General features: G+C 57.2%; 101 protein-coding genes, 7 tRNA genes and 1 pseudogene. 42 read left to right on the top strand and 67 right to left on the bottom strand.

Annotated features, from left to right (window positions below; all coding sequences use genetic code 11):
* Positions 1-2: 2 nt before the first annotated feature.
* From HMPREF3042_RS07755 to HMPREF3042_RS07710, 10 genes are all read right to left on the bottom strand, one after another.
* Positions 3-506 carry an NUDIX hydrolase gene (locus HMPREF3042_RS07755; protein ID WP_070856719.1) on the bottom strand — a complete coding sequence of 168 codons (504 nt, stop codon included), beginning with the start codon at positions 504-506 and terminating at the stop codon, positions 3-5.
* 53 nt (positions 507-559) lie between these two features.
* Positions 560-1,702, bottom strand: coding sequence for a glycosyltransferase family 4 protein (locus HMPREF3042_RS07750; protein ID WP_070856718.1), 1,143 nt, complete (start codon positions 1,700-1,702; stop codon positions 560-562).
* A 2-nt stretch (positions 1,703-1,704) separates the two neighbouring features.
* Positions 1,705-2,607 (bottom strand): phosphatidylinositol mannoside acyltransferase, encoded by a 903-nt coding sequence (locus HMPREF3042_RS07745; protein WP_070601488.1) that lies wholly within the window; start codon positions 2,605-2,607, stop codon positions 1,705-1,707.
* Between the two features lie 11 nt (positions 2,608-2,618).
* Complete coding sequence (gene pgsA / locus HMPREF3042_RS07740) at positions 2,619-3,320, bottom strand: phosphatidylinositol phosphate synthase (RefSeq protein ID WP_049173006.1); 702 nt, start codon at positions 3,318-3,320, stop codon at positions 2,619-2,621.
* Positions 3,314-3,949: an ATP adenylyltransferase gene (locus HMPREF3042_RS07735; protein WP_042388668.1), complete on the bottom strand. Its 636-nt coding sequence runs from the start codon at positions 3,947-3,949 to the stop codon at positions 3,314-3,316. The genes pgsA (HMPREF3042_RS07740) and HMPREF3042_RS07735 overlap by 7 nt, the downstream gene beginning before the upstream one ends.
* A 150-nt stretch (positions 3,950-4,099) precedes the next feature.
* Positions 4,100-6,094 (bottom strand): threonine--tRNA ligase, encoded by a 1,995-nt coding sequence (gene thrS, locus HMPREF3042_RS07730; protein ID WP_222865459.1) that lies wholly within the window; start codon positions 6,092-6,094, stop codon positions 4,100-4,102.
* A 159-nt stretch (positions 6,095-6,253) separates the two neighbouring features.
* Positions 6,254-7,480 carry a Dyp-type peroxidase gene (locus HMPREF3042_RS07725; RefSeq protein ID WP_070601490.1) on the bottom strand — a complete coding sequence of 409 codons (1,227 nt, stop codon included), beginning with the start codon at positions 7,478-7,480 and terminating at the stop codon, positions 6,254-6,256.
* A gap of 286 nt (positions 7,481-7,766) precedes the next feature.
* Positions 7,767-8,375, bottom strand: a complete 609-nt coding sequence (locus HMPREF3042_RS07720) for a copper chaperone PCu(A)C (RefSeq protein ID WP_070856717.1) — start codon at positions 8,373-8,375, stop codon at positions 7,767-7,769.
* A 4-nt stretch (positions 8,376-8,379) separates the two neighbouring features.
* Positions 8,380-8,970 (bottom strand): copper resistance CopC family protein, encoded by a 591-nt coding sequence (locus HMPREF3042_RS07715; RefSeq protein WP_070832268.1) that lies wholly within the window; start codon positions 8,968-8,970, stop codon positions 8,380-8,382.
* A 185-nt stretch (positions 8,971-9,155) separates the two neighbouring features.
* Positions 9,156-9,230: transfer RNA gene (locus tag HMPREF3042_RS07710), tRNA-Val, on the bottom strand.
* 359 nt (positions 9,231-9,589) lie between these two features.
* Here HMPREF3042_RS07710 and HMPREF3042_RS07705 point away from each other — a divergent pair.
* The 6 genes from HMPREF3042_RS07705 to HMPREF3042_RS07680 all read left to right on the top strand — a co-directional run bounded on the left by HMPREF3042_RS07705 (position 9,590) and on the right by HMPREF3042_RS07680 (position 10,247).
* Positions 9,590-9,662 (top strand) — tRNA-Gly (locus HMPREF3042_RS07705).
* Positions 9,663-9,728: 66 nt separating this feature from the next.
* Positions 9,729-9,799 (top strand) — tRNA-Cys (locus HMPREF3042_RS07700).
* Positions 9,800-9,831: 32 nt separating this feature from the next.
* Positions 9,832-9,906: transfer RNA gene (locus HMPREF3042_RS07695), tRNA-Val, on the top strand.
* Positions 9,907-9,933: 27 nt separating this feature from the next.
* A tRNA-Gly gene (locus tag HMPREF3042_RS07690) sits at positions 9,934-10,006 on the top strand.
* A 66-nt stretch (positions 10,007-10,072) separates the two neighbouring features.
* Positions 10,073-10,147: transfer RNA gene (locus HMPREF3042_RS07685), tRNA-Val, on the top strand.
* Between the two features lie 27 nt (positions 10,148-10,174).
* A tRNA-Gly gene (locus tag HMPREF3042_RS07680) sits at positions 10,175-10,247 on the top strand.
* 333 nt (positions 10,248-10,580) lie between these two features.
* On the opposite strand, the gene HMPREF3042_RS07675 is transcribed toward HMPREF3042_RS07680, so the two are convergent.
* Entirely contained in the window at positions 10,581-11,078 is a 498-nt protein-coding gene (locus tag HMPREF3042_RS07675; protein WP_016422668.1) for a ferritin, read from the bottom strand.
* A gap of 103 nt (positions 11,079-11,181) precedes the next feature.
* Between HMPREF3042_RS07675 and HMPREF3042_RS07670 the strand changes: the two genes are divergently transcribed.
* From HMPREF3042_RS07670 to msrB, 3 genes are read left to right on the top strand one after another with little or no spacing between them, the layout of a single operon-like run.
* Entirely contained in the window at positions 11,182-11,994 is an 813-nt protein-coding gene (locus HMPREF3042_RS07670; protein WP_070856716.1) for a dihydrofolate reductase family protein, read from the top strand.
* 11 nt (positions 11,995-12,005) lie between these two features.
* Positions 12,006-13,394 (top strand): glycosyltransferase family 87 protein, encoded by a 1,389-nt coding sequence (locus tag HMPREF3042_RS07665; protein ID WP_246822372.1) that lies wholly within the window; start codon positions 12,006-12,008, stop codon positions 13,392-13,394.
* Entirely contained in the window at positions 13,387-13,812 is a 426-nt protein-coding gene (msrB, locus tag HMPREF3042_RS07660) for a peptide-methionine (R)-S-oxide reductase MsrB (protein ID WP_070856714.1), read from the top strand. Before HMPREF3042_RS07665 ends, msrB begins: the two co-directional genes overlap by 8 nt.
* A gap of 91 nt (positions 13,813-13,903) precedes the next feature.
* On the opposite strand, the gene hemQ is transcribed toward msrB, so the two are convergent.
* The 3 genes from hemQ to hemE form a co-directional block, all read right to left on the bottom strand.
* Complete coding sequence (gene hemQ, locus HMPREF3042_RS07655) at positions 13,904-14,602, bottom strand: hydrogen peroxide-dependent heme synthase (protein WP_070429449.1); 699 nt, start codon at positions 14,600-14,602, stop codon at positions 13,904-13,906.
* An 83-nt stretch (positions 14,603-14,685) separates the two neighbouring features.
* Entirely contained in the window at positions 14,686-16,164 is a 1,479-nt protein-coding gene (hemG, locus tag HMPREF3042_RS07650) for a protoporphyrinogen oxidase (RefSeq protein WP_083327443.1), read from the bottom strand.
* Positions 16,165-16,269: 105 nt separating this feature from the next.
* Complete coding sequence (gene hemE / locus HMPREF3042_RS07645; RefSeq protein ID WP_070601496.1) at positions 16,270-17,379, bottom strand: uroporphyrinogen decarboxylase; 1,110 nt, start codon at positions 17,377-17,379, stop codon at positions 16,270-16,272.
* Positions 17,380-17,531: 152 nt separating this feature from the next.
* Between hemE and HMPREF3042_RS07640 the strand changes: the two genes are divergently transcribed.
* Entirely contained in the window at positions 17,532-18,104 is a 573-nt protein-coding gene (locus HMPREF3042_RS07640) for a DUF3000 domain-containing protein (protein WP_256375250.1), read from the top strand.
* Between the two features lie 52 nt (positions 18,105-18,156).
* Positions 18,157-19,446 (top strand): HRDC domain-containing protein, encoded by a 1,290-nt coding sequence (locus HMPREF3042_RS07635; RefSeq protein WP_246822371.1) that lies wholly within the window; start codon positions 18,157-18,159, stop codon positions 19,444-19,446.
* Here the strand turns inward: HMPREF3042_RS07635 and HMPREF3042_RS07630 are convergent, their stop codons facing one another.
* The 3 genes from HMPREF3042_RS07630 to dut all read right to left on the bottom strand — a co-directional run bounded on the left by HMPREF3042_RS07630 (position 19,447) and on the right by dut (position 22,197).
* On the bottom strand, positions 19,447-20,712 hold the full coding sequence (locus HMPREF3042_RS07630; RefSeq protein ID WP_070856713.1) for a class I SAM-dependent RNA methyltransferase: 1,266 nt from the start codon (positions 20,710-20,712) through the stop codon (positions 19,447-19,449).
* Positions 20,713-20,846: 134 nt separating this feature from the next.
* Positions 20,847-21,626 carry a DUF3710 domain-containing protein gene (locus HMPREF3042_RS07625; RefSeq protein ID WP_070856712.1) on the bottom strand — a complete coding sequence of 260 codons (780 nt, stop codon included), beginning with the start codon at positions 21,624-21,626 and terminating at the stop codon, positions 20,847-20,849.
* A gap of 118 nt (positions 21,627-21,744) precedes the next feature.
* A complete protein-coding gene (gene dut / locus HMPREF3042_RS07620; RefSeq protein WP_070601501.1) occupies positions 21,745-22,197 on the bottom strand; it encodes a dUTP diphosphatase in 453 nt (150 codons plus the stop codon).
* Between the two features lie 166 nt (positions 22,198-22,363).
* Here dut and HMPREF3042_RS07615 point away from each other — a divergent pair, with 166 nt between their 5' ends.
* On the top strand, positions 22,364-22,840 hold the full coding sequence (locus tag HMPREF3042_RS07615) for a DUF3093 domain-containing protein (RefSeq protein ID WP_070601502.1): 477 nt from the start codon (positions 22,364-22,366) through the stop codon (positions 22,838-22,840).
* 108 nt (positions 22,841-22,948) lie between these two features.
* Here the strand turns inward: HMPREF3042_RS07615 and HMPREF3042_RS07610 are convergent, their stop codons facing one another.
* Entirely contained in the window at positions 22,949-23,245 is a 297-nt protein-coding gene (locus tag HMPREF3042_RS07610) for a DUF4193 family protein (RefSeq protein WP_016422655.1), read from the bottom strand.
* 203 nt (positions 23,246-23,448) lie between these two features.
* Between HMPREF3042_RS07610 and HMPREF3042_RS10670 the strand changes: the two genes are divergently transcribed.
* The gene (locus HMPREF3042_RS10670) at positions 23,449-24,057 is read left to right on the top strand and encodes a LytR C-terminal domain-containing protein (protein WP_168168133.1); all 609 of its coding nucleotides are present in this window, start codon (positions 23,449-23,451) and stop codon (positions 24,055-24,057) included.
* A 9-nt stretch (positions 24,058-24,066) separates the two neighbouring features.
* On the opposite strand, the gene HMPREF3042_RS07600 is transcribed toward HMPREF3042_RS10670, so the two are convergent.
* A complete protein-coding gene (locus HMPREF3042_RS07600) occupies positions 24,067-25,044 on the bottom strand; it encodes an inositol monophosphatase family protein (protein WP_070856711.1) in 978 nt (325 codons plus the stop codon).
* 34 nt (positions 25,045-25,078) lie between these two features.
* On the opposite strand from HMPREF3042_RS07600, the gene ppgK reads away from it, so the two are divergent.
* Together ppgK and HMPREF3042_RS07590 are read left to right on the top strand one after the other, a co-directional pair.
* Positions 25,079-25,834, top strand: coding sequence for a polyphosphate--glucose phosphotransferase (gene ppgK, locus HMPREF3042_RS07595; RefSeq protein WP_070856710.1), 756 nt, complete (start codon positions 25,079-25,081; stop codon positions 25,832-25,834).
* Between the two features lie 396 nt (positions 25,835-26,230).
* Positions 26,231-27,808 (top strand): RNA polymerase sigma factor, encoded by a 1,578-nt coding sequence (locus HMPREF3042_RS07590; RefSeq protein ID WP_070601506.1) that lies wholly within the window; start codon positions 26,231-26,233, stop codon positions 27,806-27,808.
* A 419-nt stretch (positions 27,809-28,227) separates the two neighbouring features.
* Here HMPREF3042_RS07590 and HMPREF3042_RS07585 read toward each other — a convergent pair whose 3' ends face one another.
* The 4 genes from HMPREF3042_RS07585 to HMPREF3042_RS07570 all read right to left on the bottom strand — a co-directional run bounded on the left by HMPREF3042_RS07585 (position 28,228) and on the right by HMPREF3042_RS07570 (position 32,600).
* Positions 28,228-29,835: an SLC13 family permease gene (locus HMPREF3042_RS07585; protein ID WP_070601507.1), complete on the bottom strand. Its 1,608-nt coding sequence runs from the start codon at positions 29,833-29,835 to the stop codon at positions 28,228-28,230.
* A gap of 282 nt (positions 29,836-30,117) precedes the next feature.
* Positions 30,118-30,558: a hypothetical protein gene (locus HMPREF3042_RS07580; RefSeq protein WP_070856709.1), complete on the bottom strand. Its 441-nt coding sequence runs from the start codon at positions 30,556-30,558 to the stop codon at positions 30,118-30,120.
* Between the two features lie 51 nt (positions 30,559-30,609).
* A complete protein-coding gene (locus HMPREF3042_RS07575) occupies positions 30,610-32,355 on the bottom strand; it encodes a DEAD/DEAH box helicase (RefSeq protein WP_070856708.1) in 1,746 nt (581 codons plus the stop codon).
* A complete protein-coding gene (locus tag HMPREF3042_RS07570; RefSeq protein ID WP_070601509.1) occupies positions 32,352-32,600 on the bottom strand; it encodes a DUF3039 domain-containing protein in 249 nt (82 codons plus the stop codon). The genes HMPREF3042_RS07575 and HMPREF3042_RS07570 overlap by 4 nt, the downstream gene beginning before the upstream one ends.
* Before the next feature lie 174 nt (positions 32,601-32,774).
* Here HMPREF3042_RS07570 and HMPREF3042_RS07565 point away from each other — a divergent pair, with 174 nt between their 5' ends.
* The 6 genes from HMPREF3042_RS07565 (at position 32,775) to galE (ending at position 38,443) form a co-directional block, all read left to right on the top strand.
* Positions 32,775-33,314, top strand: coding sequence for a DUF3099 domain-containing protein (locus HMPREF3042_RS07565; RefSeq protein WP_070601510.1), 540 nt, complete (start codon positions 32,775-32,777; stop codon positions 33,312-33,314).
* A 38-nt stretch (positions 33,315-33,352) separates the two neighbouring features.
* Entirely contained in the window at positions 33,353-34,918 is a 1,566-nt protein-coding gene (locus tag HMPREF3042_RS07560) for a DUF7782 domain-containing protein (RefSeq protein ID WP_070856707.1), read from the top strand.
* A complete protein-coding gene (gene dtd / locus HMPREF3042_RS07555) occupies positions 34,919-35,353 on the top strand; it encodes a D-aminoacyl-tRNA deacylase (RefSeq protein ID WP_070767342.1) in 435 nt (144 codons plus the stop codon).
* Positions 35,354-35,489: 136 nt separating this feature from the next.
* A complete protein-coding gene (locus tag HMPREF3042_RS07550) occupies positions 35,490-36,479 on the top strand; it encodes a sigma-70 family RNA polymerase sigma factor (protein ID WP_038628815.1) in 990 nt (329 codons plus the stop codon).
* A 303-nt stretch (positions 36,480-36,782) separates the two neighbouring features.
* Complete coding sequence (locus HMPREF3042_RS07545) at positions 36,783-37,463, top strand: iron-dependent transcriptional repressor DtxR (RefSeq protein ID WP_016422643.1); 681 nt, start codon at positions 36,783-36,785, stop codon at positions 37,461-37,463.
* Entirely contained in the window at positions 37,460-38,443 is a 984-nt protein-coding gene (galE, locus tag HMPREF3042_RS07540; RefSeq protein ID WP_016422642.1) for a UDP-glucose 4-epimerase GalE, read from the top strand. Before HMPREF3042_RS07545 ends, galE begins: the two co-directional genes overlap by 4 nt.
* A gap of 26 nt (positions 38,444-38,469) precedes the next feature.
* Here the strand turns inward: galE and HMPREF3042_RS07535 are convergent, their stop codons facing one another.
* The gene (locus HMPREF3042_RS07535; protein ID WP_070856706.1) at positions 38,470-39,582 is read right to left on the bottom strand and encodes a DUF4192 domain-containing protein; all 1,113 of its coding nucleotides are present in this window, start codon (positions 39,580-39,582) and stop codon (positions 38,470-38,472) included.
* Positions 39,583-39,812: 230 nt separating this feature from the next.
* Between HMPREF3042_RS07535 and HMPREF3042_RS07530 the strand changes: the two genes are divergently transcribed.
* Positions 39,813-41,015 (top strand): PAC2 family protein, encoded by a 1,203-nt coding sequence (locus tag HMPREF3042_RS07530; RefSeq protein WP_049189736.1) that lies wholly within the window; start codon positions 39,813-39,815, stop codon positions 41,013-41,015.
* A 42-nt stretch (positions 41,016-41,057) separates the two neighbouring features.
* Positions 41,058-43,577 carry a DEAD/DEAH box helicase gene (locus HMPREF3042_RS07525; RefSeq protein ID WP_141764796.1) on the top strand — a complete coding sequence of 840 codons (2,520 nt, stop codon included), beginning with the start codon at positions 41,058-41,060 and terminating at the stop codon, positions 43,575-43,577.
* 75 nt (positions 43,578-43,652) lie between these two features.
* Here HMPREF3042_RS07525 and HMPREF3042_RS07520 read toward each other — a convergent pair whose 3' ends face one another.
* Entirely contained in the window at positions 43,653-44,585 is a 933-nt protein-coding gene (locus HMPREF3042_RS07520; RefSeq protein ID WP_070546947.1) for a hydrogen peroxide-inducible genes activator, read from the bottom strand.
* Between the two features lie 105 nt (positions 44,586-44,690).
* Here HMPREF3042_RS07520 and HMPREF3042_RS07515 point away from each other — a divergent pair, with 105 nt between their 5' ends.
* The gene (locus tag HMPREF3042_RS07515; protein WP_016422637.1) at positions 44,691-45,287 is read left to right on the top strand and encodes a peroxiredoxin; all 597 of its coding nucleotides are present in this window, start codon (positions 44,691-44,693) and stop codon (positions 45,285-45,287) included.
* 5 nt (positions 45,288-45,292) lie between these two features.
* Positions 45,293-45,817, top strand: a complete 525-nt coding sequence (locus tag HMPREF3042_RS07510) for an alkylhydroperoxidase, AhpD family (RefSeq protein ID WP_038628796.1) — start codon at positions 45,293-45,295, stop codon at positions 45,815-45,817.
* 141 nt (positions 45,818-45,958) lie between these two features.
* On the opposite strand, the gene HMPREF3042_RS07505 is transcribed toward HMPREF3042_RS07510, so the two are convergent.
* Both HMPREF3042_RS07505 and HMPREF3042_RS07500 read right to left on the bottom strand, forming a co-directional pair.
* The gene (locus HMPREF3042_RS07505; RefSeq protein WP_070546949.1) at positions 45,959-47,176 is read right to left on the bottom strand and encodes a hypothetical protein; all 1,218 of its coding nucleotides are present in this window, start codon (positions 47,174-47,176) and stop codon (positions 45,959-45,961) included.
* Positions 47,177-47,319: 143 nt separating this feature from the next.
* Complete coding sequence (locus tag HMPREF3042_RS07500) at positions 47,320-49,422, bottom strand: neutral/alkaline non-lysosomal ceramidase N-terminal domain-containing protein (protein WP_070856704.1); 2,103 nt, start codon at positions 49,420-49,422, stop codon at positions 47,320-47,322.
* Between the two features lie 217 nt (positions 49,423-49,639).
* Between HMPREF3042_RS07500 and HMPREF3042_RS07495 the strand changes: the two genes are divergently transcribed.
* From HMPREF3042_RS07495 to hrpA, 3 genes are all read left to right on the top strand, one after another.
* A complete protein-coding gene (locus HMPREF3042_RS07495) occupies positions 49,640-51,142 on the top strand; it encodes a DUF1846 domain-containing protein (RefSeq protein WP_070856703.1) in 1,503 nt (500 codons plus the stop codon).
* 61 nt (positions 51,143-51,203) lie between these two features.
* Complete coding sequence (locus HMPREF3042_RS07490; protein ID WP_070856702.1) at positions 51,204-52,136, top strand: oxygen-dependent tRNA uridine(34) hydroxylase TrhO; 933 nt, start codon at positions 51,204-51,206, stop codon at positions 52,134-52,136.
* 94 nt (positions 52,137-52,230) lie between these two features.
* Positions 52,231-56,286 (top strand): ATP-dependent RNA helicase HrpA, encoded by a 4,056-nt coding sequence (hrpA, locus tag HMPREF3042_RS07485; protein ID WP_070856701.1) that lies wholly within the window; start codon positions 52,231-52,233, stop codon positions 56,284-56,286.
* Here the strand turns inward: hrpA and nrdR are convergent.
* Complete coding sequence (gene nrdR / locus HMPREF3042_RS07480) at positions 56,283-56,765, bottom strand: transcriptional regulator NrdR (RefSeq protein WP_070856700.1); 483 nt, start codon at positions 56,763-56,765, stop codon at positions 56,283-56,285. The two genes, hrpA and nrdR, sit on opposite strands and share 4 nt — an antisense overlap.
* Positions 56,766-57,630: 865 nt before the next feature.
* Between nrdR and lexA the strand changes: the two genes are divergently transcribed.
* The 5 genes from lexA to HMPREF3042_RS07455 all read left to right on the top strand — a co-directional run bounded on the left by lexA (position 57,631) and on the right by HMPREF3042_RS07455 (position 62,781).
* Entirely contained in the window at positions 57,631-58,332 is a 702-nt protein-coding gene (lexA, locus tag HMPREF3042_RS07475; protein WP_005509663.1) for a transcriptional repressor LexA, read from the top strand.
* 93 nt (positions 58,333-58,425) lie between these two features.
* Positions 58,426-59,205, top strand: coding sequence for a DeoR/GlpR family DNA-binding transcription regulator (locus HMPREF3042_RS07470; protein WP_016422628.1), 780 nt, complete (start codon positions 58,426-58,428; stop codon positions 59,203-59,205).
* A complete protein-coding gene (locus tag HMPREF3042_RS07465; protein WP_070856699.1) occupies positions 59,202-60,173 on the top strand; it encodes a 1-phosphofructokinase family hexose kinase in 972 nt (323 codons plus the stop codon). The genes HMPREF3042_RS07470 and HMPREF3042_RS07465 overlap by 4 nt, the downstream gene beginning before the upstream one ends.
* 35 nt (positions 60,174-60,208) lie before the next feature.
* Positions 60,209-62,368 carry a PTS fructose transporter subunit IIABC gene (locus HMPREF3042_RS07460; protein ID WP_083327442.1) on the top strand — a complete coding sequence of 720 codons (2,160 nt, stop codon included), beginning with the start codon at positions 60,209-60,211 and terminating at the stop codon, positions 62,366-62,368.
* A gap of 140 nt (positions 62,369-62,508) precedes the next feature.
* Entirely contained in the window at positions 62,509-62,781 is a 273-nt protein-coding gene (locus HMPREF3042_RS07455; RefSeq protein ID WP_038628774.1) for an HPr family phosphocarrier protein, read from the top strand.
* Positions 62,782-62,872: 91 nt separating this feature from the next.
* On the opposite strand, the gene HMPREF3042_RS07450 is transcribed toward HMPREF3042_RS07455, so the two are convergent.
* The 4 genes from HMPREF3042_RS07450 to HMPREF3042_RS10665 all read right to left on the bottom strand — a co-directional run bounded on the left by HMPREF3042_RS07450 (position 62,873) and on the right by HMPREF3042_RS10665 (position 68,589).
* Complete coding sequence (locus HMPREF3042_RS07450; protein WP_222866773.1) at positions 62,873-64,216, bottom strand: uracil-xanthine permease family protein; 1,344 nt, start codon at positions 64,214-64,216, stop codon at positions 62,873-62,875.
* A 36-nt stretch (positions 64,217-64,252) separates the two neighbouring features.
* Positions 64,253-65,806, bottom strand: a complete 1,554-nt coding sequence (hflX, locus tag HMPREF3042_RS07445; protein WP_070856698.1) for a GTPase HflX — start codon at positions 65,804-65,806, stop codon at positions 64,253-64,255.
* 495 nt (positions 65,807-66,301) lie between these two features.
* Positions 66,302-68,287: a ferrous iron transport protein B gene (feoB, locus tag HMPREF3042_RS07440; RefSeq protein WP_070856697.1), complete on the bottom strand. Its 1,986-nt coding sequence runs from the start codon at positions 68,285-68,287 to the stop codon at positions 66,302-66,304.
* 44 nt (positions 68,288-68,331) lie between these two features.
* Complete coding sequence (locus tag HMPREF3042_RS10665; RefSeq protein ID WP_016422620.1) at positions 68,332-68,589, bottom strand: FeoA family protein; 258 nt, start codon at positions 68,587-68,589, stop codon at positions 68,332-68,334.
* Between the two features lie 280 nt (positions 68,590-68,869).
* Between HMPREF3042_RS10665 and HMPREF3042_RS07435 the strand changes: the two genes are divergently transcribed.
* Complete coding sequence (locus HMPREF3042_RS07435) at positions 68,870-69,649, top strand: hypothetical protein (RefSeq protein ID WP_070856696.1); 780 nt, start codon at positions 68,870-68,872, stop codon at positions 69,647-69,649.
* A 60-nt stretch (positions 69,650-69,709) separates the two neighbouring features.
* Here the strand turns inward: HMPREF3042_RS07435 and dapF are convergent, their stop codons facing one another.
* From dapF to HMPREF3042_RS07420, 3 genes are all read right to left on the bottom strand, one after another.
* Positions 69,710-70,633 (bottom strand): diaminopimelate epimerase, encoded by a 924-nt coding sequence (gene dapF, locus HMPREF3042_RS07430; protein WP_070856695.1) that lies wholly within the window; start codon positions 70,631-70,633, stop codon positions 69,710-69,712.
* 31 nt (positions 70,634-70,664) lie between these two features.
* A complete protein-coding gene (gene miaA, locus HMPREF3042_RS07425; protein WP_070856759.1) occupies positions 70,665-71,567 on the bottom strand; it encodes a tRNA (adenosine(37)-N6)-dimethylallyltransferase MiaA in 903 nt (300 codons plus the stop codon).
* Positions 71,568-71,634: 67 nt separating this feature from the next.
* Positions 71,635-72,339, bottom strand: coding sequence for a class III extradiol ring-cleavage dioxygenase family protein (locus HMPREF3042_RS07420; protein WP_070601520.1), 705 nt, complete (start codon positions 72,337-72,339; stop codon positions 71,635-71,637).
* 161 nt (positions 72,340-72,500) lie between these two features.
* Between HMPREF3042_RS07420 and HMPREF3042_RS07415 the strand changes: the two genes are divergently transcribed.
* On the top strand, positions 72,501-73,865 hold the full coding sequence (locus HMPREF3042_RS07415) for a DUF349 domain-containing protein (RefSeq protein WP_070601521.1): 1,365 nt from the start codon (positions 72,501-72,503) through the stop codon (positions 73,863-73,865).
* A 233-nt stretch (positions 73,866-74,098) separates the two neighbouring features.
* On the opposite strand, the gene HMPREF3042_RS07410 is transcribed toward HMPREF3042_RS07415, so the two are convergent.
* The 5 genes from HMPREF3042_RS07410 to HMPREF3042_RS07390 all read right to left on the bottom strand — a co-directional run bounded on the left by HMPREF3042_RS07410 (position 74,099) and on the right by HMPREF3042_RS07390 (position 78,722).
* Complete coding sequence (locus tag HMPREF3042_RS07410) at positions 74,099-74,782, bottom strand: Rv2732c family membrane protein (protein ID WP_246816304.1); 684 nt, start codon at positions 74,780-74,782, stop codon at positions 74,099-74,101.
* On the bottom strand, positions 74,775-76,322 hold the full coding sequence (miaB, locus tag HMPREF3042_RS07405) for a tRNA (N6-isopentenyl adenosine(37)-C2)-methylthiotransferase MiaB (RefSeq protein ID WP_083327441.1): 1,548 nt from the start codon (positions 76,320-76,322) through the stop codon (positions 74,775-74,777). Before miaB ends, HMPREF3042_RS07410 begins: the two co-directional genes overlap by 8 nt.
* Before the next feature lie 106 nt (positions 76,323-76,428).
* The gene (locus HMPREF3042_RS07400) at positions 76,429-77,037 is read right to left on the bottom strand and encodes a regulatory protein RecX (protein ID WP_070601523.1); all 609 of its coding nucleotides are present in this window, start codon (positions 77,035-77,037) and stop codon (positions 76,429-76,431) included.
* Between the two features lie 43 nt (positions 77,038-77,080).
* Entirely contained in the window at positions 77,081-78,184 is a 1,104-nt protein-coding gene (recA, locus tag HMPREF3042_RS07395; protein WP_070601524.1) for a recombinase RecA, read from the bottom strand.
* A gap of 304 nt (positions 78,185-78,488) precedes the next feature.
* Positions 78,489-78,722 (bottom strand): DUF3046 domain-containing protein, encoded by a 234-nt coding sequence (locus HMPREF3042_RS07390; RefSeq protein WP_083308240.1) that lies wholly within the window; start codon positions 78,720-78,722, stop codon positions 78,489-78,491.
* A gap of 88 nt (positions 78,723-78,810) precedes the next feature.
* On the opposite strand from HMPREF3042_RS07390, the gene HMPREF3042_RS07385 reads away from it, so the two are divergent.
* The 3 genes from HMPREF3042_RS07385 to HMPREF3042_RS07375 are packed head-to-tail and all read left to right on the top strand — an operon-like array spanning position 78,811 to position 80,771.
* A complete protein-coding gene (locus HMPREF3042_RS07385) occupies positions 78,811-79,419 on the top strand; it encodes a biotin transporter BioY (RefSeq protein WP_070601525.1) in 609 nt (202 codons plus the stop codon).
* Positions 79,420-79,452: 33 nt separating this feature from the next.
* On the top strand, positions 79,453-80,154 hold the full coding sequence (locus tag HMPREF3042_RS07380; protein ID WP_070601526.1) for an energy-coupling factor ABC transporter ATP-binding protein: 702 nt from the start codon (positions 79,453-79,455) through the stop codon (positions 80,152-80,154).
* Positions 80,151-80,771 carry an energy-coupling factor transporter transmembrane component T family protein gene (locus HMPREF3042_RS07375; RefSeq protein ID WP_070601527.1) on the top strand — a complete coding sequence of 207 codons (621 nt, stop codon included), beginning with the start codon at positions 80,151-80,153 and terminating at the stop codon, positions 80,769-80,771. Before HMPREF3042_RS07380 ends, HMPREF3042_RS07375 begins: the two co-directional genes overlap by 4 nt.
* A gap of 5 nt (positions 80,772-80,776) precedes the next feature.
* On the opposite strand, the gene HMPREF3042_RS07370 is transcribed toward HMPREF3042_RS07375, so the two are convergent.
* From HMPREF3042_RS07370 to dapB, 11 genes are all read right to left on the bottom strand, one after another.
* Complete coding sequence (locus tag HMPREF3042_RS07370) at positions 80,777-81,604, bottom strand: PspA/IM30 family protein (RefSeq protein ID WP_070601528.1); 828 nt, start codon at positions 81,602-81,604, stop codon at positions 80,777-80,779.
* Positions 81,605-81,744: 140 nt separating this feature from the next.
* Positions 81,745-82,107 carry a helix-turn-helix domain-containing protein gene (locus HMPREF3042_RS07365; protein ID WP_370523079.1) on the bottom strand — a complete coding sequence of 121 codons (363 nt, stop codon included), beginning with the start codon at positions 82,105-82,107 and terminating at the stop codon, positions 81,745-81,747.
* Positions 82,108-82,230: 123 nt separating this feature from the next.
* Positions 82,231-82,773 (bottom strand): CinA family protein, encoded by a 543-nt coding sequence (locus HMPREF3042_RS07360; protein WP_070601592.1) that lies wholly within the window; start codon positions 82,771-82,773, stop codon positions 82,231-82,233.
* 24 nt (positions 82,774-82,797) lie between these two features.
* Entirely contained in the window at positions 82,798-83,364 is a 567-nt protein-coding gene (gene pgsA, locus HMPREF3042_RS07355; protein ID WP_016422605.1) for a CDP-diacylglycerol--glycerol-3-phosphate 3-phosphatidyltransferase, read from the bottom strand.
* Between the two features lie 31 nt (positions 83,365-83,395).
* The gene (locus HMPREF3042_RS07350) at positions 83,396-84,529 is read right to left on the bottom strand and encodes a TerC family protein (protein WP_016422604.1); all 1,134 of its coding nucleotides are present in this window, start codon (positions 84,527-84,529) and stop codon (positions 83,396-83,398) included.
* Between the two features lie 236 nt (positions 84,530-84,765).
* The gene (locus tag HMPREF3042_RS07345; RefSeq protein WP_070856758.1) at positions 84,766-88,062 is read right to left on the bottom strand and encodes a DNA translocase FtsK; all 3,297 of its coding nucleotides are present in this window, start codon (positions 88,060-88,062) and stop codon (positions 84,766-84,768) included.
* Between the two features lie 105 nt (positions 88,063-88,167).
* Positions 88,168-88,785 (bottom strand): TIGR03085 family metal-binding protein, encoded by a 618-nt coding sequence (locus HMPREF3042_RS07340; RefSeq protein WP_016422602.1) that lies wholly within the window; start codon positions 88,783-88,785, stop codon positions 88,168-88,170.
* Between the two features lie 89 nt (positions 88,786-88,874).
* A complete protein-coding gene (locus HMPREF3042_RS07335) occupies positions 88,875-90,956 on the bottom strand; it encodes a ribonuclease J (RefSeq protein ID WP_070429435.1) in 2,082 nt (693 codons plus the stop codon).
* The gene (gene dapA / locus HMPREF3042_RS07330) at positions 90,956-91,861 is read right to left on the bottom strand and encodes a 4-hydroxy-tetrahydrodipicolinate synthase (protein ID WP_069358743.1); all 906 of its coding nucleotides are present in this window, start codon (positions 91,859-91,861) and stop codon (positions 90,956-90,958) included. The genes HMPREF3042_RS07335 and dapA overlap by 1 nt, the downstream gene beginning before the upstream one ends.
* 58 nt (positions 91,862-91,919) lie before the next feature.
* Entirely contained in the window at positions 91,920-92,672 is a 753-nt protein-coding gene (gene thyX / locus HMPREF3042_RS07325) for an FAD-dependent thymidylate synthase (RefSeq protein WP_069358744.1), read from the bottom strand.
* A gap of 20 nt (positions 92,673-92,692) precedes the next feature.
* Complete coding sequence (gene dapB / locus HMPREF3042_RS07320; protein WP_070856693.1) at positions 92,693-93,475, bottom strand: 4-hydroxy-tetrahydrodipicolinate reductase; 783 nt, start codon at positions 93,473-93,475, stop codon at positions 92,693-92,695.
* Positions 93,476-93,711: 236 nt separating this feature from the next.
* On the opposite strand from dapB, the gene HMPREF3042_RS07315 reads away from it, so the two are divergent.
* On the top strand, positions 93,712-95,100 hold the full coding sequence (locus HMPREF3042_RS07315) for a DHA2 family efflux MFS transporter permease subunit (protein ID WP_246822368.1): 1,389 nt from the start codon (positions 93,712-93,714) through the stop codon (positions 95,098-95,100).
* 79 nt (positions 95,101-95,179) lie between these two features.
* Here HMPREF3042_RS07315 and HMPREF3042_RS07310 read toward each other — a convergent pair whose 3' ends face one another.
* The 3 genes from HMPREF3042_RS07310 to HMPREF3042_RS07300 form a co-directional block, all read right to left on the bottom strand.
* Entirely contained in the window at positions 95,180-97,447 is a 2,268-nt protein-coding gene (locus HMPREF3042_RS07310) for a polyribonucleotide nucleotidyltransferase (protein WP_070856691.1), read from the bottom strand.
* Positions 97,448-97,952: 505 nt separating this feature from the next.
* On the bottom strand, positions 97,953-98,222 hold the full coding sequence (gene rpsO / locus HMPREF3042_RS07305; RefSeq protein WP_016422594.1) for a 30S ribosomal protein S15: 270 nt from the start codon (positions 98,220-98,222) through the stop codon (positions 97,953-97,955).
* Positions 98,223-98,363: 141 nt separating this feature from the next.
* Positions 98,364-99,359: a bifunctional riboflavin kinase/FAD synthetase gene (locus tag HMPREF3042_RS07300; RefSeq protein WP_070856690.1), complete on the bottom strand. Its 996-nt coding sequence runs from the start codon at positions 99,357-99,359 to the stop codon at positions 98,364-98,366.
* Positions 99,360-99,423: 64 nt separating this feature from the next.
* On the opposite strand from HMPREF3042_RS07300, the gene truB reads away from it, so the two are divergent.
* Positions 99,424-100,410 (top strand): tRNA pseudouridine(55) synthase TruB, encoded by a 987-nt coding sequence (truB, locus tag HMPREF3042_RS07295; protein WP_070856689.1) that lies wholly within the window; start codon positions 99,424-99,426, stop codon positions 100,408-100,410.
* A gap of 16 nt (positions 100,411-100,426) precedes the next feature.
* Here truB and HMPREF3042_RS07290 read toward each other — a convergent pair whose 3' ends face one another.
* From HMPREF3042_RS07290 to rimP, 9 genes are all read right to left on the bottom strand, one after another.
* Complete coding sequence (locus HMPREF3042_RS07290; protein ID WP_070856688.1) at positions 100,427-101,140, bottom strand: 4'-phosphopantetheinyl transferase family protein; 714 nt, start codon at positions 101,138-101,140, stop codon at positions 100,427-100,429.
* The gene (locus HMPREF3042_RS07285; RefSeq protein ID WP_083327439.1) at positions 101,119-102,495 is read right to left on the bottom strand and encodes an MATE family efflux transporter; all 1,377 of its coding nucleotides are present in this window, start codon (positions 102,493-102,495) and stop codon (positions 101,119-101,121) included. Before HMPREF3042_RS07285 ends, HMPREF3042_RS07290 begins: the two co-directional genes overlap by 22 nt.
* A 4-nt stretch (positions 102,496-102,499) precedes the next feature.
* Positions 102,500-103,561, bottom strand: coding sequence for a DHH family phosphoesterase (locus HMPREF3042_RS07280; protein ID WP_070852328.1), 1,062 nt, complete (start codon positions 103,559-103,561; stop codon positions 102,500-102,502).
* A 42-nt stretch (positions 103,562-103,603) separates the two neighbouring features.
* Complete coding sequence (rbfA, locus tag HMPREF3042_RS07275; protein WP_070852329.1) at positions 103,604-104,035, bottom strand: 30S ribosome-binding factor RbfA; 432 nt, start codon at positions 104,033-104,035, stop codon at positions 103,604-103,606.
* A 362-nt stretch (positions 104,036-104,397) separates the two neighbouring features.
* Positions 104,398-104,823: a hypothetical protein gene (locus HMPREF3042_RS07270; protein WP_210403440.1), complete on the bottom strand. Its 426-nt coding sequence runs from the start codon at positions 104,821-104,823 to the stop codon at positions 104,398-104,400.
* Between the two features lie 129 nt (positions 104,824-104,952).
* Positions 104,953-107,733, bottom strand: a complete 2,781-nt coding sequence (infB, locus tag HMPREF3042_RS07265) for a translation initiation factor IF-2 (RefSeq protein ID WP_070856687.1) — start codon at positions 107,731-107,733, stop codon at positions 104,953-104,955.
* A 129-nt stretch (positions 107,734-107,862) separates the two neighbouring features.
* On the bottom strand, positions 107,863-108,255 hold the full coding sequence (locus HMPREF3042_RS07260) for a YlxR family protein (protein ID WP_070852331.1): 393 nt from the start codon (positions 108,253-108,255) through the stop codon (positions 107,863-107,865).
* 174 nt (positions 108,256-108,429) lie between these two features.
* Positions 108,430-109,416, bottom strand: coding sequence for a transcription termination factor NusA (nusA, locus tag HMPREF3042_RS07255; RefSeq protein WP_070856686.1), 987 nt, complete (start codon positions 109,414-109,416; stop codon positions 108,430-108,432).
* A complete protein-coding gene (gene rimP / locus HMPREF3042_RS07250; protein WP_070856685.1) occupies positions 109,413-109,985 on the bottom strand; it encodes a ribosome maturation factor RimP in 573 nt (190 codons plus the stop codon). The genes nusA and rimP overlap by 4 nt, the downstream gene beginning before the upstream one ends.
* A gap of 101 nt (positions 109,986-110,086) precedes the next feature.
* On the opposite strand from rimP, the gene HMPREF3042_RS07245 reads away from it, so the two are divergent.
* Entirely contained in the window at positions 110,087-111,052 is a 966-nt protein-coding gene (locus tag HMPREF3042_RS07245; protein WP_246822367.1) for a DUF4439 domain-containing protein, read from the top strand.
* Here the strand turns inward: HMPREF3042_RS07245 and HMPREF3042_RS07240 are convergent.
* The gene (locus HMPREF3042_RS07240; RefSeq protein ID WP_070856683.1) at positions 111,049-112,821 is read right to left on the bottom strand and encodes a proline--tRNA ligase; all 1,773 of its coding nucleotides are present in this window, start codon (positions 112,819-112,821) and stop codon (positions 111,049-111,051) included. The genes HMPREF3042_RS07245 and HMPREF3042_RS07240 overlap by 4 nt on opposite strands.
* A 60-nt stretch (positions 112,822-112,881) precedes the next feature.
* Between HMPREF3042_RS07240 and HMPREF3042_RS07235 the strand changes: the two genes are divergently transcribed.
* On the top strand, positions 112,882-113,619 hold the full coding sequence (locus HMPREF3042_RS07235; RefSeq protein ID WP_070856756.1) for a YaaA family protein: 738 nt from the start codon (positions 112,882-112,884) through the stop codon (positions 113,617-113,619).
* Here the strand turns inward: HMPREF3042_RS07235 and HMPREF3042_RS07230 are convergent.
* The 3 genes and pseudogenes from HMPREF3042_RS07230 to HMPREF3042_RS07220 all read right to left on the bottom strand — a co-directional run.
* Positions 113,616-113,897, bottom strand: coding sequence for a hypothetical protein (locus tag HMPREF3042_RS07230; protein WP_246822365.1), 282 nt, complete (start codon positions 113,895-113,897; stop codon positions 113,616-113,618). The two genes, HMPREF3042_RS07235 and HMPREF3042_RS07230, sit on opposite strands and share 4 nt — an antisense overlap.
* Positions 113,890-114,981: a uroporphyrinogen-III C-methyltransferase gene (cobA, locus tag HMPREF3042_RS07225; protein ID WP_070856681.1), complete on the bottom strand. Its 1,092-nt coding sequence runs from the start codon at positions 114,979-114,981 to the stop codon at positions 113,890-113,892. Before cobA ends, HMPREF3042_RS07230 begins: the two co-directional genes overlap by 8 nt.
* Positions 114,982-114,991: 10 nt before the next feature.
* A pseudogene (locus HMPREF3042_RS07220) lies at positions 114,992-115,343 on the bottom strand (cobyrinate a,c-diamide synthase); the annotation flags it as partial.

The following is a 115,343-nucleotide window of genomic DNA, read 5'->3' as shown; positions in this document are numbered from 1 at the left end:
AATTAAGCCGTTGTCGGTCCATCTGCGACATCGAAATATTCCGGTTCAGGTGCAGTGCCCGCCAGCCGCAGCGCGCGCACTAGCGGCCTGGCTCGCAGTGCTTTCGTATCCGTCACCGCATCATTGTAGAAACGGCGGGCGAGCTCGAGCCGCGTGTGTGCGTCAGAAAGCTCAATTGCCATCGTCCGGTCCACAGGTTGTTCCTCATAGAGCGCCACAATTTTCCTAGTCAGTTCGTTTTCCACGTCTGCGCGCTGCCCAGTGTTGTTGGCTCGAAGTGGTGTGGCTTCCACCTTTGTCACTACGCCGGCGAGCTCCGGGTAGGCGGCACGAGCAACTGCGGCCCTTCGCCCCAATGCTGCTTCCAGTGAGGAACGCGCCAAGTCCGTGCGAATGTGCATACGGTTCAAACGCGTCGCTGTCGATGAAGCCACCAAACCGCTAACAAGCACGACAATCAGCGCAATGACTAGGACAACGACCCAGATTGGAACGGTTACGTCCACCGAAAACCCACTTTCACTCCGCTGCGTTTAATCAGTTGCCACGACGGAAATCTCTATGGCGCAATGACGACTTTTTCGCCATCCATGCGCACCGTATCGTACACACGCAAAACGCCATCGGCGACCTGCGACCAGTCATACTCCCAAGCCCGTTTATGCCCGAGTGCGCGAAGCTCCTCCCCCAACTTTGGCTGTCTCAAAAGGCGTACGACTGCATCCGCAAGGTCTGAACAGTTACCGTTTTCAAAGTGGAGCCCGTAATGGCCGTCGTCAAGCACGAGTTTGAACGCATCGATGTCGCTGGAGATCACCGGCGCACCCGCCGCCATCGCCTCTACCAGCACGATGCCGAAACTCTCCCCACCACGCTGCGGGGCAATGTACGCATCCGCATCGGCGAGGATTGACGCCTTAGCGTCCTCCGACAGTCTGCCGACGAAATGCAGGACATCTGCGTTTCTGCCCGCTTTACGACGTGCTGCTGCGACATCACCATCACCAACAACACAGACCTCAAGCTGTGGAATCTCCGCACATATTGCCGGCAATGCGTCGAGCAGAACGTCAAAGCCCTTGCGGGATTCGTCGAAGCGTCCGAGGAACACAAGCCGATAGAACCCCTCACGCCGTGGCGGGATCTCGGGCAACGATGAGGCGGCCGGACAGGACTCGAAATCTCCAACACGGACACCATTGGGAATGAGAACCGGGTCGCCGCCGAGTTGCTCAACCTGCCAGCGACGAGCCACTTCGGAGACAGCGATACCTCCCCGAATGCGTTCAAGGTATTTCCGCAAAAATGGCGTGGCCAACTTCAATGCCAGGGAGTCCGTCGCCGCAGAGTGATAGGTCGCGACAATTGGACCGACCGAGTTCACTAAGGACAGCATTGAAAAACTGGGCGAATTCGGCTCATGGATATGAAGGATTTCAAAGCTACCCTCCTCAATCCACGTGCGGACTCGACGGCTGGTGCGGGGACCAAAAGACAGCCGCGCGACCGAGCCGTTATATGGAATCGGGATGGCGGCACCACCTCGAACAACGAAATCCGGCACGTCCGCCTGCGCGCTAGCTGGGCCGATAAGACTGACCTCGTGGCCGCGACGGATGAACTCCTCACACAAGTCAATCGCGTGAGCTTGAACACCGCCTGGGACATCGAACGAGTACGGGCACACCATTCCGATTCGCACGGCTACTTTGACCTCTTCTTATCCGCTGGCCACAGTGGCTGCATCATGTGCCAATCCGCTGGATGCTGGGCAATATCAGATTCAAAAACAGTAGCGATGTCCTGGACAATGTCAGCTAGATTGCGCCCCTCAGTCGGCACGAATGGATGCGCTACAAAACGCCAGCCATCGCGCGTGTAGGACAGGCCCGCGGGCATAAGCCGAGCGCCAGTGTCCAGTGCCAGCTTTGCTGCACCGACCGGCATGGTAGTCTGCTCGCCGAAAAAAGTGACCGGGACCCCGTGGCCGCCGAAGTCACGATCAGACAGCAGGCACACAACGCCACCGTCTTCCAATCGCTTCTGCAGTTCCGGCATCGCGGGTTTTCCACCGGTAAGCGGGAGAATACGGAATCCGAGGGATTCGCGGTACTCCACGAAAGCGTCGTAAAGCACCTCTGGCTTCAGCCGTTCCGCCACGGTACTGAACCGGCCATGCCGGGAAACGAGCCACATACCTGCCATATCCCAGTTACCAGAATGCGGCAGTGGGATGACGATGGAATCTCCTGCCTCGAGGGCCTCAGCAACTCGTTCGAGCCCATCGCTGGTGGACTCGACCGTGTCTGCCAACTCGGGCGACGCGATGGAGGGCAACCGGAATGCCTCCACCCAATAACGTAGATAGGAACGCATGGAAGCCCGAATAAGACCTTGCGGCACTTCCTCAGATGGACAGCCCATAACGCGAGCCAAGTTCTTGCGAAGCTGGCGGGTAGTCGCGGGATTTGCTGCTACACGATCGGCGGCTATGTTGCCGATACGGTAGGCCACGCGTTCCGGCAGCAGACCAAAAATCTTCCACCCGGCCATATAGCCGAGCGCAACGAAATCATCTTTAGAGCGAGGCAGGAAGAAACTAGTCATTGTATCCTCCTTTAGTTGTTGGAATCAGCCGAACCCGTGGACTTCGGAGCAGAGTCGGGGTTAATAGATGAACTATCAGCTGCGCCTTCTGGCGGGGCGATGGGATCCAACGCTCCTGGCTGCTTAGCCACCATGTACAAGCGCTGGACGACGGTGAATACCGACCCAATCGCCAGGAGCCACATCGCGACGTAGAGGGCATAGTCCACGCCAAGCCCCTGGAGCCCAATGCCGATTAGACCGATAATCAGGCGCTCCGCACGTTCGACGAGACCACCGTTGACCTTAAGGGCGCTGGCCTCTGCCCGAGCCTTAACGTAGGAAATGACCTGGGAAGACCCCATGGTAATCAGTGTCAGAATAAGCAGCACTGGATCCGCGTCATGGTGATACACCACCCAATACGCTATCGCCCCGAACAGTGCAGCATCAGTAATGCGGTCACAGGAAGCATCCAGCGTCGCTCCGTATTTCGTTCCCTGCCCTCGAAGTCTGGCCATCGTGCCATCGAGCAGGTCAAAAGCTGTGAAAATAGCGATTGAAACCGCAGCTGCAAAAAGATGGTTGGTAGGAATCAGGATTACCGCAAGCAGAACGGAAACTGCAGTTCCCACCAGGGTGACCGTGTTCGGGCTAATCCCGACCCGCAAAAGTGCAGCGGCTACCGGTTCAACTACTGGGCGGATTGGAGCCCTGCCACGGACACTCAGCATGCTGCCCCATCCTCCTGATTGAGGGCACGCCAGCCGTCGGCAAGCAATTCGCGCGTCTGACGAAGCGCCTGCGGTAGCACCTTGGTGCCGTCGATCACGGTCATGAAATTGCTGTCGCCGGACCAGCGCGGCACAACGTGCATGTGCAGGTGGTCAGCAACCGAACCGCCGGAGGCCTTGCCCAAGTTGAAACCTACGTTGACGGCGTGCGGACGCGAAACCGATTTGAGAGTACGAACCGCATGCTTGGCAAACCGCATCATCTCGGCCGTTTCTTCGTCGGTCAAGTCCTCAAGGTTGGCAACTTCGCGATATGGAACCACCATGAGGTGCCCTGGGTTGTACGGGAACAGATTCAAAACGGCGTACACCCACTCGCCGCGAGCGATAATGAGTGCTTCCTCATCGCTTTGCTTCGGCAAATCAACGAAGGGGTTACGGGATGGCTTGGAGTTATGCACACCACGCTTGACAATGTAGTCCAGCCGGTACGGTGCCCATAAGCGCGTGAGCCGATCCGGTTCGCCGTAACCGCTGTCGACATATACGCCATCAGACGATTCCTGCTGGCCGGCATTGCCCTGCTGTTGCGGAGGCAACTCTTCACTTCCCGACTGATTCACTGCCATCCCCTTCGTTGCGTGGCCGGGCCCCATTCGAGCCCCGACCACATATGTTTCTCTGCTGTAGTTTACGACCTCGCGGTCAACTTCTTTGGATTGCCACGCGTGGTTCACCAGTTAAAACAACGCGGTCGAATTAGAGAGCGTTAGCGACCTCTAGAGAGCAGAGACATTCTCCTTGTTCGGCTGTTCGTTATTCCGCGAAGCAACCCAATCACAGATGATGTCCACAGCCTTCTCAACTGCCACCCCGTTAATCTGGGTGCCATCGAGGAACCGGAAGCTGACGGCACCTGCCTCAATGTCGCGGGCACCAGCCAGAATCATGAACGGAACCTTGGCCTGGGTGTGGTTGCGAATCTTCTTCTGCATGCGGTCATCCGACGTATCCACGTGGACGCGAATGCCACGAGACTTCAGCTGTGCAGCAAAGTCCTCCAGGTGCGGGATACAGTCATCCGCAACCGGGATACCAACAACCTGTTCCGGAGCCAGCCAGGCCGGGAAAGCACCCGCGTAGTGCTCCAATAGGACGCCAAAGAAACGTTCGATGGAGCCGAACAGCGCACGGTGAATCATAATCGGGCGCTTCTTGGTGCCGTCAGGTGCGGTGTACTCGAGCTCGAAGCGCTCCGGCAGGTTGAAGTCGAGCTGAACGGTCGACATCTGCCAGGTACGGCCGATGGCATCGCGGGCTTGGACGGAAATCTTCGGACCATAGAAAGCGGCTCCGCCCGGATCAGGAACGAGCTCGAGGCCAGAAGCATCGGCAACACGCTGGAGAATTGCCGTGGACTTCTCCCAAATTTCATCCGAGCCGACGAACTTCTTTTCGTCCTTCGTAGACAGCTCCAGGTAGAAGTCATCCAGGCCGTAGTCACGAAGAAGCGAAATGATGAAGTCGAGGACGTTAGTGAGCTCTTCTTCCAGCTGATCCTCGGTGCAGTAGATGTGGGCGTCGTCCTGCGTAAAGCCACGGGCTCGGGTCAGACCGTGGATAACACCCGATTTCTCGTAGCGGTAGACGGTGCCGAACTCGAACATACGAATCGGAAGTTCACGGTAGCTGCGACCACGCGATGCAAAAATGAGATTGTGCATCGGGCAGTTCATCGGCTTGACGTAGTAGTCCTGCGGAGCCTTGGTGCAGTTGCCGTGTTCGTCATATTCGCCGTCGAGCTGCATTGGCGGGAACATGCCATCCGCGTAGAAGTCCAGGTGACCGGACTTCTTGAACAGGTCGCCCTTGGTTACGTGCGGGGTGTTCACAAAATCATAGCCCGCTTCGATATGACGGCGACGGGAATGCTGCTCCATCTCGTTGCGGATGATGCCGCCCTTGACATGGAATACCGGGAAACCAGAACCAATCTCATCTGGGAAGCTGAACAGATCCAGCTCGGAGCCCAAGCGGCGATGATCGCGCTTCTCAGCCTCGAGCATGCGGTCAAGGTACTCGTCTAGCGCTTCCTTGGACTCCCACGCAGTGCCGTAAACACGCTGCAAGTTATCGCGAGACTGGTCACCCCGCCAGTACGCAGCGGAAGAACGGGTGATCTTAAAAGCAGGGATGTAGCGGGTGGTCGGCACGTGCGGGCCGCGGCAAAGATCAAACCACTCGGTCTCACCGGTACGCGGATTGACGTTGCGGTAGCCGGTCAAGGTCGTGCCTGCACCACCGACGTCGACATTGGCCTCATCATCTTCGGACACCTTGCCGGCCGACTTTTCAACAATCAGCTCGAGCTTATACGGCTCGTCGGCAAGCGCTTCCTGCGCCTCATCAGCAGACTCGAACGCGAAGCGTTCGAACCGCTGACCAGACTTGATGATCTTCTTCATACGCTTTTCGATGCGCTTGAGATCCTCCGGCGAGAAAGGCTCATCAACACGGAAGTCGTAGTAGAAACCATTGTCGATGGCAGGGCCAATGCCCAGCTTCGTCCCAGGGAACTCCAACTGCACGGCCTGAGCCATCACGTGAGTCGCAGAGTGGCGAATGACATCACGACCGTCCGGAGTATTCGCCGGAACGGGCTCGAAGACGGTTTCCACTTCTGGCTTAAAGGACAAATCCTTCAAATTGCCTTCAGGATCGCGGACACAAACGATGGCGTCAACGCCCTTGTTCGGGAAACCCAAGTCTCTCATCGCCTCGCCCGCAGAAACTCCTGCGGGCACGGAAAACGGTGCTGGGGTTGCAAATTCTTCTGACACGGCGTGCGTGTACTCCTTTTCAAAGTGTCTTCGAAAATCACATACCTGGTGACCTTCGTCAGTCGTTCACACACTTTACCGCACGGTCAAAACTCAGGCCTCGAAAAGGTCCTGCGCCCAGTACTCCTCCTCAGAAGTTCCTCGCGGCATAACAAACACGGCGGATCCAATGTGGAAAATCCACTGATTGAGACGGTCGTTCTTAGACAGCCGCTCCTGAATCGGATTGAACTGCTCCAACGGGTCCTTCTGGAAACAAATGAATATCAGGCCGGTGTTGGTCTCGAATCGACCATTCGGTTCCGGTGGCAGGTCATAGTTGTAGACCCGTCGCAGAATCCGCTGATTAGGTTTCTCCTTCGGAGGCATGGACAGTGCAACATGGCTGTTCGGATCCGTCAGAGGCAGACCATATTCATCAGTCTTCGCCAGGTCGACGGTCTCAAACTCGTCCTTACCTCCAATTGGCGCACCGGTGCCGATATCTCGGCCGGTAATAACAGTGCGGCTTTCGCGGTCCAAGACATCCCAGCCTGGAATATCCATTTCGATACGGCGGACAACCATCGCTGTACCGCCCCGCAACCAATCTGGGCCACTGTCAATCCAGACCTGCTTGTCGAATTCTTCACGAGTGCGCGGGTTGACCGTACCGTCCTTCTGGCCGAAGAGATTGCGCGGGGTCTCGCCTTCCTGCCTAGAACCATTGGCGTGCTGGAAGCCAGCCTGCACCCAATGGACGTCCAAACAAGAGCCCGCATTTCGGATCATCATTCGAGCCGCGTGGGAGACCATTACCGGGTCATCCGCACAAATCTGCAGGCACAGGTCTCCACCGTTCCACTCCGGGCGGAGCTCATCGTTAACGTACTTTGGCAGATCCTCCAGCCACTCGGGCTTCTGGTCTTCCCTATCGATGATTGTGAAGAAGTTTTCCCCATATCCAACTGTGATAGTCAGATTGGCCGGGCTCCCCATGAGCTCAGGCTCCAAGTCCGTTCGAGTAGCCTTGCCGGCTGTCATTCGGCGAGCGTCATCGGTCCAGGCACGCATGAGGTTTTGGAGACGATTGCGATTAACCCCCTTCTTTACGTTGAAGGCTATTAGCCATAGATTCGCCTGTGCGGGCGTCGCGATCCCCGCCTGATGAGCCCCATCAAAAGGTACGGTTGCTGTCTGCAAAGGCGGTTTCGGCGGCTCTTCCTGTGGACGTTCCAACCCAATCGCCTGGGCTTCCGGCGCCCCCAGGGCGAGCGCTGAGGCTCCTGCGGCGGTGCCGAGCCCGCCAAGAAAACGCCTTCTGGAAAAGCCTTTGGACATGTTGTGCACTCTTACCTTTCTGATTACTTCAAACTGGAGCCCATGAGGTGGCTGGAAATCCGCCGATTTTTCAATGGCTTCAACGCAACCACTGGCCTATCCAATTCGACCGTATCGAAAACCTTTTTCGGAAAAAGAAAAGCGCCGGAGTTCGTTGCATATGCTGCAATAACCTGCCAACTCCAGCGCTTCTGTCACCATTAGATCCAGTTAATCAATTCCTCGACGTACCTGAGCTCACGCCCGCTTTACGACGAGCCATTGCTTGACCAACTTGTCACAAGAATTAGTGGTGCGAGTGATCCATCTCACCGCCGCCCATATGCTCTGGGTTGTTCAGGTCACCGTCATTACCGTAGTCCTCTTCGCCCGCCGACTGGACACGAACCTCAACGTCCTGGGTGATGCTAGAGCCGTCGGAAAGCTCAATGACGAGCTTGTACTCAGCTCCCACATCCATAGCTTCATCATTGTCCATAATCATGAAGTGAGTGCTACCCGGTTCGAGAACGAGTTCGCCATCAGCCGGAATCGTCAGACCTTCCGGCACCTCGAACATCTTGCCGTCCTTGGTGTCGTGCTGCTCGAACTTCGTGCCCGCCTTCAGCCCCTCAAGCTTGAAGGACGAAACCTTGATGTCCTTATCAGTGTTGTTGGTCAGCGTACCGAAGATGGCGGTCATGCCCTTGTCAGCCGGCTTTTCCTTGATGTAGGCATCGACCAGCTGCACAGCAGCATCGCTCTTCTCCGTCTGAGAAGTAGCCTCGGTCGCAGCGGAGGTTGCGGACTCAGTCACCTCAGCAGCAGTGTTATCGTCGGATGAGCAACCTGCTAGAGCAAGGGTCAGAGCTGCGGAACCAGCAATCAGTGCAGTTGCAGTGCGATTGAGCTTCATGTGCCTATTTTGCCTTTCGATTAATAACGGTGACGACAGCGGCGATGATGACGATGAGTCCACCACCGAGGCCATAAGCCCATAGCGGTATTGACTTCGTTTCCTCGGCGTGCGCACCGGTTTGACGAGATTCTGCCCCAGCTTCGGCTGCGCCAGCAGCATCCGGATCAGCCACTGAGAAAGAGGTCTTTCCTCGGGTGGAGTGACCATCAGAGGAGGTAATCTGGAAACCAATAATGTAGTTGCCAGGCCCTGGATTAATCTCCTCAGGAATATCCAAAGAGACCTCATTACCCACTACTTCTGGCTCGTGGGAGTACAGGACTTCCTTGGCATCTGCATCACTAATTGCAACGGTGTTGAAGTTGTTCTTGGGGTTGCCGGAGAACTTGAGAGAAACGTGGTGCGGAAATTCATCGAGAACCTGCTTGTCGCCTGGATTCGATGACAGGACGGAATCATGAGCACTCGCAGGGGCTGCATTGATAACGGACGCGCCGGCAAAGACCGCAAGCGCCGCAGCGGCGGCTACTGCACGTCGGAAACCCGACTTTGAGAACCGAAACGTTTCGCCTGAAGCGACCCGGGGACTCACTAGAACAGTTCAACTCCTTTAAGCGGGACAGTTCGAGAAGAACAGCAGTAGTCTGACCGCTGCCCTTGTACCTATTGTCGGATGGTAGCCCAGAAAAGTTCCCGAGAGGGACGAATATAGTTCAGGTCACACAGCAAAACCCCGGCCGCGCCGTTTTTATACGATGCGTCGACCGGGGTTTTAAATGGTAGTCCCAACTGGGTTCGAACCAGCGACCTTTCCGGTGTGAACGGAACGCTCTTCCACTGAGCTATGGGACTCGGACAGAAAAGCACTAAGCCTTTGCTGCTCTGCGGAATAAGTTAGCACGCGTTTTGGAGATTTCCCTAATTGAGTTGCATTGCGTTTGCGATTGCGCAGTTCGAAGATTTTTTACCCCATCGATGGAACTCCATGACGATAGCGGCTCGATAGGCGCCCAGTAACAAACCCGCGAAAGCGAATAAATGACATTGTTGCGATTCAGAGGCATCAAAGATTGGTCTTTAGCCCCACTCTCATAGAGGCAATACAGATGCTCACCTGGTAATTTGTAATCAATCGCACAATCACGCTAAAGTATCTTTCGCACCGCAAGGGAGCAATTGAGATTCTCTTTTCGCCCTCCTTGCAACGCGATGCGGATGTAGCGCAGCTGGTAGCGCATAACCTTGCCAAGGTTAGGGTCGCGGGTTCGAGTCCCGTCATCCGCTCTGGTTTCTCAAGAAGTTAGGCCCTGTGGTATAACTTCGAGGCAACCACTGAGGCGGCAGCCTCACGGTGGAATGGCCGAGTGGCGAGGCAACGGCCTGCAAAGCCGTGTACACGGGTTCGATTCCCGTTTCCACCTCAGCAGAGATTCCTTACCGGTTTCGATGTTTTGCGCGATTAGCTCAGTGGGAGAGCGCTTCCCTGACACGGAAGAGGTCACTAGTTCAATCCTAGTATCGCGCACCACGTAAGCCCTTATGGGCGAACGTATTTGCGGATGTAGCGCAGCTGGTAGCGCATAACCTTGCCAAGGTTAGGGTCGCGGGTTCGAGTCCCGTCATCCGCTCAGTGCAAAGCCCCCTTCTCTCAGAAGGGGGTTGCGCATGAAAGCTTTCATATAGCTTTTAACCCAGCGCGATTAGCTCAGTGGGAGAGCGCTTCCCTGACACGGAAGAGGTCACTAGTTCAATCCTAGTATCGCGCACCACGTAAGCCCTTATGGGCGAACGTATTTGCGGATGTAGCGCAGCTGGTAGCGCATAACCTTGCCAAGGTTAGGGTCGCGGGTTCGAGTCCCGTCATCCGCTCAGACTAACTCCCTCCCGGGCATCCGGGAGGGAGTTTTCGTTTAACCCCAGTCAAGCAACCAATTTCATTGAGCCGTACCGCTCCCCCGTGTTAAGTAGCAAGACATGTCTTTCACCGGGCGTCTCGGCTGCCAAGTTTTCCAATTCGGCGGGCTTTGCTGAGCAGCTCACTCGCTTGGGACTATGAATGATCAGCACATGGCAGCTCCACGAATTTAGGTTTGACTGGACGCCAAGCCCATCGATTGAGACTCCAGCCGAATAGAAATGACCGCCCCAGGAACTTAGCCCTGGAGCGGTCTTTTCTATCAAATTTGTGAACTGAACTCGAGGTTACGCTGCGTCGCGAGCACCGAGCTCCTTGTCCAGGCGCAGCAGGCCAGCGCCATCGTCACCCAGAATCTCCAGGCGACCGATGATGCCGCGGACGGTGTCCTCTTCCTCAATCTGCTCAACTACGAAGCTATCCAGCAGCGGACGAGAGTCGATGTCACCTTCGCTGTCAGCAAGGTTGCGCAGGTTACGGATAGATGCCGAAACCTTCTCCTCGTGCTCGAGCGCAATGCGGAATGCATCGATAGCGGATGTGACCTTCACCTCCGGCGCCTCGACTGCGCCGATCTGCGGGCGATTGTCGCGAGCGTCAAGGTGGTTAATGAACTGATTGGCGTGATCGATTTCTTCCTCCGCCTGTGCACGCATCCACTCTGCCATACCAGAAAGGTCCAGCAGGTCCAGCTCGATAGCGAGCTGACGGTAGACGTGCGAAGCGGTGAGCTCCATAGTGATCTGGTCGTTGAATGCCTTTTCAAGGGTATCTGTGAGTCGCATACCTTCACTATAGGTAAAACCCTCGCAAACAACAACGATTATGGCGCTGCCCTTATAAGCCAGGCCTTGCCTACTCTGCAATCGTGAGCTTAACCTCGGCGGTATGGCTACACTCACATCCGCAAACCCATCTACCGATGAAATTCTTCACTTTCTTTCCCGACCAGCACAAACGACACCTGCTTCAGCGCCGGAGCTCCCCGCCACTCCCACAGTTACCGCCATCACCGTCACCAGTATGGACGGACGTGGCGCCATCGAAGGCGCCTCAGGACAGCTTGGCAATGACACCGACGCCACAATTTTCAACACGCTTCGTGCGCTTGCCGACGTCGTTTTCGTCGGCACGGGCACCATTGTCGCAGAAGACTACGGCCCAGTTGAGATACCGGAGCACCTAGAGGCCATTCGTCAAAAGCTTGGTCGCTCTGAGCATGTGGCAATGTCCACGCTCTCGCGTTCCTTGGACTTGGACGTAGAGTCCGACTTTTTTACAAACGCAGAAGCGAATCCTCCGATAATCTTCACCCCTACTGAGGACACTTTTAATAGCGAAGAGGAAACAGCCGCGCACGAGAACAAAGTTAAAAAGATAGAGTCAGTCGGAGCTCGCGTCGTTAAGCTCCCTGACCCCTCGGTAGAAGCGGCGTTAGCGTGGCTGGCCGAACATGGTTATCGGGACATTGTCGTAGAGGGTGGGCCGACAATGTATCGAGAAGCATTCAAATACGGGTGCGTCGACGAACTGTTCCTGACGTTGTCGCCAATGTGGGTGGGTAACGGTCCCCTGACTTTCGGCGAGAACGACCCTGATGAGGACGGGAACTCGACGAATCCGCAGGCTTTTGAAGTGCGGGATATCCTACGTTCCGACTCACACATCTTCCTACGCTATTCCCGCAGCTTCACCCAGTAGGGTGGAGTATTGTGAGTAAACCAAAAATCGACGTGAGCGCAAACGCAACGGCATTAACGCAAACGTCCAAGGACACGCCAGAACCACCTTCGGTGGCTCCACGCCCTCTGTCTCGGCAGGTGTCGCGAGGACTCAACGCTTTCTTGTGGCCTATCGCAGCTGTGGTGATCTTTCACCGCACCTGGATTTTGCCGAAAGACGTGTCTGGCACAGATGACTTTACGACGGTCTGGTCGGCAATTCATCGATTCGTATCGCAGGTACCCGTTTATTCGGAAGACTACGTAACAGCCGATCCGCACTATCTGTATTCGCCAGGCGCTACCCTACTTTTAGCCCCGATTGATTTGTTCGGCTCACTTGAATCGGGCCGAATCTGGTTTGCGGTATTTCAGTCAGCTGCCATCATTGCGGCAATTGTGTTGCTACTCAGGTGGCTTGGTATTGCGCGTTCTGGCCCCATCATTCCAGCGTCGATAGCACTGCTCTACCTCACGGAACCCGTTACCAACACCCTTGATTTTACGAATGTCAACGGTTCACTGTTCCTTGCCTTAGTGCTGTTTTTTATTGCACTGACGGAGCGACGCAATATCTTGGCCGGCCTGATTATCGGTATCGCAATCACTATCAAGCCCGTGTTCTTGCCAATGCTATTCCTACCGTTCATGCGCAGGCAGTTCTCTACGGTACTGACCAGTATCGGGGTGGTAATTGCAGCTAATGTCATTGCGTGGCCGCTCATGGTCCAGCCACGTGACTACCTACATATCACTATCCCCTACCTGGGAGTTGTCCGTGACTTTGCGAATGCTTCACTGACTGGGCAGCTTGTTTGGCTGGGTGCCCACCCGACACTGATTTTGCTGTGGCAAATCTTTTTCGGCATTTTCGTCTTGGTATCTGTCGTGCTCCTTCTTCGCTGGCTCGAAAGAGATGAGAAATTCTGGATTGCTACGACTTCCGGAGTTCTCTTCACCGGCGCGTTCTTCCTTTCCAGCCTGGGACAGCAGTACTACTCGATAACGCTCTTGCCAATGGTTCTCACCGTGCTTCGCCCATTGGTTTTGGATCGCGACAATGAAGGAAATATTGGTTCGACTGTCATGTTGAATTGGGGAGCAGGACTCGGAGTCGTACTCTGTTTCTTCTACGCCAATTGGTGGATTGATGAGGATGACCTATTTTTCCCGTGGTTCACGATTGCAATCGGCGGTATTGGATGGGCCGTTCTTATCCTCTCCATCACGGCAGCACTCATTCGAATGACGATCGTGGATGCCGTCAATGGGCGTAGCTTTGCATCCGGCTTCAGCTGGCTGGGTGACTGGAAGATCGCAGGCGGGAAGTTTAATCAGGAATCTGATCTCAAGTCTGAGGAGGCTATTCAGAATGGATGATTCGCATAGCGAAGACTGGAATCTGAGCGAAGAAGAATGGCGCGAACGCCTCAGTGCCGCGGAGTACCAGGTTTTGCGTCAGGCAGGTACTGAACGCGCCTTCACCGGTGAGTACACCGATACTAAAACTCAAGGTGTATACCGCTGCCGGGCTTGTGGTTACGAGCTGTTTCGCTCGAACGAGAAGTTCGCCTCTCACTGCGGTTGGCCATCTTTCTTCTCTCCACTAGCAGGAGACCGCATTATTGAGCGACGAGATACGAGCCTCGGTATGGTCCGCACCGAAGTGCTGTGCAGTCGTTGCAAGTCTCACCTCGGACACGTCTTTGAGGGAGAGGGATACAATACTCCAACCGACCTGCGTTATTGCATCAATTCAATTTCACTCACGCTGGAACCGGACAAGACGGCTGAATAACCGGATAAAGAAACAGCGCCGCTGGTCACAATCCCGTCAGTTAACGGGGCTTGACCAGCGGCGCTGCTGATTCTCTCGTAGATTGCGCGGGCTACGGCAGAACGTTGATAATCTCCGCGATGTCATCGACGCGACGGCCCGTGTGGAACGGAATCTCTTCGCGGACGTGCAGACGAGCCTCGGTGTAACGCATCTTCCACATCAAGTCCACAATGCGGTCGAGCTCCGGCCCCTCGAATGCAAGAATCCACTCGTAGTCGCCGAGTGCGAACGCCGGGACAGTATTGGCGCGCACATCCGGGTAGTCACGACCGGCCATACCGTGTTCAGCAAGGATGCGGCGACGCTCGGTTGGCTCCAGCAGGTACCAGTCGTAGGAACGGACGAATGGGTAAACCGCAATCCATCGTCCTGGCTCTTCACCCATGATGAACGACGGCAGGTGCGACTTATTGAACTCAGCTGGACGGTGCAACGCAGCGTTCGACCAGTGCGGGGTGGATGCCTGGCCCAGCGGAGTCTCGCGCAGGAAAGCGTTGTAGAACGCCTGCAGATCTTCCAGTTTCTCTGCGTGAATCCAGAACATGAAGTCAGCTTCAGCACGCATGGCCGAAACGTCGTAGAAACCACGGATGATCAGATCAGTGTCTTCGTAACGAGCCAAGAATTCCTTGGTCTTAGCCACTGCCTCTTCGCGGTTATCACCGAGTGCACCAGGGGTCACCTTGAAGGCAGACCACATGGTGTAGCGGATGGTGTCGTTGAGCTTCTTGAAATCGAGCTTCGTCATTAGTTGTCTCCTAGTTCGGTTGAAAAGTCGTTTAAAAACGATGGTTCAGCGCCAGTTTCGTACTCAGCACCAATCTCGCAGCTTTATCCCAGCTCCGCAGCAATCTTGCTAGCCGCAGCCTTGGCGTTGGAAATGCACTCCGGAATGCCCGGGCCACTGAGCCATGCCCCTGTTGCTGCAAGCTTAGGCACCTCGTCCAACTCCTGGCGAGCAAAATCCATCAAACCTCCATGCCCCATATCGAAGCGTGGAATCCCTGCCCACCAACGCTGGACGAAAACCGCTGTCGGTTCAGCATCAAAGCCAGTCGCCTTAGCCAAATCCGCCTTTGCCCTGGCGATGAGGTCTTCGTCGCTGCGATGCACGTGCGAGTCATCATCAAAACGGCCGAAACTTGCCCTCACAACGGCACCGTAGCGCTCACCAATATGTGGCCACTTTCGGGACGACACTGTGAAAGCTTTCGCGGACAGGTCCGCACCAATCTCACACAACACGCCGTTGATCTCCGGCAGTCCGTCCGACGTGTCGAAACACATACCGACCACCGCCGAGTTCGACGTGTCTACCCCACCGATAAGCTCTGCTGCCTCTGGAGCAAGGCTGCTCAACAGCTCTGATGTGGTTGCAGAAGGTGCCGCCAGGACAACACCGTCGACGTCGATTGTGTTAACGCTCGTGCCGCTTTCCGACGGCGCTTCCACTGTCACCTCAAAGCCATTGTCATGCTGCCGCAAGCCAGCAGCCTTCGTCGACAAGAGGAGTTCGGCTCCCGATTCGTCGGCAAGCGTGTTGTAGAGGACCTCGAAGCCATCTCGGAACGTTTGGAAGACTACCGGTCGCTTCGTCTTCGCCGAGTCTGTCGCAGCCTCACTGCTCAGACGCGCCTGCTGCGCCTGCTTACGTGCTTCCAGAACGCGCTGGACAGCGCCGGTGAGGCTGACATAATCACCGACACTGGCCATTTCATCAAGCGCTGCCGCCAGCTGTGGGACGGTCGCACGCAGCCCCAGGTCGTATGCGGTGGTTGAGTAGACGCCCCCGAGCAGCGGGGAGACGATGCGGTCAACCACTTCTTCACCGAGACGCGCCGCGACCAGCTGGCCGACATTCATGTCGTCGCCCAGTACCCAGTGCAAGGCTGGAGTGAGCTCGGGGTTCGACTCAGCATCAATCTTGGCGAGGGTGGCCTCGCTGAGGAGATAGCCCAACCCCTCTGAGCTTCCTGGAATACCGGTGACCGTATTGCGCGGAAGGTCCTTGAGCTCACCGCCAATGTAGAGCTTGGAAGGCAACCCCGAAGGGGCGACTAGCTGATCCGCCAAACCGAGTTCCTTGAAAAACTCGGTGGCATCGTGACGGAATGCCAGGTACGCCTCAGCGCCCGCTTCAAGAGGGCCGTTAGCTCCTGGTCGAGTCTTCAGCTTGCCGCCGACCTGTGCACTGGACTCGATGACAATAATTCTTGCGGCGGGTCCGAGCTTTTTACGCAACTCATACGCTGCGGTCAGGCCGGAGATACCGCCACCTACGACGGCAATGGTAGAAGGTTGTGCAACCACGGTATTTCGTACGCTTTCTCTGTGCCCGCCCCTCGAGCGGGCACGGTCGATAAGACTTGTAGGAAATTAGCTAGTGCGTGTTTTACACGCCTGTTGCGTCGGCTATTACGTTGCGTGAATGATTTCAACGGCGCGCGTAATCGCGTCGGCATCGGTATTCGGTAGCACTCCGTGACCCAAGTTGAAGATATGTCCACGGGCATCACCACGCTTAATTGCACGGTCCGCTTCAGAACAGATGCGCTGGATCTCTTGGGTCATTGCAGCTTCACCGGCAAAGAGAATCGCCGGGTCAAGGTTACCCTGCAATGCAAGGCTGTTTTGCGCCGGGTCTGCGCCTCGGTGAACGTCGGAAAGCGTGGCACGAATGCGGTTGGCAGCAACGTCCAGTGGCACGCGCCAGTCGACGCCCATGACTTCTGGGCCGGCTTCAGCCATAGCACCGAGAAGCTCGCCGGTCCCCACACCGAAGTGGATGCGCGGAATGCCGGCGTCGGCGACAGCCTGGAAGATTTCCTTCGAGTACGGCAACACAAAGCGGCGGTAATCACGCTCGGTGAGATAGCCAGCCCAGGAGTCGAAGAGCTGAATAGCGTCCACACCAGCGCCAATCTGTGCGCGCAGGAAAGCAATCACCATCGGAGTGATTTTCTGCATCAGGTGATCCCACAATTCAGGATCCGAGTGCATGAGCGCCTTAGTGCGCTCGTGATTGCGGGATGGACCGCCTTCAATCAGGTACGACGCCAAGGTGAACGGCGCACCAGCGAAACCAATGAGCGCCTGGGAATCAGTCAGCTCTTGCAGAATGAGGCCGATGCCCTCGGCCACCGGAGCGAGTTGCTCTTCCGTGACTTCCGGTAGTGCCTTGATGTCTGCTTCCGAGCGCACCGGAGCATCCATTACCGGACCGCGACCGGGAACAATATCCAGGTTGACACCCGCGGCCTTCAGCGGCACGACGATATCGGAAAAAAGAATCGCAGCATCAACGTCGTGCCTACGTACCGGCTGCATAGTAATCTCAGCGAGCAGTTCCGGACGGAAGCAGGAGTCCAACATTCCGATGTCCTTGCGTACCTCACGGTATTCAGGAAGCGAACGACCTGCTTGCCGCATAAACCAGACCGGACGGCGCGAAGGAGTTCGACCGTAAGCTGCATCAAGAATCGGGGCATCAGTCAAAGTGCGACGATTGTTCATACGGACAATCATGCCCCACTTACCTTAGAAATTAATGTGTGGGGTACTAAGAACAGGGAAATCGCTCGCCCTGCTGTGCGTTTTCGACAAACCGCTTGGTCGCTTTCCGCTCTTTTCGGCGCGCCTCCCACTAACGCAAGCGACATATGGCTAAGTTCAGGCCCGTGAATGGAACCGATTCAACGCCACAGAACTTCCGCGCCGCGGTCGAGTCAATGCACTCTGCTGAACTGCGACCTGAGATTGCTCTGGGCACCGTTCGGCCACCGCAGAAGCTGGCGCCGTTTAGCCACGCTGTCTCGCTTGAGGTCACGCAGCCCGAAGCTGATATTGTCCCCGAGTCCTCGGACGATGATGCCTTTGGTCGTTTAATTTTGCTGCACGATCCCCGCAGTGAGGAAACCTGGGACGGCGATATGCGCTTGGTTGCATACATCCAGGCAGATATGGATGCCTCCCTCGCGGAAGATCCGCTGCTTCCCCAGGTTGCCTGGCAATGGCTCACCGAGGCTCTGGCTGAGAACAACGCCAAACTGTCAAACTTGGGTGGCACGGTGACGACTACGAACTCTGTCCGCTACGGCGAGATTGGCGGCAAGCCACAGGCCTTTCAATTAGAAATGCGCGCATCGTGGACTGCTCGTGGCACCGACCTGCGCACTCACGTTGAATCTTTCGCTCAGGTACTAGCGAACGTCGCTGGTCTGCCACCCGTCGGCGTATCCCTGCTGGGCTGATACTGGTAACTGCTGATACCGACGACCGAAGAGGCGTGCGATGAGCTCCGACGTGGAAACTAGTCCCGACGTAGAAGTAAGACTTGCCCCAGCCGAGGGAACTCCACGCGTGCTTTCCGACATCGACGACATTATTAACGCCGGTGAGCAGCTGGCCAAAGGACACGGTTGGCTCGCAGTCGATACTGAACGAGCTTCGGCATATCGCTACGACGACCGCGCCTTCCTGCTTCAATTTCGCCGCCATGGAGCGGGCACCTTTCTCATCGATCCCGAAGACGGGCGCAAGGCGATGGCCGTTTTCGGTTCCTCAGTCAACGACCTGACCTGGATTATTCACGCAGCTCATTCTGACCTTCCCTGCCTCGCAGCTCTGGGCCTCTACCCCGCCAAAGTCATTGACACTGAGCTGGCCGGTCGCCTTCTCGGACTCGAGCGAGTCAACTTAGCAGCTCTAACAGAACGACTCCTCGGAGTTGGACTTGCCAAGGGGCACGGTCGAGAGGATTGGTCTACTCGTCCGCTGCCAGCGGATTGGCTGGACTACGCAGCCCTGGATGTCGAGCTGCTCATCGAACTCGCAGAGGTTCTTTGTCAGGCGCTGGCTGAGCTCGACCGTTTGGAATGGCTAGAGCAGGAATGCGAACGCGAACTCGCTACCAACCGTAAATACCTCGATGGTCTACACGTCGGACACTCGTGGCAAGGACTCAAAGGCATTGGGAAGCTGCGCACTCCCGAACAACTCCACGTCGCCCGTGCACTGTGGACTGAGCGTGACGAAATCGCACAGCAACGTGATGTCTCCCCAACACACATCATGGGGCACAGCGTTCTACGTACAATCGCAGAACAACTCCCAGGTACGCAGCGTGAGCTGACTGCAATCCGTGGATTTCCACGTCGCCGTCGCGGTGCTGCGGACGCTTGGTTGAGGATCGTTAATGAAGCCCGTCAGGAACCCAGGTCATCATGGCCGAAGCCTCAAAAGCCGCCTCGCAACGAGATGCCACACTTTCGGCGTTGGGCTGAACATGCCCCACAAGCCGCCGAGATTTTCGAAACCACGCGAGGCTGCATCGACAACGTCTGTGCCCAAATACACCTGCGCAAAGACACACTCATCACTTCCGCGCAGACACGTGAACTTGTTTGGTGGATTCACAGCCGCGCAGTCGACTCATTCGTATTCCGCCACCACGACAACTACGCTGGCGGCCTGCCAGCCGTTACAGAAATCTCCGCCCACCTCAGCGAACAGGGTTTCCGCCCATGGCAGGCACATTTGCTTGCCGACGTAATCGGCGCCAACGTCCTTGCGCCCATGCGGCACCCACTCTAGCTACAGCTGCTCTAGCACCGCGATGGTTTCAAAGTGATGTGTTAGGCCAAATGCGTCTACGACCTCGAGGTGTTTGAACGCGTAGCCGTGGTCAGCCCAGTACCGGGCATCGCGCGCAAAAGTCGCCGGATCGCAACCGAAATGTACAACCGTGCGTGGCTTGGCCTCAGCAATAGCGGCAATGGCATCCTTACCGGCACCGGAGCGCGGAGGGTCGAGAACGACGACATCCGGGTTTGGTGTTTCCTCATTAGCAACTTCGCGGCGCACAACCTTGGTGACATCCCCAGTAACGAACCGAACTGGTGCCGCAGGTGTCGCATTCCCACTGTGGTCAGCTGCAGTGAAAGCCCTGCGCCCCGCCGTCGCTGCCGCGGCAAACCCCTCTACAGAGAGAATTGATCCCTCAGCGTCTACTAGCTTGCGCAGTGCCGCCGCCAGAACGCCTGCGCCGCCGTAGAGATCCCAAGCACAGGAGAAGGACTGACCGGCCAACAGGCTAATGATGCGCGAGCCATAGAACTCAGGAGCATGGCGATGAGCTTGCCAAAAACCGGTAGTCGGCACATCGAAAGTAATGCCGTGAACAGCGTGCTGTGTGGTTGGCTCGCCTTCAATCACTGTTTGCTTGCGACTCCGGCCACTGCCGGAGACGTACACAGCGCTTCGGTTACCCTCGGCATCCATTGCCACATGGAGTTCTCCCAGCTTCGGCGCTCTGCGCCCTCTACCGCGAGCGGGCTCAGCGACGGGGATGGTTCCGGCCGTCGTAAAGCCAGCGATGAGATTGGGTACTGTCTGGGCACACTCGGAGCCGATGACAAGATCGTGGGAACGAGAACGCCGCAGCCCCGCTCGCCCCTGGGAATCCACACCTAGCCGCACGCGCGTTCGCCAGTGGGAAGTGGGCGCAAGTGGAACGACATCGATAGCTGGCAGCTCGTCGGCGGTGAAACGTCCCAGACGGCGGAGACAATCAGTCAAGACATCAGCCTTGAGACGCGCCGCGTGCTCAGGATCAATAAAACCCCAGTCGCAACAACCCGCGCCCTGCTGAGCTGCTTGGCAACGCTGCGAAACTCGATGTTCTGAGGCATCCAGAACCTCAACGACATTGCCGCGCCACAGCTTGGCATCAGGTTTGGCAATTTCGACAACAACGCGTTCGCCGGGGATGCCGCCGGTGACGAAACCGATACGTCCGTCATAGCTGGCAATGAATTCTCCGCCGGCAGCGGGACGGTCAATAGTCACTTCGATGTTCACGCAGTGTGATACTACCCGCTGACAAGAGAAAAGCCGCCGTCGGGTGACGGCGGCGGGCAGTGCACAGTGGCACCTGCAAATCCTCTTCTAACTGGTCAAGCAGCTAGATTATCTCTGCTGGCGAGTTGACCAAACTAATTGGTGGAACCATCCGGGTTGATACCAGTAGCGCCCGGCACCTGCCCAGGTTCACCTTCAGCTTGAGCAGCCTGGGCCTGCTGCTGGTATGCCTGACGAATCTGCTCGGCCATCTGGGACGGCAGCGTAACCGGAAGCGGCTGACCTGCCGGCATCGGGTTCTCACCGCGAGAGACGAAACTACGGGCAAGGAGACCGCGGGCGAGATCCGCAAGTTTCTCCGCCCGATCGGCCGGCCCGGAGGCCGTCATGCGAAGCATCCAACGCGGGCCGTCGGCGCCGATGATTCGCATTTCCATATCGGAGGTGCGGCCAACGACCTCAGAACCCCACGGCCCCTGTTCGACATGGACATCGAGGCCATCGGACTCAAGACCGTCCTTGATTTCCTGAGCAGACTCCTCCCAGAGGCCACCCGACGTCGGAGCAGCGAATGCTACAGGAGTTACGCGGCCATGCTCAGTGGCGACGTGCAGCATAGTTGGACCTGTCGGCCCCATCTCCACCTGAATATCACCAACGTGAGGAATAGGCAGCAGCATCGAACCGAGGTTCAAACTGGCCTTCGCGAAGTCCGAAAAATCAAACTGCGTCGGGCTAGCGCTGTTGATATCAAAGGGGCCGTTTGCTGGTGCATTCTCCGCGGCGACTTCCGACGCGTCGTCATGCAGGGTTGCGGCAGCTTCCTCAGAAGCTGGCGCCGCAGACTCGGTGGTAACGGCCTCTGCCTCGGCAGCTGGTTCTTCTGGCTGGTTCTTCTTTCCAAATGGCCACATGGTGGTTTATTGACACCTCGCTAAAAAGAAATCTTTGTATACGCCTTTGTAAACGCTTTATTGAGCTCTTCACGCATTGAACCACACTTGATGGGGTTCTCGCGCTGTCAGAGACGTTTTAAAGCGTCGTGGACACTCCGGTTGACCCGTGACCACCCGCACCGCGTTCAGTTTCATCGAGTTCATCGACTTCCAGCAGCGGGCTGAGCTCGACCTTCTGCACAACCAATTGTGCGATTCGATCACCCTTGGCGATCTCCACCGCGTTGGTGGGGTCCAAGTTGATCAGGCAGACTTTAAGCTCACCACGGTAACCGGCATCGATCGTGCCGGGAGCGTTGACGATGGAAAGCCCCTTTTTGAAAGCCAATCCGGAGCGTGGATGAACCAATCCCACGGTGCCCGCCGGCAAGGCAATGGCAATACCGGTTCCCACGAGTGCCCGCTGCCCGGGTGCTAGGACGACATCCTCCGCTGAGCTCAAATCCACACCGGCATCATCGGCATGCGCACGCTGGGGAATCACTGCGTCTTTAGTGAGCTTTTTCACTTGCACCGGGGCATAAGTCATCTCTTCGTATATCCTTCGCTGTCGCGTCTTTTAAGAACCGCACTTCGGCCCTGTCAGTACCGAGCATAGCCGTGCCCTAGAATGGATAACCGTGAGTGGAAAAGATAACCTGCAGCCTCGTCGCGGCGACAGCTCAGCATCCGTCTCTGAAGATGCGGCACTAACAATGAGCTCGAGCGGAGATTCATCGATTGTCTATTCCGAAAAGCTCTGGGTTCCCTGGTGGTTCTGGGTACTCGGCGCTGTCGCCGTTTTTGTATGTACGGCCCAGATTGGATTTAACCGTTCACCGATTTGGCTTGTTATCGGCGGCATTATTTGCCTGGCCGTGGGCGTGTGGGTGCTGTTGACTATGTCGAAGACTACGGTGTCCGTAGAAGTGGATAGCACTGGTGAGCGCTGGCTTCACGCTGGCACGGCAGTTCTGCCAGCATCGGTTGTTGCAAAATCCCTAGTGGTCCCGAAGTCCGCGCAGCGCAATGCGTTGGGCCGTCAGCTCGATCCGGCAGCATTCCTGGTTACGCACACGTGGATTCCCACGATGGTGCTGCTAGTCCTCGACGATCCGGACGACCCCACCCCCTATTGGCTGGTCTCCACCCGCCGCCCCGAGGCACTACTTGACAGTCTCTTCGACCGCTAGGTCACAATCTCTCACCGCCGCTACACGCTTTCCGACGGCCCCGCGCCGCCACAGCCGTGGCAGTGGCGGTTTTCCTTTTCCTAGGAAGTTATCCCGATTGTGTGAGGACTAAGCACAGTCCTGGCAGATGGGGAAACCATCGCCGTTATCGATGGCAATCATCGAGCGGTGCATCACCATAAAGCAGGAGCCACAGGTGAATTCATCCTCCCCCTTCGGGGCAACATCCATATCGAATTCTTCACCCGCGATGTCGGCGACCGGCAACTCGAACGGCTCGACAATTTCGCCGTCGTCAGTGTCGTCGATTTCCTTCTCAGCAGATGCAGCCTGAAGGCCCTCGAGGGAATCGGTCTCCAGCTCTTCGGTTTCACGAGTACGCGGGGCATCGTAGTTTACAGCCATGTCCCAAACCTTCTTTCCGGACCTTTGCTAGACATTGTGAACTGACTTTTTCTCGGAGAATACAACGCACTGAGACGATTGACACCCTGTACTCTCCAGTGCCTTTCTCAGCGGATATTAAGGCAATTCACGCATTCTGTCATCTCTGCAGGTCAAAACAGGTTTCTATGCCCATTAGCCGAGGAGACGATAACATGATGGCTATGAGTTCAGGCCCCGCGAGCACTTCGAGCGCATCACATCGACGAAAAATTGTTCCCTACGTGGTGGTTTCCGTAGTTGCTGTAGTGATTGCGGCTACGTTGTGGGTATTGGCATTCCGCAGCCAACCGGCAAGTTATCCGGTGTCCTGTTCCCTCCCCGCGGCTGGCACCCCGGTTTCCTCCACCACGCTAATAGGAGAACACGTCGTTCCACCGTCGGGTGTTCATGTGCGCGTTTATAACGCCAACGGCAAAGTCGGCCAGGCTACAACCGTCGCCGAGCAATTGCGGCAGCTCGATTTTGTTCTCGATGAGCAGGTTCCCTACGGTAACGACCCTATTGTGGAAAACCAAGATCTCAGCTGCTTTGGCCAGCTGCGTTATGGCGGGGAGTTCAATGGCCACGCCGCAGCGCTTCACGCTCTTTTCCCCTGTTTTGAGCTCATCCACGATGGTCGGCCGGATGCAACTGTCGATGTGTCGTTGGGTAAGGGGTTTAAGGACCTCGAAGTAGCCAGCCAGGTTGAGGGCGCGATGTCCGCATTGAACCGTGGCGAACAGACCGACTTAGAGGGGTTGAGCTCGTTAGGCTCGAGCACCTGCTCCTAGACCGACGAACTAATTCCTAGCCTTCGCGGTCGCACCATCCAATGCCTCGAAGAACGCATCGGCAACTTCAGGATTCGCCGCACCGACACCGAAGTCGAGGGGGTCTCCCTCCGGCCGGCCAGCAGCGTTGGCACACTGAGTGAATTCCGGAATTCTGATTCTGGCGCCTGCTTCAGCCGCAATCAGAGAACCTGCTGCATAGTCCCAAATCTTGATGTCGTGTTCGTAATACGCATCAACACGGCCGTGCGCCACCATGCACAAATCCAGCGCCGCCGATCCCATGCGCCTAATATCTCGACACTCCCCTAGCAATTGCGACGCTATCCGGCCCTGCACCTGCCGGAGACTAGCGGAATAGCTGAATCCCGTTGCCACAAGCGCCTTTTCCAGCTCGGCCGTTGGGGAACAACTAAGCGCCTGCACAGTGCCGTCCTGCCGAGAAACCTGAGCGCCCTCTCCCTTTGCTGCACTGTAAACCTCTCCCGAGGACACATTTGCCACTGCACCCGCCACTACCTCATCGCCTACGGCGCAGGCGATACTCACAGCAAAATTGGGCAGTCCGTAGAGGAAATTCACTGTGCCATCGATGGGGTCTACAATCCAGGTCACCGCTTCGGCCGCGTCGGTAGTTTGCGTTAGAGAGCCCGCGCCGTCGTCAAGCCCGCCTTCTTCGCCCAAAATGCGGTCGGAGCTGCTAAACGTTTTGATGAGCGAACGAATGAGCTCCTCAGATTCACGATCGACGACGGTGACGGGGTCTACAGCTGAGGACTTCGTTTCGGAACTTGCTAAAACGCCATCGGAGCCGAGTTCGACCCGACGACTGGCGATATGCGCTGCGGCTGTGCGGGCGATAAGTACCGCGCGATCACGTAATTCCCTGACGCTGGGCCGCACGGCCCCGGGGCTATTCGGTGCCGTAAACCCTCTATTATCCGCCCTGCTAGCCAGTTGTTCGGTGCCACGCGAGTTAATGCTCATGCCCCCATTGTGTCTGTTTCGTACAATTTGAGCTATGGGACAACGAATTGGATTTGGCATCGACGTCGGAGGATCTGGAATCAAGGGTGGCCGCGTGGACCTTGATACTGGGCAGCTTATTGGCGACCGCATTAAGATTTTCACGCCACAGCCGGCGACTCCGGAAGCGGTTGCGAAGACCATTGCAGAAATTGTGGACATTGCGCAATGGGATTCCGATGTCGGCATCACGATTCCGTCCGTCGTACAGAATCAGATTGCCTTGCTGGCCGCCAATATTGACGATTCTTGGGTTAATACGAACTGCCAGGAGCTCTTCGCTAAGTACCTGCCCAACAACAAGGCGCACGTGCTTAACGACGCTGACGCTGCCGGCCTTGCTGAAGTCCAGTTTGGCAATCCGGGCAATAAGACTGGCGCCGTGTTGTTACTGACTTTTGGTACCGGCATCGGCTCCGCACTTATTCATGATGGACTGCTCTACCCCAATTCGGAGTTAGGCCACCTCGTCATCGATGGCATGGAGGCCGAACACTTTGCGTCCGCGCGAGTTAAAGATGTGGAGGGGCTCGGCTTCGAAGAGTGGGCTGAGCGCGTGAGCAAGGTCCTAAAGACCTACGAGGCACTATTTTGGCCGTCACGGATTATCGTCGGCGGCGGAATCAGTCGCGAACACGAAAAGTGGATTCGGCGGTTGACATGTAAGACTCCAGTTTTCCCCGCAAGTTTGGATAATAATGCGGGTATCGCTGGCGCCGCCTTTGCTGCTGAACAGGGGATTTACCCTTAAGCAGTTTCATTTCTTGGGTGGGGATCGGTGCCTACGGGGCGGGCGTGACAGGTCGTTGAACCCATGCCCCGTGGCGGCGGTTTTCAGAATTGGTTTACAATAAGAAGTTGACTCACGGCAAGGTTGAATAATCAACAGGCTCGAGGAGGATTGGGAAAATCGAATTCCGGCGCACTGCTTCGATGAGGATTTTCACCGATTACTTCTTCGCTAGGAGCCAGAAAAGCAACACTGATGACCGTGGCACGAAAAGGCCAGCTCTGAATGTTTCCCATTCAGCTAGCTGGCTGCAGACGAAGTAAAGGCGCACCACTGGCGCGTTGAGCTTCTCTCTGACCGAGAGAAGCTGGCGGCGGCTTTGGCGGCGCACACAACGTACATCGTGAAAGGGCGTTCGTGGCAGGCAACGAACTGGGGCAAGCTCAGGACCAATCCACCGGGAGTGGCACCGGTTCAGCTACTCCTGCAAAGAAGGCTGTAAAGAAGGCCATCAAGAAAGCAGTGAAGAAGACCGTGGCAAAGAAGACTGCCGCGAAGAAAACTGCTGCCAAGAAGACGGCTGCCAAAAAGACAGCTGCTACCAAGACTGCGGCGAAAAAGGCGACCGCTAAGAAGGCAGCGGCCAAGAAGACCGTGAAGAAGGCGGCTAAGAAGTCGGTCGCTAAGAAGACCACACGTAAGGCCGCAGCCAAGAAGGCAACTAAGCGGACAACGGCCGCGAAGGCCACTGCGGCCAAGGCTGCTGCAGCGAAGGCGAAGGACGCGCAGGCTCTCGACGCAACTGAGAACGAAGAGCTCGAGGACGAGGAACTCGACCACGACTTGGAGCAGGAGCGGGACTACGACCCGGATCTGGATGATGATCTCGAAGACGATGATCTTCACGGCGATCTGGATGACGACGACCTCGAAGAAGACGACCTCGACGACGATGAAGAAGAGGACGACGAGGACGAAAACGAAGACGAGGATGAAGAGGACGAGGGCGACGAGGTCTGGAACGAGGACGAGTCCGCTCGTCTGCGTCAGGCCCGCAAGGATGCTGCCCTCACCGCCTCTGCGGACTCTGTCCGCGCCTACCTCAAGCAGATTGGTAAGGTCGCACTGCTGACTGCCGAGGAAGAGGTCAGTCTGGCTAAGCGCATCGAGGCCGGTCTGTACGCGCAGTACAAGATTGACGAGGCCAAGGAAGCCGGCGAGCGCATCGCTTACGCTCAGAAGCGCGATTTGCGCGAGATTTCTCGCGACGGTCAGCGCGCCAAGAATCACCTACTCGAGGCCAACCTCCGTCTTGTGGTGTCCCTGGCAAAGCGCTACACCGGCCGTGGCATGGCTTTCCTCGACTTGATTCAGGAGGGCAACCTCGGCCTGATTCGCGCCGTCGAGAAGTTCGACTACACCAAGGGCTACAAGTTCTCGACGTACGCAACGTGGTGGATCCGCCAGGCCATTACTCGTGCAATGGCCGACCAGGCTCGAACCATTCGTATTCCGGTTCACATGGTCGAGGTCATTAATAAGCTCGGCCGTATCCAGCGTGAGCTGCTCCAGGACCTGGGCCGCGAGCCCACTCCGGAAGAGCTCGCTAAGGAAATGGATATCACCGAGGAAAAGGTTCTCGAGATTCAGCAGTACGCTCGTGAACCCATTTCGCTAGACCAGACCATCGGTGACGAGGGCGACTCCCAGCTCGGTGACTTCATTGAGGACTCCGAGGCAGTCATCGCCGTGGACGCCGTGAGCTTCACGCTCCTCCAGGATCAGCTTGGCGACGTTCTGGAGACTCTCTCCGAACGTGAAGCCGGTGTCGTCCGTCTGCGCTTCGGCCTTACCGACGGTATGCCACGTACTCTTGACGAGATTGGCCAGGTCTACGGTGTGACACGCGAGCGCATCCGTCAGATTGAGTCCAAGACGATGTCCAAGCTGCGTCACCCATCGCGTTCGCAGGTTCTGCGTGACTACTTGGAGTAAAGCTTTAACCTGGAGTCGTAATTGGGCTAACTGCTAAGCCCAGAAAATTGGGCTTGGATAAGGTTTCACCCCCTTATTCGAGCCCGATTTTTTCTTCAGGGGCAGGGCTAGCGAGTTAGCGACTGCGTTTATGACAAGACGGCCCACAGAAATGGCCTGAAAGTGTCATAAACTCCGACAGTTTCACATTTGCAGCGCGTATTTTCTACGGTTGTCAATTGTGGGACTAGCTGCCATGTGCACGAATCTACTGCCGGACTGAACGGCGTAGGGCCGGCTGGAGGCAAAAGCAAAAAGCAAAACCCCGAACCACCAAGGTGGAACGGGGCGAAGGAGCATCTAAGCAACGCTAGTCGAAGCAGTCCGCTGGCGGTCCAGCAAACTGGACCACCATCCAATACCGGCTACTACATACCCAGCTAGTACACGACGCCGAATACCCACTGCAGCAGCGTCAGCGAAGCCACAGAAATCACAATCAGCGCAACGATGTTCAGCCAAACACCGGTCTTGACCATGTTGTCCATGCTGACGTAGCCGGAGCCGTAGGCGATGGCGTTCGGCGGTGTTGCAACCGGCATCATGAACGCCGAAGTAGCCGCCAGTGCAACTGGAACAGCGAAGATCATCTGGTCGTGGCCCAAGCCGATTGCCATCGCACCAACCAGCGGCAGGAAGGTCGCGGCCGTCGCGGTGTTAGACGTGAACTCGGTCAGGAATAGCACAACGGCGCCGACGACAACCACGAGTGCAGCCACGGGCATCCAGCCGAGGGTAGACAGCTGCTCACCAATCCAGTCCGACAGCCCAGAGGCACCGAACTGCGAGGACAGCGCCAGGCCACCACCGAACAGCAGCAGCACACCCCACGGCAGCTCCAACGCATTTTCCCAGCGCATGAGCTTCACGCCATCAGGACCACCCGGAATCAGGAACAGTGCAATACCTACCGTCATCGCGATTACCGCATCGGCAATCTTGGTGTCTGGCAGCAGCACCGGGACAAAGACCCACGCCAGCGCAGCCGCGATAAACACCATGAGCACGCGACGCTCACCCGCCGACATACGGCCGAGACGCTTGAGCTCGTCACGCATCAGTTCGCGCCCGCCTGGGATATGCGCAATCTCCGGCTTAAACAGAACACTTGTCAGCAGGAACCATGCACAGAGCATGAGCACAACCGCCACCGGGACACCCAGCAGCATCCACTGGCCAAACCCAATGTTGACACCCTGCTCCGCCATGTAGGCCGCCAGCATCGCGTTCGGCGGAGTACCAATAATCGTGCCCAACGAACCAATCGATGCCGCGTAAGCGATACCCAGCATCAGTGCGATACCGAAGTTCGACTTTGGCATCGGGTCGTAACTTGACGACGACTCCTCCGCCTCCTCCAGCGCATCTCCACCGGGGGTTTCGGCGACCGATTCACTCGCAGATCCCGCATCCTCTGCAGCAACTTTCTCATCGTGCAGCATTCGGACAATCAGGCTCAGCACGGACACACCGATTGGCAGCATCATCACGGCCGTGGCCGTGTTGGATACCCACATCGACAGGAAGCCAGTAGCCACCATGAAGCCTAGAATCAGCATCTTTGGTGACGACCCCATGAACACCAGGACCCACAATGCGACACGCTTGTGTAGGTTCCAACGCTGCATCGCCAGTGCCAACAGGAAGCCGCCCATGAAGAGGAAGATGGTCGGGTCTGTGTACTTGCCCGAGAAATCCTTAATCTCCGCGAGGTTGAGAATCGGGAATAGCGCCAGCGGCAGCAGAGCCGTAACGGCAATCGGGATAGCCTCGGACATCCACCACACGGCCATAAGCACTGCTACACCTGCGGTTGCACGCAGGTTGTGATCGAGCTCAGCCGGCATAAAGAAGTACACGAGCAAGGACAGGATGATACCGAGTCCTAGACCGGTGCGCTTACGGAAAAGCTCCCGGCTGAGGTAACCACGGTCTTGTTGGCCAGGTGACAGTTCCGGGGAGTTGTCGCGCGTAGATGTCGCTGCCACGATTCACGCTCCTATTTAATAATCAGCAGACATCCTGTATTGCACGCATGTTCAAACGTTTACCGCATGTAGGGGATGCCAAATGTGGGTACTTTCTGACACCAATATCATTACCAACACTCGGCCCAATATGAGATTTCACTAAGAAACCCCCGACCGAAACTGCAGGCAGTTGGACTTCGGGGGTGGATTACGGGGTTAGCTCATTTCCTCATTGCGCATCTGGCATTAGCCGAAAACTCCGGGCACAAAGTAACACCGCCATTGACTTCGCGTCCGAACTCACTCCGATTGCTTCTTTGGCTGGTCAGTCCCCATCTGATTGGAGATGCACTCGGCATACTCTCCAGAGGTGCGCTCGAATTTTTCGCACTTCGACATCGCGTCTGATGTCGACCAGTACAGCATCAGCGACACCACGGCGGCTGCAATGCCCGTCACAATGCCGACAACGCCCAATCCGAACGAACCGCTGATGACCGCGTCTCCCCCAGCAGCCTGCACGCGCTTCTTCGCGCTCAGCGCCTTCGCCATCGCGATGATGCCCAGAACAATGCCAAAGACGCCGAGGATGCCACCAACGATCATCCAGGACATCAAGAGTCCGCCGACACCAAAGATCAGTGCCAGCACGCCAATAGTCCGACTGTCATTGCCTGGTACAGCCGACAAACCCCCGCCAGCCGATTCTGAGGTCTTTGCCCGATTACTGCTTGCCGACATTTTTCTCTCCACCATCATCTGTCCGATAGCTTGCTCAGATAGCTTGAAACCCTACCAATTACGCAGGTAGCTAATGCGATCGCGCAACTGCTCCTCCGTACACAGCGCAGTCGGCGGGCCACCACAGGCGCGCCGAACCTCGTTATGCACCTGACCATGTGGCTTACCGGTTCGCGCCGCCGTCATCGACACCAGCGTATTGAGTTCCTTCCGCAACTTCGGCAACACCTCACTGGCCACCTTCTGCGGCCTCGGGTACGCCGATCCCTCAATGCGGTGGACCGCGCCGCCTTCGCCTCCGCTTGACGACGATTCACTCGCCTCCTCGCGGGCTTCCTTCTCTCGGGCACTGGCGGCTTTAAGCTGTTCATCCTGCCGCTGACGCAGCAAGAGTCGCATTTGCTCAGCGTCGAGAAGCCCGGGCAAGCCAAGGTAGTCAGCTTCTTCAGCGGAACCGGCAACGGTTGCGGTGCCGTAGGAGGAACCGTCGTAGATCAGGTAGTCGAGTTCAGCATCCGCGCCAATGGATTCGTAGGCCGGCAGCAGTTCGTCGGGCTCATCCTTACGCCGGTTGGCTTCGGCGACCAAGTCATCTTCCCAGCCCTCCGAAGGCCGATCCGGTTTACCGAGCACGTGGTTGCGCTGCACCTCCATCTGCGAGGCCAAGTCGAGCAGCACAGGAATCGACGGCAAGAAGACGGACGCAGTCTCCCCCGGCATGCGGCTTCGCACGAATCGTCCGATAGCCTGCGCGAAGAATAGCGGAGTCGAGGAACTAGTCGCGTACACGCCGACGGCTAACCTTGGCACGTCCACGCCTTCGGAGACCATTCGCACAGCCACCATCCACTCGTCGGTGGACTCGGAGAAGGTCTTAATGCGTTCCGACGAGCCAGGCTCATCCGAAAGCACCAACGCCACCGGTGTGGAGGCAATCTGCTCGAGAATGCGCTTGTACGCACGGGCAGTTGCCGCATCGGAGGCGATAACCAGGCCACCGGCATCGGGAATATGCTGCCTCATCTGCGAGAGCCGGGTATGCGCTGCCCGCAGCACCGACGGCATCCACTCGCCCTTTGGGTCAAGCGCGGTGCGCCAAGCTCGAGTGGTCTCCTCTGGGCTCATCACGGTACCCAGACGCGCAGCGAACTCATCACCCGCGCTATCACGCCAGCGAGCTTCACCTGAGTAAGCCAAAAAGACCACTGGGCGCACGACGCCGTCGGCAAGCGCATTGGAATAGCCGTACGTGTAATCAGCGACGGAGCGCGAGTAACCATCGCCATCCGGCGAGTAGCGAACAAACGGAATTGCCGCGTCATCAGAGCGGAACGGCGTACCAGTTAGGCACAGGCGACGTTCGACATCGCCGTAGGCCTCAGAAATGCCGTCGCCCCAACTCTTGGCATCACCGCCGTGGTGCACCTCGTCCAGAATCACCAATGTCGGACGAGCGGTAGCTACCGCATGGTGCTTAAACGGATGCACTGCGACTTGGGCGTAGGTCACAACAATTCCCTGGTAGGAAGGGTTTACCACACCCTTGGCGTTGGAGAACTTGGGATCCAACGCAATCCCCGAACGAGCAGCAGAGGCAGCCCACTGTACCTTCAGGTGCTCAGTAGGCACTACGACGATAATGCGCTCGACAATCCGCCGCGACAGCAACTCACTGGCGATACGCAGAGCGAAGGTCGTCTTACCCGCGCCCGGTGTCGCCACTGCAAGGAAGTCCTTGGGGTTAGTCGCCAGGTATTTGTCGAGGGCCTCCTGCTGCCATTTACGAAGCCCGCTCACTTGCGACGCAGGGACTTGTAAATCCGCTCGCAGTCAGGGCATACCGGTGAACCCGGCTTCGCCGACTTCTTCACTGGGAAGGTTTCACCGCACAGAGCAACGACGTAGGAGCCGTTGACCGCGGAGCTCACGATCTGGTCCTTCTTGACGTAATGGAAGAACTTCGGAGTGTCGTCCCTCGTCGACTCATCGACGCGGGTATCGGTGCGTTCAATCGTCTTTGTCGTCTTCAATGGAGTGCTCACAGATTCCAATTGTGCCCCATTGGTCAAATTATGCCTAGCGACCCAGGTGCTGGCCGCTGCTGACAGCTACCTTCCACATCCATCCACAACACCGCTGCGACTACGCGAGCATGCAGCTGCAACGGGCATAGCTAGTTGAGACACCCCCACGCCACAGGCGTATGCTAGACAACCATGGCGCGAATCAATGACCGTCGCGACTCCGCGCTGCCGAAACGCGGAAGTTCCCGGCGACGCAAGAAAGACGCGGCGTTGATTACCGACGCCCGCGGCTCAAGGATTCGCAACTATGACCACCGCCGCCACGTCTACGCGGCCCTGCAATGGTCTCGCATTCCATTGCTACTTCTTTCCGGCGCTTTTTACCTGTGGTGGGATGTGCCGTGGATTGCGGCGATTCTCATGGTCGTCTCCGTACCCATGCCGTGGATCGCGGTTGTCATCGCCAATGGCGTTGGAGAACCCGCTGACAAGCGCAAACCGCGCGTCTACAAGCCAGGAGTTGTACGCGAGCAAAACCGCAAATGGGAGGAGCAGCAGCGCCAGCGCGCCCTCAAGGAAGCGGAGATGCGCGCGCTCGGTTCTGCCGCCAGTACCGAAGACACCGACGCACCGCCGCAGTCCGATACCGAGACCACCTCAAATCCCTTCGATGACGCAAATGTCATCGATATGCCGGAAGACGACGATCCGTCGTCAAGCTCCCCTAACTAGCCCCTCCGCCCCGCTTTACGACGAAGGTAGTGCCTACGATGACCTTTTCCCCCTCCACCTTCACCCCACCGACTGATCAGCAGCTTCGTGCTTTTGTCGACTGTGCAGAGGAATTCGCCACCACACTTAGGCGCCTTGAGTTTTCCAGCGAGTCACTGCGTCGAGTCCTAGGAGCCGAGGGGTTAGCCGCGCTGGACCGCGGTGAGCCCGGCGTTGTCGATGTTCTGCTTACCGAGACAGACGGCGTTTCTGCGGATACTGTGACCGCGTTGCGTCTTCTCATCCTGGGCGATTTCGCCGACGCAGAGCAGCTATTTGGAGCTGAGCTGACGGTCAAGTTGCTGGACAGCGGCATACTTGCCGGCACCGCCAGCAACGCACAGGTGTGTATCGATGTGCGCCCGGTCGAGATTGCGGGAGTCGACCGTATTATCTTTTCCGACCGCGACGCCTCTATGAACGATCACGTTCCTGGACCCGATCATGTCCTAGGCGTAGGGCGGGCTTCCCGCTCCCTCCTCGATATTTCGTCGACCTCGGCGGTGGAATCCGTACTCGACCTCGGTGCCGGTTGTGGCATCCAGAGCCTTGCCCAATCTGATGCAAAATCGATTGTCGCGACAGACATTCACCCCCGCGCGCTGTTTTTTGCCCGCGCTACTTTCGCAGCTAATGGTTTCGACCAAGCGCAGGCTCTCGAAGGTTCGTGGTTTGAACCGGTTGCAGGCCAGAAGTTTGACCGCATTGTGGCCAACCCGCCGTTCGTCGTAGGACTGCCAAGTGTGGAACATGTTTACCGTGACTCAGGACTGAATCTGGACGGTGCCACCGAGCTTATGATCCGCGGTCTGGCCGACCATCTCACCGACGGCGGCACGGCGCATCTACTCGGCGCTTGGGCCCATATCGAGGGCGAGAGTTGGCAACAGCGCATCGCTTCTTGGCTCCCTGCTGAGGGCCTCGAGGTGTGGGTAACGCAACGGGATCTCGCTACGCCGGCGGAATACATTGGCACCTGGCTTCGAGACGAGTCCATCGACCCCCGCAGCCCAGAGGGGTGCGAGCGCTCTCGTGCCTGGCTGGAGCACTTTCGCAACAGCGGCGTGACAGGCATCGGGTTCGGCTACATCACAGTCCAACGCATCAACGGCCCGACTTCCGCCGTATGCGAGGAAATGCCGCAGCCTTTGGCCGCTCCCTTCGCCGCCGAAGCCGAGGAGTATCTCGGCCGCGCCGAATGGCTTCGTACACAAACTGCCGACACCATCCTCGAAGCTTCCTTTACCGTGCGCCCCGGTGTCGCCATCGAACGCGTTTCGCTTGCCGACGTCGAAAGCGGCCAGGGCTTCACTGAGTTCGATACGCGCATCTCACGCACCGATGGCCCCGCCTGGACACACTCAATCGATGAGTCCGTGGCAACCATTCTGGGTGCGCTGCATCCCGAAGCTGCTCTGGGCTCCGTCATCGACATCATGGCAATGTTTGGAGCCTTCGATGAGTCCGACGTACCTGCCATCAAAGACGCCCTAGCTCCCATCGTCGTTGACCTGGTTCGCCATGGTCTAATTCTCCCCACCGAGCTCTTGGAGGATAAACAGTAAATGAAAGCCGTTCTCACCCGAGTTAAATCCGCGTCAGTCACTGTCGACGGTTCCGTTGTTGGCCACGTTGACGGAGGCGATACTGGTGCCATTTTGGCGCTCGTAGGCGTTGGCCGCGAGGACTCTGCTGATGCTTGGGAAACGATGGCCCGCAAGATCGCGGAGCTGCGCATCCTGGATGGCGAACTCAGCGCTGTCGATGCTGGCGCCCAGGTGCTCGTCGTTAGCCAATTCACGTTGATGGGGGCGACAAAGAAGGGACGGCGGCCGTCGTGGGTCGACGCGGCTCCGGGCCCAGAGGCCGAACCTGTCATTGAAAAAATTGTCGAGAACTTGCGCAATCGTGGCTTGACGGTCGAAACAGGACAATTTGGGGCAATGATGGAGGTCGCATCAGTCAACGATGGCCCCTTTACAGTTCTTGTGGAATGCTAGTGACGGCAGTTTTTCTTAACATTATATTTGCATGGCAAAATTACCCTATTGACATTCATCACCTTTCACGGGAACATTTTCGTAACTCCGTGCGTTGTAGTTATTGAGTCCACTTAAAAATCCAGGAGGCAGATTCATGAAGAGTGCCGATATTCAAAATGACGAACTGGAAGGTCAGACAAGGGACAAGGGGCGCCGCACCGGCAATAACTCCAACCCGTCCGCCGATTTGGTTCGTGTGTATTTGAACGGCATCGGAAAGACTGCTCTTCTCAGCGCTGAAGAAGAGGTGGAACTTTCTAAGCGCATTGAAGCCGGTGTATACGCCGAGCATTTGCTGCAGACCGGCGCGAAAATGACCCGTGCAAAGAAGCGTGACGTCAAGATTTTGGCGAAGGAAGGTAAGGCTGCACGCGCCCACCTACTCGAAGCCAATCTCCGTCTTGTGGTCTCGCTGGCGAAGCGCTACACCAACCGCGGTATGCCGCTGCTGGATCTAATCCAGGAGGGCAACTTGGGCCTCATCCGCGCCATGGAAAAGTTCGACTACACCAAGGGATTCAAGTTCTCCACATACGCAACGTGGTGGATTCGCCAGGCTATTACCCGCGGTATGGCTGATCAGTCGCGCACTATTCGCCTCCCTGTCCATTTGGTTGAGCAGGTCAATAAGATTTCTCGTATCAAGCGCGAGCTCTACCAGCAGCTCGGCCGTGAGGCTACGAATGAGGAATTGGCAGAGGAATCCGGCATTCCAGAAGCCAAGATTGAGATGCTGCTGCGTCAGTCCCGCGATCCGGTGAGCTTGGACATGCCAGTGGGCACCGACGAGGAAGCTCCCCTGGGAGACTTCATCGAGGACTCAGAGGCAACTGATGCTGAGGAGGCAGTTGTCGCTTCCCTGCGTCACCACGATGTCCGCAAGGTCCTGTCCACTCTCGAGATTCGAGAGCAGGAAGTTATTAAGCTCCGCTACGGTCTCGACGATGGCCTGCCCCGCACGCTGGATCAGATTGGCCGCCACTTTGGCCTGTCTCGAGAGCGCGTCCGCCAGATTGAGCGGGAAGTTATGTCCAAGCTCCGCGAGGGTGACCGTGCTGACAAGCTGCGTGAGTACGCAAACTAACGCCACATGGCGGTGACATCGATAGGGTTCCTAATTTCAGCCCTGAGATAGAGCTGGACTTCAATGCCGACCCCGTGCCGGAGTTTCATCCACACTGGCGGTCGGCGTTTTCGTCTGCACGTCGAACTTTCGACATCGCGTACGCTCCCTTCCGTCTCAGCAGCGCCCACCGAACCAAGCTTTTCGCTGCCTAATCAGCACCAAAGCCACTAGATTTGCGAGCCCTAACATCTTTCTTGCGCAAGTGTGGTTATCCTAATACTTGAGTGAAAACTTTTAAGACTGTGTTATCGGAGGAAAACCGTGAGGGATTTGGTTGACACCACGGAAATGTACTTACGTACGATTTTCGAACTCGAAGAAGAGGGCATCATTCCTTTGCGTGCTCGCATTGCCGAACGCCTTGAGCAGTCGGGGCCGACCGTTAGCCAAACCGTTGCGCGCATGGAGCGCGATGGCCTTCTCGTAGTTGCCCCAGATCGCAGCTTGCAGCTTTCCGACGAGGGCCGCAGGCTGGCCACGGCTGTCATGCGTAAGCACCGCCTAGCTGAGCGCCTACTTACGGATGTCATTGGCCTCGAATGGGACAAGGTTCACGACGAAGCCTGCCGCTGGGAGCACGTAATGAGTGACGAGGTCGAGCGCAAACTTCTCGACGTGCTTGACTCTTACACACGCTCCCCATTCGGCAATCCGATTCCCGGTTTGGGAGACCTCGGTGGGACTCAGTCACCAGAGTCGTTAGAGAACGTTCGCCGACTGTCCGATCTAAACCCCGGCGAGTACACCGTTGAGATCGTCCAGATTAACGAAATCCTGCAGGTCGAGCAGAGCTACATGAAGCGTCTCCACAAGGCTGGAATTATGCCGGGTACTGAGGCACTTGCCGAGGTTGCCGCCGGCCGCGTGACTCTCGCCCGTGGTGATCATTCTCTTGACATTCCGGATACTCTGTCTCACGCAATCATGGTGATTATCAAATGAAACTCCTCGTCACTGGTGGTGCCGGCTACGTCGGTAGCGTGTGCTCGGCAGTATTGATTTCTCTTGGCCACGACGTCACCATTCTGGACAACTTCTCTGTTGGCAACCGTGATGCGGTGCCAGAGGGCGCGACCCTAGTCGAAGGCGATGTGGCGGACAAGGCCTACGAGGTTCTGTCCTCCGACAGCTTCGACGGCGTCGTTCATTTCGCTGCGAAATCGCTTGTTGGCGAGTCTGTTGAGGTTCCTTCCGACTACTGGCACAACAATGTGGGCCAAACCCTGAAGCTACTCGACGCAATGCGTGATACCGGTACGAATAACCTGGTGTTCTCTTCGACAGCTGCAACCTACGGTGAGCCAGAGAAGACACCAATTACCGAAGACATGCCAACCGCACCGACCAACCCTTACGGTGCCACCAAGCTGGCCATGGACTACGCCATCTCGTCTTACGCCAAGGCATACAACATCGGCGCTACCAGCTTGCGTTACTTCAATGTGGCGGGTGCCTGGGGCGGTTTTGGCGAAAACCGTGAGGTGGAAACTCACCTCATCCCCCTGGTACTGCAGGTTGCGCTCGGTCACCGCGACAAGATTATGGTCTTTGGCAATGACTGGCCGACTCCGGACGGCACCGCGGTTCGTGACTACATCCACATCAAAGACCTCGCCGATGCGCACGTCTTGGCACTGGAGTCCAACACGCCGGGAACCCACCGTATCTTCAACCTCGGTTCTGGCGACGGCTTTTCGGTTCGCCAGGTTATTGAGACCTGCCGTAAGGTCACCGGTCACCCGATTCCTGCTGAGGATGCACCGCGTAGAGCCGGTGATCCGGCAACCCTTATTGCCTCTTCTCAGCGCGCCATGGACGAGCTCGGATGGAAGCCCAATCATACGGAGCTGGAAACCATCGTCGCCGATGCATGGGAGTACACCAAGAACCTCGGCGACCGAGCCCACTCGGCGCACCGCTAGGTACTGCAGCACAGCTTGCAGGGTCGCTAATCAATACGCGGCATTTTCACCTTGTATACCCTGCGCAGCACCTCTTGTGCCGCACCAAGAATTGTGCCAACGCACCTCGGCACAATTTGATTGGCGACCGCAATTTCCAGCAACTGAGTCAGTGAATGATTCGGTTGCTCCCCCGCTGCCTCATCGAGAGCTGTTTGCGCATAGTTCTCCAGCCCAGCCGCGAACTTTGCGATGGCAAAACACGCTAAAGCGTTAGCACGCAGGCTGCCGCGGTGGACGATTGCGGCCTCGCGCCAGATTTCTCCCATTGATTGCGCCAACTGCGTAGTAATGAAAATCATGGACATATCGCGCAAGGTGACGTTGGTCAGTGCTGCAGCAATGGCATATCCCGCGGTTTCATCGCGAACCGCCTCATGTGCATCCATCACACCATCGGCCACGTTTTCCACGGCGGCTTTTAGCATGTCGAAATGCTCGATGAGCGCGGGATTGTCCGAACCAATTTTGAGCTTCCTAGGCTGCTCAACGGCTGTCGCTCGTTCCCGGAGGCGTTCAATCAGAGCCCTGTCTTTACTGTCGCGGAATTGGCCACCTCGAAAATAGCTGCGGTACTCCTCATAGTTTTTGAAAATCTGCTCTCCCTGCCGAGAGATTAGATTTGCATTGTCGGTCATCAGACTGTCACCGACAATGCCGACGATCTCTCCCTGCTCGTCCGTGACAACTTCCCCCGCAGCAATAGTGGCAACGCCCGCCAAACGCACCTCATGCAGGCCGCCTTCTCGCAGCCAGCCTGTAATAGGTGTGGAGTCCTTTTCAATCCCCCAGGATTCGTCGATGATAAACACATCTGCGTGAGTGCATCCTTCATCGAGCAGGAAGTCCGCGGCTGCCCGCACCAAGTCAGGATTGCTCTCCATCGAGGCCACATCCTTAATCAGCATCGGGCCAGCATGCGCTGTCGGATCAAACTCGACCTTGCCTTCGATGAGACCTTCGACCTGCTGACGATACAACGCCGCAATCACTACCTGCCCCCGCGGATAGAATCCAACGATTCCCGGCAGGTTCGTCAGAAAAACACTCGGCTCAATTTCAGGCTTTTGTCCTGCACCGAAGTTCTTTTTGTTTCCCATTAATTCCTTACCCCTTTTCCCCCCATTGGAATAGCTCGACAGCGGACAATCCTCTCGCCATCTGGTGGCTCTCATTGTTATCGAATCCGCAACAGCCTTGCTTGTGCGCGACCGGAAAAATCGGCCCATCTGTGGACTACTTTCAACTTGTGGATAACTGGAATAATTTCTGCGGTATCGTGGTTGTTTACTTCAAATGACGAAAAATGTGATGCAGGAGGTAGTCGTACGTGAGTGATCCGACCGACAAGCCTCAGGGCAATATGTACGAGGTAGTTTTTCCGGTTCCTGACGTAACGGGAAGCGAGGGCCATCTGACCCTGGTCATTGCACTTAGCGGTTATGCGGATGCCGGTAATGCCGTCTCGGAATCAGCTAGTTTCCTCTTGGATGCTCTCGAGCACCGTCCATTGGTGAACTTTTCTATCGACGAGCTGATTGATTATCGTTCTCGCCGTCCCTCTGTGACGATGAACCACGACCAGATTGTGGATGTATCCGATTTGAACCTGTCACTCAATGTGGTTCGCGACAACGTCGGTAAGCCGTTCTTGCTGCTTTCTGGCCCTGAGCCAGACATGCGGTGGGAGGCTTTCTCGACTGCCGTGGCAGATTTGGCGGAGCGCTACGATGTCGGTCGGACTGTGTCGCTGTACTCGGCACCGATGACGGTTCCGCACACCCGACCGCTGGGCATCATCGCCCACGGCACAGATAAGCGGAAACTCGGTGATATGCATACCTGGGGAAACCGCGTCACAGTTCCGGGTGCTGCGAGCCTGAACATTGAGTACGAGCTCGCCAGCCGCGGTTGTGATGCCTTTGGTTTCACCGCACAGGTGCCACACTATGTCGCGGCCTCTGAGTATCCGCTGGCGTCACTGCGGCTGTTGCAGGAGGTAGCAAAACTAGCCAAGCTCGAGCTCCCGCTTGAGGCGTTGGAGAAGGAATCCGCGCGGGTGGCGGAGCTGCTCAATACGCAGACGAATGATTCCGGCGAGGTCTCTCAGCTGGTCAATCTTCTCGAGGAACAGTACGACCAGGAAGTTCAACGTCGTCAAGAGCTGGAGACTTCTCCCCTACTTGGACCTAACGGCGAGATGCCTTCGGCCGACGAGATTGGCGCTGAGTTCGAAAGGTTCCTCGCTTCTCAACCGCTGCGCCCAGTAGAGGATTCTTCCTCGCTTGACGACGAGGCGGAGACCCCGGCCAACTCGGATTCCTCGGTAACTACATCAGAGGACACTGACGCACACTCGGAAGAACCCGAGTCGGCCTCGGCGGATGATAGGTCTGCGGAGTTTTCTGCAGACGGCACTGCCGAACAGCCTGAGTCAGAACAGCCTCGGGAAGAGCAGGCGGAAAGCGAAGAATCCGGTGAACCGGAACAACCTCGCCGTCGGCGCGGCTGGAAGCCCTGGTTCCGCTTCTAATCCGGGGTTACCGCTAGGGTGGGAAGCGTGTCACTATCTGAAATGCTTCCCGACCTAGCTGAGGTTCCTGAGCCCCTTTTCGACGATGCAATTATGGACTCATTCATTGCCTGGACCAGGGATCAGGGCATCACGCTCTACCCGGCGCAGGAAGAGGCCGCTATCGGTTTGGCTGGTGGCGACCATGTCATCCTTGCCACTCCAACGGGGTCGGGCAAGTCGATGGTAGCTATCGCCGCCCATTTCTGCGCGCTTGCCCGTGGTCAGCGCAGCTTTTACACAGCGCCAATCAAGGCCTTGGTCAGCGAGAAGTTTTTTGCCCTCTGCGAGGTCTTTGGCGCTGAAAATGTCGGTATGATGACCGGCGATGCCACCGTCAACGGCGGCGCCCCCATCATCTGCGCAACTGCGGAAATTGTTGCCAATATCGCTCTGCGCGACGGGGCCGATGCCGATATTGACCAGGTGGTCATGGATGAATTCCACTTCTATGCGGATCCCGACCGCGGCTGGGCATGGCAGGTGCCACTGCTCGAGCTTTCCCGTTGCCAATTCTTGTTGATGTCCGCCACTCTCGGCGATACTCAAAAGTTTGAGACGGATCTGAAGGAACGCACGGGCCTCGACGTCAACCTCGTTACAGGTACGACGCGCCCGGTGCCGTTGGATTTCCACTATGTCTACACGCCAGTTCATGACACGCTGGCGGAGTTGCTGAAATCCGGAAAAGCCCCAATCTACATCGTCTTTTTCTCCCAGCGCCAAGCAGCTGAACAGGCCCAAGCACTGACCGGTCTGAAGCTGCTGACGAAGGAGGAAAAGGAGCGGATTCGCGAGGAGATTGGCGATTTCCGGTTTACCACGGCCTTTGGTCGAGTTCTTTCCAAGTTGGTGCGCCAGGGCATTGGCGTCCACCATGCGGGAATGCTGCCGAAGTACCGTCGTTTGGTTGAGCGTCTCTCTCAGACTGGTCTGCTGAAGGTCATCTGTGGCACGGATACCCTCGGCGTCGGCATCAACGTGCCTATTCGTACGGTGCTGATTACCGGTTTGGCCAAATTCGATGGCCGCCGTAGCCGTATTCTCAAGTCACGCGAGTTCCACCAGATTGCTGGACGAGCCGGCCGTGCTGGCTACGACACCGAGGGCACCGTAGTTGTCGAAGCACCTGAACACGAAATCGAAAACGCCAAGCTGCGTCGCCGTGCCGGCCAGGATGAGGCCAAACTGAAGAAGTTGCGGCTGAAGTCCGTTCCCAAGGGCGAAGTGACATGGTCGGAGAAGACCTTCGACAAAATCGTTTCTCAGCCACCAGAGCCGCTGACCAGTCGCTTTGCAGTTACCAACGGTATGTTGCTCAACGTCATTGCACGTGGTGGCGATACCTACGAACACATGCGTCATCTGCTGCGCACCAATCACGACACCCGCCACCAGCAAAACGAGGCTATTCTGACCGCAATTGAGCTCTACCGCGGTTTGGTCAACGCGGGAATCGTCGTCACGCATGGCGAGGGCGATGACTGCCGCCCCGAGCTGACAATGGAGCTGCAGCGTGACTTCGCGCTCAACCAACCACTGTCGCCTTTCGCCATCGCCGCGCTCGAACTGCTGGATAAGGACAGCCCGAACTACGCACTCGATGTCATCAGCGTGTTTGAGTCAATTCTGGAAGACCCTCGCCCGCTGCTCATCGCCCAGCAGAAAAAGGCACGCGGTGAAGAAATTGCCGCGCTCAAGGCCGAAGGCGTTGATTACACCGAACGTATGAACATCGTCGAAGACATCACATGGCCGATGCCGCTTGCCGACGAGCTGGAGGGCGCATTCGACACCTATGCCCAAGGTCACCCGTGGGTGCGTGAGTTTTCGCTGTCGCCCAAATCTGTGGTGCGCGAGATGGTGGAAAAGGCCATGACTTTTTCGGACGTGGTATCTGAGTACGGAATCGCCCGCTCCGAAGGTATTTTCTTGCGCTACCTCACCGATGCCTGGCGCACTTTGCGACACACTCTCCCACCGGAAGCTGCTAACGAGGAGCTCCGGGACATTGTGGAATGGCTCGGCGAGCTCGTTGTGCAGGTGGATAACTCCCTGGTAGATGAATGGGCGCAGATGGCCGATCCGGACAAGCCATTGGACGAAGAAACTCTCAAGGAAGCGGCTTTTGGCACCGACGAGTCTCGGCCTCTTACCGGCAATGAGCGTGCATTTACCCGTATGGTGCGCAATCTCATGTTCCGCCACGTGCAGCTCTTTGCCTTTGAAAAGGAGGAGGAGCTGGCCGGCCTGGACAACTACCTCGACGACGCACCAGATTGGCCTGCCGCGATGGATGACTACTTCGATGAATACGATGACCTAGGCATCGATGCAAAGGCACGCGGCGGCGATATGATTTCGATTGACCGCAAGGCTGGTGAGGGCCTATGGCATGTGATCCAGATACTCGATGATCCTGAGGGTGACCACGGTTGGCGCTTTGAAGCGAACGTTGATTTGGCTGCATCTGATGAATACGGCGAAGTCAGGTTGGCATCGCTGCGAATTATTCAGGGATAAACGCCAAACCGGGCTGGAACTGCCAGCCCGGTTTAGCTTACTTCGTACGCTACCGCAACATGCGCCAAGAGTGCTTTAGGCAATAGCGTCTATGTATGCCTGCCGTACCAGTTCGGCAATTCGATTGAACTCGCCGCCGCGTACCGATGATGCGCGGTGAACCAGCCCAATGGTGCGTCCCGGCCGTGCCGGACCTTCGAATCGCGCAACAGCCAGGCCGGGACGGTCCGCCTCAATCTTGACAGCCGATTCCGGCACAAGCGACTGCCCCAACCCACCGGCAACACACTGCACGACGGTCGATAGAGAAGCCGCCCGTGTTTCCAAGCTGGAGGTCTCGCCGTGAACAGCATCGACCTTGCGACAGATATCCAACACCTGGTCGCGCAGGCAATGACCGTCGTCAAGCAGGAGCAAGTCCATGTCCCTGATTGCCTCAAGCTTTACGTCTTCCTTACCTGCCAGCGGATGATCGTCTGGCACGACGATGTAGAACTCTTCGTCGTAGAGGTAAATCTCTTCAAAGGAAGGCACATCGGACGGCAGTGCCATGATGGCTGCATCAATAGTGCCAGAACGAAGTGATTCGATGAGACGCTCGGTCGGCTCCTCGACGATCCTAGGCTTTAGATCTGGCAGCTCGTCACGAACCAACTGGAGGAAGTTGGGCAGCACGTATGGAGCAACCGTAGGGATAACACCAATGGATAGTGGTCCGGACAAATCATCTGTACGGCCAGATGCGCGAGCAACGATCTCGTCAACGATTTCAGATGCTTGGCGTGCATAAGGAATCAGACCGCGACCGAGTGGCGTCACCAGCACTCGGCGAGTCGAACGCTCTACAAGCTGCGCCCCCAGTCCCTGCTCAAGGGTGGAAAGCGCTTGTGACAGGCTGGGCTGTGAAATGCCGAGGCGGGCAGCGGCTTGACCGAAGTGACCGGTATCGGCAATCGCGACAAAGGCACGTAACTGAGGCAAAGTGGGCCGATAATCTCTATTACGCATACCTATAAGCCTACACGAGCTTATTAACTTTTTCCTCTTGACGGTTTGGGAATCCATAGGCATAATGGCGTGTGACCCCAGAAGGAATACATTCAGGAGGATTCCATGGCAATTTTGACTGTTGGCGACAAGTTCCCCGAGTTTTCTCTAACCGCTCTCAAGGGCGGCAACCTGCGTGATGCAAACGCTTCTTCTCCGGATGACTACTTCGAGCAGGTAACCAATGAGTCCTACGAGGGTAAGTGGAAAGTCGTCTTCTTCTACCCGAAGGACTTCACCTTTGTCTGCCCGACTGAGATTGCTGCATTCGGCAAGCTGAACGAGGAATTCGAAGACCGCGACACCGTTATTCTCGGCGGCTCTGGCGACAACGAGTTCTCCCACTTCAACTGGCGTGCAACCCACGAGGAACTGCTGGACATCCCGTTCCCGATGTTCTCCGACATCCGCCACGACCTGATGCGTGCACTCGGCGTCGAGAACGCTGACGGTGTTGCAGACCGCGCAACCTTCATCATTGACCCGGACGGCATCATTCAGTTCGTCTCCGTTACCCCGGACGCTGTCGGTCGTAACGTTGACGAAGTTCTGCGTGTTCTCGACGCTCTTCAGTCTGAAGAGGTCTGCGCATGTAACTGGCAGAAGAATGACCCGACCAAGAACATCGACAAGATGGATGTTCTGAAGCAGGAGCTGAAGTAACTCATATGAGCATCGATAACCTTCGTTCCGGCCTACCGGAGTACGCCAAGGACATGAAGCTGAACCTTGGCACTCTCACCCGTTCTACGGAACTCTCCGAGCAGCAGCTGTGGGGTACCCTGCTTGCATCTGCTGCTGCCACCCGCAACGAGACCGTTTTCTCCGAGATTGCTGAGGAAGCCAAGGAGCACCTGTCTGACGAGGCTTTCGAGTCTGCGCTTGGTGCGGCCACCGTTATGGGCATGAACAACGTCGCTTACCGCACTCGCCACATGCTCGGTGATGACTACGCGCAGGTCAAGTTCGGTCTGCGCATGAACATCATCTCCAATCCGGGTGCCGAGAAGGAAGACTTCGAGCTGTGGTCTCTGGCAGTTTCTGCCATCAACGGCTGTGAAGCATGCGTGACCTCCCACGCAAAGGTCGTCCGCGATGCTGGTCTGACCAAGGAGCAGGTCTGGGAAGCTGTGAAGATTGCAGGCACCGTCTCTGGTATTGCACAGGCTGTCTTCGCTGAGGCTACCCGCTAAATATTAGGAGGATACGTTCGGCTTTGATAGTCGAACGCTCCCCCGCAGGATTTCCTGCTGATCAAATAACGCCCAAGGAACCAGTTTGTACCGGTTCCTTGGGCGCTTTTTCTTATTCGTTTCGGCTACTGTTCATTTCGGCTAGTGCTGCGGAGGGTAATAACCCGGATTTTCCTGCGCGTCATTAATAACTCGCCGGCCACCGATGAGCTGGCGGTAGATGTGCACCTGAACCAGCATAGCCAGCGGCATTGTGTACAGGATGCCAATATAGAAGAGCATCGCACCTGCGGAAGAAACAATCGACGTCAGAATGAATGCAACAAGCATCGTCCAATATTGGGGCTTTACCAGGCGCCAAGCGACAACCGGCGCCTCAAGCGCAGTTGCTCGACCATCGAAAACAAGTAGTGGCATAGTCGCTGTAATTGGCATGATGAAAATCGACGTCAACAACAAAACCAAGTAGCCCAGTGGAATCATCGCCGCGGCAGCTTCACTGCCATTGGCGGACAGGGATGCTCCAGCGATGAAGAGCACCATCCCCGGCAGCATGGCGAGCAGTCCCACCAGGAACGTGACAATGTAGACACCGATAAGAGACCCCCACCTGTTTACACGGAAGAAAGTACCGTAGTTCGGCACTCGCCCATCGACAGCGTCGAATGCACCGCGCAACATAAATGCCTGCATCGCGAACATGCCCACGGCAAATAGGAGTGCCATCGCGCCGACAGTCGCGAACATTGACCCTAGATCCTCAAACGGAACATCGCCTGGATAGTTCGGCTCAAATTCCGGATCGAAGTCACCAGAGGCAAAGAGAATTGCCGCTGCGCCAACAATCAGGGCGACTAGTACGGCGAAGAACGTCAGCATGACGCCAAGCCAAGAAGCAAAATTGCTATTTAGACTACGAAACGCCGCGGAAAAGGCACTTCCAATGTCGACCTTCGTCGGCCCTTGTGCCACAGGCTTCACCGGTGGCTCATTGCCACCTGGCATGTTGACTCCGGGAGCAAGTGCACCGGCTGCAGGATTCCCCCCTGCCGGTTGCTGCCAGTAGCTTGATCCCGCACCATAGGGCTGGCCACCATAGTTCTCGCTTGGCTCACCAGTTCCGTAGGACGGAATATCGCCATAGGCCTGTTCCCTACCGTAAGCCTGATTCCACTGTGGCGAATCCTCTGGTCCACGCGAGCCATGTTGTGCGTCCGAATCGAACCCGTAAGGGTTGTAGTCCTGCGAACCATTGTTGGGAAAACCGTGGCTCTGGGAGTCATAGTTACTGGACTCATTGTCCCGGCTGCCGTCACCGTAAGGATCGTTGTTGCTGTATGGATTGTTTGGGGTATTCATGAAGCAGACTGCTCCTGCCAAATTGACGGATACATACAAATAATGCGCACAACGGACTATACGTGAGACAAGCCCTTGATGAGATTTTAATGGGCCAAAGTATAAGTCACATTGTGCGCATTAATGTATTTAATTGGACGTTCTTACACGAGCTCCACCGAAGCGACTCCCTCGAATTCGTTCAATGAATCACCGACGCCCAACGCGCTACCACGCACGATGATGTCATACTTGCCCGGCGCGACTCCTCCGGTCTCCCAAGTGACCTTGGCGGTGGTATAAATACCGTCCTTGGCAAATTCAATGACAGTTGCCTGGTCCCAGTCGTCGGAAACAATCTCACCGCGGTCATTCTTGATAAGTAGGTAGCCGTCTTCCAGTCGCAAGTCGTTATTCGGATTTGCCGCGACGAATTGGGCAACGGCTTTCTGCCCTACCGTGACGCTTGCCGCGGATTCAAGCACATCACCAAAATTCTTGCCCATTGGAGCGGAATCGATAACCTTTCCTCCTGCTGGCGACGGCGGGATGATGCCAGTGAGATCGCCTGCCGCACGGCCTGGCTCGACCGCAATGCCGTCGGCAAGCGCGTGAGCGAGATTGTGATAAATGGAAATCATCGCACTGAGCGTGTACTTGCCGAAAGCCGTTGCGCCGCCCTCGTAGTCCTGCTGATCGTATTCCTCTGGGGTAGCGACGTAGTGGCCATAGCTGTTGGTGTAGCCCTGGCAGATGACAGTATCGATTGGAACACCGAGGACTTCAGCGACGTGCTGACGCATGCGGTAGCCCGACATTGTGGTGGGTTCAAGGCCATTGGTGATCAAGGTGAAGCCACCGATGCGGGTGATGGAGAACATGTGGGTCTGCTGGAGAAGACCATCGATGTAGCCGACTGGCAGCAGGCACTCTTTGTTGCCCTGAATCTCCCCGATGTTTTTCGGGAGTACGACGTTATTGAGCTGGTGCACCCACGGCGTACCGCCGCGCTCGCCTTCGTTGAACCCGAGGGCTGGTTCTCCACCGCCATCCTCCTGGCTACTGGCTGCGAAGGCCGCACCGAGGATTGCAGGTCCAGTGCGGTGCGGCTGGCCGTCGGGCGTGAACTGGCCGTCGATGTCGACATCGCCCAGGTTGACCCACTTGTGGACAGTGGAGATACCGCCTCCTGGCAGTGCAATGGCCTGTCCCTGGGTAGCGTCAATCTGACGCTGACCGAGAATGCGGGCAGACTCTGCTTCGTCTCCGTTGCCTGGGCCCGAATTTGGCACGAGCCCCATGTTCGGGCTGATGTCACCCGGGCACGACATGGTAAATGCGGCGACAAAGGGGGCATCGGCCGGCTCACGGTGGGTAACCCCGCGGTCGACCTCAACCTTCCATGCTGCGTAGCCCTTGTTGTCGCCGTCGATGATGGTGTGCTCGGGACCGAAGGTCGTCGGATGAATTCCATACCAGTTAATGAATCCGACTTCGCGGCCACCGCGACTCACGTGCAGTGTATGGCTTTCCGGGTTGACTCCGTCGGGGAAGCGACGCAGCTCTTCTTCAGGGTTACGCTTAAATGCCTGCAGGGAGCGGTTGACACCCGCATCCTTGGCAATCCCCTTGGTCAGGTGGATAGTCGACGGCTGGTAATCAGCGTGTGCACGTTCAATAGCCTTGACCACACCGACGACTACAGCTTCGAAAGTGACGGGACGGAATCCGAGGGTAGTCAGGTCAACCATGAGATGGCCCGACGTACCTCCCGGCGCAACATGCGTGTGAGATGCGCAGATAAGCACGTTGCCCTCATGGTAGAGGTCTCCGAAAAGAGCTCGGAGACGCCGCAGAACTTCCATCTGGATGGACTGGAACATGAGCCCCATGTCTGCGGTGACGTGGACGACACGGTTGTCGTTGTCATCGCCGAAGATGAATGCACGCGCCATCTGGCGAAGACGCAGACCCGAGGTGGTCTGATCCATGACCGCATACCCGTTCATGCCAGCGCCGAGTGGCTCGCCTGTCATATCGGCCATTCCTCGACCAACATTCAAATTGGTGGTCGAATTCCCCGCGGCGGCAGAAGCCCCGTTTGCAGGAGCAGCGTTTGCCTTAGGTGCACCACTTACGGCAGGCATCATACTCGCAGCTGACACGGCAGTTGCTCCGACGAGGAAGCCTCGCCTGCCCACTTGGTACGGGGCGCGTGCGGTTGGTTCTGCCGAATTCGACGATGATGCCATCTGGGGATCGAGCATGTCACATCCTCTTCATATTTCTTTTTGAATATCAATATGCTGGACTTTAATCAGACAATCCCCTACACGTGGCCTAATTAACCAAAGTTTCCAAAATCCCCCCCCGCGACAGCAGTAACCGATACGACATTCACAAGCCGGTATCACTACCATGGGCACAGTAGAATTTCGCAATATTTAGCGCGCTCCCCGCAGACACAACTTCAGAAAGGGCACCATGGGTCAGGCTGTCGGTTTTAACCGCGAGAAGTACATCGAAATGCAATCCGCTCATATTAAGAAGCGGCGCGCAGACATCGCAGGTGAAAGCGGCAAGCTCTACCTCGAAATGGGCGGCAAGCTATTTGATGATATGCATGCCTCGCGAGTTCTCCCCGGCTTCACACCTGACAATAAAATCGCTATGCTCAATCGTCTCAAGGACGATCTGGAAATCATGGTGTGCATCAATGCCAAGGATTTGGAGCGTCACAAGGTCCGCGCTGACCTCGACATCACTTACGAAGACGATGTGCTCCGCCTCGTCGATGTCTTTCGTGAACGCGGGTTTGTTGTCGGCAGCGTCGTCGTCACACAGCTTTCCGACGACAACACCCTGGCAAAGAACTTCATTGAGCGCCTGCAGCGACTCGGATTGAGCGTAATCCGCCATCGCAATATCGAGGGCTACCCAACAAACACCGAGAAAATTGTCAGTGAAGCCGGCTTCGGACTGAATGAATGGGCGCAAACGACGCGGGACTTGGTCGTTGTCACAGCGCCGGGCCCGGGCTCCGGAAAGCTGGCGACCTGTCTATCGCAGATTTACCACGACCACAAACACGGGATTCGTTCCGGCTACGCAAAGTTTGAGACCTTCCCTATCTGGAACCTTGCGCTCGAACACCCGGTAAATCTGGCCTACGAGGCGGCAACGGCTGATCTCGATGACATCAATCTCATCGACCCTTTTCATTTGGCCGCCTATGACACCAAGGTCACCAGCTATAATCGCGATGTCGAGGTCTTCCCACTGCTGCGCACCCTGTTGGAGAAGCTCGCGGGCGAGTCGCCGTACAAGTCACCGACCGACATGGGCGTCAATATGGCCGGTTACTGTATCGACGATGACGAAGTGTGCCGAGAGGCATCCAACCAAGAAATCGTTCGCCGTTACTATAAGGCTCTTGTCGACGAACACAAGAACAGCGCAGACGACGAAGTTTCGCAGCGCATTGCCATGATTATGAGCAAGGCCAACGTGTCGACAGCTGCCCGCCGAGTCGTCGCACCAGCACTTGAAGTTGAGAAATCTACCGGGGCGCCGGGCAGTGCAATCGAATTGCACGATGGCACAATCATCACGGGCAAGACCTCTGAGCTGCTCGGATGCTCAGCAGCAATGCTGCTCAACGCTCTCAAGAAGCTCGCCAATATCGACCCGGACTTACACTTGCTCTCCCCTGCTGCTATCGAGCCAATTCAAACGCTTAAGACGCATCACCTGGGCAGCCGCAACCCCCGCTTGCATACCGACGAGGTTCTTATCGCCCTTTCCGTGTCGGCGGCCACCAGCGACGACGCCCGCGCAGCCCTCGCCGAGCTGAAGAACCTTCGAAACTGCGATGTCCACACCACCACCATTCTGGGCAGCGTGGACGAAACAATTTTCCGCAACCTCGGTGTCCTAGTTACTTCCGAGCCCAAGTACCAGAAGAAGGCACTCTATCAGAAGCACTAAACCAGACCACCAGCTCACGTCGAAAATAGGATAACTGGGAGAGCAGACTAGAATAGTCCCCGTGAGCATCAGCAAGATTCTTCTGTACTACCAGTTCGCCCCGCTGTCCGATCCGCGTGCCATCATGCTGTGGCAGCGCGATCTTTGCGAATCGTTAGGGCTTAAAGGTCGCATTCTGGTGTCCGAGCACGGCATCAACGGCACCGTCGGAGGTGATCTCGATGCCTGTAAGAAGTACATCAAGAAAACCAAGCAGTACCCCGCTTTTCACTCCATGCAGTTCAAGTGGAGCGAAGGCGGCGCTGATGACTTTCCGAAACTCTCCGTCAAGGTTCGCGACGAAATCGTCGCTTTCGGTGCTCCGGGCGAGCTTAAAGTCGATGCCGAAGGTGTCATTGGCGGCGGCACACATTTGAAGCCTGAAGAGGTCAATAAACTGGTCGAGGAGCGCGGCGACGATGTCATCTTCTTCGACGGTCGCAACGCGATGGAAGCTGAGATCGGCAAATTCAAAAACGCCGTCGTCCCCGACGTAAAGACCACGCACGACTTCATCGACGAACTGGAATCCGGCAAGTACGACTGGATGAAGAACAAGCCGATTATTTCCTACTGCACCGGCGGCATCCGCTGCGAAATCCTCTCCGCGCTTATGAAGAACCGCGGGTTCGAAGAGGTCTACCAAATCGACGGCGGTATTGTCCGCTACGGCGAAAAGTTTGGCAATAAGGGGCTGTGGGAAGGCTCTCTCTATGTCTTCGACAAGCGCATGCACATGGAGTTCGGCGACGGCATCGAAGACGAGGACTACGTACAGCTCGGACACTGCGTCCACTGCGGCAAGCCCACAAACACCTTCCAGAACTGCATCAACGAAGACACGTGCCGCCGTCAGGTGCTTATCTGCGACGACTGTTGGGAGGATACCGAGACACAGCACTGTGGGCGCGAGGACTGCAAGGAAGTTGCCGAAGAGCTAGCAGCCGCAAAGTAGGACGCTTTCCTGCTGCCATCGGACCATCTTGAGCGTCTCCAATCAGCACAGATGTGGGTTGTCTACCAAGACACGGCTAATCTAGTAGGCAACCATGACTACTCCTAGCCGTTCTGATAAACCAGCTCCACGTGTCCAGTCGGGAAACCGCAATTCTGGAAACCGCACTTCCGCCAGACCGCAGCGCTCTCGCAAGCCTGCTAAGGACACGCGTAAAAAGGAGCTCTACCAGCTCGCTGATCAATTACCGATCCGGGAGGCTCAGTCCTTCCGTCGTCGGCTGAAGCGAGCATCCGCGCCGAAGGCGCTGTCTGCCATCTCTGCAGACCTCGACTTTGCGCTGGAGCGGTTAGAAGATCGTCGTAAAGCGATTCCTCGCATCACCTACCCGGCGCAGTTGCCGGTGTCCGCGCGCCGCGACGATATTGCAGAGGCGATTGAGAACAATCAGGTCGTCATTATTGCTGGTGAGACTGGTTCTGGTAAGACTACGCAGATTCCGAAGATATGCCTCGAACTGGGACGGGGCGTACGCGGCAAGATTGGCCATACGCAGCCCCGTCGTATTGCGGCGCGTTCGGTGGCGGAGCGAATTGCTCATGAGCTGGGCGAAAAGATTGGTCAGCACGTCGGCTATGCGGTGCGTTTCGATGACCGTGTCGGCAAGGATACCTGCATCAAACTGATGACCGACGGTATTCTGCTGGCCGAAATTGGCCGCGACCGCCTGCTACGTGAGTACGACACCATCATCATCGACGAGGCGCACGAACGCAGCCTCAACATCGACTTCCTGCTGGGATATTTAAAGCATATTCTGCCGCAGCGCCCAGATCTGAAGATCATTATCACTTCGGCGACGATTGATCCGGAACGGTTCGCCCGTCATTTCGCGCCTGACGACGAGCACCCTGCGCCCATCATCGAGGTGTCAGGGCGCACCTACCCGGTAGAAATCCGCTATCGCCCTCTGGTGCGGACTGTTGTTGCGAAAAATGGGCAAGAAAAGGAAGTCGCCATTGAGCAGATCGATGGTGTTATCGCTGCGTGCGAGGAGCTCATGCGGCTTGGCGATGGCGATATCCTGGTGTTCTTTTCGGGTGAGCGCGAGATCCGAGAAGCAGCCGAGGCCATCGAGGGCAAGCACTGGAAGGGGGTAGAAGCCGTTCCACTATTCGGACGGCTATCTAATGCAGAGCAGCATCGGATCTTCACCCCGCATTCCGGGCGTCGCATTGTGCTGGCGACCAACATTGCGGAAACGTCGCTGACAGTACCGGGTATCGAGTACGTCGTCGATACTGGTACCGCACGCATTTCCCGCTACTCCACCCGCACGAAGGTCCAACGTCTACCAGTCGAGGACATCAGCCAGGCATCCGCGAATCAGCGCTCTGGACGCTGTGGTCGTGTAGCTGATGGCGTGGCGATTCGTCTCTACAGCGAGGAGGATTTTCTCTCGCGTCCCGAGTTTACGGATCCGGAGATTCTGCGCACCAATCTCGCTTCGGTTGTACTGCAGATGATTTCGCTGCGGCTTGGCGCGATTGAGGACTTTCCCTTTGTCCAGCCACCAGAGCACAAGGCAATCCGCGATGGCATTAACCTGCTCACAGAGCTTCAGGCTATTACCACGGCGTCGGGGTCTGGGAGAGGCCGTGAATCTGGCTCCGGCTCCAGTGCCGACGCCCCCGAACTGACGGACATCGGCCGACAGATTGCCCGTATACCTGTCGACCCGCGCCTTGCCCGCATGCTGGTCGAAGGGTACGAAAACACCACTCTTGGGGCTGTGACCGTCATTGTCGCCGCGTTGTCTTTGCAGGATGTCCGCGAACGTCCGCTGGAGTGCCAAGCTCAGGCAGATCAGCTACATGCCCGTTTTAAGGACACCACCAGCGACTTCAACTCCCTGCTGAAGCTTTGGCAATACCTGGAGGAAAAGCGCCGCGAGCTTAGCGGTAACCAGTTCCGCAAGATGTGCAAGCGCGAGTACCTCCACTATTTGCGCGTTCGGGAGTGGCAGGACTTGGTGCGTCAACTCCACCAGGCAACGGCTGAGCTGGGCTGGAGTCTTTCGGCCCGCAGCTCAACCAGTGGTGTCGACGATCCCGACGAGGTGGCAAAGTCGCTGTTACCGGGTCTGTTATCGATGATTGGTACGCGCGAGGGCGAGGGCAAGGAATTTACTGGCACCCGAAACACGAAGTTCCTCATTCACCCCTCGTCCGCGTTGGCAAAGAAGCCGCCTCGCTGGGTGATGGCTGCGGAAATCGTCGAGACCTCGCGCACTTTTGCGCGCAACGTAGGCACGATTCAGCCACAGTGGGTAGAGAAGGTAGCCCCTCATCTGCTCAAGCACCAGTACTCAGAGCCTCACTGGTCGACTAAACGCGGTGCAGCGATGGCTTACCAGAAGTCGACGCTCTACGGCGTGCCTGTGGTGGTTGATCGCCTGGTGCCATATCACCGAGTCGATGCCGATGCCGCCCGCTCGATCTTCATTCGCTCTGCGCTTGTCGACGGCGAGTGGAACACACATCACGAGTTCTTCAAGAACAACCAAGACAAACTGGCCGAGGCCGAGAAGATCGAGGAAAAGCAGCGTTCGCGCGGCATTGTCGTCGATGACGACGTGCTCTACGCGTTCTACGACTCCAAGCTGCCCGCCTCTATCACCACGGCCGCCAATTTTGACCGCTGGTGGAAGAAAACTAAGCCCAAACAGCCGAATCTACTGGACTTTGATCCCAATAAGCTTCTCAACCCCGAAGCCGGCGACATCGATGACAATGCCTTCCCCGAAATGTGGCAGCAGGGCTCGGTCGATTTCTCACTGTCCTATAAATTCGAACCGGGCGCCCCTGATGACGGTGTGACTCTCCGTGTCCCCGTGCCTCTTCTTGCGGGTTTGCGTGAAGATGGCTTCGACTGGCAGGTGCCAGGTCTTCGCGCTGAGCTCGCAGAAGCCTACATTCGCACTCTGCCGAAGGCTCTGCGTAAGTCAGTTGTCCCCGCGCCGGATTTCGCACGCCGCGCGCTGGAGACAATGACGCCGTATTCAGGGCGCTTCGTTGATGTTTTCGCCGATGCTTTACGACGGCTCGGAGGCTCCGGCATCAATGGAGCCGATTTTGACCCGTCCAAGCTGCCAGCGCACCTGCGCTTTAACTACGCAGTGGTAGACCGCCATGGAAAGATCGTCGATCAGAGCCGGGATCTTGCTGGGCTTCGAGACAAGCATGCCACGACCGTCTCAACGGCTGTGTCGAAACGTTCGAAGTCTGCAGCTCGCGAAGCTGTGAAAAAGTGGACTTCAGACAACTTGGGCGCCGTCTCAGAAACGGTCAAAAGTACTGTCGACGGTCAGTCCGTCACCATGTATCCGACGCTGGTGACCACTAAGGATGGCGTGGCCATCGAGGTCAAACCAACTAAGGCGCAGGCAGAGGCGACGTTGGCGACCACAAATCTGACAATGCTACTGCGGGAGTGCCCAGTAAATGGTGCACAAATGACTAAGGGGCTTCCACTCCAACAACGTGTTGGCGTGGACGCATGGCCACATGGGGGCGCCGATGGACTTGTCGAGGACTGCCGTGTCGCCGTGATCCGCGACCGTATGATGGCTGCCGGTGGCCCCGTCCGCGATCCGAAGGAATTCGACAAGCTACTCGAACACGTTCGTTCTGGTGTTGCCTCAGAGGTACGTCAATTGGTCGTCGGCGTTGCCCAGGCAATGCCCCGTTATGTCTCGGTGGTGAATCAGCTAAACAAGTGGGAAGGCGATGCCATCGACGATATGCGTCGCCAGCTGGCGTTCATGTTCCCTAAGGGCGCTGTGGCAAGGCACGGTTGGCAGCACCTACGCCATTTGCCGCGTTATCTCCAAGCAATGGAGATTCGATTTGAGGAAATGAACCGTGACCCGGACCGTGATGCTGAACGTGAGGATGAGGTGACTGAGGCCCGCGAATACTTGGCGGCAAAGCTTAAGCAGCTACCTAAGGCACGTTCGAATTCCGCGGAAGTACGGGATATTCAGTGGCTCATCCAAGAGCTGCGCGTCAGCCTTTTCGCACAACGCTTGGGTACCGCCCAGAGCGTATCCCTGACCCGAGTAAAGAAACGTGTGGATAAACTGCGTTAGTTCTTTCTAACCTCGTAGCCATTTGACTGCGGTCCTTTCCCCTTACGCATGCTGGAAATTTCCTGCGCGAAATCGTCCGCGGAGGAAAAGGACTTGTACACTGAAGCGAAGCGGAGATAGCCGACTTCGTCCAGTTCTTTGAGCGGCTCAAGGATGGCAAGGCCGATATCGTTTGAGTCCACCCGAGGCGTGCCTTTCTCGCGGAGGCTCTCCTCCACTTTTTGTGCAAGCTTCTTCAGCTGAGACTCTGATACTTCACGCCCCTGGCACGCACGTCGAACACCCTGGATAACCTTTTCACGGTTGAACTCCTCAGGGATTCCATCCCGTTTAACGACCATCAGCTGCGAGCGTTCAATCGTAGAAAAACGTTTACCGCAATTCAGGCATTCTCTCCGGCGGCGAATCCCCATACCGTTATCTATTAACCGTGAGTCCAAGACTCGTGTCTGATCATGGTGACAAAACTGGCAATACACAGCCTCCAGTCTACGTCCAACCCCAACGCCGAAAACCGGAATGATTATTGCGCGGAGTAGGAAGCGTACGTAGACGTAAAGGTGCTTTCGACTGCCTCACTTTCCCCTTGTTCAAAGACCATGCTGCCGAAAACTCCGAAGAAAGCACCAAGACCTAGAGCCCATACCGCCATCAAACGAGTCAGGTTAGTGCCTGAGGATACATCACTACGATTGGACTGCTGCGCCCTGCTAACGGATAGAGACGGGCGCCCGTAGTTGACCGAGACATGACTAGGCCGCGACCTGTCCCTCCGCATTCGCGCCGATGAAGCCCCATCGCGATTGCGCTGTGCAATACGTGCACGCTGACCGGGCCGAACGATGTGCTGTGTGCAAGACGCACTACGTTCACCCCACACCAACGGGGCTTTCCGTGTCGTCCGAGCAGAGGGCTCGGAAACTTGAGAAAAGTCAATATCAGATGCGCTGCTAACACCTAGTGCGGTAGAAACCGTAGACATCATGTTTTCTCCCTTTCCAACGTTGACTCTCCCACCGTTGCCGGCCTGGAGAGAATAAGAGTTGTACGACCGTTTCCCGACGCTGTGGAGACTATGTCCAAGGGCGGATGCGGAGAATCCGTCTAGACCTTTTCATCAAACGACTGTTCGAGTAACTTGTCATGTTCGATTTATAACACCATGTTCGAACGTTGTCTACTGCTATCCGGTTTTATTTTCGATTCTCGGAACCGCCACCGCCTCCGAACACGGATAATGTAGACCTTTTCCAAAGAGTTCAAGGACGCACAGTGTTCGATGCTCGACGATTCGAACAGTTTTGAGTTATGATTCATTCGAAAGAGTTTGAGAAGGGATGTTCCATGGCTCAAAAGAAGAAAGCGAACCCTAAAACACTCACCGATCGGCAGCGTCGCATTCTTGATGTCATTTCGGATGCCGTCGTACTTCGCGGATACCCACCGAGCATTCGAGAAATTGGAGATGCCGTGGGCTTGAATTCCACCTCGTCGGTGGCATACCAACTCAAGGAGTTGGAAAAGAAGGGCTTTCTCCGCCGCGACCCACACAAACCCCGTGCGGTAAACGTAAGGGATTCGAAGTCCTCAGCTGGCACTTTCACTCCGGTAAAGCCTGGGCCAAAGGCCACTGGCAGCACCCAAACTCCCGAGATGCCAGAGGACATGCCAGAGCCAATCTTCGTTCCTATCGTCGGACAGATTGCGGCTGGCAACCCCATTTTGGCGGAACAGCATGTGGAAAGTCATATGGCACTTCCGATGGAGATTACGGGCTCTGGTCAGCTATACCTACTCAAGGTCGTGGGTGATTCCATGGTTGACGCAGGCATTCTCGACGGAGACTGGGTGGTCGTCCGTTCCCAAGACGTGGTCGAACAGGGCGACTTTGTTGCAGCTCTGTTTGAAGATGAAGCAACAGTCAAGGAATGGCACGAAGACGCTGCCGGCAAGTGGCTCATGCCCCATAATCGCGCATTTGACCCGCTCCCCGCAGAGCACGCCAAGATCCTCGGCAAGATTGTCAGCGTCCTACGCAGTCTCTAATTTCCCACATTTTCGTTGCCCGAAACAGACATAAACGGGCATACTGGAAACAGGTAGTAAAGCTGAGAATTCTTAACAGCTAAGGAGCGGGGAATGTACGCAGAGGAACGCCGCCGGAAGATTGCGTCTTTGACAGCAGTCGAAGGGCGCGTGACGGTCGCTGATCTTGCGGAGGCTTTCGATGTCACAGCAGAGACGATTCGCCGTGACCTAGCTCAGTTGGATGCAGAGGGCGCAGTTCACCGTGTACACGGTGGCGCTGTGGCTACTCGTTCTTTTCAGACTGTTGAGTTTTCAGTTGCCGCTCGAAAGAACGCGCAGAAAGACGCGAAGCTCTCTATTGCCCGCTGTGCTGCCGATTTTCTACCTGACTCTGGTGGTGGAATTTTTCTCGATGCCGGAACTACCACCGAGGCTCTCGCAGAGCTGATGGTCCACTCCCCTGATAACCGCCGTTGGTCGGTTGTCACAAACTCTCTTCCCAACGCCATCACACTCGCAGGATCGAACCGCATTGAGCTTCAACTCCTTGGCGGCCAAGTTCGCGTCATTACTCAGGCGGTTGCTGGCGATACAGCACTCCGTACTCTTGCGGTTATGCGTGCCGATGTCGCTTTCATTGGTTCTAATGCCTTGACAATTGACCACGGTCTTTCTACTGCTGATCCGCAGGAAGCAGCGGTAAAGCGCGCGATGATTACGAATGCGCGCAAGGTCATCGTTATGGCGGACTCGACGAAACTCGGCCGTGACTTCCTTGTCAGTTTTGCGGCATTGGAAGATATCGACGTCGTGATTACAGATTCCTCTGCTCCGGAGCAATTCGTGAACGATCTCAGGGAGCAAGGTGTCGAGGTCGTGGTTGCTTCATGATCCTGACCTTGACTGTAAATCCGTCGATCGATCGACTTGCTCGCCTCGATACGGAGCTCAAGCGAGGTGGAGTGTTCCGCCTACCGATGGCTGAGGACATGGCTGGCGGCAAGGGAATTAATGTGTCCAAGGCGTTGCACTACGCGGGAGAAAAGACGCTCGCGCTCTACCCTGCATCAGACTCCGGAAAATTCACACGCCTGTTGGAAGTCTCTGGCATACCCCATGAAGCCATCAACACGACTAACGAAGCCCGCGTTAATCTCACACTCGCAGAGCCAGATGGGACGACCACCAAGCTCAATTCCCCTGGCATGACATTGACGAAAGCGCACCGTAGGCGTGTCCTGGAGAAGCTTATCCACCATGCTAAACGCGCCACATGGGTAGTTTTCGCAGGTTCACTGCCCCCTGGTGTCCCCCGGGATTTTTACGTTCAATGCACCGAAGCGGTGTATTCGGTCAACCCGAATATTCGTGTTGCTATGGACACTAGCGACGGCCCACTGACTGAGGTCGTTCGCGCATTTCCGAAGGTGCGGCCTTTTTTGATGAAGCCAAACGCCTACGAACTTGGCCAAATTATTGATCAGGACGGCGAAGAACTTGAGGCCGCTGCAGCCGAAGGAAACTACCTTCCCGTAGCGCAGGCTGCTCGTGCACTGAACGAACTTGGTGTTTCCGAAGTCCTTGCCACTCTCGGCGAGGCTGGGGCGGTACTTTCAGTGGAGTCAGGCGGTTGTTTCGCTGCTACCTCCCCCTCGATAGTCGCTCAGTCCACGGTCGGTGCTGGAGACTGTGCTTTGGCCGGCTACGTTATGTCCCGCGAACGCGGTGATAGCTACCAAGATGCACTAACCACCGCCGTGGCTTATGGGGCGGCGGCAACCAGTCTTCCCGGTACGACCATCCCCTATCCAGAACAGGTTCACCCCGAGGCTGGCCGGTTATGGCAGCTCGACGCTTAGCTTTTCGATGCCTAGATAAGGAACATTAGAAAACCATGTCTTCTTCGGCAGATTTTTCCGCTATTGCATCAGACCTGGCCGATGAGTCGACAGTGTTCCTTGACCTAGATGTCGGTCCACAAAAGGAGATGATCCTTAACTACCTCATCGCTAAAGCTGTAGAGACCGGCCGCGCCACCGACAGCAACGGCATCGTCGCAGCAGCCCTGAAACGCGAAGAGAAGGCTCCGACAGGTCTACCGGGCGGAATAGCCATCCCCCACTGCCGCCATGAGGACTGGTCGATGCCGACCCTGATGTTTGCCCGCTTAACCAGCGCTACGGAATTCACCACACCAGATGGGCCGGCGGACCTGCTTTTTTTCATTGGTGTCCCAGCCAGTAACAGCGATGTCCACGTCGATATTCTGGCTGCACTCGCAAAAGCACTTCGCGATAAGGGCTTTCGAGCAGCTCTTCGCGGTGCTGAAAGCGATGAAGAGGCCGCCCGGATTATTAGCGAGCACATCACCAAGGCGCCTCGTCGGAAAGCGAAAAAACCTCCGGCGAAGACCAATATTGTCGCCATTACGGCCTGTCCCACGGGCATCGCTCACACTTATTTGGCAGCCGAAGCGCTTACTGGCGCGGCAGAAAGCATGGCTGATGTCACGCTAGCTGTAGAGACTCAGGGCTCGGCAGGAACCCAGGAAGCCCCCGCAGAAGCAATTGACCGGGCTGACGTGCTAGTAATCGCAGCCGATATTGGAGTTACGGGGCTTAAGCGCTTCAGCGATAAACCACAGGTCAAAGTACCAATTCGTCAGGCAGTCAATGAACCCACAGCGGTTATTGAACAAGCGAAGGCGGTAGCAGAACAATCACGCGTTCGCGCCTACGACCGAAAGGCGCCGCAACCTAAGGATGACCATGACAAAGAGGCCGCTTCGCAAACCGGTAATGCAGGTGCAGACCTTACATCTGAGAGGGTACGAGCAACGACGAAGGTGGGGGCGCGTAAATCGTCGTTAAGCGGCGATAAAGCCTTCGGACACTGGGTTCGTGACGCCATTATGACCGGTGTCAGCTATATGGTGCCGTTCGTGGCCGCTTCGGGGTTGTTGATTGCGCTGGGGTTCCTCGTCGGCGGTCATCAGGTTGGTCTAGTAGCTGACGCCGTGACTAGGGATTTGCGGCTGCCGGAGGTTATCGGACTCGATGCCCCGATTGCTGTGCCGACAGAAAATCTCGGCACCGTGCTAGTTGACCGTAGTGGGCTGTGGCTGTATCTCGGCTCGGTGCTTTTTGCAATCGGCAACCACGGCATGCAGGTCATTGTGGCTGTAATGAGTGCTTATATCGCCTTTGGCATGGCTGGCAGAGCCGGTATTGCACCAGGCTTCATTGGCGGTGCCATCGCGGTCACGGTTGGCGCCGGCTTCCTTGGGGGCCTAGTGATGGGCATTCTGGCGGGACTAGTTGTAGCCCTACTGTTGAGGATGAAAGTCCCGGACTGGCTGCGACCGCTGATGCCGGTTGTCGTGATTCCTATGCTCGGGGCTATGGCCGTTGGGCTCACCATGTACCTGCTGCTCGGGATGCCGCTGGCATGGCTGATGACGGCCCTGCAGCAGTGGCTGCAATCACTGGATACGACAGCGGCGTTCCTGTTCGGTGGTCTTCTCGGAGCAATGATGTGCGTGGATATGGGCGGAATGATCAACAAGGCTGCTTATCTTTTTGCCGTCGCAAACATCGCCTCGGAAGATCCAGCATCATGGAAGATTATGGCCGCTGTGATGGCGGCGGGCATGGTACCTCCGTTGGCGACATCGCTGGCAGTTGTACTCCGACCAAAGCTGTTCAGTTCAGCTGAGCGTCAAAACGGCAAAGCGGGCTGGGTGCTCGGTGCGGCCTTCATTTCAGAGGGAGTGATTCCCTTCGCCGCCGCAGATCCGCTGCGAGTGATTCCGTCGATCGTGATTGGCGGTGCCGTCACCGGTGGCACTTCAATGGCTTTAGGAGCCGCCACACGCGTTCCGCACGGAGGTATTTTCGTGCTGTTTGCAATCGACAATCCTGTCGCATGGCTTGCTGCAATCGTCTTGGGCAGCATAGTGGCAGCAATTCTCGTTGTGGCAGCTAAAAGCCTGTGTCCGCGGCAAGTCAGTACCGATAATCAAAACCTAGAAGCAGACATTTCAGCGGACGCCTAAATTCTTTCGCTAAACCCAGCTGCGTCCGCAGAAGCATTCCTGCAAACTTCACCAAACATGCCCCATCCCAACCTGCCAAGCGATTAAGCTCTGAACAGGTGTCGAGGAAATCGATAAGCAGAAAGGCAAGGTGCCGCCCCATGGCTACGCAACACGTCCACGTCGGCTCCAAGGTGGGTATTCACGCCCGCCCCGCGTCGGTAATCGCTGAGCGTGCCTCCCGATTTCAGGAAGAAATACTGATCGAACTCATTGATTCACCCGAACCCGACAACGAACCGGCTGATGCTTCCTCAACCCTGATGCTGATGGCACTCGGCGCAGGATATGGCGATGAAGTCACAATCACCAGTACAAACGCAGTTGCGGTGGAGCAGATTGCACAGCTGATCGCCCAAGATTTGAGCGATTAAAAGCAATATGCTTAACGACGGAACATCGTGGCAACGGTCACGGGGTTCCGTCGTAAAGCATTCGTACAAGATCCTGCCCTGGACGGGTGGCCTACGAGCGGTTCTCGCCGATGCGGTTATAGAGCCAGTTTAAAATTGGATAGCCGATAATAATGCCGACCGAACCCCAAGCAATGCCCTCCAGCGTCAGCGAACCGATGTCGAGGGTGAGGTTGCCGATACCCGCAATCAGCGCGGTGGCGGCAGCGGTGAGATTGACCGGGTTGTTGAAGTCGACCTTTTCGTCCATCCAGATGCGCACACCGAGCAGACCGATCAGGCCGTAGAGCACCATCGTTGCCCCACCGAGCACGCCGGTAGGAATGGTCAAGATGAGTGCGCCGAACTTTGGAATGAAAGCCAGTGCAATGGCCGTGAAAGCTGCCACCCAGTAAGCGGCAGTCGAATAGACACGGGTAGCAGCCATAACCCCGATATTCTCAGCGTAGGTAGTGGTACCAGAACCGCCAGCTGAACCGGCGATGGTGGTGGCTAGACCGTCTGCAATAAGAGCATCGCCAGCGATGTCATCGAGGTTTCGGCCGGTCATGGCAGCAACAGCTTTAACGTGACCGACATTCTCGGCGATGAGCACTACGATGACGGGCAGACCAATCAGCATCGCATTGAAGTGGAACTCCGGCGCGTGGAATGCGGGCAGACCAATCCAGGCGGCATTGCCGACGGTTTCTGTAGCCTCGGGCGAGAGATTTCCGGTGGCAGCGGCGAAGACCCAGCCGATTAGTACGCCGATGAGAACACCCAGACGGCTGACCATACCGCGGCCAGCGACGGTTGCGAAGACAATGGATACCATCGTGACAAATGCGACCAACGGCTGAGTGGCGAAGTTCTCCGTGGCAGCAGGCGCCAGGTTAAGTCCGATGAGAGCGACAATGCTTCCTGTTACTGCAGGGGGCATGATCATATCGAGGACACGCTTGCCGGCGAACTTTACTACGAAGCCAACGAGCATGAGCGCGATGCCGGCGCAGAGCACGACACCGAGCTGAACACCAATTCCCTGCGCCTGTGTCGCGGTCAGTGGCGCGATGAAGGCAAACGACGAGCCCAGGTAAGAGGGCAAGCGATTTCGGGTGATCAGCAGGAAGACAATCGTGCCGATACCCGAGAACAACAGTGTGGTGTTGACTGGAAAGCCGGTCAACAGTGGCACCAGAAGAGTTGCACCGAACATGGCAATGACGTGCTGTGCGCCAATGCCAATCGTGCGAGGCCAATCGAGGCGTTCGTTGGGAGCCACCACGGCTCCCGGTGCAATCTTTCGACCGTCACCGTGAATATCCCAACCGAAAAGACGGCCACGTTCGGCATTTTCAGCAGGCGGATTTGCGGAGGTTCCCTGTTGGGTCTCCGCGTCAGAAGTAGAATTCATGGTTGTAATGCTAGTGGATGCCCACCGCAGTTCCCGCTACGGTTCGAAGTGGTATGCCGACAGTTCATCCGCGAGGCTAGTGGGCAAACGCACGTCCATCTGGGTGCCTTGCTCCGTCCATGTTTCCGACAGCACGGTCGCATCTTCGTGGAGCATGGAGACAATATTGCCCTTGTCATAGGGGATCAACATGTGAACGTGAGACTCCAGCTCATTGAGAGCAAGCTCGAGTCGGGTCTCCAGTTCACCAATCCCCTCACCCGTTCGCGCAGAGACAAATATCGCATCATCGAGCTGGTGGCGTAGCTGGGCCAGAGTGATGCCATCGGCCTTGTCAACCTTGTTGACTACCAACAGTTCGGGCGGAATCTCGGCGTTTTCTTCCTCCGCGATTTCGTTGATGACTTTGTTGACAGCCTTAATCTGCTCCAGCGGGAATGGGTCAGAGGAGTCTACGACGTGCATGATGACGTCGGCTTCGAGTACCTCTTCCAAGGTCGAGCGAAAAGCTTCAATGAGCTGCGTCGGCAAGTGACGCACAAATCCGACCGTATCGGTCATAATCACCGTGCGACCGTCGCGAAGCTTGGTGCGACGAGTCGTCGGATCTAGCGTTGCAAACAGCGCGTCCTCCACCAGCACACCAGCGCCTGTCAGTGCGTTGAGCAACGAAGACTTCCCCGCGTTGGTGTATCCGACAATTGCCACGCGCGGCAGGTGACCAGCCTTACGACGTGCGCGCTTAATCTCACGCGCAGTTTTCATGCCAGCCAATTCCTTGCGAATCCGCGCCATATCTTGGCGTAGTCGCTGACGATCGGTTTCAATCTTAGTTTCACCTGGACCACGCAGACCCACGCCGCCGTTGGAGCCCGCGCGACCACCAGCCTGACGCGACAGGTTGCCACCCCAACCGCGCAGACGCGTGTACAGATACTGCATCTGGGCCAGCGAAACCTGCGCCTTGCCCTCCTTGGACTTCGCGTGCTGAGCGAAGATATCCAGAATCAGCATGGTGCGGTCAATAACCTTGGCGTCAAGCCGGTCCTCCAGCGCCACCAATTGGCCAGGAGACAGCTCACCGTCGCAAATAACTGTATCTGCGCCGGTAGAGGCGACAATATCGCGAAGCTCGTTAAGCTTGCCAGATCCCACGTACGTACCAGGGTCTGGCTTATCGCGGCGCTGCAGCACCATCTCTAAAACGTCCGAACCTGCAGTCTCCGCCAGCGCAGCGAGCTCCTCCATCGCCACTTCGGCTTCCTGTAGGGTCCCGGATGTCCAGACACCGAGCAGCACAACGCGTTCCAGTCGGAGCTGACGGTACTCGACCATCACCTCTTCAGACTCAGTATGCGCTACTGACCTGGTCAGCCGGCGCAGAGAGGATCGCGCCTCCAGATCCAAGTCACCGACGGTAGGTTCCCTTTGCGTGCCGACGTTCGTCGCGAACGCATCCCCGGAGGCACTATCGGCGCTTTTGTCAGCATCATTAGCGTCGATGAAAAAATCGTCCATCTCGTGCGAGGTGCTGGCTTGCTGCGACATTGCGTCGCTGACCTCATCAAAGTTGTTGGAAAAATTCGTCATACTAGCTGCTATTGTCGCATGACAAGCCAAATTCTCCGCATTGTGTGCGGAGAATACCGAGCCGAAGCTCAAGACTTAGGCTGCAGAAGGTGGCCTACGAGTCAGAACCAGTGCGACCGGACCACTATTAGAGCTACCGCCAGCACACGTACCACTGTCGGACATTCCGCAGTTGGAGCAGCCTCCGCCTGGGCACATGCCACCGAGGGATTCCCTTCGCAGTTGACCGGTGTGTTCCATTCGGTCAAGGATGAGGTCTACCGTTGTTCGCTGCAGGCCGGTGATTTCGCAGATTTTGCGTCGGGAGCTAATACCCTGCGCAATTGCATCTTGGACAGCTTCTGAAGGCCGACGAGTAACCGTCGTATTCTTCCTGGCTCTAAAGAGTCCCACGGCGATAGCTCCTTTCCGTATCGGAATTCTTGTTGGACCTGATTTCTAGTTCGCAAGTGTGACTTAGTAGCTTGGCCGAAGCTACTAGGAATCTACGCGGCTTTACAGGAACAGTTTCAACCCTTGGAAAACAATCACGGCCAGTGCCCATGCAACGACCAGCTGCGCTAGCAAACCGAAGCCCGTCCACTTCAAGCCGATCTCGCGACGTTGTGCCGCGAGCGTAGCCACGCACGGTGTGTAAGCCAGCAGGAAGATCATGTATGCCCAGACTGCTGCCAATCCGTGTCCATCGGATGCATTGTCAAAGTCACGTCGAATATTCTCCGCGAGTGGGCTGGAGGCCTGTTCGGTCGAATCCGAGTCGGTGACGTCCTCTACTGCATAGGTCTGTGCCCAGGTAGAAATGACGGCTTCCTTGGCCACAAAGCCCGTCACCAACGGACCGGTCAGAGACCATGTGCCGAAACCTGCCGGGTTAAACACAGGAGCAATAGTTGCGCTGACTGCACCGTATGCGGAGTCCTGCGGTGCCAGATCTTCATCGGCAAAGGAGTGCCCGGAGACAACCGGGATAGACATCAGTAGCCAAACGACGATGACAGTGCTGACGATGATTCCACTAGCGGTCTGCAGGAAGCCCTTCAGGCGCATCCACATCACAGATAGTGCCAGTCGTGCGGTCGGTAACTGATAGGTTGGCAGGTCAATGACCAGCGGTTCCGACGGCATGGTGCGCCACAGGGTCTTACGCAGTGCAATGCCGGTTAGAACGATCAACAGAATCGAGATCACGTACATAGCGAAGACAACTGTGCCCGCGTGTTCCGGGAAGAACACCGCACCCAACATGACATACACGGTTAGGCGCGCCGAGCAGGAGGTAAACGGAACCAGTAGTGCCGTCAATATGCGGTGGCGCGGATTACTCAGCACACGTGTCGCCGAAATCGCTGGCACGTTACAACCAAAGCCGACGATGAGCGGAATAAATGCCTTCCCCGGAAGACCAATTGCACGCATGACACGGTCGGCCACCACGGCTGCACGCGCCATATACCCTGAATCCTCGAGCACCGCGAGGCACAGGAACATGAGTGCCATCAGAGGAACGAAGGTCAGCACCATGCCGACACCGCCGATGATGCCGTTCACAAGCAGCCCCGTAACAATCGGATGGTTCCATCCCATTGCTTCTAATCCACGGGTAACCAGATCTGCGAAATTACCGGTAATAAGGGTTTCCAAACCGTCCTGCAACGGTGCTGCAACCGTCGTCGTGATCTGGAAGACTGTCCACATAACTGCCAGGAACACAATCGGTCCGAGCACCGGATGGAGAACCACGTTATCAATGCGGTCGGAGAAAGTCTGGCGATCTTCTACCCCGCCCGTAGATGCCGCAACCGCCGCATCAATCGCGGCAAAGCGTGCGTCGTCCAGGCGTTCAATCGATTCACCATCGGCCTGGCGAATCGGTGACGACACCGAACTGCATCCGTCCAGAGCCGCTGCTACCGCGTCGGCCAATCGTGCCATTCCCGCTTTACGACGGGGATCCAGCGCCACCACTGGCATCCCCATAGCTGACTGCAACGCGTTCGGATTCACATCGATGCCCTTGGCCTTGGCCACATCGAGTTTGGTCAGAGCCAGAACGATGCGCTGAGGCTGCTCCGCCAATTCCGCGGCCATGTAGAGGCCACGCCCCAGTGCCGTGGCATCGACAACAACGACAACGAGATCCGGGCGTTCTTCTTCCGGTTTCTCGATGAGCATCTCGCGAGTGAGCTCTTCGTCCGGGCTCATGGCATCCAGCGAGTAGGCACCCGGGAAATCGATGACATCGTACTCAGCGGTATCGGTCTTCCACGCGCCGCGGCTGACCTCTACGGTCGTACCAGGCCAATTGCCCATCTGCGCTTTCGCACCAGTCAAACTATTGAACAGTGTTGACTTACCGGAGTTGGGTGCGCCGACTACTGCGACAACAGGTGCACCATCCTTTGCTGGTGCGCCGCCGCTGCACGCATGGCAGCTGGGAGTGGATGCGAATTTTCGCGTTGAGGAATCCGTAGGTGTTGTCATTGTGAACTTTCAGGAGGGAGGTGAGAAAAAGAGATGTAGGGGACCTAACCCACGACGGACATCTTGTGCAGAGTGCTGGCATCGATGGCGTAGCGCGTTGCGCCAGCATGGACGATTCGCCCACCGCCGCTGGTGCTCCGTCCCACAGTGACACTCATTCCAGGACGAAGCCCCAATTGCGAAAGCCTGCGACACAGGCGCTCATCCACATGCGACGCTCCCAGAGTGACGGTTACCCCCACCGGGACGTCGGCAAGCGACTGAATGTCATCCGACTGTTTTCGCGACCGCAATCCGAGCATGAGAAACCTCGCTTATATAGATAAGAATTAAGCTAAGCAAATGGTGTTTACGGAGATGAGCTTACTCTTAGGTATGCCTAAATGGAATAAACCGGGCACCCCTAAGGAAAGTTATTTATGCCACACTTAACATTTGCTTATTTAGCGTGGCAGAATTGTTAGTCCCATCCGAATAGTTGCCGCGGTGTGAAGGAATGGTTTTAGGTACCCCAGAGCACAATGTGCTCACGTGCGATTCGTTAGTTCGCAGATGAAGATATGGGAAGTATCATCGAAAAGTATGACTACTGACTTGCGAAGCATTGGCATGGACTACCCCAGCTGGCGAGACGCGATGGAAGCCGCGATTGCCAGTGACAATCTGTCGGTCATCGGCGAGGTCCGCGGTGGCCAGCTGGTCCGTTTCGAAGATTCCTCTGGTGCGCGTCTGCACATCCTTGGTGTTGAACCATTTTCTACCTACGCCGGCTTCGCGGGCAGCCCGACCGTCACCGCCCATGTATCCAGCGTGGACGATGTCTTGGCACTCGTGGAAATCGTCGAGGATGATCCCTCCTCTGATGACTTTGACAAGGTCATCGAGGTAGCGAGCTGCCTGCTGTCACAGGGGCCAATGATTGTTGATGCCGGAACTCAGACTTTTGAGCATGTCGCGCTGTCAGCTCTGGCCACCGATTTCGCCCTCGACGCATCCGCTGAGGAGTACGAAAAGCGCACTGGGGCAACCCCGACAACATTGGACTTCGAAGGTGCTAAGGCGATTGTCGGAGATCAGGTCGGCAAGGCATCGCCTAGCGCAACCGTGAAACTGGCTGGTGTTATCAATAACTCCCGCAAGCATGTCAATGAGCTAACCGGCAAGAAGTTCTGGGTGCTCAACCTTGCTCTGCCGACTCCTATGGACGTACTTGTCCCGGGCGGCGACGAAGCTCCCCAGCCGGGCATGGTTGTCTCCGGCACTTTCTTGCTGACGGGTGAAATTATCCCTCCGCAGGGCTGTGGTGGCGGTTGTGGCGATGGCGGCTGTGGTTGTGGCGATGGCGGCTGCGGCGGACACTAGTCCGCTAACTCCCCACCGCCTCCGCTACCCTGCTAGCGCTCCTGCTGCACTAGCTACCAGTCACAGGGCTTCCAGTTCAATATCGCCGAGCGTGTGAATCACGCTCGGTCCAGTTAACGTTGCGGAGAAGGCCCCATCAGCATTACTGGCCTTGCGTACATCCACAGTCACCACTCCACCGGGCACCTTGACTGTCACAGCTCCCTCGCTCCGGCCGGCATCGGCCAGCGCGGCAATAGCTGCCGCAACCGTGCCGGTGCCACACGAGCGGGTTTCACCAACTCCGCGTTCAATTACTCGCATGGACACCGAATCAGAGGCATCCAGCGGGGTGACAATTTCCACATTGAGGCCGTTCGGGAACATGGCTTCGTCGGCACGCACTGGCTTCGCAGCACTACCCGCCGCCTCCAATTCCAGCTCCGCCAGAGCGGCGGCATTCAGACCCGGCATGACGCAGGCCAAATGCGGATTTCCCACGTCGACACCAATCCCGGCGAATTTCTGCGCGTTGTTGCCCGAACCGATGAACGCAGTAGCGAGGCCGAGGACCTCCGGCTGCCCCATGTCCACCCCGACAACCGCATGCCGGCGGCTGAGCTCATCAATCGAGACAGCGCGCAGTCCTGCTCGAGTGCCCACCCGCAATGTTCCGTCGACGACACTGTCCGGGCTGTGAATCGCGGCAATATAGTGTGCAAAGACGCGCACTCCATTCCCGCACATCTCAGCAATAGAACCGTCACTATTGCGGTAGTCCATAAACCAATCGTCAGCCTCAACCCCCTCCGGCAATGCCGTCAAAACACCGGCATCCACGAGTTTCCCCGCACGGGCAACCCGCAGGACGCCGTCAGCGCCAAGACCACGTTGTCGATCGCACACTGCTGCGACCAGTGATTCGGTCACTTCGATCGACACCACATCATCTGGAAAAATCAAAAAATCGTTTTGCGTACCGTGGCCTTTGGCAAATGAAACCATGCCCTCGATGCTAGCGGGACAGCCGAACCGGCTAAAGCCCAAGCGCAGAAAAAGCCTGTCCCGGCACGTCACCGGCAGCGTCTAGCCACGTGATTCGATGATCACGGTTGAACCAGGAGCGCTGACGCCGCACATACCTGCGCGTACCAGTAATCGTGCGTTCACAAGCCGTATCCAAATCGTAAACCCCATCGAAGTGGTCCAGCACCTGTGCATAGCCGATCGCGCGACTAGCGGTCACACCTTCGCGCAACCCTTGCGCCATCAAACTCTCAGTTTCCTCTACCAGACCAGCGGCAAACATGCCCCGCGTGCGCTGTTCAATCCGCGGATTTAGCCATTCCGCCTGCGTGCGCAATCCCAATATGCGCGTATTCCACCGCGGCGGATTATCAATTGACGGTTTCGACGCTGCAAACGGCTTGCCTGTCAGCTCGATAACCTCCAAGGCTCGGACGGTGCGTCGCGGGTCGTTGGTCTCAATAATCGCCGCCGCATCCGGATCAATCTCTGCCAGCCGATCATGCAACGCCGCCGGACCGATCTCGTCCTGCACTGCCTCCCATTTCGCACGTACCTCAGGGTCCGTAGGCGGGAACTGCCAGTCGTCCACCAACGCCTGCACATACATCATCGACCCGCCGACAAGGATCGGGACTTTCCCCCGCGCGCGAATGGCCTCAACATCCGCGACCGCCTCACGCTGATACGTCGCCACACTCGCCGGCTGCGTCACGTTCAGAACATCGAGTTGGTGGTGCGGAATCCCCCGCCGCTGATCCACCGACAGCTTTGCTGTTCCGATATCCATTCCTCGATACAGCTGCATCGAATCAACATTGACGACCTCACCGCCAAGCTGCTCCGCAAGTACCAGCCCCAAATCCGACTTTCCCGATGCCGTTGGCCCCACCACAGCAATCGGCACCGGCAAGCTCTCACTCTCCAAAGCCGTCACGACCCAGTTCACACTCCTGCACAAAAACTAAAAACGCGAGCTCTTACTCCGCAACACACTGCCAGCTGGCCACGTGGTAACCGATGCCATAAGGCGCCCCGTCATAGTAAGAACGCTTCACGACGGTCATTCCAGCCCCCATCCAGCTTTCAGCAGCTTTACTCAGCTGCTGCCATAACTCGGCTGCGTACGCGCCGGGAGCTGGAAACACAACATTTTCCACGTTAACGGTGGAGCAGTCCTGCCCAGCAATCAGACTGCACAGCGCATCAACCTCCGCTGCACCCTCAATTACGCCGACCGGGGAATCGTCCGCAAGGCCGAATGCGCCGTCGACAAGCACAAGCAGACGCGTGTGACCGGCAGCGAGTGCCCCGTCGATAGACTCGAAGCACGTTGCCTGAATGACGCGGCCAGTGTGTCCTTCAGAATTCCGTCGTGCGTAGTCTTCGATAAGCCAGCGCCCCAGCAGCTCAGGTAATTCGGTTCCGCCGGACACCGTGACATCAACCCCATACGTGGAGAAACTGCCGGGTGCGCTGTTCTGATGCGGGGACTTCGCCTGCATTCTGCCAGTGATAATGGCGACCGCGCCGGGGTCCCCGGGTTCGACATCTGTCCACAGCGTCGCAACAGTTTCACGGGTTTGACGGCGCAATTCCGTGGAGATAGCTGCAAACCCACCCAGCTCCTCGACGATGAGGAGCGCACGTGGAACGATAACAAGCCGAGGCAAACGCGAATTCACGTCCTCAACGCTACCGTGAGGGGCTAGTCGATGCCTTATTCCGGCGGTGTTACGCGCGCTGTGCCAAAATTTTTGGGATACTCGAGCACATACCGTAAGTGTTTGATGGCAGCCGTGTCGCGCGGCAGTTCTGCATGAAGATTGGAAGAGGTTTACCCACTATGACCGGTACCAGCAATTCCCCTAAGCCAGGTCCACGCCCGGGTCCACGTCCGGGACCTCGACCAGGCTCAATGCCGGCTCATCGTAAGACCCCTGGAGCTACTCCAGCGCCTGCGGGGTCGGCCGCTGTGGCACATGCCGTCCACAATGATCCAAAAAAGTTTGGCCGCATTGATAAAGACGGCACTGTTTGGCTGACCACCAGCGCCGGCGAGCGCAATATTGGTTCCTGGAAGGCTGGCACCGTAGAAGAGGGTTACGCCCACTACGGCAAGCGCTACGAGGATCTGGCCACCGAGGTCGAGCTACTGGAATCTCGTGTAGTCTCCCACCCGCAGGAGGCAAAGACCATTTCCCACAACGCAGTTGAACTGCGTGAGAGCCTTTCCACCGCCGCAGTCCTCGGCGATATCGATGCGCTGGATAAGCGCCTTGCAGAGGTCATTGCCACCTCCCACGTCGCAGAGGAAAAAGTCGCTCACGACAAGGCAGAGCGCCGTAAGAACGCCATCGCACGTAAGGAAGAGCTCGCCGCAGAGGCCGAGGAGCTCGCAGAGAACTCCACCGAGTGGAAGGCCGCCGGCGACCGTATCCGCGAAATTCTCACGGAGTGGAAGCAGATTCGCGGCATCGACCGCAAAACTGATGATCAGCTCTGGCGCCGTTACTCCCGCGCGCGTGATTCTTTCAACCGCCGCCGCGGTGCCCATTTTGCGGAGCTGGACCGCAACCGTGCGGCTGCTCGCCGCGTTAAGGAGGACATCATTGAGCGAGCTGAGGCCCTGAAGACCTCCACTGATTGGGGTGGCACCGCTGCTGCCTTCCGTGACCTGATGGCAGAGTGGAAGGCCGCTGGTCGAGCGCCACGCGAGGTCGATGACAAGCTGTGGGCGCAGTTCAAGGCCGCCCAGGATGAGTTCTTTGGTGCTCGCAACGCGGTCAACGAAGCTCGAGACAAGGAGTTCGAGGAAAACGCCGCGGCCAAGGACGCACTACTGGCTGAATACGAAGACCGCATTGATCCCTCCAAGGGCCTCGAGCACGCTCGCAGCGAACTTCGTCAGTTGCAAGAGAAATGGGAGGCCATCGGCTACGTGCCGCGTGGTCGTGTGCGTGAGTATGAAAACCGCATTGGCGCACTGGAAAAGCGCGTCTCCGATGCTGCCGATTCGCAGTGGCGCCGCACCGACCCCGAAGCACAGGCTCGCGTCCAGCAGTTCGCCGACCGCGCAGCGGAGTTTGAACAGAAAGCCGCCGAACTCGAGGCAAAGGGCAAGGCTTCTCAGGCCGCCAAGGCTCGGGAGCAGGCCGAACAGTGGCGACAGTGGGCAGAGCAGGCCGCGGCGACTCTCAAGGAGCTCTAACAAAAGCTTGGCTCAGCTATGCTCTGGCAACGCGTGGATGGTTAAAAGAAAGGGGCTCTCTTCTGAACTGGTCCCCGAAAGTTGGACTGAGAAATCAGTTACCGACTAGTGGGAGTAGTTCAAATGGAAGAGAGCCCCTTTCTTACTGCGCTAGTTAAAGAATCTCACTACTCGTCGCTGATCTGCTCGTCCTGTTCGCCAGCCCGTTGAGAGACATTGTGCGCGCTACTACCCTACTGGCCACGATTGCGTCGGCGTGCGCGTTCACGGCGGTCGTCGACGACCTCTACATCAGTAGTTGTATTCGGTGTCAGGCCCGCACGCAGGTAAACCTGCTGTGCTCGCAGTACCGGATCGGTGTCAGCGTGCTTGCGACGTTTCGTCGCGATTGCGAGCTGCTCCTTACTGCGTCGGAAAGCGATGAAAGTCACGGAAATGGCCAGTAGAAAACTGCAGAAAATGCCGAGCATCAGGCCAAAGGAAATACCTTCCCCAGCAAGTTCCTGTGGACGAGACTGACGCATCCAGCCAGCGAAGACTGAGTAGACCATCTGAATGCAGGCAAAAAACCAGGTGACAAACGCGAGAATCGTCGTCCGCGTAATCAGCGTGGCAATAGCCAGCAGTACGCCTACCACCACAAGAATGGAGTAAATTCGTTCCGGGCGCGTCGTGAAGTACTGATGTGCAACATCCGTATCCAGCAGCACATCAAAGCCCAAAACGACGCCCGAATGTGGAAGGAAGAAGCTCGTAATGAGGCCGATGACGGCAACCATCATCGGAATCACCGCACGGCCGAGATCCAGCTCGCCGGCGGCCTTGCGCTCCTGAACCCGCAGTGCCTGCGCAGATTCCACCGACTGCTCACTGGTGAATTCCATATCACTTTCCGGCGAAGCCTTGTCGCTACTCACAGCCGCATCCCTCACTTACCTTCGTTTTCTCCGGGCGCCCAATCTTTGGCAAGCCCAGACCAACTCCAATCGGAGCGGTCGTTGGAATCTGACCGACCTCCACATTATCCCCCGCTTTAGTGCGACGGTGCGTCAGCACGCCGGAGTCGGCAATCAGGAAGTGTGGTGCAGAGTCGGTCACGCGCACTGTCACGTAGTCACCTGGGCGAATCTTTCGGTCAACGACACCAGGTTCGCTTTCCGACGGGCTGAAGTGCACCAGGCGACCATCCCGACTCCGACCTGACATGCGATGAGTCTCCGCATTTTTACGGCCATCGGACTGGCTTACCAACAGCTCGACTTCGCTGCCGACTAGCTTGGCGTTTTCTTCCTCGGAAATACGCTCTTGGAGCGCTAGCAGACGACCATAGCGTTCCTTCACGACCTCTGGTGGAACCTGATCCGCCATCGTTGCCGCCGGAGTTCCTGGGCGAGGCGAGTATTGGAAGGTGAACGCCGAGCTAAAGCGAGCCTTTTCCACCACGTCGAGAGTTTGCTGGAAGTCCTCTTCAGTCTCGCCTGGGAAACCGACAATAATGTCAGTGGTAATGGCCGCATCCGGCATTTTTTCCCTAACCTTCTCCAGAATTCCCAGAAACTTCTTGGTGCGGTAGGAACGGCGCATGTCTTTCAGCACTCGGTCGGAACCGGACTGTAGTGGCATGTGCAACTGATGAACCACGTTCGGTGTCTCCGCCATGGCGTCAATGACATCATCGGTGAACTCAGCTGGGTGTGGAGATGTAAAGCGCACACGCTCCAACCCCTCAATCTGGCCGCAGGCGCGCAGCAACTTGGAAAAAGCTGAGCGGTCGCGTTCCATGTCTGGGTCTGCGAAGTTAACACCATAGGCGTTGACATTCTGGCCGAGAAGGGTGACGTCAGTAACACCCTGCTCCACAAGTGCCTGCACCTCAGCAAGAATCTCTCCCGGACGACGATCGCGTTCCTTACCACGCAAGCTGGGGACGATACAGAAGGTGCACGTGTTATTGCAGCCTACGGAGATACTCACCCAACCTGCGTAAGTGGATTCACGCTTAGCCGGCAGCACCGAGGGAAACTCTTCCAGAGCATCCTTAATCTCGACTTCAGCCCGGTCATTATGAGCGGCGCGTTCCAACAGTGCTGGCAACGAACCCAAGTTATGTGTACCGAAGACGACGTCCACCCATGGGGCCTTCTTTACGACGACGTCCTTATCCTTCTGGGCCAAGCAACCACCGACGGCAATCTGCATGCCTGGGTGAGCATCCTTGACTGGCTTGAGCTGCCCCAATGTGCCATACAGGCGGTTGTCCGCGTTCTCTCGAACGGCACAGGTGTTGAAAACGACCAGATCGGGATTCTCGCCTTCTGCAGCCGCTACATAACCGTTTTCTTCCAGCAAGCCAGACAGTCGTTCCGAGTCATGGACGTTCATCTGGCAACCGAAAGTACGTACCTCATATGTGCGAGGCGAAGACTGCTGCTGAGAGTTCAAAGAAGGGGTAGTCACGGCAGTTTAGGTTAGCTGTTTATGGTCCATTTCCCCAATCAGCAATTCCTTTAAACCTGACCAGTCCGCCGCCGGCGTGATAATCCGGCGTGCGGTGTCACCGGCGCTAATCTGTGTCCGCTTCGAGTTCTCGGTAGCGATTTTCTAGCTGTTCCCGAGCAATGTTCATGGACAATTCGGAGGGGAAACCGCGCCGCGCCAGCACACCGACAACCTTGCGTAAATCCTTTTGCTTGGCGTTGAAGTCAGGTGCCACTGATTTAATAGTGGCCGCTTTCTTCGCCGCTAGCTTCCGGGCGACTTCTTCTTCCGCATTGTGCGTAATCTGCTCCAACGCATCAGTACGAAGCGAAGCATCAATACCCTTTTCCTGCAGTTCCCGGTTCAAAACCATCTTCGACTTACCGCGACTGGCAAAGCGCTGCCGCACCCATTCGGATGCGAAAAGCTCGTCATTAACCAATCCGCTTCGGGTCAGGTCATCAACGACTTCTTCAATCATCGAGGTTGGAAACTCCTCGACTGCTTCGAGCCTTTCTACAAGTTCCTTGCGGGAACGCATTCGCTGATCGAGCAAGCGCAGCGCCTTAGCACGAATCGGAGCCTTGGATTCCTCACGCCCCGCATCGTAGAGCGAACTACCGTCAGCTTCCGCAATCTGCTGAGCAAGCTTTTCGATAGTCTCCCGCACATCGCGGCCGTTGCAATCCTCCACGGTCCTCACTTTTCATGTGTCGCGGCACTACGCCTCGAGCTAGCTAGTCTTCCAAATCATCGAAGTCGATGTCCGGCACGACATCGACAGGGGCATCGATATCGGTCTCGTCCTCTACCTCAGCGAATTCCCCGACGCCGAGCTTCTTCTTAATCTTGACTTCGATTTCCTGGGCAATTTCTGGATTCTCACGCAGGTGCATACGAGCCTTTTCCTTGCCCTGACCCAACTGATCGCCCTCGTAGGTAAACCACGAACCGGACTTCTTGACGATGCCGCTATCAACGCCCATGTCAATCAACGAGCCCTCACGTGAAATGCCCTCACCGTAGATGATGTCGAACTCTGCCTGCTTGAACGGCGGCGACACCTTGTTCTTGACCACCTTCAAGCGAGTGCGGTTACCCACCGCATCCTGGCCGTCCTTCAACGTCTGAATCCGGCGCACGTCACAGCGAACAGAAGCGTAGAACTTCAACGCCTTACCACCCGTGGTGGTCTCCGGCGAGCCGAACATTACGCCAATCTTTTCACGCAGCTGGTTAATGAAGATGGCAGTAGTGCCGGTGCTAGACAGCGCACCCGTCATCTTTCGCAGCGCCTGGCTCATCAATCGCGCCTGCAGACCGACGTGGGAATCACCCATTTCACCGTCAATCTCAGCCTTCGGCGTCAACGCAGCCACCGAGTCAACGACGATGATGTCAATAGCGCCGGAACGCACCAACATATCCGTAATCTCAAGTGCCTGCTCACCAGTATCTGGCTGGGATACCAGAAGGTTATCCGTATCTACCCCAAGCTTGCGCGCATAGACCGGATCCAGCGCATGCTCCGCATCAATAAATGCGGCAATACCTCCCTGCCGCTGCGCCTCTGCAATAGCATGCAGTGCGACTGTGGTCTTACCCGAGGATTCTGGACCATAAATCTCTACGATACGACCACGTGGGAAACCGCCCAGGCCCAAGGCCACGTCGATAGCGATATTGCCAGAGGGAATAACCTGAATTGGAGGACGATTGTCGTCTCCCAGGCGCATAACTGCACCCTTACCAAAGTCCTTCTCAATATTCGCCAGAGCTACATCGAGCGCCTTCAGGCGATCATTACCCTGGTTCGAAGCCGTAGCCTTCTTACGAGCCATAGTTTGTTGTTCTTCCTCATTGTCATTGTCGCGTACGGTATCGGGTTCTGGAGCCGTACTCAGAGAATCTGTGTCCCGATTTTCATCCAAAACAGAAACTTCGCTCACACTTAGTTAGGCGCGAAATCTACCGTTCTGGTTCCAAATTGGTCCGCGACACCTCTACTGTCGGTTACACCCGGAAGTTATACCGAATCAGACGGATTGACTTCATCAGCACTTTCGATAATATGCGAAACCCTGTTCGAATGGCAACGCCACGCAAGGGTCGTCGGCAAGCATTCACCGACGCCTACGCCGTAGCCTATTCGTCGGGACCGTACCAGCGGTCTTCAGGAACGTCATGTTCCCTGCACAGCGCCCACCAGATATCTCGAGGTTCGACCCCGTCTTCGAGTAGTTCCGCGGGAGTTTTGCCGTACCCCATCAGCACATGGGAATGCAACAGCCACGGGCCATGCTGAGGGCCAAATTCGTGGTTGACGAAGTTGTGAAAATCGGCCAATCGCATGAGACCAAGGTACAAGATAGCTGTCACTTATTCCTACCTGGCCGTTTTTCCTGCACGACTGCATGCGACTCCCCTGCCTGAACAGTGCTCAACCTCGGGGATTAAGATATAAGCCGTGAATAATTCCAAGGTGTATGATCTCACTATTATCGCCGCTTTTGCAGCACTCATCATCGTGCTCGGCGGTATCGCCATTCCCGTTGGCGGACTAGGCGTGCCAGTCGTTCTACAGAACATGGGCATCGCACTGGCCGGGATGATTCTCGGATTCAAACGCGGCGGCCTCGCCACTACCCTGTTTCTGGCCGTTGGTCTCGTGGGCGTCCCGAACATGGCCGGTTGGAAGCCACTCCTGGCCGCGCTCCCAGGCCCCACGGTCGGCTACATTTTCGGCTACCTGATTGCCGGTTTCGTCATCGGAGCAATTGCCCAGCAAGCACCCAGGGCGAAGGGCCCACGCATCGCCGTCTTCATCGGCGCGGGTCTCGCCGGCGTTTTATTGCAGTACTTCTTCGGCTCTCTCGGATTGGTCTGGCGCATGGGGCTCAGCTTCACCGACGCACTAATTACGAACGTTCCATTTATTCCAGGCGATGTCGCCAAGGTTGTCGTAGCCGCGCTAATCGCTACGGCAGTACTACAAGCTTTCCCAGATTTGCTTCCCGACGCTGCCAACCGCAAGCAGAATCGCCTAATAAAGGAAGCAGCCAACACGGCCGAGTAACCCACACACTCAGAAAGGTCATTGAGTCGCACCATGCCCACCATCACTTTTGACCGTGCGGCCGCGAACTATTCGGGACGTCAAATACTGCAGCCGACCACGCTGACTCTCACAGAGAAGCGCATTGGAATTATCGGCGAAAACGGCGGCGGTAAGTCTACCCTGGTACGACTGATCAACGGCCTGGGTGCGGTCACTGGCGGCACGGTCACATACGAAGGCATGAATGTCGCAAAGCAGGCAAAGGAAATCCGCAAGAAGGTCGGTTTCATTTTTTCTGATGCGGATAACCAAATTGTGATGCCGACAGTGGCAGAGGACATTGCCTTTTCACTCCGCAAGCGAAAACTGCCAAAAGATCAGCGAAACCAGCTCGTACAAGAAGCTCTCGAGCGGTTTGGGCTTGCCGATCATGCTGACGCCTCGCCGCACTTGCTCTCCGGTGGGCAAAAACAACTACTAGCTCTGGCGGCCGTGTTGATTCTCAACCCCACGACCATCATCGCCGATGAGCCCACTACGCTTCTTGACCTGCGCAACCGTCTCCACATTCGGAATATTTTCGCCCAGCTTGAGCAGCAAGTCATCGTGGTAACTCACGATTTGGACTTTATTGTGGACTTTGACCGAGTTATCCGTGTAAGCGCGGGTGAAATCGTCGACGACGGGGAGCCAAAGCAAGTTATTGACCGATATGTCAGGGATATGACGCGTGCGGAAGAAGGCCGCTTATGATGCATCCGGCCAATGTCCCCCTAGGGCTTTACCTTAACCACAATTCACCTGTACATAGGCTACCGACTGCCGCCAAACTCATCAGCGTCATCGCGTTTCTGTTGCTGACCGGGATTCTCGTGGATACGTGGCTAGGCGGGGCGATTGCCCTGGCAATTGTCACCCTCGCTTATGCGGTGGCCAAGGTGCCACCCATGGTTGCTTTTCGACAGCTCCGTGGGGCCGTCATCATTTTGGCGCTGCTTTCGCTTCTCCTGTGGTGGCGCGCCGGAGGTGAGCAAGCGCTGACGACCTTCCTCGCGCTTCTCGCTGCAATCGCAGTGGCCATATTGCTAACGCTGACGACCCGCGTCAGCGACATCATGGATACTTTGACCACTGCGATGCGGCCGTTCGCCCGTTTCGGCCTACCAGTCGAAACCATCGCGCTCGCGCTATCACTGACGCTGCGTATGATTCCGCTTCAGGTTATGGCCGCTACCGAGGTGCTGGAAGCCCGAAAAGCCCGAGGCACCACCGGTTCCATCCTCGCCTTCGGCGTACCCGTAGTCATTCGGACCATCAACCGCTCGAAGGCAATGGGCGATTCGCTAATCGCCCGCGGCGAGGGCGAGTAGCAGAACTAGTTTCCCTCACGCAGCTGGCGCATGCGCTCAGCGACTGCAGGATCAACGCTGGAGGCGGCGTTACCCTCAATGGACTTCTGAGCCTCGCCACCAGAGAGCTCGTTGCCGCCGTTCATTTCTGCGCGAATCTGCTCCAGGCGAGTGTGCCCAGCAAGCTGAACGCCTGCGGCCTCTACCTCAGCCATACGCCCCTGAACGGAGTTCTGAGCCAGCTCAGCTTGGCCAAGAGCGTTAGCGTAACGACGCTCAATCTTGTCACGAACCTGATCCAGGTTAGGGGTAGAACCCGAAGAAATCTGATTCATCGACTGCAGGGACTCGGAGACCTTTTCCTGCATCTTTGCTTGTTCCAGCTGGCTGAGGAGCTTTGCGCGCTCCGCGACCTTCTGCTGCAGCTGCATGGAATTACGCTCTACGGCCTTCTTAGCCTGAGCTGCCTGCTGCAGCGACTGGTCGTGCAGAGCCTTCAAATCTTCTACCGACTGCTCAGCAGTAACCAACTGAGCTGCAAAAGCCTCAGCTGCGTTCTCGTACTCAGTAGCCTTGGCAGTATCCCCTTCAGCACGAGCCTTGTCGGCGAGCTGCAATGCCTGGCGAGTGTTACCCTGCAGTTTCTCAATCTCAGCGAGCTGGCGGTTAAGACGCATTTCCAGCTGGCGCTGATTACCAATCACCGCCGCTGCCTGCTGCGATAGTTCCTGGTGCTGCCGCTGGGCATCCTCGATAGCCTGTTGAATCTGAACCTTCGGATCAGCGTTTTCCTCAATCTTGGAATCAAAAGCGGCCATCAAGTAATTCCATAGCTTTACAAATGGATTAGCCATAGCGTTCCATACACCTTTCTAAATGCAACTACCGCAACACAGGTCTGTGCTTATCGCGCACCCAATCTTAACTAATGCCGAGCTTCTTCGGGTGCTAAGTGCCGGAGCAATGGAATAAATTTCTACCGGCGCAACCATTTTTACATCGCTGCCAATTCAGGGCTCGCCGAGTGCAGAGCCATCGCTGTAGCCGCTTCCATCATCAAATCCGACACGGTCACTCCGAGCGCCGCGCATACCGACGCCAGCAGCTCAGATGAAACTTCTTTGCGGCCGCGCTCAAGCTCAGACAGATATCCAGGGCTAATAGCCGCATTTTCAGAAAGCTCACGCAGCGTCTGTCCACTACGCGAACGGATATCACGCAGGGTCTCTCCCAGCGCCTCTCGCAGCAGAGGCTCCCGGGAATCCTCCCGGTCCGCCAAATCCTGTGCAGTTAACTTTGCAACTGATCCTGGCTGCCCCGCTACGGCCACCTTCGCAGACTGCGCTGTGGCATCCATCGAAGCCGCCAAAGCAGCAGCGCTATCTACCTCTGGGTAGTGAATGGTCATAAGTGCAGTATTGTTGGTCATCACTTTCTCTAACGCTTTAGAGGGCCGACCTGTTCCCAATTTTCAAAAATTCTACTCACCCTCGAGATTCTGCAACAACAGTTCTAACGCCAATACCACTGCTTGACGACGAATCTCCGCGCGCGACCCCTCTTTATTCACCGGCAACCTAACAGCAGTTACCCCATCAAGGTACGAAACTCCCGGCGGTTTCAGACCACACCAGACTTCACCTACTGGGTGCCCATCCTGCATCGCTGGACCAGCAACGCCAGTTAGCGAAATCCCCCAGTCCGCCACTGCTTTATTTGCCACTCCAAGTGCCATATACCGGGCCGTCAACTCGGACACGGGGCCATATGCGGCCAAAGCATCCTTTGGCACGTCGGCAAGCAACGCCTTCGTGTCAGTGGCGTAAGTGACCACGCCACCGCGGAGAACGGCGGAGGCTCCCGGTACGGAGGCAACTGTAGCGCAGAGAAGACCTGCGGTAAGTGATTCTGCGGCTGCAAAAGTCTCGCCACGAGCCGTAAGCGTTTGGATGAGTTGAAGCGAAACGCCATCGACACCGTCAGCGTTTTCGTCGCTCTGGGCGAGGCGTTCGACTGTGTTCACAGCTTTACCCTCCACTTAATTTCTCTACGAGACCTTTCGCGCATCCACAATGTACTGGATACCAGTACCGACGGTGACGACAATGGCGGCAACCATCACAATCCAGGACGGCCAGAACAACCAGTCCACTGGCATCAGGAAGAGCCCCACTGCTACAGACTGCAGGACCGTCTTTATCTTGCCGCCCCGAGAAGCCGGAACAACACGCCCCTGACGCAGGGCGAACATACGCCAGATGGTGATGCCACCTTCGCGAATCACGATGATGACAGTCACCCACCACGGCAGAATGTCGATGATGTTCATACCAATCAGCGCAGCCAGCATTAGAGCCTTATCGGCAATCGGATCGGCAATCTTGCCAAAGTCGGTAATGAGGTTACGGCTACGTGCGAGGTGCCCGTCCAACTTGTCAGTCGCCATCAGAAGCGCGAATACGACAAACGACCACCAGCGCCAATTGGTGGCTTCGCCGCCCTCCTGAAGAAGTACCCACAGGAACACCGGTACTCCGAGGATGCGAAGCACGGTCAGGAAATTGGGCAAGTTCCAGTTGGAAACACGGCTTGTATCAGCACTTGGAGCAGTCACAGTTGTTACCTTATCTCACAATCGTGTTCGATTAACGCCCAGGCTCGTTCTTACCGGTGTGTGAACCGTTAGTTTCGCTTCCGGCCGACGTTGACCCCTCACTGACAGAAGTAGAGGAGGCGTGAGAGCCGAGGCCATCGCGGCTTCCATCATCATCGTGGTGAACACGCGGAAGGGCAATCGCACCCATGTTTTCATCACGCTTGCTCTTGAGCCACGATGCCAGGACAGTCACCACCAGAACGATGACGATGACCGCCAGCGACGCCCAGGTCGATACTTCAGGCACCGACACGTTCTCACCGCTGTTGATAAACGGCAGGTTGTTTTCATGCAGTGCGTGCAACAGCAACTTCACACCAATAAAGGCCAGGATGACACCCAGGCCATAAGCCAGGTACACCAAGCGATCCAGCAGACCGTCGAGCAGGAAGTACATCTGTCGCAACCCCATGAGAGCAAGGGCATTTGCAGTAAAGACGATATATGCCTCATCCGTCAGGCCGTAGATAGCCGGGATAGAGTCAAACGCAAACATCACATCGATAAAACCGATGGACACCAGCGCGATGGCAAGTGGAGTCAAGTAACGCTTGCCGTTTTCCTTAACGGTCAGCTTGTCCTTGTTGTAATGGTCCGAAATTGGGACGATTCGACGCAGCCATTGAATCAGCTTCATATCCGACGGATCGGGTTCCGGCTTATCGACGGCTTCGTCGTACACCGTCTTGATAGCCGTGTAAATCAGGAAGATTGCAAACAGGTAGAAAACGTCAGACCACTTGGCAATAACTGCCGCACCAGCCCAAATGAACAGGCCTCTGAATACCAGCGCCATCGCAATACCGAACAGCAAAACCTTTTGTTGGTACTGGCGCGGAATCTTGAATGCGCCGATGATGAGTGCAAAGACAAATAGATTGTCTACGCTGAGCGCCTTTTCGGTGATATAGCCCGATAGAAACTCAATGCCTCGGTGGTGATCCCATAACAACCACACCATTCCGCCGAAAATTAATGCCAAGACTACGTAGAAAGCGGTCCAGATGCCGGCTTCCTTCATAGTTGGGTTATGCGGCGTGCGAACGTGTGCATAGAAGTCAAAGGCGATAAAACCCATGACGACCACAATGGTGATAATCCATACCAATGCGGGGACATGCATATTAAAAAAAGACCTCCGGTCGTGCGAACATGAACCGGAGGTCTCTCCTGCTTCTGCCATAGTGGCAAAAGTGACGGCACCGGGATTCGATGTGCGCAAGACGAGTCTGTGCGTCCAATCCGTGCTGACGATAACCGTCACGGGCTAGCGGAAAACATCCACTTTTACCGGGGATACTCCCCTCCACGTGTGCCGACTATACACGCAATCAGAAACGGCGGTAAGGTTGGGTCGTCCTACGCCATAGACTGATTCGGATCAGCGTCGACTACGTTTACTTCTTCCTTAGGAGCATCCTCCGGGTTTGCGCCCTTGATCATCCACTTAATGGTTTCGAGCTCCTCTGGTTTGACCAGCACCTCACGTGCCTTAGATCCCTCTGACGGTCCAACCACTCCGCGAGTTTCCATCAGATCCATCAGTCGACCGGCCTTGGCGAAACCGACTCGCATCTTGCGCTGCAACATCGAGGTCGACCCGTGCTGTGCGGTGACCACCAGCTCGACTGCCTGAAGCAAATCTTCCAGGTCATCTCCGATATCGGGGTCAATGTTGCGCTCAGCCTCAGCACTCTTATCCTCCGTGACACCCTCGGTGTAATCCGGCTCGGCCTGCGCCTTAGCTGCATCGACTACTGCCTGAATCTCTTCGTCTGTGACGAAGGCCCCCTGAAGACGTCGCGGCTTGCCTGCACCCTGTGGGATGAACAGGCCATCGCCCATACCAATGAGCTTTTCAGCACCGCCCTGGTCAAGAATGACGCGGGAGTCCGTGAGCGACGAGGTAGCGAATGCCAGTCTCGATGGCACGTTCGTCTTAATCAAGCCGGTGACCACATCCACAGACGGACGCTGCGTAGCCAGCACCAAGTGGATACCGGCGGCACGGGCCTTTTGCGTGATGCGCACAATCGCATCTTCGATATCGCGGGGTGCGGTCATCATCAGGTCTGCCAACTCGTCAACGACACAGACAATGTACGGGTACGGACGGTACTCGCGCTCCGAGCCAAGTGGGGTCGTAATCTCACCGGACTTGACCTTACGGTTGAAGTCCTTGATGTGACGGACGCGGGCGGCCTTCATGTCCATGTAGCGCTGTTCCATCTCTTCAACCAGCCACTGCAGAGCCGCCGCGGCCTTCTTCGGCTGAGTGATGATTGGCGTAATCAGGTGAGGAATCCCCTCATATGGAGTCAGCTCGACCATCTTCGGGTCCACCAGAATCAGGCGGACATCCTCCGGGGTCGCACGAGTCAGCAGCGAAACCAACATCGAATTTACGAACGCGGACTTACCCGAACCGGTCGAACCGGCAACGAGAAGGTGCGGCATTTTCTGGATGGAGTGCGAGATAAACTCGCCCTCAATATCCTTACCGAGACCGATCAGCATCGGGTCATCGTTCGCAACGGTCTTGGGCGCGTTGAGTACGTCGGCAAGCCGAACCATCTCACGGTCGTTGTTCGGCACCTCGATACCAACGGCCGACTTTCCCGGAATCGGAGTCAGTAAGCGGACATTGTCGGTCGCTACCGCGTAGGCAATGTTGGACTGCAGGTTCGTGATCTTCGAGACCTTCACGCCCGGGCCAAGCTCGACCTCGTAGCGAGTCACCGTCGGACCGCGAGAGAAACCAGTCACCGCAGCATCGACCTTGAATTCTGCGAATACTTCAGTAATCGCCTCAATCATGCGGTCGTTCGTCGCCGTACGTGTCTTGGGACGCTCACCTGGAATCAACAAATTAGTCGATGGCAGGTGGTAGTCAGATTCCGGCGTGCGTGCCGACGAACCGGAAGTACCCTCGGCATCCTTTTCCAATTCAGACTTCGGAGTTGTGGCCGGAATCTTAGAGGCATCGATACCAGAACGAGCGGCAATGGCATCCATTGTGCGGCGGGTAGCCTCAGACACTGCATCCCGCGAATCATCGACAGACGACTCGCCCTGCGGCGCGCTCGCCGGCTCTACGGCCTCAGGTTGAACAGCGGGCTGTTTCGGAGCTCGGGAATCGGAAACACGATTCCGTTCGCTGTTATTAGCTGCAGCAGCCTCCTGCGTCGGGTACTCGGAGTACTCGTCATAATCCTCGTCGACAGCGTGGTAGTTCGTGCCCCCGACAGCTGGAATAGTCGATTCTGTCTCAGCGGTGTCGCGATGTACTGCATCCGACTGAGCTTCCTCCACGTACTCAGCTGCCGGAAACGCCGGCTCCACTGGGGAAACTCGATTGGAGTGCGGTGCCCCATTCCGGACATCGAACACTGTGGTCTTTGCCGAATCGTAGTCGACATCCTCAACCTGACGGGCACGTCGCGGAGCCTGTCGGTTCCTCTGCGGCTCTTCGTCCAAAAGATCGTAGAGGTTACCGTCAGTATCCGGTTCGTCGTAAGGCGCGGGTTCGGGTGCGGATATACGGCTATCCGCGCCACGACGGGGCGCTCGGTAAGCAGGGCGACCGGTCGAACGAGACGAGGAATGTTGCGTGCGGCTGCTGTGGCTTGGGCGACGCTCAATTAGCTGCGTCGGCTGGTCAAAGTCCTCATCGGCATATGCGGTATCGGAATCCCAGCTCGCACGACGTTCCAGCATGTCATCGACATTGCCGTAGGGATCGTCCGATTCCGGCTCGTCGCCGGCACGACGCGAAGACCACTCGGAAAAGTTGAAGTATTCCTTAGTGGCATCGATAAGCTGGCGCACCGTCGCGCCAGAGAGCACCAGAGCGCCGTAAAAAACGATACCCAGCAACAAAACCACGGCGACCCACGAGGTAAACCCGGCTGCTAGCGGCGAACCGATATAACCACCAATTGCGCCACCAGCTGCACGTCGCCCCTGCCAGTCCGCAGGACGACCCGAGCCGATATGCACAATTGCGAGCAGCCCCACCACGATCAGCGAAGCTCCAGTGATGGTAGGTGTCAGACGTTCACGGCGCGGCATAGCATCCAGCATCATTAATACGGAAACAACACCGAGCAGCACCGGAAGTACAAAAGCGCCGATACCAATGAGCGTGCGCACTGCCGTTTCAATGAACTCCCCCACTGGCCCTGCCAGGTGGAACCATGTCGAGCCAGCGAGCACAATCGCCAACGCCAGCACGAGTAGTGCGAGGCCATCCTTCGATCCCGGTTCGCCACCCTCATCGAAGTCTGCGTCGAACTCGTCAGCTGGCACGGAGGCCGGTGCCGGCGGTTCAATTACATCGTCATAGCCGCTAGCTGCTTTACGACGCTTCCTACGGGGCTTCGTCGAAAAATCGGCGTCTCTTTCGCGCCGCGACATATTCTCCTCTTCATCTCGCTTATTTTTGCGACCGCCTACCCGACGGGCAAGACCGGCCACGCCGCGGGCAGTTTCAGTCCAGGCGCTGGCCAAGCTATTGCCCACGAACGACATGGCGCTAGGAGTGCGCTCGAATTCCTCCGTGGCACTGTGCACGGGGTATCGCCGCGTGGCATCTGTCTCCGCAGAGCGGGAAGATCCACGACGATTGTCAGTTCTGGTTCGGCTGGTCGCAGACATGACCATAACCTTACAGCTAACACCGGATCGTTTTCACATTAGTCACACGCGTGTCATTGTTTAACAGGCGGGCTGCCACGACTGTCCAGAACTGAGAACGTGATCTTAAAGGCTGTTGCGCTTGATGCCCGATTCGTCGCCGTCGATGGTGACGCGTACCTCGTCACGGCCATAGAGCCACAACACCAGTTCCCCGACGCTTCCGCGGACAGTCACAACCGGAGCACCCTTAGCACTGTTGTCGATTAGGGTCACCGCAACCCCGTCGTCGCGCATTAGCACCACGGTCGAGGTCGAACCGCGCAACATCATACGGCCGGCAGTAGTGACCAGGCGCCACAGGTCTGAAACTCCGGAGGGTGGCAGCTGACGAACGGTCCAACCTTCCTGGGCACGACGGACGTCCTCGTGGTGAACGAAGTTCTCCGCAGTGTTGACATAGCGGTCTGCCCAGTTCATTGGATTCCATCGCGGAGCACCACTGCCCCACTTCCCCACCACTTCGACGTAGGGCATTCGATTGACCTCAGCGGTAACAGCATCGAGGCGTTCCGAAAGCGCCTTGACGAACATCCCGCCAGCGGCATCCAGACGGTTTTCGCGAATGTAAAGGTGGTTGGCCAAATCCCGGGTTGTCCAGCCCTCGCACAAGGTCGGTGCGTCGGGGCCGACGCTAAGCAGTAGATTAGCTAGGTCTTCACGTTCCCGTTCAGCAAAAGTCATAGCTCCAGACTAGACCAGGCACGGAGAAGCCCGCATCCACACGGCTTTAGGTGGATGCGGGCTCTTACGCTAAAAGACGCTCTAGAAACTTAGATGCTTTCGCGCGACTCCTTGATTTCCTCATCGGTGACCTCTTCGGCTGCCTCTGAGGACATCGGCACGATGGTCGGAACAACCATCGGGCTGCGACGCCATTTCTGGTTAATGACGCGCTCGGTGCGGCGACGAACTTCCTGAGCCATACGGTATGGATTGTTCTCGCCACTGCCAGCCAGGTCAAAGAGAGTATCGTCAACGACCTGCTCGACGGTTGCGAGCACTTCCTTGGCGTCGTCCGAGTAACCGCGAGCCTGAGCCCGTGGCTTCTCCAACGGACGACCAGTGCGGTTATCGATGACGGCTGTGACGGTGATAAGACCACCTTCACGCATTTCAGCACGGTCTGCCAGCACGTCAGCGTCGACGTCACCCATGGTGACGCCATCAACGTAGAGGTTACCGACCGGAACCTGGCCAACTACACGAGCGCGGCCGTCAACGAGGTCGACAACCACACCGTTCTGAGCGAGGACAACGTTTTCTGGCTTCACGCCAGTGGACACAGCCAGTTCCTTGTTGGCACGAATGTGGCGCCACTCACCGTGAATTGGCATGACATTCGACGGACGGGCTGCGTTGTAGAGGAACAGCAGCTCGCCAGCAAACCCGTGACCGGAGGTGTGAACCTTGGCATCCTTGCCAGTGATAACCGTGGCACCAATCTGGGCCAACATGTTGATAACGCCGAAGACCGCCTCTTCGTTACCCGGTACCAGCGAAGAACTGAGGATAATCAGGTCGCCATCACGGACGGTAATCTGACGGTGCTCACGACGGGCCATGCGAGACAGCGCAGCCATTGGCTCACCCTGCGTACCGGTAGTCACCAGCACGACCTTGTGGGGCGCCATGCGAGCGGCCTCGTTCATCTCCACGATGGTGTTCTCTGGCGCGGTCAGCAGACCCAACTCCTGCGCGATACGCATGTTGCGAATCATGGAGCGGCCGTTGAACGCGACCTTTCGTCCAGCCTTGACAGCTGCATCGATAACAGCCTGAACGCGGTAGACATTCGACGCGAAAGCCGCAACGATAACGCGCTGCTTTGCGTCCATAATCAGACGACGCAGGGTCGGAGCCAACTCCGCCTCGGAACCGGAGAAGCCCGGGATTGTGGCGTTGGTGGACTCACACAAGAAGAGGTCGATTCCCTCATCACCGTAGCGGCTCAGCGCCGGCAGGTCAGTCGGCTTTCCGTCCGGCGGGGTCTGGTCCATCTTCACGTCACCGGTGTGGACAACCATGCCAGCTCCGGTCTTAATGACGATGCCAAGGCACTCCGGAATCGAGTGGTTGACGTTGAAGAAACGCAGATCGAACGGACCACGCTGAATGTGGCTGGTGTCGTTGACCTCGATGACCTTCGGGCGCTGACGGTGCTCCTGTGTCTTGGCCTGAATCAGTGCCAAGGTAAAGCGGGAAGCAATAATCGGGATGTCCGCGCGCTGCTTGAGCAACCAAGGGATAGCACCGATGTGATCCTCGTGACCGTGGGTGACCACGAGAGCTTCCACGCGATCCCACTTGTCTTCCATGTAGGAGAAGTCAGGCAGAATCAGGTCAACACCCGGCTCATCCGAGCTCGGGAACAGCACGCCACAGTCGACGATAATCAGTCGGTTTTTGTACTCCAACACGGTCATATTGCGACCGATTTCGGAAATACCACCCAGCGCGACCACACGCAGACCGTCCTTGGGGGCCTTCGGCGGCGCGGGCAGACGTTGCGTCAAGTCTGCACCCTGCATCGACTGCACTACGTTACGACGGTTGCCGCCACGCCCGCCACGGCCACCCCGCGAATTATTTCCGCGGTTACCGCCACGGCCACCGCGACCACCACGAGAACCGCGGTTGGAAGAATTCGACGAACCTTGGGACTTCTTAGCGTTGCCGGCGTTCTTACGATCACCGGAACGCTGCGAGGACTTCGAGCCGTTCGAGTTAGCTCGACCTTTGTCGGAGCCCTTGGATGCAGAGTTCTTGGACTGCTCTGCTGCAGCCACGTCAGACTCGGAAGGCGGACCGGCCTTACGAGTTACCTTGCGGGCGCGATTGCGTCCTTCAGCCACTACAGAACACCTGCCTTCCGCATAGCTTCTTCAAGCACCTCAAGCTGCTGGTCATTTGCTGCAATTTGCGGCAAGCGTGGATCTCCTATCTCAATGCCCTGCAGACGCAGAGCGGACTTAGCAAAACTTACACCGCCAAGTGCAGCCTGAGCGGCAAACAGCGGAGTCATCTTCGCGTGGGCTGCCTGCGCACCAGCAAGGTCACCCTTGTCAAAACAAGAGCGCACCTCGGCCAGCAGCTGCGGGGCTGCATGTCCAATAACGGAAATGAACCCGGTGGCGCCAATCGACAGCCACGGAAGGTTCAGCACATCGTCACCGGAGTACCACGCCAAATCAGTATTAGCGATAATGCCGGCGGCAGCTCCCAAGTCTCCCTTGGCGTCCTTAACAGCCTGGATTCTCGGGTGCTCCGCCAACCGGTAAATGGTATCAACTTCAATCGGAATAACCGAACGGGGCGGAATGTCATACAGGCACACCGGAGCCTCGGTTGCGTCGGCCACCGCCGTAAAGTGGCGGTACAGGCCCTCCTGGGACGGCTTGGAATAATACGGCGTGACGACGAGCAGCGCATCCGCGCCCGCTTCCACAGAAGCCTTTGCCAGCTCAATAGACTCGGCCGTGTCATTGGTACCGGCACCGGCCACAAGCTTGACCTTATCGCCCATCTCTGCGCGGACAGCTCGGAGAAGCTCAAGCTTTTCCTCAACGGTCGTAGTAGGCGACTCGCCAGTAGTACCGGCCAGAATGAGTGCATCGCAGCCGCCGTCTACAAGGTGCCCAGCGAGCTGCACACCTGCCTTGACATCGAGGCTTCCGTCCTTATCAAAAGGGGTCACCATAGCTACGGCGACAGTGCCGAAAATGTCAGCACCGCGAGTTGACGCAATTCCTGTGCTCATTGTTGACTACCTTTTCTTAAAAATCTCAATCGACTATATCTTCACACTGTACGTGCGATTACCCCTCGAAGGCGTAAGGACTCGACGCGACGACCGACCCATCCTTCAGAGTGTTGATCTCAAAATCCCCAAAAGCAACAGGAGCGCAGCGCTGCAGCTCCCGCAGACATGCCACTGCCAACTCCCGAATTTCAGCATCGGCATGCTCGGTCGCACGCATCGAAATGAAGTGGCGCCAAGACCGGAAATTACCAGTAACCACGATTCGAGTTTCGGTGGCATTGGGCAAAACCGCCCGGGCTGCCTGGCGTGCCTGCTTTCGCCGCAAGATAGCGTTGGGCTCGTCGGCCCACTTTTCTTCCAGTGCGTCTAATAATTCACCATAGGCGAAACGGGACTGATCAACCGCGCTTTCGAAAACTCGCAACAGATCCGGGTCCTCCGCAATTGCGGGAGGAACCACAACATTGTTGGAACTGGCCGGCACAAACCGCTGCGACAACTGCGAAAAGGAAAAGTGACGGTGCCGCGTGAGTTCATGTGCACACGAGCGCGACAGGCCACGGACATAGATGCTTGCACTTGCGTGTTCAAAAAGTGAGGTGTGGCCTACCTCGAGCACATGCCGCAGATATCCCCTATTCGTCGCAGTTCGCGGATTAGGCTTGTCCCACGTTTCATAACAAGCCCGGCCAGAGAACTCAATTAATGCTTCCCCACCGTCGGCATCGGTATCAAAGTCGATGTCCTCTGGCGGGAAGAAGCTGGTCGCGGCGATTAGCTGCGCCTTGAGAGTGACATTTTCAGACATTTTAAGTTAACTCCCGGCTATTAAAGACCCAGGAACGGCTCCAGTCCCACAGTCAGACCCGGAAAATCCTCAATCTTACGCACGCCCAGCAGTACGCCCGGTACGAAGCTGGTGCGCGAGTAGGAGTCCTGCTTGATGGTGAGCGACTGCCCTTCAGCACCGAAGATAACGGTCTCGTGAGCCACCGAACCGGTCATACGGACTGCGTGCACCGGAATGCCCTCGACATTGGCGCCGCGAGCACCATCCAGAGTCTGCTCAGTGGCGTCGGGCTGCTCCCCTATGCCTGCTTCCTTGCGAGCACGGGCAATAGCCTCAGCAGTGTGGATAGCGGTGCCCGAGGGGGCATCCTTTTTAAAAGGATGGTGCATTTCGATAACTTCAGCGGACTCGAAGTACGGAGCGGCTAGCTCTGCCATCTTCATGGTCAATACCGCGGAGATTGCGAAGTTCGGTGCAACAAGGACATTGGCGGCACCGTCGGCGTCGTCAAGCCAGCGCTGCACCTGATCGAGGCGCTCCTTGGTAAAGCCCGTGGTACCCACGACGGCGTTGATACCATTCTTAATGCAGAACTCAAGATTGCCCATCACAGCGTCGGGCTGAGTAAAGTCAACAATGGTCTGCACACCAGCGGTGACAAGTTCATTCAGGTCATCGCCCGAGTCGAGACCCGCTGCCAGCTCCAAATCGTCGGCGGCTTCAACTGCCTCGCAGATGGTGGACCCTACCTTGCCCTTGGCGCCAAGTACGCCGACCTTGATATTGCTCACAGCTCTCTTGTCCTTTCCCAACGGGTTCATCTCTATCCCTTACCTTAGAATGTGTTGGGCAACTTGTGTGCCAATGCCCCCGTCGGCTTTGCCGTTTTGTCGGCTTACGATGGGGATTTTCTTGCGCTAAGCCGCAACATCTTAGAAAATTACTTATTTCAGTACCTATATCTAGAAAGTGACTTCTCTTGGTTTCTGAATCTGAAGATTCCGAATTGAGCCCAAGTTCGGAAGCAGCACAGGCCAAAGCGCCGAAAAACGCTTACATGGCCATTTATGTGCTACTAGCTGCGGCATTTATGGCTATCTTGAACGAGACGGTCATGAGTGTCGCAATTCCCGTCATCAAGGCGGACCTTAACATCAGCGCAGCGACTGCCGGATGGCTGACAACGGCATTCCTGCTGACCATGGCTGTTGTCATTCCAGTCACCGGTTTTCTTATTGCCTCAGTGCGTTTCCGCACTCTTTTCGCAATCAGCCAGGGGCTATTTGTCGTAGGCACTCTCATTGGCGCCTTCGCGCCAGGTTTTGCAATCGTGCTGCTCGCACGCGTTGTTCAAGCCTCCGGCACCGCAGTGTTGCTGCCACTACTGATGACCACGGTTCTCAATGTGGTACCGGAACATGAGCGCGGTCGCATGATGGGACGCATGAGCATAGTCATCGCCGTCGCACCTGCTATCGGCCCAACTGTCTCCGGTTTAATTCTGGAGATTGCAAACAACAATTGGCATGCGCTCTTCGACACGATGCTGCCGCTCGGCCTGATTGTGCTCGTGGTCGGCGTCATCCTCGTGCCCAACATCGAGGAAAACTCCGCCAAGCCCATCGATATTCTCTCGGTGTTCCTCAGCGCAGGCGCATTCGGTCCGCTCGTGTATGCGCTCAGCCGTGTGGGTGCCGAATTTTCGCTTATCGACGGAATCCTCTGCGCAGCCGGAATCGTGCTACTGGTGCTCTTCATCATGCGTCAGCGCCGCTTGGCACCACGAAACCGAGCTCTGCTGGACCTTCGGACCTTCCGTACCAAGAGCTTCACACTGTCCACAACCATCCTGACTTTCGGCTTTATGCTGATGTTCGGTGTGATCATCATTCTGCCGCTCTACCTCAACCTGCGCGGTGTTGATGTCAAGACCATTGGACTAATTGTGATGCCCGGCCCGCTGATTATGGGGCTTATGGGTCCGACTGTTGGCCGCCTTTTCGACACCTACGGTCCGCGTCCGCTGGCAATCCCTGGTTCTATTGTTCTCGCCCTCGGTCTCTTCGGGCTCGGCTTTATCTCGGCGTCCACTCCGCTGTGGTGGATTGTCGCCTGCCACATCGTCTTTGAGATTGGCTTGGGGCTGCTGTTTACTCCACTGTTCACATTCGGCCTTGGCGATCTTCCCAAGAACCTCTACCCGGATGGCTCAGCGATCCTGAACACGCTGCAGCAGGTTGCAGGCGCGGTTGGTACTGCATTTTTTGTCGCGCTGTCGACTGTCATTGCCGCGGGTCTTTCCGGCGCTGGTGCAGCAGCTCCTGCAACCGACGACCTGATTCGTGGCTATAGCATTGCGATGTTTACCGCCGCGGGTCTTGGCGTGGTGCTGATCTTCCTGACCACGCTGCTCAAGCCGCAGCGGAAGAAGATCGCATTGCAATAGTTCTCGCTTTGAGCGAAACAAAAAGCGCCTAGGCGCAGTGCCTAGCCGCTTTTGTCTACTTACTGTCTACGACAGGCGGTTAGTCGTCCTCGACCGGAACCAGCGAGATCTTGCCGCGGTTGTCGATATCAGCGATCTCGACCTGAATCTTGTCGCCGACATTGATGACATCCTCAACCTTCTCGATGCGCTTGTCGCCACCGAGCTTGGAAATGTGAATCAGACCGTCACGGCCCGGCGTCAGGGAGACGAAAGCACCGAAAGCGACAGTCTTCACGACAGTGCCCAGGTAGCGCTCGCCGACCTTCGGCAGCTGCGGGTTAGCGATTGCATTAATCTGTTCAATTGCAGCGTCCGCGGCCTTACCGGAAGTTGCCGAGACAAATACGGTGCCGTCGTCCTCGATGGAGATATCAGCACCGGTTTCCTCGGTGATGCCGTTGATTGTCTTGCCCTTCGGGCCGATGAGCTCACCGATCTTGGACGCCGGAACCTTAACGGTGGTGATCTTCGGAGCAAGACCGCTCATCTCGTCCGGAGACTCGATGACCTCAGCCATGGTGGACAGGATGGCCAGACGTGCGTCACGAGCCTGGGACAGGGCATCGGCCAGAACCTTCGACGGAATACCGTCGAGCTTAGTGTCCAGCTGCAGTGCGGTAATGAAGTCAGCAGTACCAGCGACCTTGAAGTCCATGTCACCGAATGCGTCCTCTGCACCGAGGATATCGGTCAGCGCGACGAAGCGGTTCTCACCGTCAACCTCGCCGGAAACCAGGCCCATGGCGATACCGGCAACCGGGGCCTTCAGCGGCACACCGGCGTTGTACAGCGACAGAGTCGAAGCACAGACCGAGCCCATGGAAGTCGAACCATTGGATCCAAGAGCCTCGGAGACCTGGCGAATGGTGTACGGGAACTCCTCGCGGGACGGCACGACCGGCAGCAGAGCACGCTCAGCCAGTGCCCCGTGACCAATCTCGCGGCGCTTCGGAGAGCCAACACGACCGGTCTCGCCGGTGGAGTACGGCGGGAAGTTGTAGTGGTGGATGTAGCGCTTGGAAGTAACCGGGGTCAGCGAGTCAATCTGCTGTTCCATCTTCAGCATGTCCAAAGTGGTGACACCCAGAATCTGGGTCTCGCCGCGCTCAAACAGCGAAGAGCCGTGGGCACGCGGAACCAAGCCGACCTCAACGCCAAGGTCACGAATGTCGGTAACACCGCGACCATCGATGCGGAAGCCCTCAGCCAGAATCTTCTCACGGACAATCTGCTTCATCACTGCGTTGTATGCAGCGCGAATCTGCTTAGATACAGCCTGCTCGTCGACATCATCGGAGACGAAGCGCTCCAGCAGCTGCCCCTCGACGTCCTCCATGTACTCGTTGGTGGCGTCATCTCGATCCTGCTTACCCGGGATCGTGAGCAGCTTGGCCAGCTTCTTAGCGGACTTCTTCTCGACTGCGTCAAAAATCTCATCACTGTATGCCGGGAACAGCGGGAACTCCTGCGTTTCCTTCGCTGCGCGCTCAGCCAGACCCTTCTGTGCCTCACACAGAACCTTGATGTGCGGCTTTGCTGCCTCGAGGCCAGCGGCGACGATGTCCTCGGTCGGTGCCGGTGCACCGTCAGCAATACGCTTGACGACGGTCTCCCCTGCTCCGGCCTCCACCATCATGATGGCGACATCTTCGACGTTCTTGCCGCGACGCTTGCGGGTAACGATACGGCCAGCGACAACCATCTCGAACAGAGCCTGCTCGTGCTGTTCCTCGGTCGGGAAAGCGACCCATGTACCCTCCGGGTGCTTGTCATCAGCAACAAGCGCGATACGGACGCCACCGACAGCGCCGGAAACCGGCAGCCCGGAAAGCTGAGTTGCAGCTGACGCGCCGTTGATTGCGACAACGTCGTAACGGTCCTGCGGATCCCAGGACATGACGGTGACGACAACCTGTACCTCGTTGCGCAGGCCCTTGACGAAGGTCGGGCGCAGCGGACGGTCAATCAGACGACATGCCAGGATGGCGTCGGTGGACGGGCGACCTTCACGGCGGAAGAACGAACCCGGAATCTTGCCCGCAGCGTACATACGCTCTTCAACGTCGACGGTCAACGGGAAGAAGTCAAAGCCCTCGCGGGGCTGGTTGGAAGCAGTGACGGTGGACAGGAGCATGGTCTCCTCGTCCAAGTAAGTGGTCACCGAACCATCGGCCTGACGAGCCAGCTGGCCCGTTTCAAAGCGAATGGTGCGGGTGCCGAAATCACCATTGTCGATAGTGGTAACGGCCTCGGTAATACCGAAATCCTCATCAAAGAAAAATTCAACAGCCTTGCTGTTGGCCATAGGTTTCTTACTCCTAGAAATAGCGGCGATCATCGATGTCGCCTTCATCAAATCGAGTGGACTTTGTTTGCGCCCAGCATTCTACCAGGTAACCCGGGAAGTTCTCGTATTGGGCGAGTCGGAGATTTCTCACTGTCACCTGGGTTTTACACCTACGCGGGGTTCTAGGAGTTTGCGGAGCGGGGGGCACTTATCGATGACTTCTCTTCACTCATCGATGGATTACCGTGTCTTGTCGACGAATTACCGTGTCTTATCGATGGTGCCCCGGCACTTATGCGCACGCTGTCGGTCAGCCCCCTCCACATGTCGATGAGGTATTCACTTGTGGCCACGCTACAGCGCATCGATGAGTGAATACCACAACGACAAGTGAGCAAAAAGACCCGCCGTGAGCTTCCATCCAATGGAAACCCAAACGGCGGGTCTAAAAGCTTAAAAGCCTTGAATTAACAGAGCAACTTACACCAATGAAGCTCTGACAAACAGGACCTTAAGGGAAATCTTAGCGACGCAGACCAAGGCGCTCGATCAGCTTACGGTAGCGCTCAACGTCGTTGTCCTGCAGGTACTGCAGCAGGCCCTTGCGGCGACCGACCAGCAGCAGCAGACCACGACGAGAGTGGTGATCGTGCTTGTGGAACTTCAGGTGCTCGGTCAGCTGACGAATACGAGCGGTCAGCAGTGCAACCTGAGCCTCCGGGGAACCGGTGTCGGTCTCGTGCAGGCCGAACTCCTTGAGGATCTCAGCCTTTTCTGCAGTGTTCAAAGCCATGTAAATCTAACTCCTTGAATCAAATTATGGTCGTTTTTTCAGTCCACATTCTCGGCTTTCCCGGAACTAAACAGCTTTTGGCAGCTGATTCCTCGCAACTGCTTGTGGACCGCAGTCACAGCCAGCGTTTTACTTTAACAGCTAATCGGTCTTTGCCAAAATGGCCTCGGTGTCTACTACGTCCTGGTTCATCCGGTCAATGAGCTCCTCGACCGAGTCGAACTTCTCCATTCCGCGAATCCGATCGACAAACTCAACCTGCCCGGCGGCGCCGTAGAGGTCCGCGTGACGGTCAATCACGTAGGCCTCGACCGTTCGATCAGTGTCTCCAAAGGTCACATTAGTGCCCACCGACACGGCTGCTGGGTAGCGCACCCCAAACTCGATATCGCCCTTCGGGTCCGGCTCCGGGCGGGCTGCCGTCGGCTGAGCCGTAAACCATGCCGCGTAGACACCATCAGCCGGGACTGCCAAGCCCTCGGCGAAGTCAATATTGGCGGTCGGAAAGCCCAGCTGCGCTCCCCCACGCCCCTGACCGGGAATAACGTCACCATCGACACGGTAGAAGTACCCGAGACACGAGGCGGCTGCGGACACCGCTCCGTCGGCAAGCAAACCGCGAATACGTGTCGACGAAACGCGTTCGGTCGAATCCGCGGCAGTGACGTCGAGGAGGTCGACGATGGTGACGTCGACCCCACACTTCCGGCCGTGCTCCGGCATAGTCTCGGCGGTGCCCGCGGCCTTCTGCCCATAGGTGAAGTTCTGGCCAACAAAGACGGCCTGTGCATTCAGCTTGTCGCGGATAACGGTGCGTACAAAGTCTTCTGGGGGGATGCTGGAGAAGTTCTTGTCGAAGGGCACGACGAGCATGGCATCAATTCCCTCCGCCTCTGCCAGCTCGGCACGACGGGACACGGTGGACAGTGCCGGCGGCACCTTATCCGGGGCAAACAGCGCTACGGGGTTGGGGTCGAAAGTCATCAACAGCGACTTCACGCCACGAGCGCGAGCGTCACTGACTGCAGCAGCTATCAGGCGCTTATGTCCTAGATGAATACCATCGAACACTCCGATGGTTACGACCGTGTCCCCCAGGTCTTCGGGTGCATTGTCCAAGCCATACCAAATCTCCACAAAGAGCTAGTGTAACTGGTCACCGTTTAACACACCGCATATAGCGCAACATAGGATTGCGTCTATGACCGACTTCGATCCGATTGCAGACTCCGGCATTGTCATCGTCGACAAGCCCCAAGGCTGGACAAGCCACGATGTAGTGGGCAAACTCCGTCGAATCTTCCGCACCAAGAAGGTCGGCCACTCCGGCACCCTCGACCCAATGGCCACCGGTGTGCTCGTCCTCGGCATCGGCCGTGGCACGCGTTTCCTACCGCATGTCCACGCGGACACGAAGTCCTACCAAGCCACCATTCGGCTCGGCGCTGCCACACTTACCGACGACGCCGAAGGCGAGTTGCTCTCCGAATCGTCAGCGGCATCGGTGACCGATGAAATGGTTCGAGAGGAAATTGCGAAGTTCACCGGCACGATCATGCAAAAACCTGCGGCGGTATCCGCAGTGAAGATTGACGGTGTCCGCGCCTACGAGCGCATCCGCCGTGGCGAGAAGGTCGATATCCCAGCGCGCCCGGTGACAATCACCCGCTATGAGGTTCTGGACATCCGCCACGACTCCGATCCTTCCCGTCCCGGGGAGTGCATCGATATCGACGTGGAGGTCGACTGCTCTGCCGGCACTTTCATCCGAGCATTAGCTCGTGACTTGGGGGATGCACTGGGAGTCGGTGGTCATCTCACCGCTCTACGACGTACTGCCGCCGGCGTTTTCACTATTGAAGAAGCATTGACTATCGACGAGCTCACAGCGAAAGCCGAGCAATTCGACACCGCCAATCCAGAAATTGCGGAGATGCGACGCCCCCTTCCGGAGCGCGCCGCTTCCTTGCTGCCGATGAGTCTGGACGCGGCCTGCCTGCGTTGCTTTGATACCCGCGAAATTACTGAACAGCAGGCGGCTGATTTGGCTCAGGGCAAGTGGCTGGAGCCAATCGGAAAACCTGGAGTCTATGCGGCGGTGTCTCCAACGGGAAAGGTCCCGGCGCTGCTCACAGAATCCGGCAAACGGGCCAAGACGGTCTTCGTGGTACGCCCGGCCACGCTGTAGCTACTTCTCAAGGCTTTTAAGACTGCTCGAGCCACACCGCGGTGGCAACGATGCCTGCACCGCGAGCCCAGAAGCCCTTTACTCCTCGGAAGGCGTCGGGAATCTCACGGTGAAATGTTAGCTGTAGAGGTCCGCCTGCGAGTCCTCGGGAAAAACCTCGCGCTGCTATCCGTCTCTTCCTCGGTTGCACGGAAACTTCGTCGAAGTCTAGCCACTGCCCGAGTATCGGCTCCCAGAGTTTGTACACTGATTCCTTGGCGCTAAATTGCACCAGCGGATCCAGGCGAGCTTCGTCAGTGCGCAAGACTGCATCGATGATTCCTAACTCTAGAGTCTGCTCGACCTCGACATCGATGCCAATCCCCTGCAGCTGTTCAGCGCTCGCGGACACAGCTGCCACGGCCCCGTCGCAGTGGCTAATTGACCCCACGACTCCTCGCGGCCACAGCGGCGCTCCGGTGGTCGACATTCCAATCCCACCTGGGGCAGGCTCTCCTAGCCGTCGCAACGTCTCATGCGCAGCGAGGCGCCCTCGGGTGAAATCACGGATTCGAACAGGTGCTGCACTATCCGGCAGGCTCAATTCAGCAGTACGGAGCTGCTGCAATTCCGCATCACTAAAAGGACGCTCGGCATTGGAGTCAATGACCAGCCGGCTACCGGCGGGTAAATGCCCGGCCAGGTACTCCTCGACGTCGGCAAGCACACTCATGCGCTGATGCCGTACCATTTCTCTCCACGGAAACGGGTAGCGACAAAGATGAGTCGCAGAATCATGAATGCCAAGAGACCGCACCATACGCCGGTCAGCCCCCAGCCAAATGCCTGAGCCAGCCAGACCGGTGGGAGGAATCCGCACAGGACCGCGCTAACGGTGGCGTTACGGAGGAAGGCTGCGTCGCCGGCGCCGAGCAACACGCCATCGAGCGCGAAGACGACACCGCCGATAGGAATCATTGCGACAAGAATCCACCATGGTCCGGCGGTGACTGCGTCAATCACGCCTATGGAGTCGGTAAAAATGCGGACGATACTGGCATTACCCACTGCGAAGACGGCCGCTAGGCCGAGAGCAATGACGCTTGACCAGACAGTAACTCGCTTGCCAGTCCAGCGGGCAACGGCCGTGGAGCTACCGCCCAACGCTGCACCGACGAGCGTCTGTGCAGCAATCGCTAACGAGTCGAGCACCAACGAGATCAGATTCCACAGTTGCAGCATGACCTGGTGCCCACCTAGCGTGGTCGGCCCAACGCGGCCAGCAACCGCCGCGGCAGAGAGGAACGCTACCTGGAAGGACAAGGAGCGAACGATGAGATCGCGACCGAGGACCAGCTGGCTTTTGATAATGGCGCCACTCGGGCGCATGGAGAGCTTGCGGTTAGAGCACTCTTTGAAAAGACTGCGGAGGAACAGCCCGCCGGTAATCAATTCGCCGAAAAGAACGGCCATTGCAGAGCCCTCGAGACCGAAGGCGCGGACCAGAGGCACAATCACAATGGCGGCCGGAACAAGGCCTGAGAGCACAAATAGCAGCGGCGAGCGGGTGTTTTGGATACCTCGTAACCAACCATTTCCAGCCTGCGCAATCAACGTCAGCGGAATGGCGAAAGCAGCAACTCGCAACCATTGCCCGGCATCATGAGCGACCTCCGGATGAGGAGCTAACCAACCGGTAAATACCGGTGCCAACCCCACGATGATGGCAAAAAGGCTAAGGCCCACAAAGATGGCGACCCATGTCGCTTGCAGTCCCTCTTCGACCGCCTCGTCCACGTTGCCCCTGCCAAAGGCTCGTGCTGATCGGGCAGTCGTGCCGTAAGCCAAGAAAGTAAGCTGCGTAGTCACCACGGAAAACACCGTCGAACCAGCGGCCAGTGCAGCTAGTTGGACAGCGCCGAGCCGACCAATGACGGCCGTGTCCAGCAGCACATAGAGTGCGGGCGCGGCAAGAACGCCCAACGCTGGCAGCGCAAGCGAAACGATTGCGCGAAGGCTGACATCTGACTTTGCACTGTGCCCAGTTCGCTCTATGCCAGTTTGCTCAATCTCAGTGCGCTCCTGAGTTTCTCGCGAGTCCGACAATCCCCTAGGCCTCGCTTGTGCCTCGGCGTGCCTGGGCTGCGACATCGCTGGTGTCCAGGATGGCTTGCAGCAGCTCATCCTTGCTGCAATCGCGAGTCAGACCGGCTGCGCGCTCGTGGCCACCGCCGCCAATTTCCAGGGCGACCTGGGAGACATCGACAAGCTCGCGAGAACGCAGCGAGACCGCCCACTGGCCTGGCTCATACTCCTTAAGTACCGCACAGACATCGGCCGCATTGGTCGTACGCACAATGTCCACGACCGATTCAATCTCATCGTGGCCAACTTCGGCGGTCTGGTCGTACTCAATGACGACGTGGATTAGGCCTGCGCCGTCGCCCCACTCGGGCACCAATGTCGCGGTGGAAAGCACCGTGCCCAGGAACGGCAGGTAGGCAAACGGATGCTCTTCCAGCAGCTGTGCACCAATCGTGCGCGGATCGAGCCCCTTATCCAGCAGGCGCGCCGCTGCAGTGTGCATGCGAGAACGGCCGAACTGGAACGACGCGGTATCCGTCAACAGCCCGGCGTAGAGAGCATGAGCCATCGGCGTGGTCAGCTTGATACCCCAGACACCAAAGAAGTCCAGGAGCACCATGGTCGAGGACTCTGCGAGTTCATCAATCATGTTGACGGACCCAAAGCGAGTGTTGGTCGCGTGATGGTCAACATTGATAACGCGATCGGAGGCCATCACGCGATCTTCGAGCGCACCGAGACGCCCCGGGCTTGCGCAGTCGACAGTCACCCACGTGTCAATGTCTTCATCCAGGTCCGTGTACTCGACGAAGCGTTCCCATCCGGGGATGGTCAGCAGCGACTTGGCAGGCAAATCGCTCTCACCGTAGCTGGCGACAGCCGAAATGCCACGCTGTACAAGTGCCATGACCATAGCAGACGCGGCACCAATCGCATCCGCATCGGGGTGAACATGGGCAATGACGCCGACTTTCTTAGCGTCGGCAAGCATATCCTGCATCTGCTGAATCGGCTTGGACATGCGGCGATTAATCGCCTGGGAAAGCTGGTGAGCTGCCTGCTCCTGAGCCTGCGGAGAAGTGGTCACGTGGGTGCCCCTTTCATCGATAGATGTGGCCGGTGGAGAGTTTTACTCCTCGTCGCGGTATGGGTTGGCATCGCCTGCGGGCTTTGCGTTTCTGGCCTGCTCAGCCAATTCCGCGTCGCGCGCGCGAGTCTTATCAAGCAGCGCCTCAAGGTGCGCGGAAATTTCCGGCACCGTGTCAACCTCAAAAGCCAGCGTCGGTGTGTAGCGCACACCGGTGCCACGACCGACTAGGGAACGCAGCTGCCCCTTCGCCTTTTCCAGCGCTGCTGCTGCCGACTCGTAGTCCGGTTCCTCGTCGAGCGTACGTCCGCGCACAGTGTAAAAGACTGTGGCGTCGTGCAAATCGCCGGTGACGCGGCAGTCGGTGATAGTCACGAACTCCAGACGCCGGTCCTTAATCTCACGCTCAATTGCGCTGGCGACAATCTCCTGAATACGCTTGGACAGCCTGCGCGCGCGTGCTGGATCTGCCATTTTCGGCTACTCCCTATCTATCTATATCTGTGCGCAACCATTCGTAGCTAGACCCCATATAGCGTGAGGCCTGAAGTGCCCCTTCGCTGACAAACACCCATTTGGAATCCGGCAAAAACGGTTCAATACAAAGGACTGCTAATACTAACACGCAAAACACTACTCAACTTCGAACCGCATTTTTCGCGACTTCACCTAAGCCCGTCTACCGGGTGCAGTCACTTGCTTCGCCGCACGCTCGCCCTTTGTTATTAACCCATTAATCATCACGACAACACTGCCACCACCATCGATGTCATCGACGGCATGGGGAGTCGCTACTACGGAATTGCGCAGCTGAAACGCAGCCTACCCGTACGCTCTTAACGGCGCTCCACGAAGCTGTACATCGGTAACCCATTAACATGAGAACAGTCAGACAGTGAACCCATCACGCTGTCCTGCAATGGTGTTTCTCCCTCGATACCAAAAATCCATTTAACCGCAGCATTACCTAGCTCCAGCGGATGAAAAAGATAACTTACCTCACCGTTTTTATCCTTGGGCGCCACGCTGCCATGGGTTTGTTCCCATTCAGTCACATACGTCGGATGTAGTACCTCGACGTGTTCACCATTAGCGAACGGTACCTCGAAATCCAACAGCCTTCCCGAACTGAAAAACCGCTGCATGTCAAAATCATAGTCTTCGCAGCTTGCCCCTAATTCTCTGGTGGGAGTCTTATAGTGGCACAAATCGACAACACTATTGATGCACAGTGACCAACTTGCACGAGGATCATTCGCCAACGCTGCGTCCTCAATAAGGTCGTATACGTTGTTGGTCCCGAAAAGCAGCGTTGGCCCAAACGCTACGCAAAAAGGCGCTCCCCGAAGGGAGCGCCTTATCAAAGTTCACGCAGTGTTTAGCCTACGTTGCTACGTGCGCGGAACCTCGACCATCTCGTAGACCTCGATAACGTCGTCCACCTGGATGTCCGGGTAAGACAGCACCATACCGCACTCGTAACCGGCTGCCACCTCGGTAGCATCGTCCTTCTCTCGCTTCAGCGACTCGATAGTCGCCGAATCCGTAATGACGTTGCCGTCACGAACCAGGCGAGCCTTCGCGTTGCGGCGGACCTTGCCGGACTCGACCATACAGCCGGCGATGAGGCCAACTGCGGAGGACTTGAAGATGGCGCGAATCTCTGCACGACCAATCTCCTTCTCCTCGTAGACCGGCTTGAGCATGCCCTTCAGAGCAGCCTCGACATCCTCGATAGCACGGTAAATCACCGTGTAGTAGCGGATGTCAACGCCCTCAGCGTTGGCAACCTCTGTGGCCTTACCCTCGGAGCGAACGTTGAAGCCGATGATGACTGCGTCAGACGCAGCAGCCAGCGTGACGTTGGTCTGAGTAACAGCACCGACACCACGGTCGATGATGTTCAGTGCGACCTCGTCGTCGACCTCGATCTTGAGCAGGGCTTCTTCCAGTGCCTCGACGGTACCGGCGTTGTCGCCCTTCAGGATCAGGTTGAGGGTGTTGGTCTCCTTCAGGATCTCGTCCAGGTTCTCCAGGGAGACGCGCTTGCGACGACGTGCCTGCAGTGCATTACGACGACGTGCGTCGCGGCGGTCTGCAATCTGGCGGGCCGTACGATCCTCGTCAACGACCAGGAGGTTGTCACCAGCACCCGGTACGGAGGTCAGGCCGAGCACCTGAACCGGACGGGAAGGACCGGCCTCATCGACGTCGTTGCCGTACTCATCGACCATGCGGCGAACACGACCATATGCGTCACCGACAACGATGGAGTCACCGACGCGCAACGTACCGCGCTGAACGATAACGGTTGCCACCGGACCACGGCCGCGGTCAAGGTGAGCCTCAATGGCGACACCCTGAGCGTCCATATCCGGGTTCGCGCGCAGATCCAACGACGCGTCGGCAGTCAACAGCACTGCTTCGAGAAGCTGATCGATGTTGAGGCCCTGCTTAGCGGAGATATCGACGAACATAGTGTCGCCGCCCCACTCTTCGTCAGTGAGACCGTATTCAGTCAGCTGACCACGAATCTTCTGCGGATCTGCAGTTTCCTTATCAATCTTGTTGACTGCAACGACAATCGGCACATCAGCGGCCTTGGCGTGGTTAATAGCCTCAACCGTCTGCGGCATGACGCCGTCATCAGCTGCAACAACCAGAATCGCGATATCGGTCGACTTGGCACCACGAGCACGCATGGCGGTAAACGCCTCGTGACCAGGGGTATCCAAGAAGGTAACCTTGCGCTTCTCGCCGTCGAGCTCCACCGGCACCTGGTAGGCACCGATGTGCTGGGTAATACCACCGGACTCGTGGCCACCAACGTTGGCCTTACGAATCGTGTCCAACAGGCGCGTCTTACCGTGGTCGACGTGACCCATCACAGTTACCACTGGCGGGCGCTGTTCCAGGTCCTCATCGTCGCCCTCATCCTCACCGAATTGGAGGTCGAAGGATTCAAGCAGTTCGCGGTCCTCATCCTCTGGCGAAACAACCTGGACCTTGTAATCCATCTCGTCGCCGAGCAGCTGCAGGGTCTCGTCGGATACCGATGCAGTTGCCGTAACCATTTCACCGAGGTTGAACAATGCCTGAACCAGTGCTGCGGCATCGGCATTGATCTTCTCAGCGAAGTCGGACAACGATGCGCCGCGTGCGAGGCGAATGGTCTTGCCCTTACCGTTAGGCAGCTTGACGCCACCCACCACGGATGGTGCCTGCATTGCCTCGTACTCGTTGCGCTTCTGACGCTTCGACTTGCGTCCGCGACGCGGGGCGCCTCCTGGCCGCCCGAATGCGCCTGCAGTTCCACCGCGACGTCCGCCGCGACCACCGCGCGGTCCACCACCCGGACCACCTGGGCCGCGACCACGGCCGCCGAAGCCACCGCCACCACCACCGCGGCTTGCCTTTGCAGGCATCTGTCCCGGGTTCGGGTGCGAAGGCATCATCGCCGGAGTCGGGCGATTGCCTCCCGGCTTATTACCGCGGCCCTGTCCACCTTGCGGACGCGGGCCACCTTGACGTGCTCCTGGCTTCGGCCCCGGACGGCCGTTTCCACCCTGCGGGCGAGGGCCACCCTGGCGTCCACCCGGCTTCGGACCCGGACGGCCAGGACCGCCCTGCGGACGCGGCATGTTGGACGGCCGCGGTGCCGGACGGGACGATCCGCCGGTCGAGAATGGGTTGTTCGCCACACGCGGTGCGCGTGCGCCTGGCTTCGGCCCCGGCTTCGGGCCAGCAGGCTTCGGCGGGCGTGGCATTTCCTGTCCCGGCTTCGGCGAACGGGACGGTGCTGCTGGCTTGGCACCCGGCTTTGCCGCCGCTGGTGCAGCCGGCTTGGCACCTGGCTTTGTAGCTGGCTTGGCACCCGGCTTTGCCGCCGCTGGTGCAGCCGGCTTGGCACCTGGCTTAGCTGCTGGCTTGGCACCCGACTTAGCAGCAGGCTTAGCTGCAGCCTTCGTAGCTGGGGCCTGTGCAGACGCGTCAGCACCTGCACCAGCATTCTTCTCTTCGTAGACCTTCTTCATCTTCCTGACGACGGGTGGTTCCACCGTCGAAGAAGCGGTCTTAACAAACTCGCCCTGAGCCTTCAGCTCGGCGAGTAGTTCCTTGCTGGTGACCCCGAGCTGCTTAGCGAGCTCATGGACACGTAGCTTTCCGGACACTGCTCTCCTCACTAGTGGGGGCCGAGCAGCGCCCGATGGCGGATTCGTCCGCGCACCGAGAGCGCCTGCAGGGCTCCCTCTTATCTATTGCCGTTCATCGCTGATGCTTCATCGTGTGCTCATCAGTGTTCAGGTCTTTCTGGTGTCATTTTTCCTGCCTCCCTGCTTAGCGACACGCACATCGTCAGCGGGGGCGAAAACCTCCGCCACTTCGTAGTGCGTGGCGATAAACTGTTTAACCGGAAACGCATCTACCTGCGTAGATACCTTCAGTGCGCGGCCAAATGCACGGCGCTTGTCGGCGATCTCCCAAGCTTTTAGTGTTGGGGTAATCCAGGCACCTCGTCCCTGCATCCGACGACGCGGATCAGCAACGACGGCTACTGAGCCATCTGAACGGGTGGTAGCGACAATGCGCAGCAGCTCCGAGCAATTGCGACGCTGCTTAGTTGCAATACAGGTACGTGTGGGTGCAGGTGTATGAGTTGTCGAATTCGGGTTTGTCACCCGCGAAGCCGTCATACTCCTGACGCACCCACCTTCCTGCTAAGAGATTCAGCGCGAAAATTCGCATAGGAAAATCACGCCTTGTCGTTTGGCCACTTCCCAGCATAACCCGAAAAGGCGGAAAAGTGCCAACCCCCCCCTAGGCACTTTCCCGCCACTTTCGCAACCGCTGGGACGCTGACGTTGCGTCTACTCCGCGTCGGAGTGGATATCGATTCGCCAGCCGGTCAGACGAGCCGCCAGACGGGCATTCTGTCCCTCCTTGCCGATAGCAAGCGAGAGCTGGTAGTCGGGCACCACAACATGTGCACGGCGCTCATCCATGTCCAAAATCTTGACACTAACGACCTTGGCTGGCGCCAGCGAGTTACCAACGAACTTCGCCGGATCCTCGTCGTAGTCGATGATGTCAATCTTCTCGCCCTTGAGCTCATTCATAATCGAGCTCACACGCTGACCGCGCGGCCCGATGCAGGCGCCCTTAGCGTTGAGCCCCTTGACCGTGGGACGTACAGCAACCTTGGTGCGGTGACCAGCCTCGCGTGCAATCGAAATCAATTCCACTGCCCCATCGGCAACTTCCGGAACTTCAAGTTCGAAGAGCTTACGAATGAGCTCCGGGTGCGTGCGTGACAGGTGAATCGCAACGCCCCGCGGTGTCTTGTTCACACCGACGACGTAGCACTTGATGCGGTCACCGTGCTTGAGTTCCTCACCTGGCAGCTGCTCAGCCGGCATCAGAATACCGTCGCGACCATTGGCCTCCGAACCGATGTGGACGACGACAATGCCCTTTTCATTGGCATAGACATCGCGCTGGACCACGCCGGAAATGACCTGGTTAGACAGGTCTGCGTATTCGTCGAGAACCTTGTCGCTTTCCGCATCCCGCAGACGCGAAAGGATGGTCTGACGAACGGCGAATGCAGCGGTACGCTCAAAGTCCTCCGGAGTGTCGTCCCATTCGGAGATGAGATTGCCCTCGTCGTCTCGCTCCTGAGCAAAGACTATGACGTCACCGGTCTCACGGTCGATTTCGACGCGCGCATACTGTGCCGGTGCGGTGGTACTACGGTAGCTTTCACGCAATGCCCGGGCGACCAGTCCCAGCATTTCGTCGAAAGGAATACCCTTTTCCCTTTCCAAGGTTCGCAGGGCAGCTAATTCAATCTTCACTTGTTATCCTCCAGCCTGGTCAAGGCATCGTCATAGTCTAGTCCCGCAAAATCTTTCTCGGCTGCGGGCGGATTAGAGAATTCAACTTGTACCACTGCACGGGCCACATTGGTTAATTGGACACGCTGACCAACAGCCTTCAACCGCCCCTTTGGCCCTTTAGAGGTGACGAGAATGACGGATTCTTCATCCGGCGACAGCGCACCAATGCGGGCTGCAATCGCGGAACCGTCGGCAAGCGAAATTTCCGCAATGCGACCACGGTTACGGCGCCAGTGCCGTGGCTGGGTCAGCGGTGCGTCAATACCAGGAGTGGAGACTTCCAAGGTGTAGCCCTGAGCGCCGAAGTCGGCTTCGCCACGTGCCTCCGCGGCATCCAGAGCGGAAGATACTTCATGCGTGGCCTGTTCCAGAACATCGAGGTCAGGACGCTCATCTGCGTCAACCAACACAATGACCTGTGACTTTGCGCCGGCGCGAACGACCTTGACATCTTCCACATCCAGGCCGATTTGTGCGAGCGCCGGGCTCACAAACTGTTCAATTTTCTCGGGTGCGGGTATCGCCATAGTCGTAGAGTCTACAGGTCAAGTGCTAGGAATTGCGCACCTGGGAACTATCCACGCACCGCATTGATACAAAGTGCCGCCCGCCGTGGCACCATAGTGAGGTGACTGTTGAACCTCCCGCCCCCAGTTCTGCTTCCGCATCGCGTCGCACTCGTACTCTCTCGCGCCGTGGCTTCCTCGCTGCTGCCCTCGCCGTGGGGTCACTTCCCGCGCTTTCCGCGTGCTCGCATCTGGTGGCACCACGCCCGGATTACGCCATTGAGGTTCTCCACGCGTTGGCGGCGCGCGATGCACATTCGCTTATCGACGCCAATCCTGACCTCGCAGCTGTGCGCTCCGCGCAGGTTACCGAACTGGATAAGGAAATCACACGCGCCTGCGGCACCCACAAGGACGGTAAACCTGTCAATGAATGTGGCTCAGACGTAGCAGTCCCAGGATCCCTGGCTACCGGTGTCGATGCGAAATTACTGCTCACGGACTCGCGAAACAATCCCGTACTGGCAAAGGCCCTGGATTCACGCACTGCATTGCGGGAGGAGCATACTGCACGCCTTGCCACGGCTATCGATGGCGGTATGGTCCTCGCACTGCGTGCTGCGGGCGCTGAGTGGGAGGAGCTTGTCCCATTGATTCCCAGTGACAGGGATGAAATTTCGGGTGCCGAAGAACAGATGACTAAGGCACTGCAAGCCGAATACATGATGATTTACGGTGTCGGCGTCGCCGCACCACGTGTCGGAGGCGATACCACTACTGCTCTTTTGGCTCGTGGCGAGCGCCACCGTATTTTGCGCGATCGTGCCCGGCTAATTTTGGAGGATTCCGACGTTGAGGTGCCGGAGAGCGCACCTGGCTATATGCCGGAAGATGCTCCTTCACCGGATACGGCACCCGTCGATTACATGATTGCGTTGGAGCGCTATTGCGCCCAGGCGTGGGAAGACGTATTGCTCGCTGCCAATAACCCTCGGATGCGTATGTTCGCACTGCAGGCAGCTGGCGTGGCTGCCGCCGGAGCGGCAGCGCTAGGTGGCAACAACTTGGAGCCGCTGCCGGGACTCTAAGCCTTGCGAACCAGCTCCGCGACGTGAGCTGCAATGCCGTCAGCGGCGACCTCGTCGGTCTCGTTGGTCAGGCGGTTACGCAGCTCCACCTTGCCGTCCGCGTAGCCACGGCCAAAGATGACCACAAACGGCATACCCAGCAACTCAGCGTCCTTGAACTTCACACCGGGGCTGACCTTCGGACGGTCGTCGAAAAGCACCTCAATGCCCTGCTGACTGAGGTCTTCCGCCAGCCGTTCAGCGGCCTCAGCTGCTTCGGCGTTCTTACCGGCCACAGCGATGTGAACCTTGTACGGTGCTGCGGCAACTGGCCACTTCAGACCCTTTTCATCCAACTGCTGTTCTGCGAGGACAGCGACCAGACGGGACACACCAATGCCGTAGGACCCCATCGTCGGACGAGCACGCTTACCGTTGACATCGAGGATGTCAATTTCAAAGGCGTTGGTGTACTTGCGGCCCAACTGGAAAATGTGACCAATCTCGATGCCGCGCTCAATCTTTAGCGTGCCGTGCCCCTCCGGAGCCGGGTCGCCGTCACGCACCTCTGCGACATCGCAAATACCGTCAATCTGGAAGTCCCGGCCAGCGACCACATCGACGATGTGCTTGCCTTCCTCGTTGGCTCCCGTAATCCAATTCGTGCCCTCCGCTACGCGTGGGTCAGCTAGGACCTTCACGCCGTAATCAGCGAGCCCCTGCGGGCCGACGTAGCCTTTGACCAGGAAGTCGTTGGCTGCGAAGTCCTTGTCCTCTAACAAGCGAACCTCGCCCGGTTCGAATGCGACTTCGAGACGCTTTTCATCGACCTCACGGTCACCGGGAACCAGGATTGCGGTCAGCTGTTCCGGCAGGGCGTTGCCCTCCTTATCGACCTTCTTCGGGTCGACGGCGACGAGAACGCACTTCAAAGTATCGGCAGCGGTGACCTCGCGTCCGAGGTCCACGCCATTGGCCCAATCAACAAGCGCTGCAATGGTGGTGCAGTTCGGAGACTCGTAAACCTTCGCCTCCGGCTGTCCCTCAATCGGCTGCGGTTCGACTGCCGGGATTCTCACGGCTTCAACGTTGGCGGCGTACTCACCGTCGGTGGAGACTACGAAGGAGTCTTCGCCATTTTCGCTAACAGCCAGGAACTCCTCGGAGGCCGAACCGCCCATAGCGCCGGAGGTGGCGTGGCAGATTTCGTACTTAATGCCCAGCCGGTCAAAAATTCGCTGGTAGGCACCGCGGTGCAGCTGATAAGAATTCTCCAGCCCCTCGTCGTCCATGTCGAAGGAGTAGGAGTCCTTCATCACGAACTCGCGGCCACGCAGAATACCCGCGCGCGGGCGGGCCTCGTCGCGGTACTTGGTCTGAATCTGGAACAGCGTTGTCGGGAAATCCTTGTAGGAGCTGAAAAGATCCTTGACAGCCAGTGCGAACATCTCTTCGTGCGTCGGCCCCAGCAGGTAGTCCGCGCCCTTGCGATCCTTCAGACGGAACAGCTCGGGGCCATATTCGGTCCACCGATTCGTCGCCTCGTACGGTTCACGCGGGAGCAGTGCAGGGAATGCCAGCTCCTGTGCGCCAATGCCTTCCATCTCCTCGCGCACAACCTTCTCTACGTTGCGCAGAACCTTCAAGCCCAGTGGCAGCCAGGAGTACACACCAGGGGCAGTTCGCCGGATGTAGCCGGCACGGACGAGCAGCTTGTGGCTAGGAACCTCGGCGTCAGCAGGATCCTCGCGCAGTGTGCGGAGGAACAGCTGGGACATTCGCGTAATCATGAATGCTGATTTTACCCGTCGATCATTCTTCGCAACATGCGGGGCATTACTATGGTGCCCATGCTCGTAGTCCTACCCCCATCTGAAACCAAAGCCACTGGTGGCAGCCATCCCGCAGTGGACTTTTCCTCGCTGAGCTTCGGCTCCCTCAACCCCATCCGCGAGCGCATTGCAGCCGATCTCGTGGCGTTAAGTGCGAACAGGGAAGCCGCGATGGAAACACTGAAACTGGGGCCACGTCTCGCTGACGAAGTCACAGCTAATGCTGCGCTCCTAGAGTCTCCGACCATGCCGGCTCTCGAGCGTTATACCGGGGTGCTCTACGACGCACTCTCCCCCAGCGACCTGCCGGAAACCGGCCGTGCTCGACTCGCCATCGGGTCAGCGCTCTTCGGCGTCATTGGCGGGGACGACCTCATCCCCCGCTACCGTCTGTCTGGCACGGTCAAGCTCCCCTTCGCGGATCAGCCTGCCGACGCAGCTCCCACGATGAAGCGTCGCTGGGGCACCGCCATCACCGAGGCTCTCAATGATGTCGACTTCCTCATCGACCTTCGTTCCGGCACCTACGCCAATTTGGGCAAAGTCAAGACCGCGACAACGATGACCGTACTCACCGCAGAGGGTAAAATCGTCAGCCACTTCAACAAGCACTACAAGGGCCTATTTGCCCGCGCCATCGCCCTTTCCGACACGGCACCGACTTCCCCCACAGAGGCCGTCGATATCGCGCGCGCCGCAGGATACGACGTCTCGCTTGACGACGGCACCCTCATCTTCCGCGTCCCGGAAAACTAAATGTCGTCGTTGTAGCGCTTCCGACCTGCCACAATGGCAGCAATGAGCGCAATGACAGCGATGAAAATGCTATCGTATCGCGAGCCTTCTCCGCCGAGGAGAAGGAGGCGGAAGATGATCATGGCTCCGAGGTAGAACACCAGGAAGGTCGCAGCGCCCATCCAGATAGCGCTACGCAGCTGATCGTCGGCAAGCAGTCGGGTAACAAACCCTGCCTTTTGCTGCTGTGGCTCACGCTTCTTCGACTTGTTGTTGCTCGACCTGTCGTTCTTACTCATCGCCCTCATCCAGACCGGCGACTTCACCGATGACGATAACGGCGGGCGGTTTGATTGCCTCTTCGACCATTCTCTCGCCGAGCTCGCCGAGTGTGCAGCGTAGGGATCGCTGATTCGGCAGCGTACCGTCCTGGATGACCGCTGCCGGAGTCTTCGGGCTGCGGCCGGCCTTCATCAGAGCCTCGGCAATCTTCGGCCCGTTCTTAACTCCCATAATGATGGCAATAGTGCCGTGCATGCGGCCAAGCGCATCCCAATTGACTAGCGAAGTCTTGTGCCCCGGTGGGACGTGACCGGACACGACAGTGAATTCGTGGTTGACGCCACGCATGGTAACTGGGATGCCAATCGTCCCCGGTACCGCCAGCGCCGAGGTGATACCCGGCACAACTCGAACCGGTACCCCTGCCTTCTGCAGCTCCTGAAGCTCTTCGAAACCGCGGCCGAAGATGTACGGATCGCCACCTTTGAGCCGGACCACAAAGTAGCCCTCGCGGGCACGATGAACTAGCAGTTCATTGATGCGCTCCTGAGCCATGGCGCGACCGTAAGGAAGCTTGCCGGCATCAATAATCTCGACATCCGGCTCCAAGTCACCGAGCAGCGACAGTGGACCGAGGTGGTCTGCAACGACGACGTCGGCAAGCCGGAGCAGGCGACGCCCCTCAACGGTAATCAGACCAGGATCGCCCGGGCCACCGCCTACGAGTGCGACCTGCCCAGCGAGATCCCCAGCGCGCGACGCGCGACGGCCGGTCAGTGCCACAGGAGTAAGCGGGCTGGATGTCCCGGTTTCATCGTCGACGAGAATACCTCGGCGGTGTCCCTCGAGTGTCACCTCACGCAGCACCGACTCGTCACAGCAGACCATGAGAGCCTTGCCCCAGCTCATCGCCTCGGTAAAACCAGTGCGGGTCAAACTAATACGGCCGTCTGCAGCCCAGGCCTCAATCGCAGTTGTTACTTCCCCACCCTCACACACAGTGACATCAGCGCCAGAGTCCAACAACCGAGGAATCACGCGCTCTGCAGCCGTGGAACCGCCAATCACCAACACGCCGTAGTCTTTGAGAAGCAAACTCATAGCTAATACTTTACCCGGCGCACGAAGCAACAAAGCGACTGACGTTCCCCGGCGCACCAACCGGATGAACATGCAGGTAACCGGCATGAATCCGCCCAGACTCGGAAACGAAGCCGTCGCGAACTGTCTCGCCTTGGTATCCACGCCAACCCCAGGCGGGTTGCCACCCGGCCGCAGCAGCGACACTTGCGGTGTCATCAGTGAGCGCTGTCTTGTGGAACTCGTGACCGCGCACGCGCGTACCTACCGGGCACAATGCGGAATCAGTCAGAGCCACAGCCTCCCGGTACCCCAACTTCAACCGTGCCATGTGCGCTCGCCCCGGGATGATGCCACACATACGGCGCCCACCGAGATCTTCA

The organism is Corynebacterium sp. HMSC074C05, assembly GCF_001838325.1.
Classification (GTDB): Bacteria; Actinomycetota; Actinomycetes; order Mycobacteriales; family Mycobacteriaceae; genus Corynebacterium; species Corynebacterium amycolatum.
Note: the sequence above shows the minus strand (reverse complement) of the source record. Positions and strands in the feature narration are given on the sequence as shown.

What these genes read in the sequence shown, in the direction of transcription:
- HMPREF3042_RS07745 (WP_070601488.1), bottom strand. Translation starts at nt 2,607, where the DNA reads ATGACTAGTTTCTTCCTGCCTCGCTCTAAAGATGATTTCGTTGCGCTC.
- pgsA (WP_049173006.1), bottom strand. Translation starts at nt 3,320, where the DNA reads ATGCTGAGTGTCCGTGGCAGGGCTCCAATCCGCCCAGTAGTTGAACCG.
- HMPREF3042_RS07735 (WP_042388668.1), bottom strand. Translation starts at nt 3,949, where the DNA reads ATGGCAGTGAATCAGTCGGGAAGTGAAGAGTTGCCTCCGCAACAGCAG.
- thrS (WP_222865459.1), bottom strand. Translation starts at nt 6,094, where the DNA reads ATGAGAGACTTGGGTTTCCCGAACAAGGGCGTTGACGCCATCGTTTGT.
- HMPREF3042_RS07725 (WP_070601490.1), bottom strand. Translation starts at nt 7,480, where the DNA reads ATGTCCAAAGGCTTTTCCAGAAGGCGTTTTCTTGGCGGGCTCGGCACC.
- HMPREF3042_RS07720 (WP_070856717.1), bottom strand. Translation starts at nt 8,375, where the DNA reads ATGAAGCTCAATCGCACTGCAACTGCACTGATTGCTGGTTCCGCAGCT.
- HMPREF3042_RS07675 (WP_016422668.1), bottom strand. Translation starts at nt 11,078, where the DNA reads ATGCGACTCACAGATACCCTTGAAAAGGCATTCAACGACCAGATCACT.
- HMPREF3042_RS07670 (WP_070856716.1), top strand. Translation starts at nt 11,182, where the DNA reads ATGGCTACACTCACATCCGCAAACCCATCTACCGATGAAATTCTTCAC.
- msrB (WP_070856714.1), top strand. Translation starts at nt 13,387, where the DNA reads ATGGATGATTCGCATAGCGAAGACTGGAATCTGAGCGAAGAAGAATGG.
- hemQ (WP_070429449.1), bottom strand. Translation starts at nt 14,602, where the DNA reads ATGACGAAGCTCGATTTCAAGAAGCTCAACGACACCATCCGCTACACC.
- hemE (WP_070601496.1), bottom strand. Translation starts at nt 17,379, where the DNA reads ATGATTGTCCGTATGAACAATCGTCGCACTTTGACTGATGCCCCGATT.
- HMPREF3042_RS07625 (WP_070856712.1), bottom strand. Translation starts at nt 21,626, where the DNA reads ATGTGGCCATTTGGAAAGAAGAACCAGCCAGAAGAACCAGCTGCCGAG.
- dut (WP_070601501.1), bottom strand. Translation starts at nt 22,197, where the DNA reads ATGACTTATGCCCCGGTGCAAGTGAAAAAGCTCACTAAAGACGCAGTG.
- HMPREF3042_RS07615 (WP_070601502.1), top strand. Translation starts at nt 22,364, where the DNA reads ATGAGCTCGAGCGGAGATTCATCGATTGTCTATTCCGAAAAGCTCTGG.
- HMPREF3042_RS07610 (WP_016422655.1), bottom strand. Translation starts at nt 23,245, where the DNA reads ATGGCTGTAAACTACGATGCCCCGCGTACTCGTGAAACCGAAGAGCTG.
- HMPREF3042_RS10670 (WP_168168133.1), top strand. Translation starts at nt 23,449, where the DNA reads ATGAGTTCAGGCCCCGCGAGCACTTCGAGCGCATCACATCGACGAAAA.
- HMPREF3042_RS07600 (WP_070856711.1), bottom strand. Translation starts at nt 25,044, where the DNA reads ATGAGCATTAACTCGCGTGGCACCGAACAACTGGCTAGCAGGGCGGAT.
- ppgK (WP_070856710.1), top strand. Translation starts at nt 25,079, where the DNA reads ATGGGACAACGAATTGGATTTGGCATCGACGTCGGAGGATCTGGAATC.
- HMPREF3042_RS07580 (WP_070856709.1), bottom strand. Translation starts at nt 30,558, where the DNA reads ATGTCGGCAAGCAGTAATCGGGCAAAGACCTCAGAATCGGCTGGCGGG.
- HMPREF3042_RS07565 (WP_070601510.1), top strand. Translation starts at nt 32,775, where the DNA reads ATGGCGCGAATCAATGACCGTCGCGACTCCGCGCTGCCGAAACGCGGA.
- HMPREF3042_RS07560 (WP_070856707.1), top strand. Translation starts at nt 33,353, where the DNA reads ATGACCTTTTCCCCCTCCACCTTCACCCCACCGACTGATCAGCAGCTT.
- dtd (WP_070767342.1), top strand. Translation starts at nt 34,919, where the DNA reads ATGAAAGCCGTTCTCACCCGAGTTAAATCCGCGTCAGTCACTGTCGAC.
- HMPREF3042_RS07550 (WP_038628815.1), top strand. Translation starts at nt 35,490, where the DNA reads ATGAAGAGTGCCGATATTCAAAATGACGAACTGGAAGGTCAGACAAGG.
- galE (WP_016422642.1), top strand. Translation starts at nt 37,460, where the DNA reads ATGAAACTCCTCGTCACTGGTGGTGCCGGCTACGTCGGTAGCGTGTGC.
- HMPREF3042_RS07535 (WP_070856706.1), bottom strand. Translation starts at nt 39,582, where the DNA reads ATGGGAAACAAAAAGAACTTCGGTGCAGGACAAAAGCCTGAAATTGAG.
- HMPREF3042_RS07525 (WP_141764796.1), top strand. Translation starts at nt 41,058, where the DNA reads ATGCTTCCCGACCTAGCTGAGGTTCCTGAGCCCCTTTTCGACGATGCA.
- HMPREF3042_RS07520 (WP_070546947.1), bottom strand. Translation starts at nt 44,585, where the DNA reads ATGCGTAATAGAGATTATCGGCCCACTTTGCCTCAGTTACGTGCCTTT.
- HMPREF3042_RS07515 (WP_016422637.1), top strand. Translation starts at nt 44,691, where the DNA reads ATGGCAATTTTGACTGTTGGCGACAAGTTCCCCGAGTTTTCTCTAACC.
- HMPREF3042_RS07510 (WP_038628796.1), top strand. Translation starts at nt 45,293, where the DNA reads ATGAGCATCGATAACCTTCGTTCCGGCCTACCGGAGTACGCCAAGGAC.
- HMPREF3042_RS07505 (WP_070546949.1), bottom strand. Translation starts at nt 47,176, where the DNA reads ATGAATACCCCAAACAATCCATACAGCAACAACGATCCTTACGGTGAC.
- HMPREF3042_RS07500 (WP_070856704.1), bottom strand. Translation starts at nt 49,422, where the DNA reads ATGCTCGATCCCCAGATGGCATCATCGTCGAATTCGGCAGAACCAACC.
- HMPREF3042_RS07495 (WP_070856703.1), top strand. Translation starts at nt 49,640, where the DNA reads ATGGGTCAGGCTGTCGGTTTTAACCGCGAGAAGTACATCGAAATGCAA.
- hrpA (WP_070856701.1), top strand. Translation starts at nt 52,231, where the DNA reads ATGACTACTCCTAGCCGTTCTGATAAACCAGCTCCACGTGTCCAGTCG.
- lexA (WP_005509663.1), top strand. Translation starts at nt 57,631, where the DNA reads ATGGCTCAAAAGAAGAAAGCGAACCCTAAAACACTCACCGATCGGCAG.
- HMPREF3042_RS07470 (WP_016422628.1), top strand. Translation starts at nt 58,426, where the DNA reads ATGTACGCAGAGGAACGCCGCCGGAAGATTGCGTCTTTGACAGCAGTC.
- HMPREF3042_RS07465 (WP_070856699.1), top strand. Translation starts at nt 59,202, where the DNA reads ATGATCCTGACCTTGACTGTAAATCCGTCGATCGATCGACTTGCTCGC.
- HMPREF3042_RS07460 (WP_083327442.1), top strand. Translation starts at nt 60,209, where the DNA reads ATGTCTTCTTCGGCAGATTTTTCCGCTATTGCATCAGACCTGGCCGAT.
- HMPREF3042_RS07455 (WP_038628774.1), top strand. Translation starts at nt 62,509, where the DNA reads ATGGCTACGCAACACGTCCACGTCGGCTCCAAGGTGGGTATTCACGCC.
- HMPREF3042_RS07450 (WP_222866773.1), bottom strand. Translation starts at nt 64,216, where the DNA reads ATGAATTCTACTTCTGACGCGGAGACCCAACAGGGAACCTCCGCAAAT.
- hflX (WP_070856698.1), bottom strand. Translation starts at nt 65,806, where the DNA reads ATGACGAATTTTTCCAACAACTTTGATGAGGTCAGCGACGCAATGTCG.
- feoB (WP_070856697.1), bottom strand. Translation starts at nt 68,287, where the DNA reads ATGACAACACCTACGGATTCCTCAACGCGAAAATTCGCATCCACTCCC.
- HMPREF3042_RS10665 (WP_016422620.1), bottom strand. Translation starts at nt 68,589, where the DNA reads ATGCTCGGATTGCGGTCGCGAAAACAGTCGGATGACATTCAGTCGCTT.
- HMPREF3042_RS07435 (WP_070856696.1), top strand. Translation starts at nt 68,870, where the DNA reads ATGACTACTGACTTGCGAAGCATTGGCATGGACTACCCCAGCTGGCGA.
- dapF (WP_070856695.1), bottom strand. Translation starts at nt 70,633, where the DNA reads ATGGTTTCATTTGCCAAAGGCCACGGTACGCAAAACGATTTTTTGATT.
- HMPREF3042_RS07415 (WP_070601521.1), top strand. Translation starts at nt 72,501, where the DNA reads ATGACCGGTACCAGCAATTCCCCTAAGCCAGGTCCACGCCCGGGTCCA.
- recA (WP_070601524.1), bottom strand. Translation starts at nt 78,184, where the DNA reads ATGGCTCGTAAGAAGGCTACGGCTTCGAACCAGGGTAATGATCGCCTG.
- HMPREF3042_RS07380 (WP_070601526.1), top strand. Translation starts at nt 79,453, where the DNA reads ATGCCCACCATCACTTTTGACCGTGCGGCCGCGAACTATTCGGGACGT.
- HMPREF3042_RS07375 (WP_070601527.1), top strand. Translation starts at nt 80,151, where the DNA reads ATGATGCATCCGGCCAATGTCCCCCTAGGGCTTTACCTTAACCACAAT.
- HMPREF3042_RS07370 (WP_070601528.1), bottom strand. Translation starts at nt 81,604, where the DNA reads ATGGCTAATCCATTTGTAAAGCTATGGAATTACTTGATGGCCGCTTTT.
- HMPREF3042_RS07365 (WP_370523079.1), bottom strand. Translation starts at nt 82,107, where the DNA reads ATGGATGCCACAGCGCAGTCTGCGAAGGTGGCCGTAGCGGGGCAGCCA.
- HMPREF3042_RS07350 (WP_016422604.1), bottom strand. Translation starts at nt 84,529, where the DNA reads ATGCATGTCCCCGCATTGGTATGGATTATCACCATTGTGGTCGTCATG.
- HMPREF3042_RS07345 (WP_070856758.1), bottom strand. Translation starts at nt 88,062, where the DNA reads ATGTCTGCGACCAGCCGAACCAGAACTGACAATCGTCGTGGATCTTCC.
- HMPREF3042_RS07340 (WP_016422602.1), bottom strand. Translation starts at nt 88,785, where the DNA reads ATGACTTTTGCTGAACGGGAACGTGAAGACCTAGCTAATCTACTGCTT.
- dapA (WP_069358743.1), bottom strand. Translation starts at nt 91,861, where the DNA reads ATGAGCACAGGAATTGCGTCAACTCGCGGTGCTGACATTTTCGGCACT.
- thyX (WP_069358744.1), bottom strand. Translation starts at nt 92,672, where the DNA reads ATGTCTGAAAATGTCACTCTCAAGGCGCAGCTAATCGCCGCGACCAGC.
- dapB (WP_070856693.1), bottom strand. Translation starts at nt 93,475, where the DNA reads ATGAACCCGTTGGGAAAGGACAAGAGAGCTGTGAGCAATATCAAGGTC.
- HMPREF3042_RS07315 (WP_246822368.1), top strand. Translation starts at nt 93,712, where the DNA reads ATGGCCATTTATGTGCTACTAGCTGCGGCATTTATGGCTATCTTGAAC.
- HMPREF3042_RS07310 (WP_070856691.1), bottom strand. Translation starts at nt 97,447, where the DNA reads ATGGCCAACAGCAAGGCTGTTGAATTTTTCTTTGATGAGGATTTCGGT.
- rpsO (WP_016422594.1), bottom strand. Translation starts at nt 98,222, where the DNA reads ATGGCTTTGAACACTGCAGAAAAGGCTGAGATCCTCAAGGAGTTCGGC.
- truB (WP_070856689.1), top strand. Translation starts at nt 99,424, where the DNA reads ATGACCGACTTCGATCCGATTGCAGACTCCGGCATTGTCATCGTCGAC.
- HMPREF3042_RS07290 (WP_070856688.1), bottom strand. Translation starts at nt 101,140, where the DNA reads ATGGTACGGCATCAGCGCATGAGTGTGCTTGCCGACGTCGAGGAGTAC.
- rbfA (WP_070852329.1), bottom strand. Translation starts at nt 104,035, where the DNA reads ATGGCAGATCCAGCACGCGCGCGCAGGCTGTCCAAGCGTATTCAGGAG.
- HMPREF3042_RS07260 (WP_070852331.1), bottom strand. Translation starts at nt 108,255, where the DNA reads ATGACGGCTTCGCGGGTGACAAACCCGAATTCGACAACTCATACACCT.
- rimP (WP_070856685.1), bottom strand. Translation starts at nt 109,985, where the DNA reads ATGGCGATACCCGCACCCGAGAAAATTGAACAGTTTGTGAGCCCGGCG.
- HMPREF3042_RS07240 (WP_070856683.1), bottom strand. Translation starts at nt 112,821, where the DNA reads ATGATTACGCGAATGTCCCAGCTGTTCCTCCGCACACTGCGCGAGGAT.
- HMPREF3042_RS07235 (WP_070856756.1), top strand. Translation starts at nt 112,882, where the DNA reads ATGCTCGTAGTCCTACCCCCATCTGAAACCAAAGCCACTGGTGGCAGC.
- HMPREF3042_RS07230 (WP_246822365.1), bottom strand. Translation starts at nt 113,897, where the DNA reads ATGAGTAAGAACGACAGGTCGAGCAACAACAAGTCGAAGAAGCGTGAG.
- cobA (WP_070856681.1), bottom strand. Translation starts at nt 114,981, where the DNA reads ATGAGTTTGCTTCTCAAAGACTACGGCGTGTTGGTGATTGGCGGTTCC.